At 63.7% G+C, this 107,969-nt stretch carries 94 protein-coding genes and 1 tRNA gene (1 of these 95 only partly in view); 55 read left to right on the forward strand and 40 right to left on the reverse strand.

The window, feature by feature from the left end:
* The 4 genes from GGD63_RS25720 to GGD63_RS25735 all read left to right on the forward strand — a co-directional run.
* Positions 1–164 carry the 3' portion of a hypothetical protein gene (locus GGD63_RS25720; RefSeq protein ID WP_183245949.1) on the forward strand. Its footprint begins 37 nt before the window's first position, so only the last 164 of its 201 coding nucleotides appear in the window; the start codon falls outside the window, past its left edge; it ends in the stop codon at positions 162–164.
* A gap of 156 nt (positions 165–320) precedes the next feature.
* Entirely contained in the window at positions 321–680 is a 360-nt protein-coding gene (locus tag GGD63_RS25725) for a hypothetical protein (protein ID WP_183245950.1), read from the forward strand.
* Between the two features lie 63 nt (positions 681–743).
* On the forward strand, positions 744–1,118 hold the full coding sequence (locus GGD63_RS25730) for a hypothetical protein (RefSeq protein ID WP_183245951.1): 375 nt from the start codon (positions 744–746) through the stop codon (positions 1,116–1,118).
* Between the two features lie 89 nt (positions 1,119–1,207).
* The gene (locus GGD63_RS25735) at positions 1,208–1,558 is read left to right on the forward strand and encodes a hypothetical protein (RefSeq protein WP_183245952.1); all 351 of its coding nucleotides are present in this window, start codon (positions 1,208–1,210) and stop codon (positions 1,556–1,558) included.
* A 220-nt stretch (positions 1,559–1,778) separates the two neighbouring features.
* On the opposite strand, the gene GGD63_RS25740 is transcribed toward GGD63_RS25735, so the two are convergent.
* On the reverse strand, positions 1,779–2,000 hold the full coding sequence (locus tag GGD63_RS25740; protein WP_183245953.1) for a hypothetical protein: 222 nt from the start codon (positions 1,998–2,000) through the stop codon (positions 1,779–1,781).
* Positions 2,001–2,183: 183 nt separating this feature from the next.
* Between GGD63_RS25740 and GGD63_RS25745 the strand changes: the two genes are divergently transcribed.
* Positions 2,184–3,302: a hypothetical protein gene (locus tag GGD63_RS25745; protein WP_183246043.1), complete on the forward strand. Its 1,119-nt coding sequence runs from the start codon at positions 2,184–2,186 to the stop codon at positions 3,300–3,302.
* A gap of 283 nt (positions 3,303–3,585) precedes the next feature.
* Here the strand turns inward: GGD63_RS25745 and GGD63_RS25750 are convergent, their stop codons facing one another.
* From GGD63_RS25750 to GGD63_RS25765, 4 genes are all read right to left on the reverse strand, one after another.
* Entirely contained in the window at positions 3,586–7,047 is a 3,462-nt protein-coding gene (locus GGD63_RS25750; protein WP_183245954.1) for a DUF4132 domain-containing protein, read from the reverse strand.
* A 3-nt stretch (positions 7,048–7,050) separates the two neighbouring features.
* The gene (locus tag GGD63_RS25755) at positions 7,051–7,464 is read right to left on the reverse strand and encodes a hypothetical protein (protein ID WP_183245955.1); all 414 of its coding nucleotides are present in this window, start codon (positions 7,462–7,464) and stop codon (positions 7,051–7,053) included.
* A 386-nt stretch (positions 7,465–7,850) separates the two neighbouring features.
* Positions 7,851–7,926 (reverse strand) — tRNA-Ile (locus GGD63_RS25760).
* A 449-nt stretch (positions 7,927–8,375) separates the two neighbouring features.
* Positions 8,376–9,350, reverse strand: a complete 975-nt coding sequence (locus GGD63_RS25765) for a tripartite tricarboxylate transporter substrate binding protein (RefSeq protein ID WP_183245956.1) — start codon at positions 9,348–9,350, stop codon at positions 8,376–8,378.
* Positions 9,351–9,457: 107 nt separating this feature from the next.
* Here GGD63_RS25765 and GGD63_RS25770 point away from each other — a divergent pair, with 107 nt between their 5' ends.
* A complete protein-coding gene (locus GGD63_RS25770; RefSeq protein WP_183245957.1) occupies positions 9,458–10,423 on the forward strand; it encodes a TAXI family TRAP transporter solute-binding subunit in 966 nt (321 codons plus the stop codon).
* A 19-nt stretch (positions 10,424–10,442) separates the two neighbouring features.
* Here GGD63_RS25770 and GGD63_RS25775 read toward each other — a convergent pair whose 3' ends face one another.
* Both GGD63_RS25775 and GGD63_RS25780 read right to left on the reverse strand, forming a co-directional pair.
* Positions 10,443–11,672, reverse strand: a complete 1,230-nt coding sequence (locus GGD63_RS25775; RefSeq protein WP_183245958.1) for an ABC transporter substrate-binding protein — start codon at positions 11,670–11,672, stop codon at positions 10,443–10,445.
* 104 nt (positions 11,673–11,776) lie between these two features.
* Complete coding sequence (locus GGD63_RS25780; RefSeq protein WP_183245959.1) at positions 11,777–12,670, reverse strand: helix-turn-helix transcriptional regulator; 894 nt, start codon at positions 12,668–12,670, stop codon at positions 11,777–11,779.
* Positions 12,671–12,996: 326 nt separating this feature from the next.
* Here GGD63_RS25780 and GGD63_RS25785 point away from each other — a divergent pair, with 326 nt between their 5' ends.
* Genes GGD63_RS25785 through GGD63_RS25800 form a run of 4 tightly spaced genes read left to right on the forward strand, consistent with a single transcriptional unit; the run spans position 12,997 to position 18,126 of the window.
* Positions 12,997–13,830, forward strand: coding sequence for a substrate-binding domain-containing protein (locus GGD63_RS25785; protein ID WP_183245960.1), 834 nt, complete (start codon positions 12,997–12,999; stop codon positions 13,828–13,830).
* Between the two features lie 54 nt (positions 13,831–13,884).
* Entirely contained in the window at positions 13,885–14,991 is a 1,107-nt protein-coding gene (locus tag GGD63_RS25790; RefSeq protein WP_183245961.1) for a molybdopterin-binding protein, read from the forward strand.
* Between the two features lies 1 nt (position 14,992).
* Positions 14,993–16,954, forward strand: a complete 1,962-nt coding sequence (locus tag GGD63_RS25795) for a molybdopterin biosynthesis protein (protein WP_183245962.1) — start codon at positions 14,993–14,995, stop codon at positions 16,952–16,954.
* Positions 16,955–16,995: 41 nt separating this feature from the next.
* A complete protein-coding gene (locus tag GGD63_RS25800; RefSeq protein WP_183245963.1) occupies positions 16,996–18,126 on the forward strand; it encodes an FAD-dependent monooxygenase in 1,131 nt (376 codons plus the stop codon).
* Here the strand turns inward: GGD63_RS25800 and GGD63_RS25805 are convergent.
* Complete coding sequence (locus GGD63_RS25805; protein ID WP_183245964.1) at positions 18,093–18,314, reverse strand: hypothetical protein; 222 nt, start codon at positions 18,312–18,314, stop codon at positions 18,093–18,095. The genes GGD63_RS25800 and GGD63_RS25805 overlap by 34 nt on opposite strands.
* A 111-nt stretch (positions 18,315–18,425) precedes the next feature.
* Between GGD63_RS25805 and GGD63_RS25810 the strand changes: the two genes are divergently transcribed.
* A complete protein-coding gene (locus tag GGD63_RS25810) occupies positions 18,426–18,725 on the forward strand; it encodes a hypothetical protein (protein ID WP_246785635.1) in 300 nt (99 codons plus the stop codon).
* Between the two features lie 5 nt (positions 18,726–18,730).
* Here the strand turns inward: GGD63_RS25810 and mobA are convergent, their stop codons facing one another.
* Both mobA and fdhD read right to left on the reverse strand, forming a co-directional pair.
* Positions 18,731–19,408, reverse strand: a complete 678-nt coding sequence (gene mobA, locus GGD63_RS25815) for a molybdenum cofactor guanylyltransferase MobA (protein WP_183245965.1) — start codon at positions 19,406–19,408, stop codon at positions 18,731–18,733.
* Complete coding sequence (gene fdhD / locus GGD63_RS25820; protein ID WP_183245966.1) at positions 19,353–20,243, reverse strand: formate dehydrogenase accessory sulfurtransferase FdhD; 891 nt, start codon at positions 20,241–20,243, stop codon at positions 19,353–19,355. The genes mobA and fdhD overlap by 56 nt, the downstream gene beginning before the upstream one ends.
* Positions 20,244–20,350: 107 nt before the next feature.
* Between fdhD and mobB the strand changes: the two genes are divergently transcribed.
* The 9 genes from mobB to ybaK all read left to right on the forward strand — a co-directional run bounded on the left by mobB (position 20,351) and on the right by ybaK (position 33,462).
* Positions 20,351–20,878 carry a molybdopterin-guanine dinucleotide biosynthesis protein B gene (mobB, locus tag GGD63_RS25825; protein WP_183245967.1) on the forward strand — a complete coding sequence of 176 codons (528 nt, stop codon included), beginning with the start codon at positions 20,351–20,353 and terminating at the stop codon, positions 20,876–20,878.
* 9 nt (positions 20,879–20,887) lie between these two features.
* Positions 20,888–22,144: a gephyrin-like molybdotransferase Glp gene (gene glp, locus GGD63_RS25830; protein ID WP_183245968.1), complete on the forward strand. Its 1,257-nt coding sequence runs from the start codon at positions 20,888–20,890 to the stop codon at positions 22,142–22,144.
* A gap of 47 nt (positions 22,145–22,191) precedes the next feature.
* The gene (locus tag GGD63_RS25835) at positions 22,192–22,425 is read left to right on the forward strand and encodes a sulfurtransferase TusA family protein (protein ID WP_018643991.1); all 234 of its coding nucleotides are present in this window, start codon (positions 22,192–22,194) and stop codon (positions 22,423–22,425) included.
* A 129-nt stretch (positions 22,426–22,554) separates the two neighbouring features.
* A complete protein-coding gene (locus GGD63_RS25840) occupies positions 22,555–23,988 on the forward strand; it encodes a sigma-54 dependent transcriptional regulator (RefSeq protein WP_183245969.1) in 1,434 nt (477 codons plus the stop codon).
* Positions 23,981–26,005: a cache domain-containing protein gene (locus tag GGD63_RS25845; protein WP_183245970.1), complete on the forward strand. Its 2,025-nt coding sequence runs from the start codon at positions 23,981–23,983 to the stop codon at positions 26,003–26,005. The genes GGD63_RS25840 and GGD63_RS25845 overlap by 8 nt, the downstream gene beginning before the upstream one ends.
* 344 nt (positions 26,006–26,349) lie before the next feature.
* On the forward strand, positions 26,350–28,002 hold the full coding sequence (locus tag GGD63_RS25850) for an OFA family MFS transporter (RefSeq protein WP_183245971.1): 1,653 nt from the start codon (positions 26,350–26,352) through the stop codon (positions 28,000–28,002).
* Positions 28,003–28,303: 301 nt separating this feature from the next.
* Positions 28,304–30,007 (forward strand): NADH-ubiquinone oxidoreductase-F iron-sulfur binding region domain-containing protein, encoded by a 1,704-nt coding sequence (locus tag GGD63_RS25855; RefSeq protein ID WP_183245972.1) that lies wholly within the window; start codon positions 28,304–28,306, stop codon positions 30,005–30,007.
* The gene (gene fdhF / locus GGD63_RS25860; protein WP_183245973.1) at positions 30,004–32,772 is read left to right on the forward strand and encodes a formate dehydrogenase subunit alpha; all 2,769 of its coding nucleotides are present in this window, start codon (positions 30,004–30,006) and stop codon (positions 32,770–32,772) included. The genes GGD63_RS25855 and fdhF overlap by 4 nt, the downstream gene beginning before the upstream one ends.
* Before the next feature lie 216 nt (positions 32,773–32,988).
* Complete coding sequence (gene ybaK, locus GGD63_RS25865) at positions 32,989–33,462, forward strand: Cys-tRNA(Pro) deacylase (protein ID WP_183245974.1); 474 nt, start codon at positions 32,989–32,991, stop codon at positions 33,460–33,462.
* Between the two features lie 12 nt (positions 33,463–33,474).
* Here the strand turns inward: ybaK and GGD63_RS25870 are convergent, their stop codons facing one another.
* Positions 33,475–34,155, reverse strand: a complete 681-nt coding sequence (locus GGD63_RS25870) for a GntR family transcriptional regulator (protein WP_183245975.1) — start codon at positions 34,153–34,155, stop codon at positions 33,475–33,477.
* Positions 34,156–34,314: 159 nt separating this feature from the next.
* On the opposite strand from GGD63_RS25870, the gene tcuA reads away from it, so the two are divergent.
* From tcuA to tcuB, 3 genes are read left to right on the forward strand one after another with little or no spacing between them, the layout of a single operon-like run.
* Positions 34,315–35,706, forward strand: coding sequence for an FAD-dependent tricarballylate dehydrogenase TcuA (gene tcuA, locus GGD63_RS25875; RefSeq protein WP_183245976.1), 1,392 nt, complete (start codon positions 34,315–34,317; stop codon positions 35,704–35,706).
* A gap of 31 nt (positions 35,707–35,737) precedes the next feature.
* Positions 35,738–36,766, forward strand: coding sequence for an esterase (locus GGD63_RS25880; RefSeq protein ID WP_183245977.1), 1,029 nt, complete (start codon positions 35,738–35,740; stop codon positions 36,764–36,766).
* A 4-nt stretch (positions 36,767–36,770) separates the two neighbouring features.
* Positions 36,771–37,877 (forward strand): tricarballylate utilization 4Fe-4S protein TcuB, encoded by a 1,107-nt coding sequence (gene tcuB / locus GGD63_RS25885; protein ID WP_183245978.1) that lies wholly within the window; start codon positions 36,771–36,773, stop codon positions 37,875–37,877.
* A 67-nt stretch (positions 37,878–37,944) separates the two neighbouring features.
* Here the strand turns inward: tcuB and GGD63_RS25890 are convergent, their stop codons facing one another.
* Complete coding sequence (locus GGD63_RS25890) at positions 37,945–41,349, reverse strand: acyl-[ACP]--phospholipid O-acyltransferase (RefSeq protein ID WP_183245979.1); 3,405 nt, start codon at positions 41,347–41,349, stop codon at positions 37,945–37,947.
* A gap of 673 nt (positions 41,350–42,022) precedes the next feature.
* Here GGD63_RS25890 and GGD63_RS25895 point away from each other — a divergent pair.
* Positions 42,023–42,643: a TetR/AcrR family transcriptional regulator gene (locus tag GGD63_RS25895; protein ID WP_183246045.1), complete on the forward strand. Its 621-nt coding sequence runs from the start codon at positions 42,023–42,025 to the stop codon at positions 42,641–42,643.
* Positions 42,644–42,656: 13 nt separating this feature from the next.
* Here GGD63_RS25895 and GGD63_RS25900 read toward each other — a convergent pair whose 3' ends face one another.
* The 3 genes from GGD63_RS25900 to GGD63_RS25910 form a co-directional block, all read right to left on the reverse strand.
* Positions 42,657–43,964 (reverse strand): GGDEF domain-containing protein, encoded by a 1,308-nt coding sequence (locus GGD63_RS25900; protein ID WP_183245980.1) that lies wholly within the window; start codon positions 43,962–43,964, stop codon positions 42,657–42,659.
* A gap of 224 nt (positions 43,965–44,188) precedes the next feature.
* The gene (gene pncB / locus GGD63_RS25905) at positions 44,189–45,493 is read right to left on the reverse strand and encodes a nicotinate phosphoribosyltransferase (RefSeq protein WP_183245981.1); all 1,305 of its coding nucleotides are present in this window, start codon (positions 45,491–45,493) and stop codon (positions 44,189–44,191) included.
* Between the two features lie 80 nt (positions 45,494–45,573).
* Positions 45,574–46,503 carry a LysR family transcriptional regulator gene (locus GGD63_RS25910; protein WP_183245982.1) on the reverse strand — a complete coding sequence of 310 codons (930 nt, stop codon included), beginning with the start codon at positions 46,501–46,503 and terminating at the stop codon, positions 45,574–45,576.
* A 95-nt stretch (positions 46,504–46,598) separates the two neighbouring features.
* Between GGD63_RS25910 and pcaH the strand changes: the two genes are divergently transcribed.
* On the forward strand, positions 46,599–47,387 hold the full coding sequence (gene pcaH, locus GGD63_RS25915; RefSeq protein ID WP_183245983.1) for a protocatechuate 3,4-dioxygenase subunit beta: 789 nt from the start codon (positions 46,599–46,601) through the stop codon (positions 47,385–47,387).
* Positions 47,388–47,392: 5 nt separating this feature from the next.
* The gene (gene pcaG, locus GGD63_RS25920; protein WP_183245984.1) at positions 47,393–48,019 is read left to right on the forward strand and encodes a protocatechuate 3,4-dioxygenase subunit alpha; all 627 of its coding nucleotides are present in this window, start codon (positions 47,393–47,395) and stop codon (positions 48,017–48,019) included.
* 24 nt (positions 48,020–48,043) lie between these two features.
* On the opposite strand, the gene GGD63_RS25925 is transcribed toward pcaG, so the two are convergent.
* Both GGD63_RS25925 and GGD63_RS25930 read right to left on the reverse strand, forming a co-directional pair.
* The gene (locus GGD63_RS25925; protein WP_183245985.1) at positions 48,044–48,655 is read right to left on the reverse strand and encodes an NYN domain-containing protein; all 612 of its coding nucleotides are present in this window, start codon (positions 48,653–48,655) and stop codon (positions 48,044–48,046) included.
* 350 nt (positions 48,656–49,005) lie between these two features.
* A complete protein-coding gene (locus tag GGD63_RS25930; protein WP_183245986.1) occupies positions 49,006–49,911 on the reverse strand; it encodes a helix-turn-helix domain-containing protein in 906 nt (301 codons plus the stop codon).
* Between the two features lie 50 nt (positions 49,912–49,961).
* On the opposite strand from GGD63_RS25930, the gene pobA reads away from it, so the two are divergent.
* Positions 49,962–51,134 carry a 4-hydroxybenzoate 3-monooxygenase gene (pobA, locus tag GGD63_RS25935; RefSeq protein WP_183245987.1) on the forward strand — a complete coding sequence of 391 codons (1,173 nt, stop codon included), beginning with the start codon at positions 49,962–49,964 and terminating at the stop codon, positions 51,132–51,134.
* 45 nt (positions 51,135–51,179) lie between these two features.
* Here the strand turns inward: pobA and GGD63_RS25940 are convergent, their stop codons facing one another.
* The 3 genes from GGD63_RS25940 to GGD63_RS25950 all read right to left on the reverse strand — a co-directional run bounded on the left by GGD63_RS25940 (position 51,180) and on the right by GGD63_RS25950 (position 55,340).
* On the reverse strand, positions 51,180–53,330 hold the full coding sequence (locus GGD63_RS25940; protein ID WP_183245988.1) for an adenylate/guanylate cyclase domain-containing protein: 2,151 nt from the start codon (positions 53,328–53,330) through the stop codon (positions 51,180–51,182).
* 19 nt (positions 53,331–53,349) lie between these two features.
* Positions 53,350–54,018 carry a hypothetical protein gene (locus tag GGD63_RS25945; RefSeq protein ID WP_183245989.1) on the reverse strand — a complete coding sequence of 223 codons (669 nt, stop codon included), beginning with the start codon at positions 54,016–54,018 and terminating at the stop codon, positions 53,350–53,352.
* 182 nt (positions 54,019–54,200) lie between these two features.
* The gene (locus GGD63_RS25950) at positions 54,201–55,340 is read right to left on the reverse strand and encodes an HD domain-containing phosphohydrolase (RefSeq protein WP_183245990.1); all 1,140 of its coding nucleotides are present in this window, start codon (positions 55,338–55,340) and stop codon (positions 54,201–54,203) included.
* A gap of 262 nt (positions 55,341–55,602) precedes the next feature.
* On the opposite strand from GGD63_RS25950, the gene GGD63_RS25955 reads away from it, so the two are divergent.
* From GGD63_RS25955 to GGD63_RS26010, 12 genes are all read left to right on the forward strand, one after another.
* Entirely contained in the window at positions 55,603–55,926 is a 324-nt protein-coding gene (locus GGD63_RS25955; protein WP_157330153.1) for a lipid asymmetry maintenance protein MlaB, read from the forward strand.
* The gene (locus GGD63_RS25960; RefSeq protein WP_183245991.1) at positions 55,926–56,291 is read left to right on the forward strand and encodes a response regulator; all 366 of its coding nucleotides are present in this window, start codon (positions 55,926–55,928) and stop codon (positions 56,289–56,291) included. Before GGD63_RS25955 ends, GGD63_RS25960 begins: the two co-directional genes overlap by 1 nt.
* Positions 56,288–58,354 (forward strand): chemotaxis protein CheA, encoded by a 2,067-nt coding sequence (locus GGD63_RS25965; RefSeq protein ID WP_183245992.1) that lies wholly within the window; start codon positions 56,288–56,290, stop codon positions 58,352–58,354. The genes GGD63_RS25960 and GGD63_RS25965 overlap by 4 nt, the downstream gene beginning before the upstream one ends.
* Entirely contained in the window at positions 58,354–58,815 is a 462-nt protein-coding gene (locus GGD63_RS25970; protein WP_183245993.1) for a chemotaxis protein CheW, read from the forward strand. Before GGD63_RS25965 ends, GGD63_RS25970 begins: the two co-directional genes overlap by 1 nt.
* 37 nt (positions 58,816–58,852) lie before the next feature.
* Complete coding sequence (locus tag GGD63_RS25975) at positions 58,853–60,550, forward strand: methyl-accepting chemotaxis protein (protein WP_183245994.1); 1,698 nt, start codon at positions 58,853–58,855, stop codon at positions 60,548–60,550.
* A gap of 65 nt (positions 60,551–60,615) precedes the next feature.
* The gene (locus GGD63_RS25980; RefSeq protein ID WP_183245995.1) at positions 60,616–61,104 is read left to right on the forward strand and encodes a chemotaxis protein CheW; all 489 of its coding nucleotides are present in this window, start codon (positions 60,616–60,618) and stop codon (positions 61,102–61,104) included.
* A gap of 61 nt (positions 61,105–61,165) precedes the next feature.
* The gene (locus GGD63_RS25985; RefSeq protein WP_183245996.1) at positions 61,166–62,965 is read left to right on the forward strand and encodes a methyl-accepting chemotaxis protein; all 1,800 of its coding nucleotides are present in this window, start codon (positions 61,166–61,168) and stop codon (positions 62,963–62,965) included.
* Between the two features lie 134 nt (positions 62,966–63,099).
* Complete coding sequence (locus GGD63_RS25990; RefSeq protein ID WP_183245997.1) at positions 63,100–63,954, forward strand: protein-glutamate O-methyltransferase CheR; 855 nt, start codon at positions 63,100–63,102, stop codon at positions 63,952–63,954.
* Positions 63,955–63,970: 16 nt separating this feature from the next.
* Positions 63,971–65,062, forward strand: a complete 1,092-nt coding sequence (locus tag GGD63_RS25995; RefSeq protein ID WP_183245998.1) for a chemotaxis response regulator protein-glutamate methylesterase — start codon at positions 63,971–63,973, stop codon at positions 65,060–65,062.
* Between the two features lie 5 nt (positions 65,063–65,067).
* Positions 65,068–66,795 carry a chemotaxis protein gene (locus GGD63_RS26000; protein ID WP_183245999.1) on the forward strand — a complete coding sequence of 576 codons (1,728 nt, stop codon included), beginning with the start codon at positions 65,068–65,070 and terminating at the stop codon, positions 66,793–66,795.
* Between the two features lie 153 nt (positions 66,796–66,948).
* Positions 66,949–67,395 carry a hypothetical protein gene (locus GGD63_RS26005; RefSeq protein ID WP_183246000.1) on the forward strand — a complete coding sequence of 149 codons (447 nt, stop codon included), beginning with the start codon at positions 66,949–66,951 and terminating at the stop codon, positions 67,393–67,395.
* A 125-nt stretch (positions 67,396–67,520) separates the two neighbouring features.
* Positions 67,521–67,802 carry a hypothetical protein gene (locus GGD63_RS26010; RefSeq protein ID WP_183246001.1) on the forward strand — a complete coding sequence of 94 codons (282 nt, stop codon included), beginning with the start codon at positions 67,521–67,523 and terminating at the stop codon, positions 67,800–67,802.
* Between the two features lie 19 nt (positions 67,803–67,821).
* On the opposite strand, the gene GGD63_RS26015 is transcribed toward GGD63_RS26010, so the two are convergent.
* From GGD63_RS26015 to GGD63_RS26025, 3 genes are all read right to left on the reverse strand, one after another.
* Positions 67,822–68,187, reverse strand: coding sequence for a VanZ family protein (locus GGD63_RS26015; protein WP_183246002.1), 366 nt, complete (start codon positions 68,185–68,187; stop codon positions 67,822–67,824).
* Between the two features lie 195 nt (positions 68,188–68,382).
* Positions 68,383–68,634, reverse strand: a complete 252-nt coding sequence (locus tag GGD63_RS26020; RefSeq protein ID WP_183246003.1) for a hypothetical protein — start codon at positions 68,632–68,634, stop codon at positions 68,383–68,385.
* Between the two features lie 236 nt (positions 68,635–68,870).
* Positions 68,871–69,044 (reverse strand): hypothetical protein, encoded by a 174-nt coding sequence (locus GGD63_RS26025; RefSeq protein WP_183246004.1) that lies wholly within the window; start codon positions 69,042–69,044, stop codon positions 68,871–68,873.
* A 557-nt stretch (positions 69,045–69,601) separates the two neighbouring features.
* Here GGD63_RS26025 and GGD63_RS26030 point away from each other — a divergent pair.
* The 3 genes from GGD63_RS26030 (at position 69,602) to GGD63_RS26040 (ending at position 70,736) form a co-directional block, all read left to right on the forward strand.
* Positions 69,602–69,757 carry a hypothetical protein gene (locus GGD63_RS26030; protein WP_183246005.1) on the forward strand — a complete coding sequence of 52 codons (156 nt, stop codon included), beginning with the start codon at positions 69,602–69,604 and terminating at the stop codon, positions 69,755–69,757.
* A 199-nt stretch (positions 69,758–69,956) separates the two neighbouring features.
* Complete coding sequence (locus GGD63_RS26035) at positions 69,957–70,262, forward strand: hypothetical protein (RefSeq protein WP_183246006.1); 306 nt, start codon at positions 69,957–69,959, stop codon at positions 70,260–70,262.
* 51 nt (positions 70,263–70,313) lie between these two features.
* On the forward strand, positions 70,314–70,736 hold the full coding sequence (locus GGD63_RS26040) for a hypothetical protein (RefSeq protein ID WP_183246007.1): 423 nt from the start codon (positions 70,314–70,316) through the stop codon (positions 70,734–70,736).
* Positions 70,737–70,754: 18 nt separating this feature from the next.
* Here GGD63_RS26040 and GGD63_RS26045 read toward each other — a convergent pair whose 3' ends face one another.
* Complete coding sequence (locus GGD63_RS26045; protein ID WP_183246008.1) at positions 70,755–71,489, reverse strand: metallophosphoesterase family protein; 735 nt, start codon at positions 71,487–71,489, stop codon at positions 70,755–70,757.
* A 178-nt stretch (positions 71,490–71,667) separates the two neighbouring features.
* The gene (locus GGD63_RS26050; RefSeq protein ID WP_312013382.1) at positions 71,668–71,946 is read right to left on the reverse strand and encodes a hypothetical protein; all 279 of its coding nucleotides are present in this window, start codon (positions 71,944–71,946) and stop codon (positions 71,668–71,670) included.
* A gap of 342 nt (positions 71,947–72,288) precedes the next feature.
* Here GGD63_RS26050 and GGD63_RS26055 point away from each other — a divergent pair, with 342 nt between their 5' ends.
* The 3 genes from GGD63_RS26055 (at position 72,289) to GGD63_RS26065 (ending at position 76,144) form a co-directional block, all read left to right on the forward strand.
* Positions 72,289–73,713, forward strand: coding sequence for an undecaprenyl-phosphate glucose phosphotransferase (locus GGD63_RS26055; RefSeq protein WP_246785637.1), 1,425 nt, complete (start codon positions 72,289–72,291; stop codon positions 73,711–73,713).
* Between the two features lie 142 nt (positions 73,714–73,855).
* Entirely contained in the window at positions 73,856–74,950 is a 1,095-nt protein-coding gene (locus GGD63_RS26060) for a hypothetical protein (protein ID WP_183246010.1), read from the forward strand.
* A gap of 33 nt (positions 74,951–74,983) precedes the next feature.
* Entirely contained in the window at positions 74,984–76,144 is a 1,161-nt protein-coding gene (locus GGD63_RS26065) for an acyltransferase (protein WP_183246011.1), read from the forward strand.
* Here GGD63_RS26065 and GGD63_RS26070 read toward each other — a convergent pair whose 3' ends face one another.
* From GGD63_RS26070 to GGD63_RS26095, 6 genes are all read right to left on the reverse strand, one after another.
* Entirely contained in the window at positions 76,145–76,945 is an 801-nt protein-coding gene (locus GGD63_RS26070; RefSeq protein WP_183246012.1) for a hypothetical protein, read from the reverse strand.
* Complete coding sequence (locus GGD63_RS26075) at positions 76,929–79,139, reverse strand: GNVR domain-containing protein (RefSeq protein ID WP_183246013.1); 2,211 nt, start codon at positions 79,137–79,139, stop codon at positions 76,929–76,931. The genes GGD63_RS26070 and GGD63_RS26075 overlap by 17 nt, the downstream gene beginning before the upstream one ends.
* 20 nt (positions 79,140–79,159) lie before the next feature.
* A complete protein-coding gene (locus GGD63_RS26080; RefSeq protein ID WP_246785639.1) occupies positions 79,160–79,696 on the reverse strand; it encodes a hypothetical protein in 537 nt (178 codons plus the stop codon).
* A gap of 385 nt (positions 79,697–80,081) precedes the next feature.
* On the reverse strand, positions 80,082–80,723 hold the full coding sequence (locus tag GGD63_RS26085; RefSeq protein WP_183246015.1) for a transglutaminase-like cysteine peptidase: 642 nt from the start codon (positions 80,721–80,723) through the stop codon (positions 80,082–80,084).
* Between the two features lie 159 nt (positions 80,724–80,882).
* The gene (locus GGD63_RS26090; RefSeq protein ID WP_246785640.1) at positions 80,883–81,626 is read right to left on the reverse strand and encodes a hypothetical protein; all 744 of its coding nucleotides are present in this window, start codon (positions 81,624–81,626) and stop codon (positions 80,883–80,885) included.
* Entirely contained in the window at positions 81,551–82,930 is a 1,380-nt protein-coding gene (locus tag GGD63_RS26095) for an O-antigen ligase (protein ID WP_183246017.1), read from the reverse strand. The genes GGD63_RS26090 and GGD63_RS26095 overlap by 76 nt, the downstream gene beginning before the upstream one ends.
* 366 nt (positions 82,931–83,296) lie before the next feature.
* Here GGD63_RS26095 and GGD63_RS26100 point away from each other — a divergent pair, with 366 nt between their 5' ends.
* From GGD63_RS26100 to GGD63_RS26125, 6 genes are all read left to right on the forward strand, one after another.
* Positions 83,297–84,487: an acyltransferase gene (locus GGD63_RS26100; RefSeq protein WP_183246018.1), complete on the forward strand. Its 1,191-nt coding sequence runs from the start codon at positions 83,297–83,299 to the stop codon at positions 84,485–84,487.
* 6 nt (positions 84,488–84,493) lie between these two features.
* A complete protein-coding gene (locus GGD63_RS26105) occupies positions 84,494–85,846 on the forward strand; it encodes a hypothetical protein (RefSeq protein WP_183246019.1) in 1,353 nt (450 codons plus the stop codon).
* An 82-nt stretch (positions 85,847–85,928) separates the two neighbouring features.
* Positions 85,929–86,981, forward strand: a complete 1,053-nt coding sequence (locus GGD63_RS26110) for an acyltransferase (RefSeq protein WP_183246020.1) — start codon at positions 85,929–85,931, stop codon at positions 86,979–86,981.
* Positions 86,982–87,029: 48 nt separating this feature from the next.
* Positions 87,030–88,484 carry a lipopolysaccharide biosynthesis protein gene (locus GGD63_RS26115; protein ID WP_183246021.1) on the forward strand — a complete coding sequence of 485 codons (1,455 nt, stop codon included), beginning with the start codon at positions 87,030–87,032 and terminating at the stop codon, positions 88,482–88,484.
* A gap of 31 nt (positions 88,485–88,515) precedes the next feature.
* Positions 88,516–89,067, forward strand: a complete 552-nt coding sequence (locus GGD63_RS26120; protein ID WP_183246022.1) for a serine O-acetyltransferase — start codon at positions 88,516–88,518, stop codon at positions 89,065–89,067.
* Between the two features lie 341 nt (positions 89,068–89,408).
* Entirely contained in the window at positions 89,409–90,140 is a 732-nt protein-coding gene (locus GGD63_RS26125; protein WP_183246023.1) for a bifunctional 2-polyprenyl-6-hydroxyphenol methylase/3-demethylubiquinol 3-O-methyltransferase UbiG, read from the forward strand.
* A 61-nt stretch (positions 90,141–90,201) separates the two neighbouring features.
* Here GGD63_RS26125 and GGD63_RS26130 read toward each other — a convergent pair whose 3' ends face one another.
* Positions 90,202–94,563, reverse strand: a complete 4,362-nt coding sequence (locus GGD63_RS26130; RefSeq protein ID WP_183246024.1) for an RHS repeat protein — start codon at positions 94,561–94,563, stop codon at positions 90,202–90,204.
* Positions 94,564–95,020: 457 nt separating this feature from the next.
* Positions 95,021–95,233: a hypothetical protein gene (locus tag GGD63_RS26135; RefSeq protein ID WP_183246025.1), complete on the reverse strand. Its 213-nt coding sequence runs from the start codon at positions 95,231–95,233 to the stop codon at positions 95,021–95,023.
* A 245-nt stretch (positions 95,234–95,478) separates the two neighbouring features.
* On the opposite strand from GGD63_RS26135, the gene GGD63_RS26140 reads away from it, so the two are divergent.
* Complete coding sequence (locus GGD63_RS26140; RefSeq protein ID WP_246785642.1) at positions 95,479–96,699, forward strand: glycosyltransferase family 4 protein; 1,221 nt, start codon at positions 95,479–95,481, stop codon at positions 96,697–96,699.
* Between the two features lies 1 nt (position 96,700).
* On the opposite strand, the gene GGD63_RS26145 is transcribed toward GGD63_RS26140, so the two are convergent.
* The 5 genes from GGD63_RS26145 to GGD63_RS26165 form a co-directional block, all read right to left on the reverse strand.
* Positions 96,701–98,092, reverse strand: coding sequence for a hypothetical protein (locus GGD63_RS26145; protein WP_183246027.1), 1,392 nt, complete (start codon positions 98,090–98,092; stop codon positions 96,701–96,703).
* 71 nt (positions 98,093–98,163) lie between these two features.
* Positions 98,164–99,375 carry a glycosyltransferase family 4 protein gene (locus GGD63_RS26150; RefSeq protein WP_183246028.1) on the reverse strand — a complete coding sequence of 404 codons (1,212 nt, stop codon included), beginning with the start codon at positions 99,373–99,375 and terminating at the stop codon, positions 98,164–98,166.
* Between the two features lie 56 nt (positions 99,376–99,431).
* Positions 99,432–100,628, reverse strand: a complete 1,197-nt coding sequence (locus tag GGD63_RS26155) for a glycosyltransferase family 4 protein (protein WP_183246029.1) — start codon at positions 100,626–100,628, stop codon at positions 99,432–99,434.
* A 33-nt stretch (positions 100,629–100,661) separates the two neighbouring features.
* Positions 100,662–102,002: a hypothetical protein gene (locus GGD63_RS26160; RefSeq protein ID WP_183246030.1), complete on the reverse strand. Its 1,341-nt coding sequence runs from the start codon at positions 102,000–102,002 to the stop codon at positions 100,662–100,664.
* A 112-nt stretch (positions 102,003–102,114) separates the two neighbouring features.
* On the reverse strand, positions 102,115–103,218 hold the full coding sequence (locus GGD63_RS26165) for a polysaccharide biosynthesis/export family protein (protein WP_312013383.1): 1,104 nt from the start codon (positions 103,216–103,218) through the stop codon (positions 102,115–102,117).
* Positions 103,219–103,774: 556 nt separating this feature from the next.
* Between GGD63_RS26165 and GGD63_RS26170 the strand changes: the two genes are divergently transcribed.
* Complete coding sequence (locus GGD63_RS26170; RefSeq protein ID WP_183246032.1) at positions 103,775–103,918, forward strand: hypothetical protein; 144 nt, start codon at positions 103,775–103,777, stop codon at positions 103,916–103,918.
* Positions 103,919–104,030: 112 nt separating this feature from the next.
* Here the strand turns inward: GGD63_RS26170 and GGD63_RS26175 are convergent, their stop codons facing one another.
* Both GGD63_RS26175 and GGD63_RS26180 read right to left on the reverse strand, forming a co-directional pair.
* On the reverse strand, positions 104,031–105,191 hold the full coding sequence (locus GGD63_RS26175) for a glycosyltransferase (RefSeq protein ID WP_183246033.1): 1,161 nt from the start codon (positions 105,189–105,191) through the stop codon (positions 104,031–104,033).
* 96 nt (positions 105,192–105,287) lie between these two features.
* Complete coding sequence (locus GGD63_RS26180) at positions 105,288–106,403, reverse strand: glycosyltransferase family 1 protein (protein ID WP_210315967.1); 1,116 nt, start codon at positions 106,401–106,403, stop codon at positions 105,288–105,290.
* Between the two features lie 276 nt (positions 106,404–106,679).
* On the opposite strand from GGD63_RS26180, the gene GGD63_RS26185 reads away from it, so the two are divergent.
* Together GGD63_RS26185 and GGD63_RS26190 are read left to right on the forward strand one after the other, a co-directional pair.
* Positions 106,680–107,708: an NAD-dependent epimerase gene (locus tag GGD63_RS26185; protein WP_183246034.1), complete on the forward strand. Its 1,029-nt coding sequence runs from the start codon at positions 106,680–106,682 to the stop codon at positions 107,706–107,708.
* A 166-nt stretch (positions 107,709–107,874) separates the two neighbouring features.
* The coding region (locus GGD63_RS26190) for a GDP-mannose 4,6-dehydratase (RefSeq protein ID WP_183240708.1) at positions 107,875–107,969 on the forward strand (95 nt) is incomplete at its 3' end.

Raw genomic sequence — 107,969 nt, forward strand, 5'->3', positions numbered from 1 at the left:
TACGCATTGAGGGCCGCGATGACGTTAGCGAAGCACAGTCGACTTTCGACCGCCTGTTGAGGGCCTATTTCGCAAGGCTTCTGGTCAGAGAAGTCGCGGCGAACGGGATCAATCACTCGTTCGAGCTTCCTTTTTCGCAAGGCGGCCATTCGCGCTCGACGTAGCACCACCCGGCGCGACGGTCTGGCATACCTTGGCACCGTCGCGATGCGAGATGCACGCGATGGAGGAACGCCGGGGCCAGCTTGATCTGGATCAAGGCCGATCCCGCAACACCATGTCTCGTTAGACCTGACGTTCACCGAGTGCCGGAGATTTGCATGTCTCTCGCTGCATCACGCGTCTTCATCCTCACCTCTGCCGCCGCGGCCATTGCGGACACGGCATTTGCCCGGGACAGCACGTCCTCCAGGCTGCGTCTGCCGAAGGCACACCGTCCCATGAGGATGATGTGCCCGCTTGCGGTCCTTTTCGCCCTGGAAGCGGTGTTGACGACGGCCGCGTTTGCCAAGACGCCGCGCGCAAAAGTCGTGACGGTCGTCGATGTTCGCCAGGCTCCGCCTCGAGCGACGAGCTGCGGCAGCAGCTTTGTGTGCAGACAAGACTTATTTGATCGCAGCAACAGGAACAATTTGAGATTCGATTGGCCTGCTCCTCCGGCTCAGCCTGGCCAATTCTGAGGCAATCTCTGTAATGGCATTGCAAGGTTATTGGTTTGATAGAGCGTTATTAAGGAGGTCAAGATGACGATCGCAGCATTATCTGCAGCGCTCCTCGGAACGCAATTGTTCGTGATGCCCGTCTCCGATCGCGTCCCCGAATTGAAGGTAGAGGCGACGTGCAAGGCGACCACAGCTGATGACAAGGCAATGGGGCTTGCGCTTCCTCAGAGCTTTGCGGACTGCATGCGCGACGAGTCGGACGCGCAGCAACAGCTCTCCACGATTTGGGGCGACACTCCCGGTCCTGTCCGCAACAGCTGCGAAGGGGAAGCCATAGCCGGAGGAAGCCAGAGTTATGTCGACCTTCTCACCTGCATCCAGATGGCAGGGTGGGCGAAGTCACCCTCGACCGCGACGCGGCTGAGGGGAGCAAGCAGGACTCGAAATTCACAGTGATCCGCCTCTCGCGTCGAAAGCGTGGCTCGCTCTGCTTGGCAGCCTGTCGATTGTGGCACACCTGATCATTTGAAAGAAGGAGCGATTGTATGAGACGCATTCCGCTTGGCATCGCCGCAATGGCTTTGGCGTTTGCGCCGACCGTTCTGTCGGCTCAATCGATCAATCTCACCGGCATCTACAAATGCGTTCAGATGTGCCGGGGAAATCTCCCGGCTCACATTACCCAGAACGGAACTGAAATTAATCTCGTGACGGAAGCAGGGCAGCCATCCCGCGCCTGGCCGGACTGGTACTGGCCCGCAAACCGGATCTGGATCGACGCATTCAATCAGAGTGCGGTCTATTCGCCGGATGGCATGCTCATTCAGTTCGATAGTGGCACGATCTGGCAGCGCGATTTGGCGCCGCTCCCGCCCCCACCGCCCCGGCGCCGGTAAGCGCCGCAGCTTCTGCAAGAGACAGGTCGATTTCCTGCTCAACGGGATCGAGAGCAGAAATTGCGCCGCTGACGATGAACTCGATCTCGCCTTCCGGACATCTGAGTTTGAGATAATGCGCGGCCTTGTCCCAATCGTTGCAGTTCCACACGCCCCGTGGTCTCTGGCGACAACAAGGCGAGATATTGCGGATCGTTGATCAGCGCGTCGACCAAGGAATCTACGCCAGCCGCTCAAGCGCGCGCTCCAATGCAGGGTTGGTTTCGCCAGTGGCCGAGAGCAGCGCCGCGGCCTTAGGCGGCAGCCTGACGGCGTGATCCTCGCCGGACTTGCGGCGGACTAGCACCTCAACCCGATCGCCCTTGCCGAGCTTGTCGAAGGCCTTGGCCGCCTTGCGGTCCTGGTCCGAGAGTTCGACAAATTGCATTATGTGGGTGGTCATTGGGCCGTCCTTACCAAGCCCTAATATAAGTCTCGTTGCCGTTAACTGAAATATCTGAAAGAAGATCATCCAACGGCGGATTTTCCAGACGATTTTAGCCGTCGCGTGCAGGTGTATGACTGCCGCGGGCGGTCGAACGGCATGCTTTCTGTCTACCGTGTTCCCGAAGAATGGGCCTCGCGCATGAGCGAATATCAGTACTACGAATTTCAAGCGATCGATCGACCTCTCGACCAGGCTGCGCAGGAGGCCCTGCGATCGATTTCTTCGCGGGCGCGGATCACAGCTACAAGCTTCATCAATCATTACGAATGGGGTGATCTCAAAGGTGACCCACGCAAGTTCATGGAACGCTGGTTCGACCTTCATCTCTATCTCGCGAATTGGGGCACGCGGCGTCTCATGATCAAGGTGCCCAAGCGCTTTGTGAACCAGGCGGAGCTGAAACCCTTTCTCCGCGAGATCGATTGGGCCGAGGTATGGATCTCCGACGATAACCTGATCGTCGATATTCAGCGTCACGAGGAGGGAGGCTACGATGAATGGGATGAGGACGGCTCCGGTCGGCTCGCTGCGCTCGCGCCGTTGCGAACCGATATACTCTCAGGAGACTTTCGCCTGTTTTATTTGCTTTGGCTGACAGCGGTGCAGGACGAATTGATTTCGGATGATGACGTCGAGCCGCTGCCCGGCATAGCTCCGTTGACCGGCCCGCTCGACGGCTTTGCGGAATTTTTCTGCATCGATTCCGACCTTGTGCAGGCGGCCGCGGAATCGGGTGCAGATGATCCGGGAATATCCGAGGGCAATCTGCGAAAAGCGTTGGCGGCCATTCCCGAGCGCGAGAAGATCGAGCTCCTTCTGCGCATTGTTGACGGCGACTCCTATGTGGGTGCGGAGCTCAGGAGCAGACTTCGCAAGAAAAGCCCGGTACCGAGAGGACACCGCACGGCCGGCACATTGCGAATGCGAGCACAGGAGATCAGAAACGCACGCGAGCGTGCCGACGCCGAGCGGCGTGAGAAGGAAGCACGCCATCGGGCTGCGGAAGCCGAAAAGGCACGTCGTGAGCGGTTGAAAGCCCTCAAGCAGCGCGGTGACGGCGTCTGGCGCGAGATCGAGCAAGGGATCGAACGCCGCAACCCAGCGGGGTATGACCTTGCGATAGGCCTTCTTTCCGATCTTCGCGCGCTCGCCGTAGAGGAGGGAAGCCAGGGTGATTTCAATGGTCGCGTCGGCGCGATCCGGGCGCGTCACGAGAAGAAGGGCAGGTTCATTGAGCGGTTGGACAAGCTTGAATGACGGTGACGTGGTGTCACCGCAACGAGGCCCAGACAGCGGAATAGACCTGTCGGTAGCCTGGATGCAGGACTCGAACCTGCAACCAGACCGTTATGAGCTGCAGGATAACGATCAGCCTTATTGATTTTTCTGCGGTTTCGGTTGCGTTCGATGGTCTTGGTCGGGCTCTGATCAAGTTGTTTCTGGTGCGAAACTGGTGCGCTGAGTGGCTGGTCGAAAGTGTTCGTGCGCAAGTCAGGGCCGAACAAGCTTCGACCATCAAATAAGCAAGTGTGACTGCTGCCTATAGCTGGCGCAGGATCACGGGATCGGTGATCTTATCGTCGGCGGCGAGCAGCAGCGCCTTGGAGATGATGATTGACAACGTGCGGTCGCCCTCGAATGGCAACCAGATCCTGTCGCCTTCCGCAGAGCTCTTGGGAACGATGCAGATGTGCCTGCCGCCGCGCGAGCAGGCGCCCGAACCGAGATGAATTTCGTATTCGTGCCAGGTGCCCCGCACGACCAGATAGCGATCCTCGAGTTTCAGTAGCGGCGCGATCTTGAGGCGCGGCACGATCCGCTCAAGCATGGCGCGACGTCTCTTGCCGGACTCGACCAGCGTTGCCGTGTTGGTCTGGAGCCAGTAGTCCTGGGCATGGCGGGCCCACTGGTTGGGATGATCGGCATCGCGGCCGCGGTCGAGCCAATCGGGATCCGCCGCAATTGATGCCACCGCCGTGAAGAGATCGGCGTGGCGCATGATTTCCGAAAAGACGACCGGCGGTATCTCGGTCAGAGCCACCGGATCTCCCCGGCGCGGGCCATTCGCACTGTCGCCGGCGCCTTCGTGCACGCGGTGGAATTGGACGCGGTCCGTCGAAACATAGGCGTATGCGGCGCTACCCGACACTTGGGGATCATCGCCGCCCGCACCTTTCACCCAGTAGTCGGCCACGAGATTGTAGGCCGGAATGACCAGATGCCATGGTTCGTCATTCGCGGCATCGACCCACATACGATGCGTCACGCGCCATCCATTGAGCCGCGCGAGCGTCATGGCCTGGTGCTGCTTGAGAATATGCGCTGCCCAGCGATTGCTATAGGTTCCGGTAGCGCGTTCGGCATCGGTCAGCGCGTAGACCTCGCGCCAGACCTGCGCGAAGGACTGGGTTACCTGCAACGCCTCCAGCCGGTCGCGCCAGGCCTCGACCGCAGCGACCTCGGCATCCATCGGGTGCCACAGTCGCACCGTCGCGCCGTCCAGCGAGACCCGGTTGCCGGCGACGTCGAGCAACGACTCTCCCGCATCGTCGGGTAGCGCTGCCGCGCTTTGGCCATCCGGCCCGTCGATCCACCAGACAAGCTTGCGCGCAAAGCCGCGCATCAAGGGATGATCGAGGTAGCGCGACCGCCAGATGTCGGCCGGCCAGGCGCGAGGCTGCAGATAGAAATGCTGGAGCCGCTGCGGCTGTATCGCCAAGTCCGCATTGAGTTCCTTGAGGTCGGCCTGAACCTCCTTGAACAGGCCCTTCTCGTCCTTCATGGCCTTCGAAGGTGATTTCAACTGCTTGCCCGCGTCATCGAACCATTCGAGCTTTGCGGAATTGCGTGCCACGCGAAACACCGCTTTCCCTTGCTCGAATGCAACGTGGCGCGTGCCGTCGCGACCGAGCCCATGGGTCGGCACCGAGATTTCGTCGAGTTCGGCGCGGCCGATGCCCGCCTTGTGCGCGGCTTCGTTGAGCTTGGTGTCGATCTTCGACTTGACCTTCGGATATTTCACCCGCGCGAGGATGCGGGCGAGATAGGGCACCCCGGCGCCATCAGGCAATTCGGCCAGCACCCAGAGGCAGGCGTTTCCGAGCTTCTCCGAGCGCATTCCAATTCCCTCGCGCGTCACATAGCATTGCTTCAGCGCAAAGTCGGTGAGCATCGGGCCAACGTCGGCGGCGGGCAGCGAGGCCGAGGCGTAGATCATGGTGCGCAGATAGGCCTCGCCTGTCACACCAAAATGCCCGATAAAGGGGCTCGCAACCTCAACAATGCGCCGCAGATGGTCGAGCCGTGTCTCCTGGGGCAGCGTCTCCCAGATCACGCGGACATCCTGCTGCCATTTCGCTGATGGCGCTGAGCGCTTCTCGATCTGGTGCGTAAGACTCGCCAGCTTCTGGGTTGCATCGGGCTGGCTTTCGACCAATGGCCGGAACGCGCCGCGCAGCTCGTGCAACATACGCCCTCGCTCGATGAATAATGTGACCATCGGGACATAGGTCGATGTCCGGTCCCGCAAAAAGGAGGCATTGAAGTGCAGCCCGGCGGCGCCGATCAGGCGGCCGACTTCCCCGACGCGTCCATCGCCTTCGGGTACGGCCTCGATCGCGTAGCTGAGCCTTGCCAGGCCTTCGAGATAGTCGCTGTGTACCCGGTCATAGAGGCGCGGCTCGAGCAGGCTGCCGAAATGCTCCTCCAGCTTCCGCAATTCCGTGTAGTCGCCGGAACGGAAATCAGGCAGTTCGATCGGGGGAAGGTTGGCAGCCTTTTCGGGATCGCTCCCGGCATGGTGCGCACCGTCGCGGAGAACTTCCCGCACATCGGCAGCCCAGACCACATAAGCGCTGTGCCCGATTAGCTGTTTCAGCGCCTGCGCGGTTTGCCCGCCGGGATGGGCCTGCGCGGTCTTGAGCAGCTGTTTGAGGATGAGCCGGCTAGTCTCGGTGCGATAATGCTCCTTGCACGTGAGCAGGAATATCAACCGTGCGTGATCCCGATCGGGATCGGCCAACTCCATTTTGCTCTTGGACATCTCGATCGCCAGCGTATCGAGCCACGGTATCGTGCGTGCCGGCGGCTCGAGTTCATGGGAGAAGAATCCATTGTGCCGCGCGAGAGCCTGCAGGTTGTTGTAGCCGCTGGACGTGACGATGATATCCAGCAGATGTGAAAATGCCTTGCCCCTGGCTCGCGCATCCGCGCCGAACAAGTTCTGCAGGGCTTGGGACTGATGGGAACGGCTGTGATAGAGGTCTTTTCCGCCATCCAACACGTGCTCGAGCACCGGGCCGAGCAGTGGACCAGCGTCAGCAACCAACAGATCTCGCCGGAGCTGGACCTCACGGCTTTTCACTGCCCACAGGGCGAGGGTCGGGATTTCCTCCCTCGCAACGCCGAGCGCGGGCAGATTTTCCTCAACCAACTTGCGAAACTGTGATGCGCCGAGTTTCTGGCCTTGCAAAGTGGCATCGAGGAAGGCGATCAGCGCGGCGCGCAGCACCGGGCCGCCGCTCGCCGCGCGTCTCATGATCCCTGCGAGGAAAGAAGTTCTCGCCAAACCCTGGTGTGGATCGGCCAGTATGACCTGCTGGTAGGAAGTGAGCGCCGCCGATATCTGCTGGTCCGAGAGGCGCCAGTCCTGAACGGGCATTGTCTCAAGTTGGTCCATGCTATGGCACATGGTCCACTGATAGCCGTTCCAGAGCTGATAGCTGCGCGTGCCGTCGGCACGCGCTGCGGTGGCGTGCGCCACCGGAAGCGAAATGACCAGGCTCGCGACCAGATCGACCGGATCAGTATTCCGGAGCAGTTCTTCCGTGAACGATCGCGTCGCTGCGTGGAAATGTATCGGGTCCAGCACCGTGTGCTTGTAGTGATCGAGGACCCGTTCGGCCAGGGGCGTGAGCTCCGGTCCCGTAACCGCTGACATGATGCGGCGCCCGAATTCGACCGGCTTGTCACCAACCAGTCCACGTAGCAGGCGATCGAGCATGGCTCAGCCCCCCTGAAGTGGAGTGAGCTGGAGAAACGTGACCTTTCCGGTCTTGTCGAGCTCGAGTTCGTCGTCCAGATGCTCGGCCTGACGGTCGTCCAGCAGGATGAAGAAGCGGTTGCGGAGGAAACCTTGCTCGGCGGCTTCGATCAGCCGGTCGCGGGCAACAGCCTCTCCAACGCGGCACGCATGGAAAATGCTCGGGCGCAATGCCTTGTCCGCGCCGTTTAGCTCCAGTTCGCGGCTCGATACGTCCGGCATTGCCCGGCTGCGAACATCGGCCTCGCGGTCACGATGGGCTTCGAGTTCGAGGTCCACCCGCGCGGCGATCAGTTCGCGCACACTGATGACCGGCTTGTGCGAGCGCATCTCGCCGACCGAATAGATTTTTCCGCCGATTTCATCTGTCAGGAGCATTGCTTTGCCTGTCATGCTGCGGGACGCAAGAGGGATCATCTCACCAGAAAACCCTTATGATCTGTTCAATTTAAACGCGTTAAATTGCAGCTTTCAACGGGGAATATCAGCGACCTGCCGCGTCACATGCAGTGGCCATACGCGCGTGAGGGGTTAACGATATCTTTGTTGCACCGTCGGATCGTGACACCGCTCAGGACGATCCGCAGTCTGATCGCCGCACCGTCAGCTCCAGGGCGGTAGCCTTCGTGTGGCGTTGGCCTGCTTCGCCGAGCTCGCTGCAGTAGTCCGTCTTCGCTTCCGCTGCGCTCCAGCTACGCCGGACACCACGCTTCGCCCCAGGTTCTCCGCGTGGCTGCGCCACGCGTAGCCCGCAGGGCGAAGCGTGGTGGGCCCGGCAGGACTCGAACCTGCAACCAGACCGTTATGAGCGGCCGGCTCTAACCATTGAGCTACAGGCCCCGCCGCGGGACGGCCGCGGGAAATGCGCGGCCGGCAACGGTGCGCGGTTCGTTTACAGGGATGGAGGCGGGGGTGCAATGCTGGCACCGGCGGATGGAGACGCCAGCGCGGCATCCGCCGACCATTTTTGAATACCCGAAATTGGCGATGATGCCCTTATAGACCAGTTTTGCCCGACGGGTCAAACCGCCCGAGTGGCGGCTTGCCGGCTCGTTTCCGTAACCCACTGTAATTGCTGGGCTCTTCTACTGTGCATGGGGTTGTTTTCGCTACTCTTGGTTTGAGAGGACCTGTCGGCCCTCTCAAACGTCCTGCCGGCGCGCGCCAAGCCCCGCCGCCGAGCCGCCACTAAAGCATGATCCGGAAAAGTGCGAAGCGGTTTTCCGGAAAGATCATGCGTAAACAACAACCTAAAGCGCGATGACGATTCATCCAAATCTCATCGCGCTTTAGTCCACCGACACCCCCGCGAACTCCACCACCTTGCGCCATTTCTCGGTCTCGTCGGTGACCAGCTTGCCGAAGTCGGCGGGCGTCATTGGCCTCGGGATGCCGCCGGTCTCGGCGAGGCGGGCGATCACCTTCGGGTCCTTCAGCGCATCGCCGACGGCCTTGTTGAGGATCTCGATCACCTCGCTCGGGGTGCCCTTCGGCACGGAGATGCCGTAGAAGCCGACCGATTCGAAGCCCGGCACGGTCTCGGCGATCGCGGGCACGTCGGGCACGCTCGGCCAGCGCTGCGGCGAGGTCACCCCTAAGGCGCGGACATTGCCGCCCTTCACCTGCTCCAGCGCGGACGGCAGATTGTCGAAGATCAGCTGCACCTTGTTGGAGATGATGTCGGGGAATGCGATCGCCGAGCCACGATAGGGCACGTGCACCATGTCGCACTTGGTCATCACCTTGAACAGCTCCGCCGACATGTGCACCGAGGTGCCGTTGCCGGACGAGGCGAAGGAGATCTTTCCGGGATTGGCCTTGCAGTAGTCGATGAACTCCTGAACGGTCTTCGTCGGCATTCCGTTGGAGACCACCAGCATGTTGGTGAGCTGCATGATGCTCGCGACCGGCACGGTGTCGCGCAGGAAGTCGAACGGCAGCTTCTTGTAGAGCGAGGTCGAGATCGCGTTGTTGGGCGCGACGAACAGCAGCGTGTAGCCGTCGGCCGGCGAATTGATCGCAGCCGCAGCCGCGATGTTGCCGCCCGAGCCGGTGCGGTTCTCGACGATGAACTGCTGTCCGAGGCGATCCGAGAGCGCCTGCGCCATGATCCGCGCCACGATGTCGACCGGGCCGCCGGCGGAGAAGCCGATCAGCCAGTGCACGGGGCGGTCGGGGTAGCCGGCGGCGGCGGGAGGAGTGGTGCTGAAAAGACCTAAGAGAACTGCGAGCCCAAACAAACCGTTACGCAAAATTCGCAACATGACGCCTCCCATTGTTCTATTGTCGTTGGGCTGCATGCTTTCACAAAAATGCGCGGCTGCCTACATCGCCGCAAGTCGGTGTTGACGCAGGCCCGCCGGGAATGACCATGAGATTCGCTTTCCCCATCCTTCTTGCGGCGGCGCTGTTCGCCAGCCCCGCCGCCGCCCAAACCGGAGGCAACGCCATTCCCACCACGACACTCAGCTTGGGCACCGCGACACCCGGCGGCGGATTCCCGCTCTATGGCAACGCCTTCGCGGAGGTGATGAACGCGGCCGATCCGGTCATCACCATCGCCCCGCGCAACACCAAGGGCAGCAACGAGAACATTCCGCTGCTGGAGAAGGGCGAACTCGATCTCGCGCTGGTCGCGGGCGAGCCGGCCTATGAGGCCTTCGCCGGCATCGGCCGCGCGCCCGTACGCTTGAAGATTCTCACGGCGATCTATTCCAATCCCGGCATGTTCGTGGTGCGCGCCGACAGTCCCTACAGGACGATTGCCGATCTCGTCGGCCGGCCCGTCGCGTTCGGCGCCAAAGGCTCGGGCCTGCCGATCCTGGCGCGCTACGTGCTCGATGGTCTCGGCCTCAAGCAGGACGAGGACTTCAAGGCCGTCTATCTCGACCGCGCCGGCGACGGCCCCGCGATGGTCCAGGACAGCCGCGTCGCCGCGCTGTGGGGCGCCGGCATCGGCTGGCCCGGCTTTGCCGCAGTAGCCTCCAGCGCATCGGGTGCGCGCTTCATCGCACCCAGTGCGGAAGAGATCGCGCGCATCCGCGCCAAGCATGCGTTCCTGAAGCCGCTCACCGTGCCGGCCGGCAGCTACCCGAAGCAGCCCGAGCCGATCGCCTCGCTCGGCTCGTGGAGCTTTGTGCTGACGCGCGAGGATCTGCCTGACGATATGGCCTATCGCCTTGCCAGGACGCTGCACGGCAATGAGGCGACGTTCTGCAAGAAGCTCGCGCAGGCCTGCGAGACCACGGCCGCGAACACCGTCGCAGCCGCGCCGAAGCCGGAGCTGATCCATCCGGGTGTGATGAAGTATTTCCGCGAGATCGGGGTGGTGAAGTGACGATCGCTTTAAGCGATCGTCACTTCTTCACCATCGCACACGCCGGGTCCGGCGGGCCGAACGCCTTGTCGCCGGAGATGGTCGTGAGGATCTTGTAATAGTCCCACGGATATTTGCTCTCCTCCGGCGTCTTCACCTGCACCAGCCAGAGGTCGTGCACCATCAGATTGTCCTCACGCAGTTTGCCGTTGCGGGCGAAGAAATCCTCGATCGGCTTCTCGCGCATCTTTGCCGCCACCTTGAGCGGGTCGTCGGTGCCGGTCTCCTTGATGGCGTTGAGATAGTGCATCACGCTGGAATAGACGCCGGCCTGCCACATCGACGGCATCTTGTTCATCTTGGCGAAATAGCGCTTCGACCATTCGCGGGTCTTGTCGTCCATGTCCCAGTAGAACGAGGTGGTCAACAGCAGGCCTTGCGCGGCCTGCAGGCCGAGGCCGTGGATGTCGGTGATCAGCGCCAGCAGCGCCGCCATCTGCTGGCCGCCCTTGAACACGCCGAACTCCGAGCCGGTCTTGATCTCGTTCATGTTGTTGGGGGGACCTGCGGCAATGCCGATGATCTTGGCCTTGGAGGCCTGCGCCTGCAGCACGAAGGAGGAGAGATCAGGCGTTGCCAGCGGCGGCCGCACCGAACCCAGCACCTTGCCGCCATTGGCGGTGACGACGCTGGACGCGTCGCGTTCGAGGGAGTGGCCGAAGGCGTAGTCGTCGGTGATGAAGAACCAGCTGTTGCCGCCGCGCTTGACCACGGCATCGGCGGTGCCGACCGCGAGCGCGCGGGTGTCGAACACCCACTGGATCGCGTAGGGCGAGCAGAATTTGCCGTGGAAATCGGCGGTGCCGGTCGAGTGGGTGATGAACAGCCGCTTCTTCTCGTTGGCGACGTTCTGCACCGCGAGCCCGACCGCCGAGACCGGCACGTCGACGATCAGATCGACCTGGTCGACGTCATACCAGCGCCGCGCGATCGTGCCGCCGATGTCGGCCTTGAGCTGATGGTCGCCGATCACGATGCTGATCGGCTTGCCGAGCACGGTGCCGCCGAAATCGTCGATCGCCATCTGCGCCGCCGTCACCGAGCCCTGGCCAGTCGGCGCGGAGGCCGGGCCGTTCATGTCGGTGAGCACGCCGATCTTGACGACGTTGTCGGACACCTGCGCGATGGCGGCGCCCGGCAGCAGGGCCGCCGTCAAGAACGTCGCTGCAAAGCCGGCCGCGACCGGCAGTCCAAATCTCGCTGGATTCACGCTTGTCCTCCCCTGACCCGGCGCGTTGGCCGGTGTTGCTTTTTACCGGGTGCGGCCCGGCTGAATTGGTTTCTTTTGCAACTATTAGGGGGCCGGCGTCAATGTCAGGCCGCGAAGCGGATCTGTCCCGCCGGGGAGGGATCGTAGCCGGTCAGCTCCTCGGCGCGCTGGCGCAGCCGTCGTTCGTTGAGGAATCGGATCAGCGCCTGCATGGCGGGGCGGAAATAGCTGCGCTGCCGCATCGCGAGATCAAAGTTCTCCCAGACCAGCGGCACGAAATCGAGGCCGGCCGAGCGCGCCGCCGCGCGCGTCGCGATCCCGCAATCGGCTTGTCCGGCGCGGACCATTTCGGCGAGATCCGGCCCGGTGTGGGCCGGCGTCTCCACCCGGCGCAAATCGCGCGTCGTGGCGTCCGCGCGCTTCAGCAGCGCCTCGAGCAGCATCTGCGCGCCCGTGCCCTGTTGTCGCATCGCCATCCTGGCGCCGACCGCGAGCACGTCGGCGAGGCCGCGCAGCCGTTTCGGATTGCCCGGCGGCAGCACGAGACCCTGCTCGCGGCGCACGAACGCGACCAGCAGCGCGTCATGCAGGTCCGGAGCGTTTTGCAGCGCGGTCACACTGGCGTCGGCGGCAAGATTGCCGGCGGCGTCCAGGCTGTGGAAGTGCACGGCCACGGCCATTACCTCGTCGCGCTGCAGGCGCTCGAGTCCGCGCGCGCTGCCCTCGCTCATCGAGCCGAGGCCAGAGCCGGATTCGCGCAGGCTCCAGTCCAGCAGCTCGTCCTGGCTGCCGCCCATGACGGGCGGCGGCTCGGTGGTCAGCATGCCTGCCGGACGCGCGAGGCCCGACAGGACCCAGAGGTCGAGTTCGTGCCGGGGGAAGAGCCACTTACCGGTCACCTTGCTGCAGGGGATCGCACCGGTGGTGACCAGTTCGTAGAGCTTGCGTTCGCCAAGTCGGAGATAGTCAGCGGCTTCACTGGTCGTCAGGAATTCCATCCTGCATTCCTATGCAAATTCTTGCTTCTTTTTGGACGTTCGTCGCAGGTGGAATTCTGCAGTTCATTTTGTGTCCGCGGGAACCATGCCCGATGATCTCGTTGCTTTGCAACACATCCGCGCGCGCGATTTCTGCTTTGGTGAACGATCCTCAAGCGCTCGAATGGTGCGGGCCTTGCGGCTGTCGCGAACGTGCATGCGATCGGCGGTTTGCGATCGCCGTGCCGCTTCGTGCGTTGCCGAAATATCCCGAACGGCAGCGCGATGACGTCACGAGTGCGGCGCAATCCGTCATCATGATCGCGTCATACGAAGGGAACCAGCTCATGGCCGCTCGCCGCCTGTCCGTTGCATTCGCGCTTCTCTGCGGCCTTGCTGTGGGTGTTACGGGCTCCTTCGCGGAGGATCGTGCGATCGTGCTGGCCACGACGACATCGACGCAGGAATCCGGCCTGCTCGATCATCTGCTGCCGATCTTCCGTGACAAGACCGGCATCGACGTGAGGGTGATCGCGCGGCGTGCCGACGAGGTGCTCGACGGCGCGCGAAAGGGCGAGGCGGACGTCGTGCTGATGCATGCGCGGCCGCAGGAGGAAAAATTCGTCGCCGACGGTTTTGCCGTGAAGCGCTTCGACGTGATGTACAACGACTATGTGCTGGTTGGCCCGAAGAGCGATCCCGCCGGCGTCAAGGGCAAGGACATCGCGACCGCGCTCAAGACGATCGAGGCCAAGGGCGCGCCGTTCGTCACGCGCGGCGATCGCTCGGGCACCCACGCTGCGGAGCTCGCACTCTGGATCGTCGCCGGCATCGACACCGCCGCCGCCAAGGGTGCCTGGTATCGCGAGGCCAAGCAGGGCATGGTCGCGGCACTCGAGGCCGCGCGCGCCGCGAACGGCTATGTGCTGTCGGACCGCGGCAGCTGGATCGGCTTCAGCGATCGCGGTGATCTCGATGTCGTCGTCGAAGGCGACAAGCGGCTGCTCAACCAATACGGCGTGATGCTGATGAGCCCCGAGAAGTTCCCGAACGTGAAGAAGGAGCTGGGGCAAACGTTCGTCGACTGGCTGGTCTCGCCGGAGGGACAGGCTGCGATCGCTGCCTACAAGGTCGACGGCCAGCAGCTGTTCTTTCCAAATGCGGACAAGACGGGCGGCTGAGATCCTCATCTCCTGCAGTTGCCAAACCGGACGATGCATGGTCCATCATGGCGCATGACCCAGCGCCTGCCGCCATCGTTGACGCCGCTCGACACCGCACTCGCCGCATTGCTGCGGGACGTTGATCCGGTCGCGCCGGTCGCATTGCCGCTGTCCGAAGCCATTGGCTGCGTCGCGACGGGCGCGCCGCAGGTTGCGGTCTATCCGCCTCATGATATCGCTGCCGCGGACGGCTGGGCGCTGCGCGCCAACGATCTCGTCGGCGCGTCCGCCTATGCGCCGCTGCCTTTGGCGACGGCCCCCGTCTGGGTCGATGCCGGCGATGCCTTGCCGGAGGGATGTGACTGTGTGCTCGACGCCGACGCCGTGGAGGTATCGGGGCCGCTTGCGCAAGTGCTCGCGGAGGGCGTGCCGGGGCAGGGTATCCGGCGCGCCGGAGCCGACATTGCCGCTGGCACGACGGCCGGCGTGGAGGGATACCCGGTCGGTCCGGCCGACCTGTTGCTCGCGGGCGTCGCGGCGGTGGACAGGCTGAGCGTGCGGCGACCGCGGCTGCGCATCGTCAACGTGCCGGGCGCGACGACGACGGCGCATATGATCGCCGGCTTCGCCCGTGCAGCAGGACTGGATGTGAAGGCGCTCGAGGCCGCCGCACGCGATGAAGCGTCGATCGCCGATGTGCTCGATGCGTCCGCTTGCGACCTGCTGCTGACGATGGGTGGCAGCGGCCTCGGTCGCCGGGATGCCGCGGTGACTGCATTGGCCCGGCGCGGCGAGCTGCTCGCCCATGGCATTGCGCTTCAGCCCGGCCGCACCGCTGCGCTCGGACGGCTTGGCAAGGTTCCCGTGGTTGCCTTGCCGGGCTCGCCGGATCATGCGCTTGCGGCCTGGCTAGCGCTGGTGCTTCCGCTCGTCGATCGTCTGTCGGTACGGCAGCCGCGCCGGCAAATGACGCTGCCGCTCGCGCGAAAAATCGCATCCTCAGTCGGCATCGCCGAAGTCGCGCTGCTGGCCGAGGAACATCGTGCCTGGATGCCGCTTGCCGTCGGCGAATGGCCGCTCCAGGCCATCGCCCGTGCGGATGCATGGCTGATCATTCCCGCCCGCCACGAGGGATTTGCGGCGGCTACGCCGGTCGATGCCTATCTGATGCAGGAGTGATATGGGTTCCGGCATGTCGATGATCCCGCAATCGCAAGGCCGCAGCGCGCTCGAACAGGAGCAGTTCCTCAAGATCCTTTCGCGCGAGGAAGCCCTGGCGCGCTTCGAGGCGGCCCTGTTCCCGCGGGCGCTTCCGAGCGAGGTGCGCAAGCTCGCTGCTGCGCTCGGTGCGGCACTCGCCGGGGACATCACTGCGTCGATCGACGTGCCGCCTTTCGACCGTTCCAACGTCGACGGTTTTGCCGTCCGCTCGGCCGATCTCGCGACGGCCGGCGAAGGTGCACCCAGGAGCCTTGCGTTGAACGCCGAGACCATCCACTGCGGCACCGCGCCGAAGATGCAGGTCGCCGCGGGCACCGCCACGCCGATCGCCACCGGTGGCCCGCTGCCGCGCGGCGCCGACGCCGTCGTGATGGTCGAGCATACCCAGCCGGCCGGCCCTGGTGCGATCGACGTCCGCCGTGCCGTCTCGCCCGGGCAGTTCGTGTCCTACGCCGGCTCCGACATCGCGCGCGGCGAGGCGCTGCTGCGCGCCGGCACCATCATCGGCTCGCGCGAGATCGGCATGCTGGCGGCTTGCGGCATTGCCGAGGTGATCGTTGCGCGCAAGCCGCGTGTCGCGGTGATCTCCACCGGCGACGAGCTGGTCCAGCCGGGCGAGGCGCTCGCGCCCGCGGAGATCTACGATACCAACGGTGCGATCGTCGCTGCCGCGATCGACGAGAACGGCGGCGAGGCGATCTTCCTCGGCGCCGTTCCCGACGATGAAGCCAAGCTCGAAGCCGCGATGCAGCGCGCGCTTGAAGACGCCGACATGCTGGTGCTGTCGGGCGGCACTTCGAAAGGCGCGGGCGACCTGTCCCATCGCATCATCGGCCGGCTCGGCGCGCCCGGCATCATCGCGCATGGCGTCGCGCTCAAGCCCGGCAAGCCGCTGTGTCTCGCCGTGTGCGACGGCAAGCCGGTGGTGATCCTGCCGGGCTTTCCGACCTCGGCGATGTTCACCTTTCACGACATGATCGTGCCGGTGCTGCGCAGGATGGCCGGCCTGCCGCCGCGCTCCGATGCCAAAGTCAGCGCGACCGTGCCGGTCCGGATCGCCTCCGAGCTTGGCCGTACCGAGTTCGTCATGGTCTCGCTGGTCGACGGCAAGCATGGCCTGATCGCCTATCCCTCCGGCAAGGGCTCCGGTGCGATCACGTCCTTCGCGCAGGCGGATGGATTCCTGCGCATCGACGCGCTCGCCGACCAGATGCCGGCCGGGACCGAAACCGAGGTGACGCTGTTCACGCCGCATGTGCGGGTGCCCGACCTCGTCGTCGTCGGCAGCCATTGCACCGGCCTCGATCTCGTCACCGCACAGCTCGCGCATGCCGGCCTGACTGTGCGCTCGATCGCGGTCGGCAGCCTCGGCGGCCTTGCGGCGGCCAGACGCGGCGAATGCGATCTCGCCCCGATCCATCTGTTCGACGACAAGAGCGAGACCTACAACACGCCCTATCTCGTCGAGGGGCTCGAGCTCGTGCCGGGCTGGCGGCGGATGCAGGGCATCGTCTTCCGCAAGGGCGACAAGCGTTTCGAGGGCCTGAGCGCAAAGGATGCTGTTGCCGCCGCGCTCGCCGATCCCGCCTGCATCATGGTCAACCGCAACCAGGGCGCGGGCACGCGCATCCTGATCGACCGGCTGCTCGGCGGCGCACGCCCCGAGGGTTACTGGAACCAGCCGCGTTCGCACAACGCCGTCGCCGCGGCTGTTGCGCAGCACCGCGCCGACTGGGGCATGACCATTGCGCCGGTCGCCCATGCGGCCGGCCTCGGTTTCATTCCGCTCGCGGAAGAGCATTATGACTTCGCGCTGGTTACGGCGCGCAAAGACCGTCCGGCGGTGCAGGCGTTTCTCGACGCGCTCGGCTCGGACGAGGCGCGTGCGGCGCTGGTGCGAGCAGGCTTCCGGCCCGCGTAGACGACGCGGCGCTCAAGCCGTGCGACAGGGTGGGGGACGCGATGGCAAGGCCGCTTTCGGTTGCGATCGTTGGTGCCGGCATGGGCGGGCTTGCGACCGCCGCGGCGCTGAGACGCGTCGGCGTCGACGTTACGATCTACGAGCAGGCCTCCCAATTCGCCCGCATCGGCGCCGGCATCCAGATCGGCTGCAACGCCATGAAGGTGTTGCGCGCGCTTGGCTTGGAACAGCGAATGCGCAGCCAGTCCTTCTATCCGCGGTCCTGGAACAATCGCGATTGGAAGAGCGGCGACGTCAAGTTCGACATGATCTTCGGCGAGAGCGCGGAGGCGAAGTTCGGCGCGCCCTATCTGCTCGCCCACCGCGGCGATCTCCACGCGGCACTGGCGAGCGTAGTGCCGAATGAACCGGTAAAGCTCAGCCACAAGCTGGTCGGCCTGGATGACACCGGCGATGGCGTCCGGCTGACCTTTGCCGATGGCACCAGCGCCGTTGCCGACGCCGTCGTCGGCGCGGATGGCGTGCATTCGACGGTGCGCGACATCCTGTTCGATACCGCGCCGGCCAGGTTCACCGGCCGCATCGCCTACCGCACCACATATCCGGCCGCTCTGCTCGGCGGGGAGAAGATCGACGACTGCACGAAGTGGTGGGGTGAGGACCGCCACATCGTGATCTATTACGTCAAGCCTGACCGTAGCGAGGTCTATCTCGTCACCAGCCAGCCCGAGCCGGATTTCCGTATCGAGTCATGGTCGGCGAAAGGCGATGTGCGCGATCTGCGTGCATCCTTCGAAGGCTTTCATCCGCAGGTCGGTCAGGTGCTCGCCGCGTGCCCCGATGTGCACAAATGGGCGATCATGGACCGCGAGGCGCTCGATCGCTGGGCCGACGGCAGGGTGACGCTGCTCGGCGATGCCTGCCATCCCATGACGCCCTACATGGCGCAGGGCGCGGCCATGGCGATCGAGGACGCGGCCGTACTCTCACGCTGCCTCGACGGTGTCGATCGCGACGGCGTTGCCGACGCATTCCGCTGCTTCGAGGCGACGCGGAAAGGGCGGACGACGCGGGTGCAGGAGACCTCGCGCGCCAACATCTGGCTGAAGGAGCGGACCGATACGAGCTGGGTCTACGGCTACGATGCCTGGTCGGTGCCGCTGGCGGCCTGATCGCGTTTGCGCTCACGTTCCTCGGCTTCGGCAAGTGCGCGCTGCGCGGCGGGTGGCAGCGGCTTCGGGTCTGGCGGGACCTCGACGATGTCAGGCTTGCTCAGCCGCTTCGTGTTGTCGATCGTGGCCGAGAGATCGAACACGAAGTCGACGACTGCGAATATGGCATTGAGGAGCGAGTCGGCCATGGTTGATCAGGGGGTATGTCCCTAGCAGTGGTCGCGGCCGACCTCGGTCCGGTTCGATCCCTCCATGAACTCCGGAGGCTGCCGCCGCGACCAAGAAATATGAGCCAGGCCATGACCGCATCGCCCCCTCTGAATTTCCGCAAGATCGCCGCGTTCGTCGCGGCTGCCGGGACGCTGTTCTGGCTCTATACCTTCTATTTCATCGCTCATGTCCCGCCGGGCGACGGCACCGGCTTTCAATGGCTCGCGGTGTTCCCGCTCGGCATGGTCTTCGGATTGTTCTTCCTGCCGGCCTGGCTGCTGGTCGCGATCGGGCGCCTCCCGCGATTCACCACAGCCGTCGGCCTCTGCGGCCTGATCGCCTTCACGATCATCTGGGTGCAGCTCCTCAACGAGTTTCCCAAATCGTAAGGCTGCTACGACGCGTCATCCAGCACGGCCAGCCGCTCGGCCTCGGCGATGTCCTCGACCGTGTTGGCGTTGAAGAACGGATCGAGCGGCTCAGCCGGCCAGGTCACCGTCGCGAGCGGATAGCGCGCGGTCCAGCGGTCGATCTTGCGGAGGTCCTCGACGACCAGTGCGTGACGAAGCTCGTCGCGCAGGGCAACACGCCACAAGCCGATCACCGGATGCGACTGGTCGCCGGAAGCTGCGACCGCGAGCTGCGCGTTCTCCCGCTTCCGCGCTTCGTGCAGGCGTGCGACCAGATCGCGCGGCAGGAACGGGCAGTCGCCGGCGGCGCTGAGCACCCATGCGACGTCAGGCCGGTTCGCCGCGGTCCAGTCCAGCGCGGCGAGGATGCCGGCGAGCGGTCCGGGAAAGCCGGGCACGTCGTCGGCGACGACCTGCAGGCCAAAGGCTGCGAAACGGGCGGGATCGCCGTTGGCGTTGAGGATCAGCCCGCTGCACTGGGGCGACAGGCGAGCGATCACGCGCTCCAGAATGGTGCGGCCGCCGATCGTGCGCATCGGCTTGTCGCCGCCGCCCATGCGTCGCGCGAGGCCGCCGGCGAGCAGCACGCCTTGCGTCGGCGGAATTTCAGTCGTCACCACCTTCACCCTTGCGCTTGTGCTTGGCCGACTCTTCCTCGACATAAGCGAGGTTCTGGTCGTAGACGATGCGCTCCTCGCCCGCGAGTACGATGAAGCGCTTTCCGCGCGTGCGTCCGACCAGCGTCAGCCCGACCTGCCTCGCGAGATCGACGCCCCAGGCCGTGAAGCCGGAGCGCGACACCAGGATCGGAATTCCCATGCGCACGGTCTTGATCACCATCTCCGAGGTGAGGCGTCCCGTGGTGTAGAGGATCTTGTCGGAGGCATCGACGCCGTGGCGGTACATCCAGCCGGCGATCTTGTCGACGGCGTTGTGCCGGCCGACGTCCTCGGTGTAGCAGAGCGGCGTACCCTCCTTGCACAGCACGCAGCCATGGATCGCGCCGGCCTCGAGGTACAGCGAGGGCATGGTGTTGATGGTCTGCGTCATCTGGTAGAGCCAGGAGGTGCGCAGTTCCGCCTTCGGCAGCGCGACGCTTTCGACGGCTTCGAGCAGGTCGCCGAAGGCGGTACCCTGCGCGCAGCCCGAGGTTTGGGTACGCTTCTTCAGCTTGGCCTCGAAATTGGTGTGGTGCTCGGTGCGCACCACGACGACCTGGAGGTCGTCGTCGTATTCGACCTCGGTGACCGCGTCATTATATTTCAGCATATTCTGGTTCAGCAGGTAGCCGAGCGCCAGATATTCCGGATAGTCGCCGATCGTCATCATGGTGACGATCTCCTGGGCGTTCAGGTAGAGCGTCAGCGGCCGCTCCATCGGCACCTTGATCTCGACCCTGGCGCCGGTCTGGTCGGTGCCGGCCACGCTCTGGGTCAGGCGCGGGTCGTCCGGGTTGGGGACGATCAGGGGCACCGGGGCTTTGTCGATCTTCATCATGGCCGCGAGGTTAGCATGACATTCGGGTCAAGCCGATATAAGCATGCTCAAGACGATGGAGAAGGCGGTTCCGGCTGCATCGTGCGGCTGGCGGAGATCGAGTTACGATGAAAGTCATCGGCCTTGCGGGCTGGAGCGGTGCGGGAAAGACCACGCTGTTGACGCGGCTGATCCCGCATTTCAACGCGCAAGGCCTGCGCGTCTCCGTCATCAAGCATGCGCATCACCAGTTCGACGTCGACGTGCCCGGCAAGGATTCGTGGCGCCATCGTGAGGCCGGGGCGGCCGAGGTGCTGGTGGCCTCCTCGAATCGCTGGGCCTTGATGCATGAATTGCGCGGCGCGGCGGAGCCGCGCCTGCCGGAACTGTTGAGCAAACTCTCCGCGGTCGATCTCGTCGTGGTCGAGGGATTCAAGCGAGAGCCGCATCGCAAGATCGAGGTGTATCGGGCCGCCAACGGCAAGCCGCTGCTGTTTCCCGACGACCCCGGAATTGCCGGGATCGCGACCGACGCGGCGGTTGAAACCCGGCTGCCGACCGTCCATCTCGATGATATCCCCGCCGTGGCCGCGCTGCTGCTGCGTGCGGCGATGCCAGTCGAGGAAGCGGTGGCAAGAAGCGCCGCGACACGCTGACGAGGCACCATGGCGCAACTGTCAGACGATTGCTTTGCCTTTGGCGGACCGATGATGTCGGTCGACGAGGCCGTTGGCCTGATCACGACGCGCGTCAACGCGATTGTCGATCTGGAAACCGTGGCACTCGTCGATGCCGACGGGCGCGTGCTGGCGCGCGATATTGCCGCGCCCCTGCCGCTGCCGCCGTTCACCAACTCTGCGGTCGACGGTTACGCCGTGCGCAACGCAGACCTTCCGCAAGCTGCGGAGCAGGCATTCCCGCTCGACGGCCGCATCCAGGCCGGCGGTCTTGCGCAAACGCCGATCAAGCCCGGCCACACCGCGCGAATCTTCACGGGCGCGCCGATGCCGCCGGAGGCCGAAACCGTCTTCATGCAGGAGGATGTCCGCATCGATGCTTCAGGCCGGATCGTGCTGCCGCCGGGGCTGAAGCCGGGCGCGAATGTCCGCCCTGCCGGCGAGGACATTCCGCAGGGACAGGTAGCGCTGCGCGGCGGCCAACGCTTGCGGCCGCAGCATGTCGCACTTGCCGCGGCGTTCGGCCTGACCGGGCTCGACGTCGTCAGGCGCATCCGCGTTGCGGTGTTTTCCACGGGTGACGAGCTGGCCTCGCCCGGCGAACCGCGCGCCGCCTCGCAGCTGTTCGATTCCAACCGTTTCATGCTGATGGCGATGCTGCGCCGGCTCGGCTGCGAGATCAGCGATCTCGGCATCCTGCGCGACGAGCGCGCCTCGCTCGCCGACGGCTTGAAGCAGGTTGCAGGTACGCACGATTTGATTCTCACCACCGGCGGCGTCTCGACCGGCGAAGAGGACCACGTCAAGGCGGCGGTCGAGAGCGTCGGCTCGCTGGTGCTGTGGCGGATGGCGATCAAGCCGGGCCGTCCCGTGGCGATGGGCATCATCGGCGGCACGCCGCTGATCGGACTGCCCGGCAATCCCGTCGCGAGCTTCGTCACCTTCGTCCATGTGGTGCGGCCGACTGTGCTGGCGCTCGCCGGGGCCCTCCCGGAGCCGATCGTTCCGATCCCCGTCCGTGCCGCCTTCACCTACAGGAAGAAGGAAGGTCGGCGCGAATATGTCCGCGTCTTCCTGCGCAAGGGGCAGGACGGTGCGCTCGAGGTAACCAAGTTTCCGCGCGAGGGTGCGGGGATCTTGTCGTCGCTGGTCGAGACCGACGGCCTGGTCGAGCTCGGTGAAGCCGTCACAGGCGTCGAGCCTGGGCAGAGCGTCGGCTTCCTGCCCTACGCCGGCCTGACCTGATGCCCCCACGCGTTGACGGCGCCGGCCCGCCCCGCCATGTTGCCGCGATGACCAGGACGACACTCGATCTCACCGGGCTGAAATGTCCGCTACCGGCCCTCAAGACCCGCAAGGCGCTCAAGCCGCTCAAGGCAGGGGACCAGCTCGAGGTCCACTGCACCGATCCCCTCTCGGTGATCGACATCCCCAACCTGATCCGCGAGACCGGCGACAAGGTCGAGATCACCGAGCGCAACGAGGCGCGCATCGTGTTCCTGGTCGAAAAGAGCGACGGCCCGTAGAAAGGCGAATGTTCACCGCCGCAACGCTTGACTATGCTGCGCCCCACGGGGGAAACGGCCGGAGCTTCGCTGCAGTGCGAAAAGGCACGGGTTGTTGCGGTGGATGATCTCAAACCTAAGACGTCGGGCATGACTTTCTCAACATCGAAGGCAAGCGCAGCCGCAGGTTCCGCGGCGGCCCGTGAGCCGGCCGTCAAGCTGGGGAAGACGGCCACAGGTCCCGAGTTCAGCGCACTGGCGCAGGCCTCCATCCTGATCGTCGACGACGAGCCGGGCATGCGGAATTTCCTGGTGCGCACCCTTGCGCCGCGCTGCAAGCTGGTGGACGAGGCGGCCGACACGGATCAGGCCTCGCGCAAGCTCGATTCCAACCGCTACGACGTCGTCATTCTCGACAACATCATGCCGGGCAAGAATGGCGTCGACTGGCTCGCAGAGCAGCGCGCTGTCGGCTTTTTCGCCGACGCGATCCTGATCACCGCTTATGCCGATCTCGACACCGCGATCCAGGCCCTGCGCGCCGGCGCGGCCGATTTCGTGCTCAAGCCGTTCCGCTCCAACCAGATCCTCAACGCGGTGGCGCGATGCCTCGACCGTGTCCGCCTCCAGCGCGAGAACTATGTCCTGCGCTACGCCTTGCGCGCCTCGTCCGACCGCACCTTCCTGCGCGACAATCTGATCGGACAGTCGGCGCCGACGCTGCGCGTGCGCGAGACCATCGCACGCGTCGCGCGCCTGCCGACCTCGGTTCTCCTGACCGGCGAATCCGGCACCGGCAAGGAAGTGGCAGCGCGCTCGATCCACTCGCTGTCCGACCGCGCCGACAAGCCCTTCGTGCCTGTGAATTGCGCGGCGATCCCGCCCGAGATGATCGAGGCCGAGCTGTTCGGACACATCAAGGGCGCCTTTACCGGCGCCGATTCCGGGCGCGAAGGCCTGTTCCTGTATGCGCATGGCGGCACGCTGTTCCTCGACGAGATTGGCGAGCTGCCGCTGCCGATGCAGAGCAAGCTGCTCCGCGTGCTCGAGGACCGCCGGGTCCGTCCCGTCGGCTCCGAGCGCGAGGTCCCGGTCGACCTGCGTTTCATCTTCGCAACCAATGCCGAGCTTCAGAAAGAGGTCGAGAAGGGCCGTTTCCGAGCCGATCTGTTCTACCGGCTCAACGTGATGCAGATCCGCCTGCCGCTCCTGAAGGATCGCGGCGACGACGTGCAGGAGCTCGCCGCCATCTTCATGAGCAAGCTGTCGACTCAGCTCGGCATGCCGCAGGTCCCGATCGACGCTTCGGTGCGCGCGGCGCTCGCAAGCTATGACTGGCCGGGCAATGTGCGCGAGCTGCGCAATTTGATCGAGCGCACGCTGATTCTCGGCGCTTTCCCCGACGACTTCGCCGGTCCCCGCGACGACGGCCAGTCCGCGCCCGCCGACAGTCTCGCCGAGCTCGAGCGCCGTCACATTCTCGGCGTACTGAAAGAGGTCAATGGCAATCGCGAGGAGGCGGCGCGGCGGCTCGGTATCTCGCGCAAGACCATCGACCGCAAATGCGCGTTGTGGGATGTCTGATGCGGCCGGCCGCAGCGATGAACCCGTGCGGGGACGCTCCGTGCGCTTCCGGCTGCTCGCGATCGCGCTCTTGCCGATGCTGGTCATCCTGCCGCTCCTGCTCGGCGTTGCGATCTATCGCTGGAACGCAAAATTCGACGCGACCTTGATCTCCAAGGTGAACGGCGATCTCACCATCGCCCACCAATATCTCGCCCGCATCCTCGAAAAGACCGGCGTCCAGCTCCGGGCGCTTAGCCTGTCGGCCCGCTTCCACGAGGTGCTGGCGCCGGATGCGCGCGGCTCCCTGCGCGATCTGCTCGACGAGACCCGCAAGGAAATCGGTCTCGACTTCCTGTATCTGACCAACGGCCGCGGCGACATCCTGGCCTCATCGCCGCCGTTGCAGCATCAACCGAGGAATGACTGGCCGATCATCAGGTCGGCGCTGTCGGGTCAGGTTCCGGCGACGGGCATCGACATTTTCGGCAATGACGAGCTCGCCGCGATCTCGCCGGCCCTGGCTGAGCGCGCGCGCCTCGACCTCGTGCCGACGCCGAACGCGGTGCCGACCGATCGCAGCACGGAGACGCGCGGCATGGTCGTGCATGCGGCGAGCCGCGCGATGCTGCCTGACGGCGGCGCCGCGGCGCTGGTCGGCGGCACGCTGCTCAACCAGAATCTCGAATTCATCGACACGATCAACGACCTCGTCTATCGCGCGGCGAGCCTGCCGGAGGGCAGCCAGGGCACCGCGACGCTGTTCCTGGAGGACGTGCGGATCTCGACCAACGTCCGTCTGTTCGAGGGACGGCGCGCGCTCGGCACGCGGGTCTCGGCGGCGGTGCGCTCGGCCGTGCTGGGCGAGGGACGCACCTGGCTCGACAGCGCCTTTGTGGTCAATGACTGGTACATCTCCGCCTACGAGCCGCTGGTTGACAGCTATGGCAAGCGCGTCGGCATGCTCTATGTCGGCTTTCTGGAAAAGCCTTTCAGCGAAGCCAAATACCAGACGCTGGTGATCGTCATCGCGGCATTCATCGCGATCACGGCCGCAACCGTACCGATCTTTCTGCGCTGGGCGAGCTCCATCTTCATGCCGCTGGAGCGCGTCACCGCGACGATTGGCGAGGTGGAGCGGGGAAACCTCTCCGCCCGCACCAAGATGCCTGTCTCGGGTGACGAGATCGGCCGCGTCGCGGTTCATCTCGACAGCCTGCTCGACCAGATCCAGGAACGCGACCGGCAGCTCCGCGAGTGGAACGAGGAGCTGAACGTCCGCGTGCGGGAGCGGACCCGGGACCTCGAGCACGCCAATCTCAAGCTCGAGACAACCACCAAGCAGCTCATCATGTCGGAGAAGCTGGCTGCGATCGGCGAGATCACCGCCGGCGTCGCACACGAGATCAACAATCCGATCGCGGTGATGCAGGGCAATCTCGACGTCATCCGCAGCGTGTTCGGGGCCGATGCCGACAAGGCGAAGGTCGAGTTCCGCCTGCTCGACGAGCAGATTCACCGCATCAGCCAGATCGTGACCAAGCTGTTGCAGTTTGCAAGGCCTGAGGAATATGCCGGCTATGTCGAGCGCCATGCGCCGGCAAGCATCATTTCGGACTGTCTGCCACTGGTGCAGCATCTCCTGAACAAGACCGAGATCGCCGTCATCAGGGACGACCGCGCCAGCCGGCTGGTGCTGATGAATCGCAACGAGCTGCAGCAGGTGCTGGTCAATCTGATCGTCAACGCGATCCACGCCATGCCGGATGGCGGAACCCTGACGCTCCGCGCCTTCGATGCCGAGCGTGACGGCCATCAAGGCGTCGCCATCGAGGTCACTGATACCGGCATCGGCATGAGCACCGAGGTGATCGAAAAGATATTCGATCCCTTCTACACGACGAAACGGCGGCAAGGCACCGGGCTCGGCCTCTCCATCAGCCAGACGCTGATCAAGCGCCAGGGCGGACAGATCACGTCGGAGAGCCGCGTCGGTTCCGGGAGCACGTTCACAGTGTGGCTGCCCGAGGCGGCTTGATTGGACATTTTGTCCGCGGATTTCCGGACATTTTGTCCCGCGCGGCGCATTGCACTGCGGGAAGTCATTGATTCATCACGACGCGACATCTGGCACGCGCGTTGCTCACTCCAAGACAGGGTGTTGAGGGGGGATGAGGGCGCGATAGCCGTCACTGCAACGCTGCTTGCGAGGCGAGGGGACATCACCCGCGATCAGCTGCTTGTTCGGCGCACATGACGAGATGCGCGCCAGACGATTCCACTTCGACATGAAGTTCGACCGGTCATGCGCGGCTGCCAAGCACGCGTGCGAGCGGTCTCAAACCGATGCGCCGATAAGGCCACGCTTTGGAGGTAATGTTTATGACAACTGCCGATACCGTTCTTGCACCTGTTGGTGCTTCCGGCTTTCTCGATCGCGAACGCACGATCGCGACAGCCGGCTTCAATCGCTGGCTGGTGCCGCCTGCGGCGCTGTGCATCCATCTCTGCATCGGCATGGCCTATGGCTTCTCTGTGTTCTGGCTGCCGCTGTCGCGCGCGATCGGCATCACGCAGAGCAAGGCGTGCGCGGACATCTCGCTGTGGCAGGAGCTGTTCACCACCACCTGCGATTGGAAGGTCGCGAGCCTCGGGTGGATGTACACGCTGTTCTTCGTGCTGCTGGGCGTCTCCGCCGCGATCTGGGGCGGCTGGCTCGAGCGCGCCGGTCCGCGCAAGGCGGGCGTCGTCGCCGCCTGCTGCTGGGGCGGTGGGCTTTTGATCGGTGCCTTTGGCGTCTATGTCCACCAGCTCTGGATCATGTGGCTGGGCTGCGGCGTCATCGGTGGCGTGGGACTTGGGCTCGGCTACATTTCCCCGGTGTCGACCCTGATCAAATGGTTTCCGGACCGCCGCGGCATGGCGACCGGCATGGCCATCATGGGATTTGGCGGCGGCGCCATGATCGGAGCGCCCTTGGCCAATCTCTTGATCAACTACTTCAAGACGCCCGCCTCCGTCGGTGTCTGGGAAACCTTCGTCACGATGGGGGTGGTCTATTTCGTCTTCATGATGATTGGCGCCTTCGCCTATCGCGTGACGCCGGCCGGCTGGCAGCCCGAGGGCTGGACGCCGCCGGTCAAGGCCAACGCGATGATCTCGAAGAACAACGTCCATCTCAACGACGCGCACAAGACCCCGCAGTTCTGGCTGATCTGGTGGGTGCTCTGCCTCAACGTGTCGGCGGGTATCGGCGTGATCGGCATGGCCTCGCCGATGCTTCAGGAGATCTTCGCCGGCAAACTGATCGGTCTGCCGGACGTCGGCTTCAACGCGCTCGATGCCGGGCAGAAGGCGCAGATCGCCGCGATCGCCGCCGGCTTCGCCGGATTGCTGTCGCTGTTCAACATCGGCGGCCGCTTCTTTTGGGCGTCGCTGTCGGACAAGATCGGGCGGAAGAACACGTACTACACGTTCTTCATCCTCGGCATCGTGCTCTACGCGCTGGCGCCGACCTTTGCGGCGATGGGCTCGAAGCTCCTGTTCGTGGCCGGCTTCGGCATCATCCTGTCGATGTATGGCGGCGGGTTTGCCACCGTGCCGGCCTATCTTGCCGACATGTTCGGAACGCAGTTCGTCGGCGCCATCCACGGCCGTTTGCTGACGGCGTGGTCGACGGCCGGCATCATCGGCCCGGTCGTGGTGAACTACATCCGCGAGTTCCAACTCGCGGCCGGCGTGCCTCGCGACCAGCTCTATAACACCACCATGTACATCCTCTGTGCGATGCTGATCGCAGGCCTGATCTGCAACTACCTGATCAAGCCGGTCGATTCGAAGTGGCACATGAAGGAGGCCGACGTCGCCAAATTGCAGGCGGCGAGCGCCAGCGCCGCCGCTGCGGGGCCGCACGGCTCCTACGGCATCGGATTTGGCGGGCTTGACATCAAGGCGGCGTTCTTCTGGGCGATCGTCGGCGGTCCTCTGCTCTGGGGTGTCTGGAAGACGCTGGAGAGCGCAGTCAAGATCTTCTGATCGTACAGTCATCGCGAGCGGGAGCGCACCATGCGCGCGCTCCCGCTCCAGCCTCGGAGCCGGAGCTCGATACGATTTCGCTATCGCAGCATGGGAAGCCTTTATTGATCTCCAGACCAATTTCAGGCTTCGTTCTATCAGTTGGCGCGTTGGACGAACGCAAGGTCGTGTCCGGGCAGCGATCCAGGGTTGCCCTTGGGCTGCGCTTAACTGCTTCCGCGAGCATGATAATTTGCTTGGCATCTGGCATGCCAGAAGCTAAAACTGGAGCCGTTCTAAAAGACGAGATCGAGACGAATCGATGAGCCACGACGTGCACGAGGTCCGCTCGTTCGAACATCCGGGCGAGGGACGGAAGCGAGCCAAGGCCACGCCCAAGGGGCGGCAGGTCGATCCGACCGCCGCGCACGAGATCGAGCAGCTGCTCGGCGACAGGCCGCGGCGGCGCGACCTCCTGATCGAATATCTGCACCTGATCCAGGATAAATATCACCAGATCTCGGCCGCGCACCTTGCCGCGCTCGCCGACGAGATGAAGCTCGCCTTCGCCGAAGTGTTCGAGACCGCGACCTTCTACGCGCATTTCGACGTGGTGAAGGAGGGCGAGCCTGATGTCGCGCCGCTGACGATCCGCGTCTGCGATTCGCTGACCTGCGCCATGCTCGGCGGCGAGAAGCTGCTCGAGGATCTGCAGAGTGCATCCGGTCCCGGCATCCGCGTCGTGCGTGCGCCCTGCGTCGGTCGCTGCGATACCGCGCCTGCCGCCGAAGTGGGCCACAACTTCGTCGACCATGCCACCGTCGCCAATGTGATGGCGGCCGCGAAGGCCGGCGACACTCACGCGCATCTGCCTGATTATATCGACTACGACGCCTATGTTGCCGGCGGCGGCTACAAGCTGCTGGGCCGCCTGCGCTCGGGCGAGCTGTCGAAGGACGATCTTTTGAAGTCGCTCGACGATGCTTCGCTGCGCGGCCTCGGCGGTGCCGGCTTCCCGACGGGACGCAAATGGCGGGCGGTGCTGGGCGAGCCCGGTCCGCGGCTGATGGCGATCAACGGCGATGAGGGCGAGCCCGGCACGTTCAAGGACCGCGTCTATCTCGAGAGCGATCCGCACCGTTTCATCGAGGGCATGCTGATCGGCGCGCATGTGGTGCAGGCCTCCGACGTCTACATCTATCTGCGCGACGAATATCCGGCCTCGCGCGAGATCCTGGAGCGCGAGATCGCAAGGCTGCCCGCCGGCGGCCCGACGCTGCACATGCGGCGCGGCGCCGGCGCTTATATCTGCGGCGAGGAATCCTCGCTGCTCGAAAGCATCGAGGGCAAGCGCGGCCTGCCCCGGCACAAGCCGCCTTATCCGTTCCAGGTCGGCCTGTTCGGGCTGCCGACACTGATCAACAACGTCGAAACGTTGTGGTGGGTGCGCGACATCGTCGAGAAGGGCGCCGATTGGTGGAAGGGGCATGGCCGCCATGAGCGTCACGGCCTGCGCAGCTTCTCGGTCTCGGGCCGCGTCAAGAATCCCGGTATGAAGCTGGCACCCGCCGGCATCACCGTGCGCGAGCTGATCGACGAATATTGCGGCGGCATGGCCGACGGCCATCAGTTCTACGCCTACCTGCCTGGCGGCGCCTCGGGCGGCATTCTGCCGGCCTCGATGGACGACATCCCGCTCGATTTTGGCACGCTGGAGAAATACGGCTGCTTCATCGGCTCGGCCGCGATCGTCATCCTGTCGCAGAAGGACAGCGTGCGCGCAGCGGCGTTGAACCTGATGAAGTTCTTCGAGGACGAGAGCTGCGGCCAGTGCACGCCGTGCCGCGTCGGAACCCAGAAAGCGGCGTTGCTGATGCAGAAGCCGGTCTGGGACCGTGCCTTGCTGGAAGAATTGAGCCAGGCGATGCGCGATGCCTCGATCTGCGGGCTCGGACAGGCGGCATCGAATCCGCTGTCCTCCGTGATCAAATATTTCCCTGACGAGTTCAAGGAAGCGGCCGAATGACGAAGATTACGTTCGAGCTCGACGGCAAGCAGGTCGAGGCCAAACCTGGCGAGACGATCTGGCAGGTCGCCAAACGCCAGGGACGCGATATCCCGCATCTCTGCTACTCGCCGGCGCCCGACTATCGCCCCGACGGCAATTGCCGCGCCTGCATGGTCGAGATTGAGGGCGAGCGCGTGCTGGCGGCGTCGTGCAAGCGCACGCCCTCGGTCGGCATGAAGGTGAAGACGGAATCCGCGCGTGCGGTGTCGGCGCAGAAAATGGTGATGGAGCTGCTTGTCGCCGACCAGCCGGCGCGCGAGACCTCGCACGATCCGGATTCGAAGTTCTGGCACTGGGCCGAGGCCACGGGCGTCACCGAAAGCCGCTTCCCCGCCGCCGAACGCTGGGCGACCGACGCCAGCCATCCGGCGATGCGCGTCAATCTCGATGCCTGCATCCAGTGCGGCCTCTGCGTGCGCGCCTGCCGCGAGGTCCAGGTCAACGACGTCATCGGCATGGCCTACCGCAACCATGGCGCCAAGATCGTGTTCGACTTCGACGATCCCATGGGCGAGTCCACCTGCGTTGCCTGCGGCGAATGCGTTCAGGCCTGCCCGACCGGCGCTTTGATGCCGGCCGTGATGCTGGACGACAAGCAGACGCGCGTCACCTATGCCGACAGGAAGGTCGATTCGCTCTGCCCGTTCTGCGGCGTCGGCTGCCAGGTCACCTATGAAGTCAAGGACGAGAAGGTGATTTATGCGGAGGGCCGGGACGGTCCCGCCAATCATAATCGTCTTTGTGTGAAGGGCCGCTTCGGCTTCGACTACATCCACCATCCGCATCGCCTGACAAAACCGCTGGTGCGGCTGCCGAATGCGAAGAAGGACGCCAACGACCAGGTCGATCCGGCCAATCCGTTCACGCATTTCCGTGAAGCGAGCTGGGACGAGGCGCTCGACATCGCCGCCAAGGGCCTCGTGAAGATCCGCGACGAGAAGGGCGTGAAGGCGCTGGCCGGCTTCGGCTCGGCCAAGGGCTCGAACGAAGAGGCCTATCTGTTCCAGAAGCTGGTGCGCACCGGTTTCGGCTCGAACAATGTTGATCACTGCACCCGTCTTTGCCATGCCTCGTCGGTCGCGGCGCTGTTCGAAGGCCTGAGCTCCGGCGCGGTGTCGGCGCCATTCTCCGCCGCGATGGATGCCGAAGTCATCGTCGTGATCGGCGCCAACCCGACTGTGAACCACCCGGTCGCCGCGACCTTCATCAAGAACGCGGTCAAGCAGAACGGCGCAAAACTGTTCGTGATGGATCCGCGCCGGCAGGCGCTGTCGCGCCATGCGACCAGGCATCTGCAGTTCAAGCCCGGCTCCGACGTCGCGATGCTGAACGCGATGATCAACACGATCATCACCGAGGGCCTGACCGACGACCAGTACATCGCTGGCTACACCGAGGGCTTTGAGGACCTCAAGGAGAAGATCAAGGAGTTCACACCGGAGAAGATGGAGCCGATCTGCGGCATCCCGGCGCAGACACTGCGCGAGGTTGCGCGCACATATGCGCGCGCAAAATCCTCGATCATCTTCTGGGGCATGGGCATCAGCCAGCACGTCCACGGCACCGACAATGCGCGCTGCCTGATTGCGCTGGCGCTGATCACCGGCCAGGTCGGCCGTCCCGGCACCGGCCTGCATCCGCTGCGCGGTCAGAACAACGTGCAAGGAGCATCCGACGCCGGCCTAATCCCGATGTTCCTGCCGGACTATCAGCCGGTCGGCCGCGACGACCTGCGCGGTGCTTTCGAGAAGCTGTGGGGTCAGGATCTCGACCCCGTCCGCGGATTGACCGTGGTCGAGATCATGAACGCGATCCACGCCGGCGAGATCAAGGGCATGTATATCGAGGGTGAGAACCCCGCGATGTCCGATCCCGACCTCCAGCATGCACGCCACGCACTGGCCATGCTCGATCATCTCGTGGTGCAGGATCTCTTCGTCACCGAGACCGCCTTCCATGCCGACGTTATCCTGCCGGCCTCCGCGTTTGCGGAGAAGGAGGGCTCGTTCACCAACACCGACCGCCGCGTGCAGCTCGCGCGCCAGGTGATCAAGCCGCCGGGCGATGCGCGGCAGGATCTCTGGATCATCCAGGAGATCGGCAAGCGCATGGGCCTGCCCTGGAATTATTCGGGCCCCGGCGACGTCTATACGGAGATGGCGGAGCTGATGCCCTCGCTGAAGAACATCAGCTGGGAGCGGCTGATGCGCGAAGGCGCCGTCACCTATCCAGCCGACGATCCGAACAAGCCCGGCAACGAGATCATCTTCACCACGGGCTTTCCGACCGCGAGCGGCCGCGGCAAGATCGTGCCGGCGAAGGTCATTCCGCCGGACGAACTGCCCGACGCCGAATATCCGATGGTGCTCTCGACCGGCCGCGTGCTGGAGCACTGGCACACCGGCTCGATGACGCGCCGCGCCCAGGTGCTCGACCAGATCGAGCCGGAGGCGGTCGCCTTCATGAGCCCGAAGGACATGCGCAGGAAGAAGCTCGCGCCGGGCGATTTCATTCGCCTGGAAACCCGCCGCGGCGCCGTCGAGGTCAAGGTCCGTTCCGACCGCGACGTGCCGGAGAACATGGTGTTCATGCCATTCTGCTACGCGGAGGCAGCCGCGAACCTGCTCACCAACCCGGCGCTCGATCCGTTCGGCAAGATCCCGGAATTCAAGTTCTGCGCCGCACGGGCCGAGCGCGCGGAGATGAGGGACGCGGCGGAGTAGGGGCCGAGCGTCATCATCGAGCACGACGCTTGCCATACAAGCTCCTGTCATGCCCCGCGAAGGCGGGGCATCCAGTACGCCGCGGCCCATCGATTCAATCACCACCGTCTCGGCGTACTGGATCGCCCGGACAAGCCCGGCGATGACAGTGAATGTGTGGTGCCAGCCTGCCCCACACCGCTTCGCGCCCCGCAACGACAGTGGTAAGTGTGGCCCATGTCCAAAGTCACCCCCGCCACCCGCGCGCTTGACGCCGCCGGTGTTGCCTTCACCGTTCACACCTACGACTATGATCCCGATGCCGAGAGCATCGGGCTCCAGGCGGCCGCCGCGCTTGGCGAGAACCCGGCGTGTGTCCTGAAGACGCTGATGGCGCTGGTGGACGGCAAGCCGGTCTGCGTGGTCGTTCCGTCCGACCAGGAAGTCTCGATGAAGAAGCTCGCTGCAGCCGCCAGCGGCAAGTCGGCGCAGATGATGAAGCCGCTGGAAGCCGAACGCGTCACCGGCTTCAAGGTCGGCGGCATCAGCCCGTTCGGGCAGCGCAAGCCCGTGCGCACCGTGATCGAGCAGAGCGCGCTCGTTCATGACCTCGTCTACCTCAACGGCGGCCAGCGCGGCTTGCAGGTGCGGCTGAAGCCCGGTGACGTCAGGGATGTCTTGAAGGCGGTCGTCGCGGACGTGCTGGCGTGAGCGTTTCGCCTACTACTTCTGCAACAGCTTCAGCCGGCAGCGCAGCGCTTCGCGGATATGCGCGCGAGCAAGCTGTTCGGCCTTGTCGCCGTCACGTGCGGTGATCGCGTCGATGATCGCCTGATGCTCGCCGTGGCTGGTCGAGGGGCGGCCTGTCACCGTGAAGGTGGTCGGGCCGAGCAGGGCGATCCAGTCCTGCAATTCGCGGGAAGCGTTGTCGAGATAGCGGTTGCGCGCGGCGCGGCAGATGGCCTCGTGGAAGGCGCGGTTGAGCTTCGCCATCTCGGCCGCGTCGGTCTCCGACGCCTCGACAAAAGCCTGCTCGATATCCTTGAGCGCATCGATCTCCGTCGTTGAGGCGTGCTCGGCGGCGAGGCGCGCGGCGGCGCCCTCCATGATCTCGCGCATGGCGTAGAGCTCGAGCACCTCCGAAATGTCGAGGTTGCGGACGATCAGGCCGCGGCCGCCGGCGGGCTCGACGAAGCCGCGTGCCGCGAGACGGCCCAGCGCTTCCCGCACCGGCGTGCGGCTGACCTTGAGCCGCTGGGCGACCTCCTCCTCGCGCAGGCGGTCGCCGGCGCGGTAGCTGCCGGCCTGCAGCGCCTCGCAGAGCGAGCGGAACACGGCTTCACCGAGCGCCACGCCGCCGCCGCGCCCGATTGATCCGCCTGTCTTTGCCGGGCGTCTGGCCATGCATCCTCATCGGCCGCCAAGCGCATCCTGCCCATGCAGAGATATCGCTTGCGCCGCTTCTGTATATCTTTGTATACAAAAGTACGCAATGGCAGATCGGTTGGTCCGCGTCGGCTGGCGAGCGGAATGTCTCTAACTTCGTCGCATCGGACAGACGGCATGAGCAGCAAATACGACGTGCTGGTGATCGGCGGCGGCAATGCGGCGCTGTGCGCGGCGATCGCCGCCCGGCGCGGCGGCGCCTCGGTGCTCGTGCTGGAAGGCGCGCCAAAATTCTACCGCGGCGGCAACACGCGCCACACCCGCAACATGCGCTGCGCCCATGACGCCGCGACCGAAATCCTGACCGGCCCCTACACCGAGGAGGAGTTCTGGGAAGATCTGCTGCGCGTCACCGGCGGGAAGACCGACGAGGAGCTGGCCCGTCACATGATCCGGGAGTCCAAGGACATCCTGAACTGGATCGTGGAGCAGGGTGTGCGCTGGCAGCCCTCGCTCGGCGGCACGCTGAGCCTCGGCCGCACCAACTCCTTCTTCCTCGGCGGCGGCCGGGCAATGCTGAATGCGTTGTATCTCACCGCCGAACGGCTCGGCGTCGATGTCGAATACGATGCCGAGGTCACCGACCTCGTGATCGAGGACGGCATGTTCCTGGCTGCGCGCCTCAAGCGGCCGATCAAGGGTGAGACCGAGATCCGCGCCACGTCACTGGTTGCTGCCGCCGGCGGCTTCGAGGCCAACATCGAATGGCTGAAGCAATATTGGGGCGAAGCCGCCGACAATTTCCTGATCCGCGGCACGCCCTATAATCGCGGCTCGATCCTGAAGATGCTGCTCGACAAGGGTGTGCAGGAGGTCGGCGATCCCACCCAGTGCCATGCAGTCGCGATCGACGCTCGCGCGCCGAAATTCGACGGCGGCATCATCACGCGTCATGACTCCGTCGTGTTCGGCATCGTCGTCAACAAGCACGCCCAGCGCTTCTACGACGAGGGCGAGGACATCTGGCCGAAGCGCTACGCGATCTGGGGCCGGCTGGTCGCGGCGCAACCCGACCAGATCGCCTACATCATCTTCGATTCCACCGTCGTGACGAGCTTCATGCCGACGCTGTTTCCGCCGATCGCCGGGCAGAGCGTCGCCGAGCTCGCCGGCAAGCTGGAGCTCGATCCGGCTGCGCTGGAGAAGACGATCACCGAGTTCAATGCCGCGGTGCGGCCTGGGACTTTCGATCACACCATTCTGGATGACTGCGTGACCGAGGGCATCACGCCGCCGAAGACGCACTGGGCGCGCAAAATCGAGACGCCGCCTTATCTTGCCTATCCCGTCCGGCCCGGCATCACCTTCACCTATCTCGGCACGCGCGTGACCAAGGAGGCGCGGATGCTGATGGCTGACGGCAAGCCGTCCGCCAACATGTTCGCGGCTGGCGAGATCATGGCGGGCAACGTGCTCGGCAAGGGCTATGCCGCCGGCATGGGCATGACCATCGGCAGTGTGTTCGGACGCATCGCAGGTCGGGAAGCGGCGCGCCACGCCAAGAACTAGGGATCAAGAAGAACGACAAATGGGAGAAACCATGTCACGCATTGCGATAGCTTCGATCACCGCGTTGTTGATCGCCGGCCACGCCCGCGCCGCCGAGCCCATCGCCCTGCGCGACATGGGTTCGTTCCATGTCGGTGGACGTCTGGTCGAAATCTCCGGCAAGCCGGTGAAGGAGGTCATGTTCACGCCGGGCGGCGTGCCTGCCAAGGTCGATCCCAACGGCACCTATCAAGTCGAGCAGATGTATGTGCAATATTTCCTGCCGGCCAACGAGAAGGGGGCCTATCCGCTGCTGATGTGGCACGGCGGCGGACTGACCGGCGTCACCTACGAGACCACCCCGGACGGTCGCGAAGGCTGGCTGAACTATTTCTTGCGCAGGGGGTGGGCAGTCTACAATTCCGACGCGGTGGAGCGCGGACGCGCAGGCTGGGCGCAATACCCTGATATCTTCAAGAGCGAGCCGCTCTTCCTCACCATAGCCAATCCGTTTGAGCGTTTCCGCATTGGCGATGGGCCGAACTCCTACGATCCCGATCCCGCCAAGCGGAAGGTGCTGCCGGGCAATCAGTTTCCGGTCGAGGGCTACGAGAACTTCGTCAAGCAGAACGTCCCGCGCTGGACCACGACGGATGATGCGACCGTCGCCGCCTATATCGCCGAGATCGATCGCGTCGGTCCGTCGGTGATCCTGTTCCACAGCCAGGCCGGCAGCTTCGGCTTCAAGGTGGCGCAAGCCCGGCCCGACAAGGTCAAGGCTCTGATTGCGATCGAGCCGGCCGGCATCGGGGATCCCGCCAAGGCGGATGTGCTGAAGAACATCCCGACCCTCATCATCTATGGCGACTATATCGAGCGCGATTCGCGCTGGCCCAAGATCCGCGCCAACGGCGTCGCCTTCGCGGACGCCATCAAGGCGGCCGGCGGCAGCGTCGATATCGTCGACCTCCCGCAGGCCGGCATCAAGGGCAATTCGCATATGGTGATGATGGACAAGAACAATCTCGAGGTCGCGGGCCTGATCCAGAAATGGCTCGAGGCAAAGGGCCTGACGAAGTAAAGCCATGCACGGAACCCGAATCCTCGACGAGGCCGACCGTCTGATGACGGTCTGCAATTCCTGCCGCTACTGCGAGGGTCTTTGCGCGGTATTTCCCGCCATGGAGATGCGGCGAGCCTTCTCCGACGGCGACCTCAACTATCTCGCCAATCTCTGCCATTCGTGTGGCGCCTGCTACGTCGATTGCCAATTCTCGCCGCCGCACGAGTTCAACGTCAACGTCCCGCAGACGCTGGCGGTCGCGCGCGCCGAGTCCTATGCGGCCTATGCCTGGCCGCAGGCGCTGTCCGGCGCCTTCGCGCGCAACGGCCTCGTCATCAGCATCGCCGCCGCACTCAGCATGGCGGCGTTCATCTTCGGCTTTGCAGTGCTCAACGACCGCAGCGTGCTGTTCGGCGTCCATACCGGGCCCGGCGCGTTCTACAAGTTGATGCCGCACAATGCGATGGCCGCGCTGTTCAGCGCTGCCTTCCTCTACGCCATCCTGGCCCTTATCATGAGCGTGCGAGCCTTCTGGCGCGACATCGGCGTACCCATTGGCGGCCGCGCCGACGGCGGCTCGATGTTCCAGGCGATCCGCGATGCCGGCGAGCTGCGCTATCTCCATGGCGGCGGCGTCGGCTGCTACAACGAGGACGACCGGCCGACCGACCGGCGCAAGCTGTATCACCACCTGACTTTCTACGGCTTCCTGCTGTGCTTTGCCGCGACCTCGGTCGCGACGCTCTATCACTATCTGCTGGCGCGCGAGGCGCCGTATCCGGTGTGGGATCTGCCCGTCGTGCTGGGCACGCTGGGCGGCATCGGCCTCATCGCTGGAACGGTCGGGCTGTTTGTCGCGAAGCTGCGCAGGGCGCCGGAACTGCTTGACGAGAACCGCTACGGCATGGACGTCGGCTTCATCGCCATGCTGTTCCTGACCGGGCTCACCGGCATGCTGCTGCTGGTGCTGCGCGAGACTGCCGCGATGGGACCGCTGCTCGCATTGCATCTCGGCGCCGTGTTTGCGCTGTTCATCACCATGCCCTACGGCAAGTTCGTGCACGGCCTTTATCGTTTCGCCGCGCTGGTGCGTTACGCGCAGGAGCGACGCAGCGAAGCTGGGACTTGAGAGGGCACGAGCCGACCTATGTCTTGGCGGCTCGCGCCCCGCGTCGCGTCGATCTCGCACATCTCGTTTACGCCACCTCGCGCTCCGGCGAGGATGCCTGCTCGCGGGCCATCGTCGTTGCCGTGACATAGTCGGTCTTGCCGGTGCCGAGCAGCGGCACCTTGTCGACCACCATGATCGTTGCGGGCACGGTCAGCTCGGATGCGCCGATCGTCTTGGCCTGGCTCTGCATCGCACTGCGCTCGGCATTTTTCTCCGTCGTCAGCAGCACGATGCGCTCGCCCTTGCGCTGGTCAGGGATCGACACCGCGACCGAAGCGGCCTGCGGCCACAGCGCCGTCGCGATGGCTTCGACCGCCGACAGCGAGACCATTTCGCCCGCGATCTTGGCAAAGCGCTTGGCGCGGCCCTTGATGGTGATGAAGCCCGCGGAGTCGATCGCCACGATGTCGCCAGTGTCGTGCCAGCCTTCGGGAAGCTTTTCCAGCACGCCGGGATTTTCGGCCCGCAAGTAGCCGAGCATCACGTTCGGCCCGCGCACCGAGAGGCGCCCGCCTTCTTCGATGCCAGGGACCGGATCGAGGCGGCTTTCCATCAGCGGCGACAGGCGGCCCACGGTGCCGGGACGGTTGGCCATCGGCGTGTTCATCGCCAGCACCGGCGCGGTCTCGGTGACGCCGTAGCCTTCGAGAATGCGGATGCCATAGCGCTCCATGAACACCTGCCTCGTGCGGTCCTTGACCGCCTCGGCGCCGGCGATCACGAGGCGCAGAGTGCGGAAGTCGTAGGCGTGCGCCGAGCGGGCGTAGCCGGTGAGGAACGTGTCGGTGCCGAACAGGATGGTGGCGCCGGTCTGGTAGATCAGCTCCGGCACGATCCGGTAGTGCAGCGGGGAGGGGTACATGTAGATCGGAATGCCCGCGAGCATCGGCATCATCATTCCGCCGGTCAGCCCGAAGGAGTGGAACACCGGCAGCACATTGAACACCTTGTCATTGGCGTTGGCATCGACCCGCGCCAGCGCCTGCGCCGCGTTGGCGAGGATGTTGCGGTGGGACAGCACCACGCCCTTCGGCGTGCCTTCCGAGCCCGAGGTGAACAGCACGACGGCCGGATCGCTGGCCTGGCGCGATACGCGCGGCGTGGTGCCCGCGAGCAAGCCCTTGATCTTGTCGGCCAGAGCGATCGAGGCGCGGACGTCCTCGAGATAGACGACGCGCGCCTCTGCGGAGATCGCGGCCATCAGCTTGTCGAGCTTGCCCTTCTCGATGAAGGCCTTCGAGGTCAGCACGGTCTTGACCTGCGCGGCCTTCATGGCGGCGAGGACATTGACCGGGCCGGCCGAGAAGTTGAGCATCGCCGGCACGCGGCCGATGTTCTGCAGGGCCATGAAGACGACGGCGACGCCCGCAGAGTTCGGCAGCAGCACGCCGACATTCTCGCCGGCGGAGGTGCCGTCTTCCAGCTTCCGGCTCAGGACCTGCGCGCCGAGGATCAGCTTGCGATAGGTCAGCTTGGTGCCGAGCGCGTCCTCGATGATGACCTTGCCGGTGTCGCGGTCGCGATAGGCGTGCCCAAGCGCCTCGAACAGCGAGTGATCGAGCATGGCGTTCTTCACCAGGGCGTCGATCATCACGTCCTGGAGCGCGGCGCCGGCGGCATTGCGGCGCGCCTTGCCCTTGAGCGATTCATCGACCCGAAGCTTGATGGGCGGCAGGATCGTGACCGTCACGCGCGGAAACCAGGAACGCTTGATCTGACTGGAGTTGAGATAGCTGAGATGCGAGCGCTGCGCGCCTTCGATGCGAACCGGCACGACCACGGCGTCGGCCTTGTCCGCGATCATCGCGGTGCCGTCATAGACCTTCATCAGCGAGCCGGAGACCGTGATGCGTCCTTCCGGAAAGATCACCACAGGCTCGCCGGCGGCGACGAGCTTGATCAGATCGCGTGCGGCCAGCGGCTTGGTCGGGTCCATGGTGTAATGCTTGACCACGCGCAGGAACGGCTTGGCCCACCAGGCCTTGGCAATGCCGGTATCGACCGCGAAGCTCGCGTCGATCGGCAGCACCGCGTGCAGCAGCGGGCCGTCGATCAGGCTGACATGGTTGGGCGCGATCAGCATGCGCGTGCCCGGAGGCGGAAGGTTCTCGAGCCCGCGGATCTCGGTGCGGAACAGGGCGCGGAACAGCAGTCCGCCGAAATCGCGCACACCTTCCTTGCCCCATTTCGTCAGCACGAACCACACCGCGCCGAAGCTCGCGACGCCGAGGCCGAAGAAGATCCAGCCGACGTGCAGCCCGCCCGCCTGCAGCAGCGCGACGAACAGCGACCCAACCACCATGAAGGCAGCCTGCAGCACGTTGCCGGCAGCGATGATGCGGGCGCGCTCGGAGGGGACCGACCAGGCCTGGACCGCGGCGAAGGACGGGACGACGAACAAGCCGCCGCCGAATGCGAAGGCGACGAAGTCGATCAGCATGCGCAGGCCTGCGAACGAGGTGGCGAAGTCGCCTGCGGTGATCTGGTGACCTTTGGCGGTGACGGCGATGGCGACGGCGAGATCGAGGCCGGCAAGCCCCATGATAATGGCGCCGATCGGCACCAGCGCGAGGTTGGGGCGAACGTGGCTCAGGCTTGCGGCAAACAGCGAGCCGATGGCGATGCCGATCGCGAAGATCGCAAGGCACAGCGTCACCACGCCCTCGGTGCCGCCGACCACCTCCTTGACCAGCGCCGGCAGCAGCGACAGCACGATGGCGCCGACCAGCCAGAACCAGGAGACGATCACGGTGCCGTCCCACAGCCGGTGGTCGGCGTAGAGCGTCTTCAACAGGCTGAGCGTCGAGGTCCAGGGATTGGCATCGACGGGCAGATCGGGTGCCGAGGGCGTTGTCTGCGGAATGCGGGAAGCGAAAGCCCAGGACAGCAGGGCCAGCACGACGACGGCCGAGGCGACCCCACCCATATGCGCGGAGCCGGCGACGAACTGGCCGCCCGCGACGGTGCCGAGCAGAATGGCCATGAAGGTCGCGCCTTCGACCAGCGCGTTGCCGGTCGCGAGCTCGCCGAGCTCGAGCTGGTCCGGCAGCATAGCGTATTTCACGGGGCCGAACAGGGCGGCGATGGTGCCGAACAGCGCGAGCGCTGCGAACAGCAGCGGCACCGAATGCAGGAAGAAGCCGGCGGCGGCAAAGGCAGCGGCAAAAATCTCGGCGAATTTGAGCCGCCGCGCGACGACGGACTTGACGTATTTGTCGGCGAGCTGGCCGCCGAGCCCGGACAGGATGAAATAGGGGAAGATGAAGACGGCGCCTGCCACCGTCACCAGCGCATCGCCATGGCCGGTTGCGGCACTGTAAAGCAGGATGATGACGAGTGCGTTCTTGAGCACGTTGTCATTGAGCGCCGAAAAGAATTGCGCCCAGAACAGCGGCGCGAAGCGGCGTGACGACATCAATTCCCTGATCATGACTAGTCCTGTTTTGGCAAGGCAGCCTGAGGTTGTTGCTTTGGCGGTGAAAGTGTCACGACCGGAAGGGCATGGGACGAACGATTGCAGAGTGACTGTTGTCGCCGGTCTGCTCTGTCCCCTTGGTCCCTCTGATCCTGTTGGTCTCCAAATGGTCTCGTTAGGTTCGCAAATTTCCTGACGCGGCCACGTCGGCTTTGGGCGGAAGGACCGCACTGACCCGGATAAGCGACGGGCCATGAGCAAGAACTGAACCGCATCGGTAAGGCCCGCGACATCGGCTGCGAATGTCGGCGAATGGTAAGTCCTTCATTGCGGCTTTTCCCTGTATTCGAACCGTTTCGCGGCTCGCGTCTCAGGTGAGATGGGCGAGGTGGCGAAACGGCGAGAAGCGACCAAGCAGGCTGAATCTGCGGCCTTCGCGACGGACGCGGCCACGGTTGGCCCGCCACATCCGGAAGGTCGCGCGCCGCTCGGCGAGCACACCGGCAATGTCGCAGGCATTGGCGATGCGATCGATCGGCGCCATCGCGAGCTTGAGGGCAGCCCGGCCGAGGCCGGTCACGAGGGCTGCGGCGTCATCGACGAAGGTGGCAGCGATATCAACAGCGAGGGTTTGCATTTTGCTGGTCTCCAGGTTAAATTGAACAATGTTCACATTGGTAGCCTGAAAATGAACAATGTTCAAGAAGAATCGCTGCGGGACCAGAAAAAAAATCGGCGCCGGCTCCAGATCCTGGAGATCGCCCGCAGCATTATTGCAGCTAAGGGATTGAGATCACTCAAGGTTCGGGACGTCGCGGAGGCTGCCGGCTGCTCGGTCGGCAGCGTCTATAACGAGTTCGGCGATTTCGACGGCGTGATCCTGACCGTCAACCGGGAGACCGTTCAGGCGCTCACGGCGCGGCTGCGCGGGGTTCCGGACAAGGATCCCGTTCGCCAACTCTACGGGCTTGCCGAGACCTATCTCGAATTCTTTGCCGAGCACGCCAATCTGCTGCGGTCACTGTTCGAGCACCGGATGGAGGACGATCGACCCTATCCGGACGACATCCTTCAGATGGTGATGGACGCCTTCGCGCTGATGCATCCGCCCCTGGTGCGGGTGCTACCGGATGCGGACGACGTGAAGATCGCGCTGCTGTCGCGCACCCTGTTCTCCGCGGTGCACGGCATCATCTCGCTCGGCCTCGAGGAGCGCATGGTGGCCGTGCCGCCCCAGATGCTGCGCCAGCAGGTCGAGCAGTTTCTCGACGCCCATCTTGCCGGTCTCGGAATTCTGCCCCGGAGGTGAGGGGCCTGCAGCGTCACGCGCGCGCGACTTCGCGCGGCCGTGTCGCAACGAGAACGACATCGGGCCGCACGTTGTCGACCTGAACCCGGTTGCGCCCCTTCTCCTTCGCGCGATAGCAGGCGGCATCCGCGCGCCGCATCGCCTCCTCGAGCGTGGTGTCGCGCTCGGCGATGCAGGTGACGCCGACGCTGGCAGTGATCGCGAAGCAGCGGTCGCCCCAGGCGAAGTTGAACAGCTCGAGCGACCGCCGCAGCCGTTCGGCGATATCGACGGTGTTCGACGGCGAGCACTGCGGCAGGATCAGGCCGAACTCGTCGCCGCCGAGCCGGGCCACCAGATCATGCGGCCGCCGGTCCTGTTGCAGGAGGCTGGAGACCTGGCAGAGCAGGCGGTCGCCCGCAAGATGGCCGCAGCTGTCGTTGACGTTCTTGAACTGGTCGAGGTCGAGCAGGATCAGTCCCAGCGGACCCGCCGCGACATTGTCCAGCTCGCCTTGCAGGCGCGCCTCGAAGGCGCGGCGGTTGGAAAGGCCCGTCAGCCAGTCGTGCGATGCCTGCCACGCGAGGCGCTCCTTTTCGGAATGCAGGGCGTCTTCGAAGGCCTGTCGTTGCAGCACCAGTCGTCGCGTGTGCCAGATCAGGAGCAGGATCAGAGTCGCGGCGGTCGCGATGTTGATGCAGGTGAGCGTCAGCTTGATGGCGCGGGAGCCTTCGCCGAGCACAGTGGAGAAGCGCTTGGCATGCACCGTGAATTGGGTGTTGAGCTCCGAGAGCCGTGCCGACAGGAATTGCAGGCGGCCGCTATCCTGAATAGGGCCCTTCGCCAGCTCGGACCGGATGACCTCGCCGAAGACGCTCAGCTCCAGCAGCATGGGATCGGTGGCGGCCCACTCGCGGATCGCTTCCTGGAGGAAGCTGACGCCGCTGAAGTAGCGAAACAGCCAGATCAACCCCGGAACGTCGTCAGGATGGTTGCCGCCTTGCAGGAAGCCGATGCGGGCGGCCTCGATGTCGACCGGATCGCGCTCGAGCGCCCAGCGTGCGAACTCGTCGCCGATGGGAACGGCGAGCGAGGCCTGATATTGCGCGAACTGGCTCTTCTCGCCCGAATGCAGATAGAGATTGAGGAAATAGACCGCGTTCTTCTGCGAGCGCGACCAGACCGCTTCGCCTGCGACATAGGCGCGGACCGATGACATCACCTCGAGGCTGAATCCCGCAATCGTCGCCTGGAGCGCGACGACCATCACGAAAGGCGAGACGAGCTTGATGACGTGAAGGAAGCTGCGTCCCTTCGTCGACGACGCTGTTCTGCGAAACACCCTGCGTTCCCCAAATCGATCAACGACCCCGGCGGAGCGTTGCCTGCAACGCCAAGTAGAGGAGATGGTTGCTTAACTCGACCTGAAAAGTGCGGGGGACTACATGCCAGGGTGAAGGCGTCGTGAAGCGGATGCTTCAAATACGGACGAAGCGGAACTGGCGCGGTATCGGCGAACCAATGCCGCGCATTTGTCGTCTGCGATTTACCCGATCGAGAGAATTGCTAGACCAGCACCGGCTTGCGTACGCGGCCCGCGTCGCCGAACACGCGCAGGTAACGCTCGATCTCCGATGGCAGGCCGGTCGCCTTTTCCGGATTGTCGGAAAGCTTGACGGCGGGACGGCCGTCCACCGACGACACCTTGCAGACCAGCGAGATCGGGTCGAGATTGAACGAGCCGTCCGGCGTGCAGCCGACGAAGTCGTTGGTGAGGTTGGTGCCCCAGCCGAACGACAGCCGCACCCGGCCGGTGAAATGGTGATAGGTGTCCTCGATCGAGCCGACGTCCATCGCGTCGGAGAAGACGAGCAGCTTGTCCCTGGGGTTGCGGCCCTTCTTCTCCCACCAGGCGATGATCTCCTCGCCGGCCTGGATCGGCGGCGCGCTGTCGGGGCGGAAGCCGGTCCAGTCGGCGACCCATTCCGGCGCATCGCGCAGGAAAGCCTTGGTGCCGAACGCATCGGGCAGTGCGATCAGGAGGTTGCCGCCATAGGTCTGGCGCCACTGGTCGAGGATGCGATAGGGCGCCCAGCGCAACTCCTCGTCGTCCTTGGCAAGCGCGGCCGCGACCATCGGCAGCTCATGGGCGTTGGTGCCGATCGCTTCGAGATCGTTGTCCATCGCGAGTAGCACATTGGACGTGCCGATGAAGGAGGGGCCCAGGCCTTCCTTCACCGCCTCAACGCACCAGCGCTGCCAGAGGAAGCCGTGGCGGCGGCGGGTGCCGAAGTCGGAGAGCCGCAGGTTCTCCAGCTTGCGCAGCCGTTCGACCTTGGTCCACAGCTTGGCCTTGGCGCGGGCGTAGAGAACGTCGAGCTCGAAGCGGCCGCGGCCCTTGATCGCCGCGCGCGAGCGCAGCTCGTTCAGGATCGCGAGCGCCGGAATCTCCCACATCGAGGTGTGGGTCCACGGCCCGTGGAAGTGCAATTCGTACTGGCCGTCGACCTTGCGCAACTCGTACTCGGGAAGGCGGAATTCGGCGAGCCAGCGGATGAAATCCGCCGAGAACATGTGGGTCTTGCCGTAGAAGGTGTTACCGGCCAGCCAGATCAGCTCTTTCTTGGTGAAGCGGATGGTGCGGGCGTGGTCGAGCTGGGCGCGCAGCTCGCCCTCGTCGATGATCTCGGCGAGCCGCACATGGCGCGAGCGGTTGATGACCGAGAAGGTCACCCGTTGATCCGGGTAATCTTCCCGAATCATCTGCAACATCAATAGCTTGTAGAAGTCGGTATCAAGCAGGCTGCGGATGATGGGATCCAGCCGCCAGCTGTGATTGTAGGTCCGGCTCGCAATGTCGGTCACTGTCATAGGGCAATTCTAGCGTGGCGGCCCCCGCGCAACCAGTGGGTTTGGCGAGGGGCTGGCCACCGCGAATTTGGAGCCGGAGCTCAGTCTCCGGCTGCCGTCGTCGCGACGGTCTCGAGCTGGCTTCGAATCCAGCGATGGGCCGGGTCCTTCTGGTAGCGCTGGTGCCAGACCATGAACATCGGCAGTTCGGCCAGCGTCCGTGTGCGCGACGCCAATGGAATCCGCGTTTGCGCGAAGCCGCCCATCACACCGGACGCGAGCAGGCTCGGCATGCTTGCGAGCATCTGCGAGCCGCGCAGGAACGAGGGCACGCCCGAGAAGCTCGGCACGGAGATGGCGATGTCGCGGTGGAAGCCGTTGGCGGCGAGGCGACGGTCGAAGTCGAGCCGCTCATTGTCGGTATAGACGACGGTGATATGGCGCGCCGCGAGATAGGCGCTGCGGCCGCTGGGCGCCGCGCGTGCCTTGGGATCGTAGTAGCAGACGTAGTGATCGCTGAGCAGCCGCTTCTGCACGATGTCGACGCCGGACGGCGGCAGCGGCGTGATCATGAGATCGCAGCGGTTCTCGCGCAGCATGGCGGGCGAGGGGGATTGCGAGGGGATGACGCGCAGGTTCAGGCTCTTCACCTGGCCAGCGACATGATCGAAGAAGCGCGGCAGCAACAAGTCTCGCTGGAAGTCGTTGGCGGCGATCGTCAGCGAGAGTTGGGCTTGCGCCGGCACGAAGCTGATACCGCCGGCAAAGCTGCGCATCTCGTCGATCAGCGCGCGCGCTTTCGTGGCCAGCGCCTGCGCGTGCGCGGTGGCGACGATGCCGCGGCCGGATTTGGCGAACAGCGGGTCACCGGCGATCCGCCGCAGCTTGTTCAGTCCGTGGCTGACCGCGGATTGCGTCAGGCCGAGGCGGGTTGCCGCCGCCGTCACCGAACCTTCCTCCAGCACCGCGAGGAACAGCTCGAGGGCGTGGCCGTCGAGGGCCAAATGATCGATTTCTTTCATGGAATTCATTATAATCGATCCATTTATCTTGAGAATAGATCGTCCCATGATCTCCCGATAAAGCCGCGCGCCCGGACCGGGCGCCCCAGGGAGAGACAACGCCGATGAATGCCCAGGCGCCAGCCTTGCGCGATCCCCGCCTCAACCGCCCCGAGCCGTTCACGCCGCCGCTCGGCGATGGCGGCTTCTTCCAGCGCGACCGCTCCATCCATCCGCCGGCGCATGCGCCCGGCTACAAATCCTCGGTGCTGCGCTCGCCGCGCCAGTCACTGCTGTCGCTGGAGAATTCGGTCTCGGAGATCACCGGGCCGGTGTTCGGCCACAACGATCTCGGTCCGCTCGACAATGACCTGATCCGCAACTACGCCAAGGACGGCGATCCCGTCGGCGAACGCATCATCGTCCACGGCCGCGTGCTGGACGAGACCGGCCGGGGCGTGCCGAACACGCTGGTCGAGTTCTGGCAGGCCAATGCCGGCGGTCGCTACCGGCACAAGAAGGATACGTATCTGGCGCCGATCGACCCGAACTTCGGCGGCTGCGGCCGCGCGCTGACCGACGACACCGGCTACTACTATTTCCGCACCGTGAAGCCGGGGCCCTATCCCTGGCGCAACTACGTCAACAGCTGGCGCCCCGCCCACATCCACTTCTCGGTGTTCGGCTCGGGCTTTGCGCAGCGCCTGATCACGCAGATGTATTTCGAGGGCGATCCCCTGATCCCGGTCTGCCCGATCCTGACCACGATTCCGGACAAGGATGCGCTCGACCGCCTGGTCGCGCCGCTCGACCTCAACGCCTCGACGCCGTTCGACTCGCTCGCCTATCGCTTCGACATCGTCCTGCGCGGCCAGCGCTCCACCTATTTCGAAAATCGTACCGCGGGGAACTGAACTCCATGCCGCAGCCGCTCAACTATCTCAAGGAAACCGCTTCGCAGACCGCCGGACCCTACGTCCATATCGGCCTGATCCCGGCCATGGCCGGCTTCGACATCTTCGAGAAGAACTTCTCCAACGTGCTGGTGACGCCGAACACCAAAGGCGAACGCATCACGCTGGAGGGCAGGGTGCTCGACGGCACCGGCACGCCGCTGCGCGACGTGCTGCTCGAGATCTGGCAGGCCAATGCGGCCGGCCGCTACAACCATCCGGCGGATCGCTCGGCCGGTGCGCTGGAGGAAGAGTTTCGCGGCTGGGGCCGCGCCGGCTCCGACTTCGACAGCGGCCTCGTCACCTTCGAGACCATCAAGCCCGGCGCGATCACCGACAAGACGGGGCGCAAATGCGCGCCGCACGTCAATGTCTGGATCGTCGCACGCGGCATCAATATCGGTCTCAACACGCGGCTCTATTTCTCGAACGAAGAGGCCGCCAATGCCTCCGATCCCGTGCTCAACCTGATCGAGCAGCCGGTGCGCCGCAAGACGTTGATCGCAACGCGCGGCGAGCGCGCCGGCAAGGTGGTGTATTCCTTCACGATCAATTTGCAGGGGCCGGAGGAGACGGTATTCTTCGACGTCTGAGTGTCCGGCGTTCGTCGCGCGCGGTCACTCGACCCGGTCGTCGCGTTTGAGCGTTCCGCGCGCGAGGAATTGCGGCGGCTGCCGCACCTCGCGCGATCCCGCGCGCTCGATCGGATCGCGCCCCACCTTTTGTTTCAGTTCCGCCAAATCGATGAATACGTCCGCCTGCCGGCGCAGGTCGTCGGCGATCATGGGTGGCTGAGTGGAAAGTGTGGAGACGACCGTGACGCGGACACCGCGGCGTTGCAGGGATTCCACCAGCGAACGAAAATCCCCATCGCCCGAGAACAACACGATCTGATCGACATGATCGGCGAGCTCCATCGCATTCACGGCGAGCTCGACATCCATGCTGCCCTTCACCTTGCGGCGGCCGGTGGTAGCGTCGACGAACTCCTTGGTGAGCTTGGTGACGACGGTGTACCCGTTATAGTCGAGCCAATCGATCAACGGACGAATTGACGAGAACTCCTGATCCTCGATGACGGTCGTGTAGTAGAAGGCGCGCAACAGCGTGCCTCGGCTTTGAAATTCGCTGAGCAGGCGCCTGTAATCGATGTCGAAGCCGAGCGCCTTGGAGGTGGCATAGAGATTGGAGCCATCGATAAAGAGTGCGATCTTCCCAATTGAAGACATTTTGCACAAATCTCCAGTTCCGCACGAAGCCAGCCTGTTCGGCCGTAGGGCACCGTGTGTCGGCGAGAAACACTGAAAGGCGCCGATGGCTCACTGAAAAAGCGGCGCAGACGACCGGACAGGGAGGCCGTCTTGCGCCCAGGTCAGGGAGGGTTCCATGCCACCAGCGCCAGGGCGCCGAATGCAGCCACGCTAGTGCGAGCGCATTCCCTGCTCAATTGTACTGAGGTAAGGGGCCTCTATCCAAAGGATAGCGCGCCATATACGAAGGTAAGTGGATCGTGTCGGCAACCAACGCGAATGCCGCGTGGCCTTCGACAATCAGCGCGCGTGGTCTTTCGTCCGATGGGTCAGCCTTCGCCGTCATGAAGCTGCGCGCGAAAGGCGCGCGGCGACAGTCCTGTGGCGGCCGCATAGACCCGGCTGAAATAGGCGGGGTCCTCGAAGCCGAGCGCGTAGGCGATCGTCGAGACCGGCAGGTTGGTGTAGACGAGGTTGCGCCGCGCTTCGCGGATCAGCCGGTTGAGGATCAGGTGCGAGGCGGTGTCGCCGGTCGCCGCCCGTGTCACGCGGTTGAGATGGGTCGGCGTGATCGACAGCGCGCCTGCGTAATCCGCAACGCTCCAGCGCTCCAGATGGTGCTGTTCGAGCAGCGCCTCAAAGCGGCGGAACAGGCCGCTTTCCGCCGTGCCGTTGCCGCCGCTCCCGCTGGTGAGCGCACGGGCGACGAGGCCGATCATGGCCGACGACAACGCGCGCAGCACATGGGCGCGGCCGTAGTCCCGCCCAGCGTGCTCGGCGAAGATCTGCTTCATGGTGGTCCGGATCTGCGGCGTGCCGCGCACCACGCCCGATTGCGACAAGACTCCGCGCAGGCCTTCGGCGGCGAGCAGCGCCTCGTCCAGGATCTCGGCGGCGATGGTCAATACCCAGCCCTGGGTCTCCGGCTCGAAGCGGAAGCCGTGGACGTGTCCGACCGGCACGTTGACGATCTGCATCGGTTTTAACGGCACCACGCGCCCGTCGAGCGTCGCCTCGCCGCCGCCGCGCTCGATCAGCAGCACCTGGTGCAGCCGGGCATGGCGGTGCACGGCCAGCGTCCAGTCATGCAGCACCGAGCGGGACGCAATGGTCTCGCAATGCACGACGTCGGGCAGATCGCCTGACTCGCCGAACAGATTGTAGACCCGGATCGCCGGGGCAGGGGCGGTGCTTCTCATGTTCGAATAGTACAAGACAATGGCGAAACCCTCCATCGGTTTGCGGCGCCAAATCTGCAAAAAAGTGCCGACGGGAGGACGCAAAAATGAAAGTTCAGGTCTGTATCATCGGCGGTGGGCCGTCCGGGCTGCTGCTGTCTCAGCTTCTGCACCTGAAGGGTATCGACACGATCGTGCTGGAGAAATACAGCCGCGACCACGTGCTGGCCCGGATCCGCGCCGGCGTGCTCGAGCACGGTTTTGCGAAACTGATGCGCGAGGCGCAATGCGGCGAGCGGATGGACCGCGAGGGCGAGATCCATAACGGGTTCGAGATTGCCCATGACGGCATGCTGTCCCATATCGACCTGCACAAGCATTCCGGCGGCAATTCTGTGCTGGTCTACGGCCAGACCGAACTTACGCGCGATCTCTACGAGGCGCGGGACCGCTTTGGCGGCAAGGTCGTGCACAATGCCGAGGATGTGACGCCGCACCAGCTGACCTCGGACCGGCCCTACGTGACGTACCGTTCGAACGGCGAGACCGTCCGCGTCGATTGCGACTACGTCGTCGGCGCCGACGGCTTCCACGGCGTCAGCCGCAAGTCGATCCCGAAGGATGTCCTGCGCGAATACGAGAAGGTCTATCCGTTCGGATGGTTAGGCGTGCTGTCGCGCACGAAGCCGGTGTCGCCCGAACTGATCTATGTGAAGCACGAGCGCGGCTTTGCGCTCTGCTCCCTGCGCTCGCAGGTATTGAGCCGTTACTACATCCAGGTGCCGCTGACCGACAAGGTGGAGGACTGGAGCGACGATGCGTTCTGGGCCGAGCTGAAGCGCCGCCTGCCGGAGGAGGTCGCCGGCCGCCTGATCACGGGGCCGTCGATCGAGAAGAGCATCGCACCACTGCGCAGCTTCGTCGCCGAACCGATGAGCTATGGCCGCCTGTTCCTCGCCGGAGATGCTGCCCACATCGTGCCGCCGACCGGGGCGCGCGGACTGAACAGCGCAGCCTCCGACATCTACTACCTCTACCACGCCATGCTCGCGCACTATCAGCGCGGTGACGATTCCGGCCTCAAAGGCTACTCCGCCAAGGCACTGGCGCGGATCTGGAAGGCGCAGCGTTTCTCCTGGTGGATGACGATGATGCTGCATCGTTTCCCCGACCGGATCGACTATGAGGATCGGCTGCAACAAACGGAGCTGGACTATCTGCTCTCGTCGGAAACGGCGCAGCGCCTGCTTGCGGAGAATTATGTGGGCCTGCCGTTTTAGCGCGGCCTCTCTTACCCTCCCCCTCCAGGGGAGGGTAAGAGGCCACTACTTCCCCTCCAACGTATTGACCGGCGTCCAATCCGGCAGCGGCGGATTTGCGGTGAGTGCTTTTGCGCGCTTCGCGAACAAAGCCGACGCCGGATCGCTCTTGGCCACCTGCCCGAACGCATCGGCCGCTTTCGCAAACTCCCTTACCCGCCAGCAGGCCAAGCCCTCTGCATACGCGGCCGCCACCTTCGCCTGCTCCGCGCTCTCCGCGCCTCTCTCCGCCAGCGGCTCGAACACTTTGATCGCCTCGCCGCGGCCCATCACCCTGATTGCGTCCAGCTCGCGCCAGGCGAAAGTGTCGCCGGTCTGCGCGACAGTCGCTTCCGACGCCATGATGGCGGTGCCGTAATATTTGTTGGCGCCTTCGAGCCGCGAGGCGACGTTCACGGTGTCGCTCATCACGGTGTAGTTGAAACGGCGGCGGGAGCCGATATTGCCGACCACGGCTTCGCCGCTGTTGAGCCCGATGCGGTGCGACAGGCCGTGGCCGGCGAAGGCGGGATTGCCGGCATTGAGCTCCGCCAACCTCTGGTGACATTTCAGCGCTGCGCGGACGGCGTTGCGCGCGTGGGCAGGATCGTCGGCGGGTGCGCCGAACATGGCGACGATGGAATCGCCGATATATTTGTCGACATAGCCGCCATGGCCCTCGATGATGTCGGTCATGGCGGAGAGATATTCGTTCATCAGCGTGACCAGCTCGCCCGGCGTCATCGTCTCTGCGATTGAGGAAAAGCCGCTGAGGTCGGAGAAGAACATGGTGACGTTGCGCATCTCGCCGCCGAGCGCCGGCATCTTGCCGGAGGTGACCATGGTCTCGATCACCTCGGGCGCGAGATAGAGGGCAAAGCTCTTGCGCAGGAAACGCTCGTCGCGATCGGCCAGCACGAAGCGATAGCCGATCATCATTGCGAGGGCTGCCAGACCGGCAAGCACGGGTTCGGTCAGGGGAAGCGCGATGGCATGCGCGAATGCGCTGACGGCGACAATGGCGTAGGCGATGGTGAGCGAAAGCCAGGTGATCGCTGCACCGGTCGGAGCAAGCAGACAGGCGGCACCAGCAACGATAGCGGCGAACAGAATTGTGAGGGTCGGTCGCCACGGAGAGCCGAGCTCGGTGACGGCATCATGCTCGAGCAGATTCCGCACGACTGTGGCGTGGACGAAGACGCCGGCGACCGCGCTACGGGCTTGTTGCGCGGTGCTCGCAGGCGCGGGCAGGGCGCATCGTGGCCCGGGTGTTCCATCATATCCGGCAGCCAGGCGCATTGAGGTGAGCTTGCGATCGTCGAAGGTGAGGATGCTGCCGAGCAGCACGATCTTGCCGTCGAAGGCGCGGCGGAAGAAGTCGGTATCTCCCTTCTCGACACAGGCACGCAAGTCCGCGAAGGAATAGGTAGGGACGTCGCGGCCCATGCCGCGGAAATTGAGCGTGAGCGTGTTGGGGACCGCGCTCGGGATCGCATAGCCGAATAAGTTCGTCACGCCGGCCGGCCCGGTCTCAGGCTTCGCACCGAGCGCGCGCGCGGCGAGTTCGACGGCCATTGCAGGCACCGGCTGACCCGCGATGGAAAAGCTCAGTGGCATCCGCCGGATCACGTCGTCACGGTCGGTATGGACGTTGAGCGCGCGGATGTTGTTCTTAACTGCCAGTTGCTGCGCGCGATCCGGCCTGTCCGGATGGTCGTTGCTGAGAATCTCGCCGAGCACGAGTTTGCCGCTGTCGGAGAGTCGCCTGAGCGCAATCAGATAGTCCCGGTCGAAGCCCCTCACGCGGCTGCCGAACGACGCGTCGCCAAAGGGAATCTCGGACTGCTCGATCGAGCTCGGAAAGATGACGTCGAAGCCGATCACCTTGGCGCCCCCCTCGGTGATGCTGCCGAGCACGCGGCCGATCTCGCGCGTCCAGGTCTGCGTCGGCGATCCCTTGAAGGGCGGGGTTTGATAGGTCTCTCCGTCGATCGCCACCACGACGATCGGCGACGTCGCGGGATCGCGGCGGTCGCCAAGGATCTTGGCGCGCAGCGCCGTGAGGATGTCGAGCGAGAGACCTTGCAGCGTCTGAAGCGGCGGTGACGTGAAGACCGCGCCCGCGAGGAGCGCGATCAGGATCGCCGCAACGATGTCCCGCCTGCCGATCCGCCGCATCGCGCCTTCGCGGAGCCGCCTATTCGAGCCGAAGCAGGCGGCCGACGATCGGCGTCGGCGATGACGTGGCGCTGGCATCGACCTGGAAGGCGAAGCGCTTGGCGCCGAGGATGGCGAGATAGCTGCCGCCCGGCGTCAGCGACTTCCCGGCCTTGGCGAAGTCATAGAACTTGCCGCCGATCATGACCTCGTTCTTCAGCAGCACGGTGATGGTGGGCTCCTTGCCGTCGGTGCGCTCGATCACCAGCGTGCTGCCGCTCTTGGCCTGCACCAGCGGGGCTATGCCGTAGAGCGTCGGCAGCTTGGCCGGGGCGCCCTTGGCATCCGAGCGCATCGTGCGGAAGGTGGTCGCGGCGCTCTGGTTGGCCTCGCGCTCGGACAGTTTTGCCGCATTGGTGTCGCAGGGCACCTTTTCCCGCTTGACCTCGCCGAGCTGCACCGTGCTCTGCTCGGTGCCGACCAGCACGACGCCTTCGCTGATGGTCTCGCGCTGGCACGACTTCAGATAGCTGAGCGTGATGCTTGCCTTCGGGCCGAGTTTGATGATCTTGCCCGGCGCCACGTAGTCCATGAACGCGATGCCGTCGACCTTGCCCTGGACGTCCTCGACGATTGCGGCCGGGGTCTCCGCCAAGGCGGGAGTCGCAACACAGAACGCGCCGACAACGGCGCCGATCAGGCTTTTCATGGGAATTCTCATCCAATTCGACCGATATATTGCCGGTCCCCGTCCGATGCTTAGCAGCGGCGCGCCCAGGCAAGTGTGACCAGAATCACTCTTTATTCTTGGTGCCACTTTAGCAGGAACAGGTTCAACCCGGCGACCGGAGAAAACAGAGCTGCGGCAAGCTGTTGCCCGAATGGATAATGTCACGCGGCCGGCGCTGCCTCGGGTGAACGGTCCTCGGCCGGACGGCTTTCCACCGCACTCTCTATATAAGGAGCGAGCGTCGCCTCGGCCTTGTGAAACGGCGTCGCCTGCTGTCCGGCGGCGATCGCCACGACCTCCTCCCAGCGTGACAGAAAGGCTTCGACGCAGGCCGGGTCGAACTGCCGTCCCTGGTTTTCGATGAGGTAATCGCGCGCCATCTCGAGCGGCATCGGCTCCTTATACGGCCGCCGCGTCGTCAGGGCGTCGAACACGTCGGCGATCGCGACCACGCGCGCGGCAACGGGGATCTCGTCCGTCTTGAGGCCGTTCGGATAGCCCATGCCGTCCCAGCGCTCGTGATGACCTGCGGCAATTTGTGCGCCGAGCTGGATCAGCTCGCAGCTGGAGTCCGCCAGGATCCGTTCGCCGATCCTGGCATGGGTGCGGATCACCGCCATCTCCTCGTCAGTCAGCTTGCCGGGCTTGAGCAGAATGTTGTCGGGAATGGCGACCTTGCCGACGTCGTGCAGGGGTGCGGCGAGATAGATGTCGCGGCAGAGCCGGGCCGGCAGGCCGAGCTGCTCGGCGATGATGCGGCTGTAGCGGGCGACCCGCAGCGTGTGCTCGCCGGTGTCGTTGTCGCGGTATTCGACCGCGAGCGCGAGCCGCAGGATGATCTCCTCCTCGCGCTCGCCGAGCTTTCGTGTCGCCGCCGCGACTTCGCTGGCCAGATGTGCGGCGCGGTCGTTGAGCTTGCGCACGGCTGCACCAAGCTGAATCAAATTCCGCAGGCGCACCGTCATCTCGACGCTCTGCGGCGCCTTGGGCAGGAAATCGGTTGCACCAGCCTGCAGCGCTTCCATCTTCACGTCGTCGGTCTGCCGCGACGTGATCATCGCGATCGGGATGTCGGTGCAGCCGGGAAGGGTGCGGAGCGTGCGGATGAAGCTGATGCCGTCCATGTGCGGCATCTCGTAATCGACCAGCACGAGGTCGAACGTGCGCTCCCGCGCGCACATCAACGCGTCCACGGGATCGAGGAAAGTGGTGGCCTCGACCAGACCTTCGGCCTCGATGTGCCGTTTCAGGAAGTTGAGGACGGAGCGGCTGTCATCAACCAGAAGCGCTTGGGTCAGCATCGGCGGCCGGGGCTGTTCGGATGGCGAGGCATGACCTCAACAACTAGCCTTTGCGATTTAACGCGAAGCAAACGATTCACCGGCGGCAAGCTGCCTCATGACTGCGCGCGGCGCATGCGATTTGAGCGGGCCATGCACGTCTGCATGCGTACGCGAAGTTTTTCGAATTGTGACCCGTAGTTGTACGGAGTCCTCCGTTAGGGGTTTGCTCATTCGATTCGCGTCAAACGTGTATCGGAATTTTGCAAAGGCGGGGACAGCGATGGCGCTCAATCCGACGGAGCCGAAGTGGTCGTTGCGGTTGCCCGCCGATTGCAGCATTGCGGCCATTCGTAGCGTCTACGACCTCATTCGCGAGGCCTTCGGCCGCCAGGAGCGGCTCGAGATCGATTGCTCCAGCGTCGACAAGGCTGACGTGACCTCGATCCAGCTTCTGCTGTCGACCGCCAGGACGGGCGAGGCCCAGGGCCGCCCGGTGGTGCTCACCTCATTCTCCCAGTCTCTGCGCAACACCCTTCGCCGCGCCGGCTTCGCCAGCGAGGCGATGATCGATCAGCATTTCCCGCAAAAGAAAGATGGCACCTAATGGCCACGATTCTCACGGTCGACGATTCCCCCAGCATTCGCCAAATGATCAAGGTCGTGCTCGAGCCGGCCGGTCACAGCGTGATCGAGGCCGGTGACGGCGCGCAAGGACTCGCCAAGGCCCAGGCCGGCAAGCTCGACCTCGTCATCACCGATCTCAACATGCCCGTCATGAACGGGCTGGACCTGATCCGGGCGCTGCGCAAGCTGCCGAGCGCGGTCGGCATGCCCATCGTGTTCCTGACCACCGAATCCAACGATGCGGTGAAGCAGGAAGCCAAGAGCGCCGGCGCCACCGGCTGGATCACCAAGCCGTTCAAGCCCGAGCAGTTGCTCGCCGTCGTCGGCAAGCTGGTGCGCGCATGAGCGCGATGGACCCGACCGAGGTCTTTCGTCAGGAAGCCAGCGAGCTGTTCGAGGTCCTGGAAGGGGCCCTGCTCGATCTCGGCCAGCGTCCCGACGACCGCGAACTGGTCGATTCCGCCTTCCGCGCCCTGCATACGATCAAGGGTTCGGGCGCCATGTTCGGCTTCGACAAGGTCGCCTCCTTCACCCACGAATTCGAGACCGCGTTCGATCGCGTCCGCAAGGGCGAGATCAAGCCGACGCAAGAGCTGATCTCCGTCGCGCTCGCCGCCAAGGACTACATCCGCGCGCTGATCGAGGATCCCCAGTCGACCGACGATATCATCGGCGAAGCCATCCTCGACGACCTCAGGCGCTTCGTGTCGGCGGATCAGCCCGCAGCTCCGGTCGTCGCAATCGCGCAAGCGCCGCCGCTGTCGCCAGCTGAGAGCAGACAGGCCGGCTGGCACCTTTATCTGGAATTCGAATCGCACATCCTGCGCAACGGCTCGAACCCGCTCGACCTGCTGGAAGATCTCTGCAAGCTCGGCCCCTGCTTCGTCGTACCGGTCACTGACGGCATCCCGTTCCTCGACGAGATGGAGCCGGAAGACTGCTATCTGAAGTGGGACGTCAAGCTGCACGCGGCCTGCGACAAGGATGCGATCGATGACGTCTTCATGTTCGTCCAGGACGAGATGAAGCTGACGCTGTTGCCGCTCGCGCATGTCGAAGCGCCTGCGCCGATGCCGCTGTTCCAACTCCTCGACGAGGAGCCGGCGCCGGTGGCCGAGATGGCAGCGCCGGTGGTCGAGGTTGCTGCCGCCGCGCAGCCTGTCGCGAAGGCAGAGCCGAAATCCGACTCCAAGCCGGAGCCGAAGCCCGAGGCCAAGCGCGAAGAGCGCGGCATCGCCACCGTCCGCGTCCAGGCCGAGCGTCTCGACGAGCTGATGGACCGGGTCGGCGAGCTCGTCATTGCCCAGGCACGGCTCAGCCAGCTCGCCGCCTCCGGCTCCGATCTCTCGATCAAGATGATCGCCGAGGAGATCGAGCGCCTCGCGTCCTCCTTGCGCGACACCACGATGGGCGCCCGCATGGTGCCGATCGGCTCGCTGTTCGGCCGCTTCCGCCGCCTGGTGCATGATTTGTCGCGCGATCTGTCGAAGCCGGTCGAATTCGTCACCTCGGGCGAAGACACCGAGCTCGACAAGACCATGATCGAGTGCTTGGCCGATCCGCTGGTGCATCTGATCCGCAACGCCATCGACCACGGCATCGAGGACACTGCAACGCGCGCCGCCAACGGCAAGACCGAGCAGGGCCGGATCGAGCTCGCCGCCGTTCATTCCGGCGCGCAGGTGCTCGTCACCGTGAAGGATAATGGCGGTGGCCTCAACACTGCGCGCATTCGTGCCAAGGCGGAAGAGCAGGGGCTGATCGCCGCCGGCGCCGTGCTCACCGACCACGAAATCCACCAGTTCCTGTTCCACCCGGGCTTCTCGACCGCGCAGACCATCTCGGCGCTGTCGGGCCGGGGCGTCGGCATGGACGTCGTCAAGCGTACCATCGAGAACATGCGCGGCACGATCGACCTGTCGACGCGGCCGGGCCAGGGCACCACCGTGACGCTGCGCCTGCCGCTGACGCTCGCGATCATCGAGGGCCTCCTGATCCGCGTCGGCGAGGGCCGCTACATCATTCCGCTGTCGGCGGTGGAGGAATGCGTCGAGCTGACGGCCGAGGATGAGCGCTCGCGCGCTCGCAACTTCCTCAACGTGCGCGGCAACCTCGTGCCGTTCCTGCGCCTGCGCGAGCTTCTGACGGCCTCCGGTTCGCCCGACAAGCACCAGAAGACGATCATCATCTCGACCGGCGAGACCCGCGTCGGCCTCGTCGCCGATCAGATCATCGGTAACCACCAGACCGTGATCAAGTCGCTCTCCAAGCTGCATTCCGACGTCACGATCTTCTCCGGCGCGACGATCCTCGGTGACGGCACGGCGGCGCTGATCCTCGACGTCGCCCAGCTCGTCACGCTGGCGCAGTCGAAGGTCGAGAAGCAGCACATCAGCGAGGCGGCGTGATGAACGAGGGTTTGGCCGGAGAGCATCAGACGGGCGCGATGCAGGTCGTGATGATCGGGCTCGGCGAGGAGAAGTTCGCACTCGATGCCGGCCTCGTGCGCGAGATCATCGATCCCGTCCCCGTGACCAGGGTCGCCGGCGCCCGCGCCTTCGTTCCCAGCGTGATCAACGTGCGCGGCAACGTCATCCCGCTCGCAGATCTGCGCATTCGCTTCGGCATGCCGCAGCTCGACAATTCGGCCGACACGCGCATCGTCGTCATTGAACTCGATCTCGAGGGCGAGCCGGTGCTGGTCGGGGTCACCGCGGACAAGGTCTATGAGGTCACGGAGATATCGCAGACCGACGTGCAGCAGACGCCGCGCGTCGGCATGCACTGGAAGCCGGAATTCATCCGCTTCATCGCGAAGTGGCGTGAAGAGTTCGTCATCGTTCCCAATATGGAACGCATCCTGAATTGAAATGAGGTCTCGCGCGAGACTGGGGTAGGGGCTGCAGATGAGATTTACGGTCAAGGCGAAACTTGCCAGCGCGTTCGGCGTGGTCCTGCTGCTCTCGATGGCGGCGGGCGGCCTCGCTTATGTGAAGCTGAGCGAGATGATCGACACCGCCGACAGCCTGGTGTCGCGTGCCGGCCGGATGGAACGTGCGGCGGAAATCGAGAGGGGCATCCTGCTCCAGGTTCGCGCGGAGAAAAACCTGCTTCTCGCGCCCGAGAGTGAATCGGAACGCTTCCTCGCCGAGATCGCCAAGCAGCGCGAGACGCTTCTGAAGCTGAAGGAAGAGATCCACGCTGCGGCCTCGGTCGAAGGCAAGAAGCTGCTCGACAATTTCGGCGCCGCCTACGCGCAGATGAACGCAGTTCAGGACGACGCCCTCAAGACCGCCCGGACCGACAAGACGAAGGCGGCCGAGCGTTCCATGACCGAGGTCCGCAAGGCGGTCGGCGACGCCATGGAGGCGGCCAACGCCTACGTCATGAACGCCAAGAAGAATATGGCCAATCAGGTGGCCCAGGCTCACGAGGACGGCAACCGGGCTCACGTGATGCTCGTTTCGTTCGTGCTGGCATCGCTCGCGATCGGTCTCGTCGCTGCGATCTGGATTTCGCTCAGCATCGCGCGTGGCCTCGGCCGTGCGGTCGGGCTCGCCGGCGCGGTGGCGAACGGCGATCTCAGTCAGACCATCAACGTTTCCAGCAATGACGAGATCGGTGACCTCGTCAAGTCGCTGAACCTGATGGTCGAAAAGCTTCGGCAGGTCGTCGAGGAAGCGCTCACCGCGGCCAGCAACGTCTCCGCCGGCAGCCAGGAATTGTCCGCCAGCGCCGAGCAGCTCTCGCAAGGCGCGACCGAGCAGGCTTCGTCCGCGGAAGAGGCCTCGTCCTCGATGGAGGAGATGGCCTCGAACGTGAAGCAGAACGCAGACAACGCCAACCAGACCGAGAAGATCGCGGCTCAGTCGGCCAAGGATGCCGAGGCCAGCGGCGTGGCCGTCGGCCGCGCCGTCGAGGCGATGCAGACCATCGCCGAGAAGATCACCATCGTGCAGGAAATCGCCCGCCAGACCGACCTGCTCGCGCTCAACGCGGCGGTCGAGGCCGCGCGCGCCGGCGAGCACGGCAAGGGCTTTGCGGTGGTCGCGTCCGAAGTGCGCAAGCTCGCCGAGCGCAGCCAGGCGGCGGCGGCTGACATCGGCACGCTGTCGACGGAGAGCGTGAAGGTCGCGCAGGAAGCCGGTCACATGTTGTCCAAGCTCGTGCCCGACATCAAGAAGACCGCCGCGCTGGTCCAGGAGATCACCGCGGCCTGCCGCGAGCAGGACGTCGGCTCGGCACAGATCAATCAGGCCATCCAGCAGCTCGACAAGGTCGGCCAGCAGAACGCCAGCGCCTCCGAGCAGGTGTCCTCGACCTCGGAGGAGCTCGCCTCGCAGGCCGAGCAGCTCCAGTCGACCATCTCGTTCTTCCGCATCGAGCGTGCCGGACGCAGCGAGAGCGCCGCTCCCGCACCGATCGATCGTGCCGTCACCCAGCTGCGCGCCAAGGCGGCGCACATGGCGGCAGTGGATCGCAATCCGAAAAAGCCGGCGCCTGTCCGCAAACCGGCACGTGCGATGAAGGTCGCGGGCGGCGGCGGTTTCGCCTTCGACATGAATGACGGCGAAGACGATCGCGACGCCGAGTTCCAACGCTGATCAACCGGTCCGGCTTCGCGCCGGACCGTGCTCGTTTCCAAACCCTGGGATTCCTGGACTGCATCATGGCCGCAACCTCGCAATATCTGACGCTCGGGCTCGCCGGCGAGACGTTCGGCATCAGCATCCGCAATGTCCGTGAGATCCTCGACATGCGGCCGATCTCACGGCTGCCGCATGCACCGAACTTCCTGCTCGGCATGATCGACGTGCGCGGCAGCGGCTATCCGATCGTCGACCTCCGGACCAAGCTCGGCCTGCCCAGCATCGCTGTGACCGAGGCCACCCGCATCATCATCCTCGACGTGCCGATGAAGGACCGGCTTGTCGGCGTCGGTTTCGTTGCCGACTGCGTGTTCGAGGTCACCGACATCGACGAGCAGGCGATCGAGCCGATCCCCGAGGTCGGCGGGACGTGGCAGTCCGACTACGCCGTCGGCATTGGCCGCAAGGGTGAAAAGTTTGTCGTCATTTTCGATCTCGCCAAGCTGATGGCGAATGACAGGATTCCGGATAGGCGCGATGCCGGCGCCGATGCGCCTCGCGCCGCCTGAGTTTGCAAGGGTGAAGCGTGGTCAAGCGTAAGCACCTCAATTCGAACCAACGAGCCTAACAATGAGATTCACCGTCAAAGCCAAGCTTGCCAGCGCCTTCGGCGTCGTCATCCTGCTCTCCATGATCGCCGGCGCGGTCGGATACATGAAGCTGGCCGACATGGTCGGCACCACCGAGGTTCTCGTCGCCCGTGCGGGCCGCATGGAGAAGGCCGCCGAACTCAAGGAAGGCGTCCTGTTCCTGGTGCGCGCCGAGAAGAACTCGATCCTGGCGGCGTCCGACGCTGAGTATGACCAGTTCGTCGCCGATCTCGCCAAGAACCGCGAAGCGATCGCCAAGTCCAAGGACGAGATCTACGCAGCGGCAAGCGAAGGCGGCAAGAAGCTGATGGAAGGCTTCAATGCGGCGCTCGCCAAGCTGAACACCTATCAGGACGAGACGGTCAGGCTCGCGAAGACGGACAAGCCGAAGGCGCTGGACCGGTCCATGCGCGACGGCCGCAAGGTTGTCGCTGACGTGCTGGATGCGGCCGACGCCTACATCAAGAACGTCAAGAAGAACATGGCCGAGCAGGCCGAACAGGCCAAGCAGGACGGCTCACGTGCAGAGCTGCTGCTCATGAGCCTGGTGATCGCCTCGCTGCTGATCGCTGCCGTCGCCGCGACCTGGATTGCGATGAACATCAGCCGGGCGCTGGCCCAGGCCGTCGGCCTCGCCGACGCGGTCGCGATCGGCGATCTCAGCCGCAAGATCGAATCCTCGAGCAATGACGAGATCGGCGACCTCATCAAGTCGCTGAATGCGATGACGGTGAACCTGAATGCCACCGCGGCCCTCGCCAACGAGATCGCGCAGGGCAATCTCATGGTCGAAGCCAAGCCGCTGTCGGACAAGGACACGCTCGGCCTCGCGCTCGAGCGCATGGTGGAGAAGCTTCGTCAGATCGTGTCGGAAGCCCTGACCGCGGCGCAGAACGTCTCCGCCGGCAGCCAGGAGCTCTCGGCCAGCGCCGAGCAGCTCTCGCAGGGCGCGACCGAGCAGGCCTCGTCCGCCGAGGAAGCCTCGTCCTCGATGGAGGAGATGGCCTCGAACGTGAAGCAGAACGCCGACAACGCCAACCAGACCGAGAAGATCGCCGCACAGTCCGCCAAGGACGCCGAGGCCAGCGGCGCAGCCGTCGGTCGCGCGGTCAACGCGATGCAGACCATCGCCGAGAAGATCACGATCGTGCAGGAAATCGCGCGCCAGACCGATCTGCTCGCGCTCAACGCGGCGGTCGAGGCCGCGCGCGCCGGCGAGCACGGCAAGGGCTTTGCGGTCGTCGCTTCCGAAGTGCGCAAGCTTGCCGAGCGCAGCCAGGCGGCCGCGGCCGAGATCGGCACGCTCTCGGCCGACACCGTCAAGGTGGCGCAGGAGGCCGGCGCCATGCTTGCCAAGCTCGTTCCTGATATCAAGAAGACCGCGGAACTGGTCGAGGAAATCACGGCGGCCTGCCGCGAGCAGGACGTCGGCTCGGCGCAGATCAACCAGGCGATCCAGCAGCTCGACAAGGTCGGCCAGCAGAACGCCAGCGCCTCCGAGCAGGTCTCCTCGACTTCGGAGGAGCTTGCCTCCCAGGCCGAGCAGCTCCAGTCGACCATTGCCTATTTCCGCATCGAGCAGGGTGGAAAGGGCCAGGCGGCGCCGATCGACCGCGCGGTGAGCCAGTTGCGTGCCAAGGCGGCGACCATGGCGGCCGCCGAGCGTCCGGCCAAGAAGCCGATGGCCAGGCCCGCGCGCGCCGTGAAGGCTGCCGGCGGCGGCTTTGCATTCGACATGAATGACGGCGAGGACGACCGCGATGCCGAGTTCCAGCGCTGAGTTTCTCTGAGGGATCGGCCCTCCATTGGGGGGCCGATCTGTCTTCAGTGATTGCCTAAACGTGTAGGATTCAAGATGGCCCGTTCGGCCCGACATTCAGTGCAGGCGGCCATCCTGGACCGGGGCATGCGGCCATGATGCCCGCCGTGCAGGATACGGCCGTGCATCTGTCGGACCGGCACTTCCGGACCATCGCCGAATTGATCGAGGGCCAGGTCGGCATCAAGCTGCCGAAGGGCAAGCGGCTGATGCTGGAAGGGCGGCTGCACAAGCGCGTGCGCGCGCTGAACTTCTCCGACCTCAACGAATATGTCGACAACCTGTTCGAGGCCGACCATTTCGACACCGAGCTCACCCATCTGATCGATGTGGTGACGACCAACAAGACCGACTTCTTCCGCGAGCCCCAGCACTTCACCTTCATGCGGGACGTCGCCGTTCCCGCTTTGCTCAAATCGCACGGCCGCAGGAACGCGAACCTGAAGATCTGGAGCTCGGCGAGCTCCACCGGCATGGAAGCCTACACGACCGCGATGGTGCTGGACGACATGACACGGAACGGCTCGCGCTTCCAGTATCGCATCCTCGGGACCGATATTTCGACGGCCGTGCTGCGCCTCGCCAAGACCGCGATCTACACCCGCGACGTGCTTGCGCCGGTGCCTGAGAACTTCGTGAAGCGGTATTTCCTGTCATCGCGGGACAAGTTGCGCGGCGAGGTGCGGGTGGTGCCGGAGCTGCGGCGTATGACGCATTTCATGCGGATGAACCTCATGGATGCGTCGTATCCCGTCGATCGCGACGTCGATATCATCTTCTGCCGCAACGTCCTGATCTATTTCGAGCGCGAGACGCAGCGCAAGGTGATCGAGCAATTGTGCAACCATTTGCGGCCCGGCGGCTATCTGCTGGTCGGACATTCGGAATCGATGATTCACAGTGCAGTGCCGGGCTTGAAGCAAGTTCAGCCAACCATTTTCCAGGTCTAGCCGGAGCGCAACCAGAATGCCGAGGGAGAAAGTTCGCGTGCTGATCGTGGACGATTCGGCGTCGGTGCGCCAAATCCTTCAGACGATCCTTGGTGAGGACCCTGATATCGAGGTGATGGCGACCGCCTCCGATCCCTTCGTCGCGGCCCGCCGCCTCGAGAAGGAGCTGCCCAACGTCATCATCCTCGATCTCGAAATGCCGCGCATGGACGGCATGACGTTCCTGCGCAAGATCATGGCGCAACGTCCGATTCCGGTGATCATCTGCTCCTCGCTCACCGAAGAGGGCTCCAACGTGATGTTCGAGGCGTTCGAGGCGGGCGCGGTCGACATCGTGCCGAAGCCGAAGATCGACACGCGGCAGGCGCTGCTCGAATGCTCCACCCGGCTGCGCGAGGCCGTGAAGTCGGCGGCGCGTGCGCGGGTCCGTCCGCGCTCGCAGCGCCGGGTGATCGAGAAGAAGCTGACGGCCGACGCCATCATCCCGCCGCCAGTGCAGGGCAAGGCCCGGCCGACGACGGAACGCATCGTGTGCATCGGCGCCTCGACGGGCGGCACCGAAGCGCTCAACGACGTCCTCGAGATGCTGCCGCCGCATTGCCCGCCCATCGTCATCGTCCAGCATATGCCGGCGGGCTTTACCGCGGCGTTTGCCAGACGCCTCGACAGCGTCTGCCAGATCCGGGTCAAGGAAGCCGAGGACGGCGAGCCGGTGCTGCCGGGCTGTGCCTATATCGCGCCCGGCGCCCGTCACATGCTGCTCCAGCGCATCGGCCTGCGCTACCAGATCGCGATCAAGGACGGCCCGCCGGTGTCGCGGCATCGTCCCTCCGTCGACGTGCTGTTCCGCTCGGCGGCCCAGCATGCCGGCGCCAATGCGCTCGGCGTCATCATGACCGGCATGGGCGATGACGGCGCGCGCGGCATGCTGGAGATGCGCAAGCTCGGTGCCTCGACACGGGCACAGGACGAAGAGAGCTGCGTGGTGTTCGGCATGCCCAAGGAAGCCATCGCGCATGGCGGCGTCGAGAAGGTCGTGTCGCTGCACAATATCCCGCGCGAGATCATGCTCTGGTACCAGGCCGGGCATGCCGCGATGGCAGGTTGACCGCAATGTCCGCCATTCCACCCAGCACGCTCACGGAGGCGATCGCCGCGATCGAGGACGTCTCGTCGGGCATCGAGGACGTCTTCGCGCGGGTCGGCCGCGAGCTCGGCCGCGGCCACATCATCTTCAAGGAGCTGAATCAGGGCCTCGCGACGCTCTCCGGGGAACTCTCGGGCGCCGAGATCGAGGGCGCCGCGACCGCGTTGCAGGAGATCTCCGCCCGGCTCAGCGAGCTGGCGCAGGCGCTGCCGGCCGAGAGCGCCCTGCTTGCGACGATCGGCGCAAGCACGGCGGAGGCGTCCTCGCTGCTCAAGCTGTTGTTCAAGCACATCCAGATGATCACCATCATCGCGCGCAGCGCGCGGATCGAGGCGGCCTCGCTCGAGGGCGACCGCGAGGGCTTTCTCGCCTTCACGCAGGAAGCCTACGATCTCGGCAAGGCCGTACAGCGCTCGCTCGAGGAGTGCGGGCGAGACCAGCAACGCCTGTCGGAAGCCGTCGCCACCGCCTCCGCCCGGCAGAAGGAGTTCGAGAGCCGCTACCGCAATCAGCTGGTATCGGAGAGCGCCGAGCTCGGCGCGGCGTATAGCGGGTTACGCGACCAGCGTAGCAAGAGCGGCCATCTGGCCGGCCTCGCTGGCACCAGCACCAGGAAGATCGCCGAGGCGGTCGGCAGCGCGATCATCTCGCTGCAGGCCGGCGACAGCACGCGCCAGCGCCTCGAGCACGTCTGTCACGGCCTCGGCCTGGCGTCCGGGTCCTCTCCCAGCCTCGTTCCCGAACCGGTTGCGAGCGACGACGGCGCGCGCGCCATCTGCCAGTTGCAGGCGGCCCTGCTCAGGGACGCCCAGCGCGAGTTCGGCGGCGATATCGGACAGATCGTCCGTGCGCTGACGGCCATCCTGCACGATGCGGGCAGCGTCGTCGGCCATGGCCGCACGCTGTTCGGCGGTGGGGACGGCGGCTCGTCGTCGTTCCTGGCACGCATCAAGCAGACGCTGGCGCATGCCTCGACGTTGATTTCCACTTGCGAGGGCGCCGGCCGTTCGGTCGATGACGCGCTTGCGATCGTCGAGGACACGCTGGCGAAGTTTCGCCAGGCGATATCGGGCCTTGCCGAGGCCACCGTCGACATCACTTTGATCGGGATGAATGCGGGGCTCAAGGCCGGCCATCTCGGCAGCCGCGGCAGCGCCTTCGTCGTGATCGCCAACGAGCTCAAGGCGACCGCGGACCAGGTGTCGGCGGGGGCGGGGCGGTTGAGACCCGTGCTCGACGGTATCGAGCGTTCGGCCAGGGAGCTGAAGGAGCTGCGCGTGCAGGGCAATCCCACGCAGCTTGCCAAGCTCGAGCCGCAGATCCTCCAGGCGCTGCGCGAGGTCGAGGCGGGCAATGAACGGCTCGACAAGCTGATGAGCCGGCTCGTCGACGAAGGCGCCGAATTCGAAGGCCTGATGAATTCGGCGCAAGGCCTGATGACCACGCTTGGCGGAGGCTCCGCAGCCTTGCCTGCTGTCGCGGCGCGCCTCGAGACCGCGAGCGCGGGCGCGCAGCGGCCGCAGCCGCAAGCGTCGGAAGAGGCTCTGCTCGACGAGCTCTTCGCGCGCTACACCATGGAGCGCGAGCGGGATGTCCACCGCGAATTCTTGCAGACGCTCGGGCTTGCATCGAGCGCCGCCACGCGGCGCGTCGAGGCGGTCGAGGCCGCCGATGACGGCATAGAGTTGTTTTGACGTCGGCGCCCGCGTCGCCTCGCGCTTCGGCCGCAATTCGATGGATCGGGTTTTCGGGGCGTTAACCCTGCCGACAGCGCCGGCAGGTTGGCCATTGTCGCGCCCCAGAGTTGGTCGCAAATAGCGCATCAACTTCGCGTCGAGAAATTTCGTATGTTGAGAGACGGCAAATACGCCGCCTGGTTCAGGACCGCGCGTGGCCAGGGCACTGGCGTGGTGGATCTCGCCGAGGGCCGGATTTCGGGCAGCGACAGCTTCTTCACCTATGGCGGCTCGTATCGTGTCGATGAGAAGCGCTTCTCGGCGGTCTTGACCGTGAACCGCCACTCCGATGGTCCGCCGAATGTATTCGGGCCGGACCAGGTCGAGGTCGATCTCTCGGGTGTGTGCAACGGCCTCGTGGCGACCTGCACGGGAAGGGCCAGGGAAGCACCCGAGGTGAAGTTCGAGGCGACGCTGATCTACAGCCAGGAGGATGCGCCGGCCTCCGAAGCCCGTTGCGCGGTGGTGAAGCTCAATGCCGACAAGCTGCCGAAGGGCCTCGACAACCGTACCCGGCCGCGCCCCGTGTTCACGCCGACCAAGACTCCCCTGTCCTGAGGTGCCGGCGTCTTAGCTTTGCATTGACGCTGTTGCCGCGAAAACATCGCGAGACCGTACTGCAGCAACTCTGCTTTTAGAGGTGACGTCTAGGTTGAGGCCCATAACAAAAGGCGGACAGGGACATGCCTCAGATTTGGATGACATATGACGAACTCGCGACACTCACCGGCTGCAGCGCTGCCGAGGCACGGCTGCAGGCGCTGCATCTGTCGCTCGACCGCCGCAAGAGCCGCGACGGAAACACCCGCGTCAAGCTGAACGCCGCATTGATGGGCAGGTTCTTCGAGACCATTCGAGAGGCCGACTTTGCGCTCGACGATGCGATCGCGGCGCTGCGCGAGACCCATCGGCAGATGTCCGGCGTTATCGCGACCGAGCTGGAGAGCAGGCGCGGAGTGGCGTAACTCCGCCGCGCCACCCGCACTAGGACGGCGGCCGCGGCAGGAAAGCCAGGATGGTTTGGGCCAGAAGGACGCCGACTGTGCCGCCGGCGGCCTTCTGCAGCACATCGATGAGCCGTGGATCGCGATCCGGCGTTACCGCTTGCAGAACCTCGAGGCCGATCGCGACGGCCACCACGAACATGCAAGCCAGCTTGAGCCGCCCGGGTAACAGGAAGGACAGAAGGAAGCCCAGCAGGCCATAGGCGCTGAAGCGCTCAATGACGACGACCCAATAGGCCTCCGCGTGGCCCATGAGCACCGGCCTGCCCGCGAGCTTGGCGAGCGTGGCGTAGATGATGAGCGCGAGGCAAATTCCCGCGGCTGCGATGAGATGGTTGCGGCGCATGGCGCCAGCATAACGGCTCCGCCGGTCGGCTGCTTTCGAAAGCCAAGAACATCGTTAAAGTTCATGAACCTTCGGGAGATGAACCGGGGTTCACGGGCGAAAGATCGTCCCCACCTTGACGCAGGTCATCGATGAGCCGGCCAGGCGCGAAGCCACGCGCCTGGTCGTGACAAAGTCGTCCGCGGGACGTGACGTTCAGCGCCGATTGTAGGACCAGCCCTTGTCGACATCGGTCGGGTAGTGGGCCGCGAAGTACGGATTCTTGAGGCAGTTCCGCGCAGGATCATAGATCCAGTCGGCGCATTCCCGGTAGTTGAGGAATCTGCAATCGAAGCCAAAGGCGCACCATGGCGCACCGTTCGGAAATCCGAACCGTACGGGGACTTGCGCCGACGCAATTGAAGGCAGAGCCAGGAGCAGGGCTACGGCGAGTGCGCGGGACAGCATGGTACATTCCTCCAACAAACGATCGGGCGGATATCGCAGCCGGTCACGCGATCATTCTCCGCCAAAAAAGGGACGGCGCTCAATCTTCGTCGCTGGGCAGCTTAACATCCCGCCGCGGAGAGATCGAGTGTGCTGAAGGTATTCGGGCTTGGGTCGTTTGGCGGCCTTCCGTCGTCGCTTGATGCGGGGAGGCACGCACGTCCGTGAGCTGTCGCGCGCGACCGGCGCGGCGGGCGTTAGTTCTTCTTGGTGCTCTTGGATTTCAGCGACAGGCCGAGACGCAAGGCCATGCGCTTGATCGCGTCGGGCGAGCGACCGAGCAGTTTCGCCGCCTCTTCCAGCGATGTCGAAGACTTGGCCAATTCCATCAGCCGGCGGTCTTCCTTGAACGACCAGGGCCTGCGCGCCATAACCGAAATCATCCTCTCGTCGACACAACGACAAAGCCGCCAAGCGGACCCACGTTCGCTCGACGGCTTTGCTTGGGTGGGGCCGGGCTTGGGGGAGCCCGGTGCGAAGATGGATATTCGATCCTGCGGCATTCGCAACAAACACCGTGAATTAAGCTAACCGCTCAACCTTACCGGGATGAAATCGGCGCGCAGCGCTCCGTAGTACCACGGAGTTTTCGCCAGCCGAGGTTGACCCGCGCGCTCCGACGGCCGCAACGGAGTTCGAATCCTCGCGAGGATGCGCCTCGCCTCGCCACGATCATTTGGGTGCGACTGCAGAATCGTCGTCGCGACGGCCGCGCGTTGCGGAGCGCGGAGCCGATTTGAATTGAATCGCGCGCGACGCCGATCGCAACCGTGCCGAACCAGAATCGATCCAATCGCGGCGGCGGCGCGTGCCGCACTCGATCTCGACGAGCAGCATTGCGCTTCGCTCAGACGAGACGTCACGAGATCGTCGAATTCGTTCGGCTATGGTCGCGCCGACGAACAATCAAACAAATCAGAAGACCGAGATGCTTCAGAAAGCGCGAGCGGCACTTCCTCTCACAAAGATCAGAGAGTGGGCATTCGAAGGCGCATTTTTCAGCGTTGCGCTGATTGCGATGGCGGGATGGGTGTATTTCATCACGCTGTTGCTGGTGAGGTTGTTCCTCTGGTTCTTCGGCTGAGCGCGCGACGGATCGCTTCGCAAGCACGGTGCTGCCCAAAAAATCTCGGGCGTGGCAAGAAAATCAGCGGCGCTCATCATGATCTCGACACAACTCGAAGACGAGACTGGCGCATCGCGCCGGCGAGGGCGTTGCGTGTATTTCGATGGTTTGCAACCGGCGGCCGGCGTCGGCTTGTATCGCGGCAGGGGAGTGGATCATGACGGGAACGCGGGTAGACGCCTTCACCAGTTCGACGAACACCGCGCCGCGGCGGTATTACGTCGATGCGGGAGGCCGGCGCGTCCTGATTGGCCTGACGCCCGAGGAGACGTTCGAGTTCGAGCGGCTCGACAGCGGACAGGCGCCGGGCCGGGTGCAGCTGGCGTCCGACGGCTGTGATATTATCTGGCCGGATGCCGGTGAGCGGCGCCGGCTTGAGCTCTACGAGAAGCACGAGGGCGCCTGGAAGGCATGGATGGCGCAAAGCCGCACCGAACGACGCGAAGGATTCAACCTTTATTAACCATCCCGGACCCATTTTCTGGTCTGGCGCCTCGAACCGGAAAATGCACGCATGTTTCAGCTCTTCTTGCGGGCCCGCACCCATAACTTCCTGAAAGACCGTTTCGGGGGAGAGCAGACCTTCCGGGCGCGCTCGCCCGAGCGAGACGCCGAAACCGATCGCACGCGCATCGAAGCCATCATGACCGCGATCGAAGATGCACTCCAGGCGGCGGAGCGGGAACAGTCGGGCTTGAACCGCCGGGTGGAGGACGTGCTGGCGCGCGCGGCCGTGACCATCGGCAACGGCGACGACGAATATCTCGAGCGCGAGGCGCTCGACAACCATCACCAGGATCTTTTCGACAAGGAAATCCTGAACGGCCAGCGCCGGCTCAAGGAGCTTGGCGCCTCGATCGCTCATTTCAAGTTCCTGAAGGCGGCGATGCTGAGCCGCTTTCCGGAATACAAGCCTCCCGCAAGCTCCACCAATTAAAATGTCGGACGTAGGCCGCTAGATCGCGAGCATGCTGTTGCCCTGGATCGACAGCAGCGTCAGATTTCCGGTGGCATAAGCGCCGGTATCGATGTTGGCGCGATTCTCCAGCAGCTCGGCCTGCTTCACCGGCGTGTGACCGTGCACGACGTACTTGCCGAACCGCCTCTTGCTCTGGAGGAATTCGTCCCTGATCCACAACAGATCGGACTCGCGCTGTTCGGAGAGCGGAATGCCCGGGCGCACCCCGGCATGGACGAAGAAGAAATCGCCGCACGTGAATGTCGGCCGCAGCTGGCGCAGGAATGCGATATGCTCCGGCGGCATCGCCGATGTGAGCTCTCGCACGAGGTCGGACTGTTCGTCCTTGCTGAGGCCGGGCGCAGCCGACACGCCGTACGACATCATGGTCTGGAGCCCGCCGAACTGAAACCATTCGGTGGTGCGCGAGGGATCCTCCAGCACCGAGGTGAAATAGGCCTCGTGATTGCCCTTGAGAAACACCGTGTTGCGGCGGCGGCTGCGCCTGATCAGGAGGTCGAGGGTGTGGCACGAATCCGGCCCGCGGTCGATGTAGTCGCCCAGGAAGACCTCGATGGCGCGATAGGGCCGGCTGTTCGCCATGTCCGCGTCGATGACGGCAAACATCTGTTCAAGCAGATGCGCGCAGCCGTGGATGTCGCTCATCGCATAGATGCGCACGCCATTGGGTAGCTTCGGCCGGGGCGAATTTTTGGGCGCGGTCGTGGGCATGGGGTGCAACTCTTTCAGAGAGCTTCGCCCGAGATGTCAATATCCTATCGACATCCTATCGACCAAAACGGGTCGCCACGAGCCGCTTTTTCCCTGCCTTGCGCGCATAAAGGTTGATTTTTGCGGCTGACCGATATCCCGCCGCTTGGAGCCGTCGATCCCCAGCGCGTCCAGCCGACTAGCCGAAGCTCCGGCCGTCGAACGAGGGCGCGGCCTTGCGGCGATAGGCGGACGCCCGCACGCGGACCACAGCCGCGCCGCAGAAATAGCCAAGCTGGAGCACCGCCGCAAAAACGAGAATCGTGACAACGATGTGAGACGAATCATGTCCCTGCCAGGTCAAGCCGGCACCGAGGATCGCGGCACCGACAACGATGACGGGCGGCAGGATAAAGATTCGGAATCGGCCTCCCAGCAACGATCCGATCAACAGACTGAAAACGGCAACCGTACTCACGACACAACTCCCTGAATTGGTCACGAGTGTTAATGGCCGCGAGCTAATAACGGATTAAGCGGCATGGTTGAACAGCCGTTCAAATGCGCGCGACATGTTTGTGCTCAAATGATACGATTTGACGGAAATCGTGGCGTGATGCCCGCATAATTGTCACGTGTGTGACAGTAGTTTGAGCATTCTCTTGCGGCGACGCTGCGTTGCAGAAAAATCGGTTTGATTTTTTCGGTGCACTGCCGCAATGTCGCTTTGTTTAGTTAAGATATACTTCGGCGCACGTCGAAAATTTTGGATCGAATGCTCGCATCTCTTGCGAGAGCGTGACGAGGCAGCGAGGTTCGGATGGCTGTAGCAACTTACGGTTCGGAAAACTATTATTCGGGTATATCGAACCGACGCGGTGCCCTCCAGAGACCTCTGCAGGTCGCGTTGATCGCCGGTGACTTCGTCGCGGTTCTGCTCAGCTATTTCGCGGCGAGCGGGTTGTATCGCGTGCTCGTGGTCGAACAGGATTCATCCGTCGGAGCCGGTCTCGTCGTCGCTGCGGTGTTCGTGATGATCGCCTACTTCCAGGGCGCCTACGATCACCATCGCCTGCTGAACACGATGTGGCAGCTGCGCAAGAGCCTGGCGGTCTGGCTGATCTCGCTGACCATTCTCGCCGTCGAGGCGTTCTTGCTCAAATCGTCTGCCGATCTGTCGCGCGGCACCACGCTGCTGTTCGCCGCGACCGGCGGCATTGCCCTGGGCGGGCTGCGCGTGTTGTGGCGCCTGGGTCTCACCTCGAGCTATGCCAAGGGCCGTCTCGTCGACCGGAAGGTCGTGCTGCTCAGCCTCAAGCCGCTCGATTTCACCTCGACCCGCTTCAAGGATCTGCGCAAGCACGGCTTCAACGTCGTGCGGCATTTCGTGCTCGAGCCGTCCGAGGAGGGCGCAGGCTGGGATCACGAGATCCGCGACATCATCCGTCAGGCCCGGACGGCCGACGTGGAAGAATATCTCCTGGTGATCGACTGGGACGAGATGCCGCTTCTCCAGAAGCTGAGCCAGCACCTGCGCGTCGTTCCCCAGCCGATCCGCCTTCTGCCGGATTTTCCGATCGCCGATCTGGTCTCGCGTCCGTTCCAGCCTGTCAGCGGCACGGTCGCGATCGAGATCCAGCGTGCGCCGCTCAGCGTGTTCGAGCAGGCGCAGAAGCGCTGCCTCGACATCGGCATTGCCTCCTTCGCGCTTTTGCTGCTGGCGCCGCTGCTGGTGACGGCCGCGATCATGATCAAGCTCGATTCAAAGGGCACGGTGATCTTCAAGCAGTTCCGGCGCGGCTTCAACGGCAAGCAGTTCGAGATCTGGAAGTTCCGCTCGATGACCGTGGCGGAGAACGGTCATGTCGTCACGCAGGCGACCAAGAGCGACGCGCGGGTCACCCGTGTCGGCCGCGTGCTGCGGCGGACCAGCATCGACGAGCTGCCGCAGCTCTGGAACGTCTTGCGCGGTGAGATGTCGCTGGTCGGGCCGCGCCCGCATGCACTCGCGCACGACAATTACTACGACCAGCTCATCAGCAATTACGTCTACCGGCATCACATGAAGCCGGGCCTGACCGGTTGGGCCCAGGTCAACGGCTTCCGCGGCGAGACGCCGACCATCGATCTGATGGAAAAGCGGGTCGAGTACGACGTCTGGTACGTCAGTAACTGGAGCATCTGGCTCGACATCAGGATCATCCTGAAGACCGCACTGGCGCTGATCCACCAGGAAGCCTACTGAGCCGGACTGCATCTGGCGCGCCTTCGTCGCGCTGGATGTGCGATCGCCCCCGCAGAGAGGGAAACGGCCTGCATCTTGCAGCACGCGAATCGCTGCTGCCCATCCGGTCCATTGGCACCACCGAAACGCGGAGCATTGCAGATTGAGCCATCGCCTCGCCAGGTTCGCCGTCTTGCCGCTGTTGCTCGCCGTGGCGATCGCCGCGTCATGCTCCGATGCCGTCGCATTGGAATGGGGCGTCGGTGGACCGCCGCAGAAGCGCAGGGATCTCGAGCCGATCTTTCAGCTGATGAAGGCGCGAGGCCTGACGCAATACAGGACCGGCCTCAATCTCACGCAGGATGCCGAGCAGGTCGAAGCGCCGATGTTCCGGAAAACCGTCGCGCTGGCCAAGAAATATTCGATCACGCTTCATCCTCTCGTCAACTTTCCCTTCCGCTATGGCGACCGCACGGACAGGGGGCGCTATCCGAAGGGAGACGCGGAGGCCCTTTACAGGCAGGGCTACGATCGCACCTACGCGTTCGTCCGGCAGTTCAAGGACGATGTCTTCGACTGGGAGCTGGAGAACGAGATCAACCTGCTCGCGCTCGATTCCGACGGCAAGAAGCTGTTCGGGCGCGGGATGACCGCGGCAGACTTCGAAATGCCGGTGATGGAGGACTGGGCCCAGGTGCTGCACGGCGCCTCGGACGCCATCGACCAGATCAATCGCGAGACCGGAAGCCGTCTGCGCAAGGTGCTGAACACGACGTCGACGATGCTGGGCTTCCTGGACTTCATGGAGTCCCGGGGCGTGAAATACGACGTGATCTCCTACCACTATTACGAGGTGGCGGGGCAGAATCCGCATCGGCACTGGAATGGGCGAAATTTCCCTTTCGACCTGTTCAAGAAGCTTGCCTCCTATCGCCGCCCGGTGACGTTCAACGAGGTCAATTGCGGCGAGATCTACAAGCCGGCCTATGGAAATCAGCCCGGCGATGCCCTGACGGAGCAATGCCTGCGGTCGCTGCGGGATACTTTCCAATATCTGAAGAACCAGAGAGACGTCGAGATCGAGAGCGTCATGGTCTACGAGCTGTTCGACGAGCCGCAGAAGAAGCCGCCGGAGAACAGGTTCGGGCTGATGTACGAGATCGACAGGCCCAAGGTCGCGCTCTTTCTGCTGACGGAATTTGCCGGCGGCCGTCTGTCAGCTGAGGAATTGTCAGAGTTGAGAACCAGGGGACTGTAGCTTTCGGTCTCCGTGCAAAAAGAAGAACCAGCAATGTCTCTACTTGGATCTGACCGCCCCAACGCCGAGAAGTCGGCCAGCATTCTCGGCTTCAACGGGCTGCGCGGTCTTTCGGTCATTCTGGTTTATCTCAATCACAAATGCGGTCTGCAGTTCTATTCGGGCAGCGTCGGCGTCTGGATATTCTTCATCCTCAGCGGCTTCCTGATCATTGGCGAGCTCAACAGGCAGCGAGGCAAGGCCGAGACGGCCGTGTCCCGGCCCGCGGCGGAAATCGTCACCTTCTGGGTCAAGCGGGCGACGCGCATCTTTCCCGCATATTATGCGCTTCTGGTCATCCTGTTCCTGACCCGGTCGTATTTCCAGCACGCAGGACCCGATCTCGGGTTCCGCTATCACTTCGTGTACCTCTCCAACTACTGGATCGGCAGCGTCATCGGCGGCGCCGCGGGTCCGTTCGGCGTGCTCTGGACGCTCTCGGTCGAGCAGCAGTTTTACGTGGTCGCGCCCTTCCTGTTCATCCTGCTTCCGCTGGAGCGCCATTTCGTCACCTGCATGTGCGTCGTCGCCCTCGGGTTGATCGGCCATTTCCTGATGTATTCATCGGGCTTCAACCACACCGCCATCCACACCCTGTCGCCCTGGAATTTCAGCCTGATCGCATTCGGCGGCGCGATCACGATCCTGCATCTTCACAGGCAGGGATGGGCTCCGAACGGCCACGGCACCTTCGCCTGCCTGCTCCTCGTCGCCTTCGCGTTGTGCTCGAACGGCGTGATCTACGACGCCCCTTCGTATCTTTCCCCCGCGATCGACATTGCGATCGGGCTTTGCCTGGTCGCCCTGGTCTGGTGGGTTCGCGCCAACCAGGAGAGCGTCTTCGTTCAGGCGCTGGAGTGGAAGCCGCTCGAGCATCTCGGGAAGATCAGCTACGGCTTCTATCTGGTTCATAACTTCATCCCGAACCCGCTTGGCAAGGCGCTCACGCTTTACGGAGGGATGTCGGTGCCCAACGGCGTGAAGATCACCGCGGGCGCAGCCATCGGTTTCGTGATCTCCTATGCCGTCGCGCATGTGTCCTGGAAGTACTTCGAATCGCCGATCCTGCGCAGTCGCCGTGGGCTGACCAGGTTCTTCCTGCAATACCTGCCCGAAACCCGCTCGCAGGGCGTGCCGCGAACCGAGCTGAAATAGTTAGCGGCTCACACGAAAGCCGTCGCCGTCGGCTGGATAGCAGCGGTGACGAATCCGCAGACCCTTCGCCGCGACGAAATGCGAGAACAGGTCGCGATCGGCTTCCGGGGCCGTGCAAGTGCGGTCGAGCAGCGCGACGCGCGCCTCCGTTCCCGCTGCCCGATAGAGCGTGGCGGCGCTGGGGAACAGGCGGGCCTGGAAGATGTCGGCGAAGTCCTGGGCGGCGTAATCCCTGAGCGCGGGCGAGGCCGCGTGGAAGACGCGAAGCGCCAGCGGGGCGCGGATGAGCTGGAGCCAGGCCTCGTGCGGCGCGAAGCGATAGGACAGGTCCAGCAGCTCCGCCGTTCGCGGTCCAAATCCGACCTGGCGGATTTCGGCCCAGTAGCTGCCGAACCAGCCAAGCCCTTCGGTTGGCGCGCAAACCAGCAAGGCCCGGCTGGTGGACGCGACCGCGTCGGCGTCAGCGTCGATCTGTTTCAGGTCGCCCGTGCGCGTCGATTCATCGGCTATCGCGAGCTGGAGCAGCAGCAGTTCGCGCAGCGTCTTGGCGCTGCATAACCGGCGGGCGGACGGCAGATTGTCCGCGACGATCCATCTCAGCCGATCGACGTCATAGCGCTCGCCGCGCGCGATGCGGCCGGCGATCTGCGGAACCGCGGGGTTGGTTACGTCGGGGACGACGGCAGCGATCCAGACCAGCGTGACCGCAGCGAGTGCGACGGTCGAGCCGCGCAGAAGCCAGCGAAACGCCCGTTCCCCCGCCTGCGCTGCCGGTTCGGTGGCGCTAGGCTCCCTCGACATAATAGCTGTTGTAGTGCGAGCCCTTGTACGCCTCGATCCGCTTCAGCATCTTCGGGTTGGCGCGGTTGAGCACGGCGCCCAGGAGCTTCTTCTGGATGCCTTCGGAGCTCGCCATCGACTCCTGCAGCGCGTTGCGGCTCGTGCGGCCCCACTCGATGACATAGACCATGGCATCGACCAGATGGCTGACCGCCTTGGCGTCCGCGACCGGCATCACCGGCGCCAGATCGATGACGATGTACTCATACTCCTCGCGCACCACCGCGAGCAGGTCTGCCATCGCCTTGGAGGCAATCACGTCCGCAGAGTTGACCATGCGCGATGCGACGACGGACGGCAGGAAGTCGAGCCCGCTCTCCTTGCTGCGCTGGATATGATAGCCGAACGAGCGAGGATCCCTGAGGGCCTCGACCAGGCCGGACTTGGAATGGGGCGCCAGCGCCCGCGTCAGCGAGCGCGTATGGAGGTCGCCGTCGATCAGCAGCGTGCGGTGGCCGGTCAACGCGGTCAAATGACCGAAATTGGCGGCGACCGTGGTTTTTCCCTCCTTCGGCAGGGACGAGAGGATGCCGATCACCTTGACCTCGCGCGAGAGGCGCGCGACGTCGATCGACACCTTGATGTTCCGCAGCGTCTCGGCAAACCGCGAGAACGGGTGCTCGACGACGTAACTGGATACGTTCGCTTCCGGATGGTCCGCAGAAGTCCTTGCCGGGCGAATGTCGGGAAGGACGCCGAGGCATTTCACCCCGAGTTGATCCTCGACGTCGGTCGGTGACCGCAGCACGTCGCTCATCAGCTCCTTCGTGAAGGCGGCGCCGAAGCCGAAACAGAGACCACCGAGCAGGCCGCCGGCCAGCGCCAGCAGCGTCTTGGGCGAGCTCTTCTTGTCGGGCTTGACCGCCGTGCCGATGATGCGTGCTTCGCTGATCGGGAAGCTCTGGTTCTGCGTCGCGTTCTGGAGCTTCTCGAGGAAGTTGTTGTAGAGGTTGCGGTAGGTGTCCGCCGCGCTCTCGAGATCGCGCAGCTTGACCTGGGCCTGGCTGGTGCTACCGGCCTGGGAGACGAGGTTCTTGAGGTTTTCCTCGAGCGACGTCTCGCGGCTCTTGGCGATCTCGAACTCGCTGCGATAGGCGTCCGCGATGCGGCGGACTTCGTCCGCGATCGCCTTACGCAACTCGTCCATGCGGTTGGACAGGTTGATGGCCGCCTGGTGGGTCTTGCCGTAACGGCTCGACCAATCGGCATACTGGGCCGCAAGGTCGAGATATTGGGCGCGCAGGCGCGTGATGACCGTGTTGTTGAGGGCGTCCGTCACGGTCGGCTGGACGAGATCCTTGTCGAGCAGCGCCTCGATGCGGTCGAGGCGGGCCTTGGCCTCAGCCGTCGCGGCGCGCGCTGCGACGAGCTGCGAGTTGGCGTCGGCGAGCTGTTGCTCACTCATCAGGCCGCGGCTGGTGCCGACGATGTTGTTCTCGGCCTTGAACGTCTGCACGGCGCGATCGCTCGCCGTCGCCTGTTCGCGCAGCTCGGCGCTGCGCTGCTGGAGCCACTCGCCGGCGCGCTTGGTCGACTGATATTTCGCCTCCAGGGCGCCCACGATGTACGCGTCGGCGATCGCGTTGGCGATCTGCGCGGCCTTGTTCGGATCGATCGAGCGGAAGTTCAGCGAGAGGACATAGGTCGTCAGCACACGCTCGACCTTGAGATTCTTCTGCAGCAGCTCGACCGCACCCCGCTCGACCCGTTCCTTGCTGGGAGGGCCGTCCGATCCGAACAGCGCGATGACCTTGCCGATGACCAGCGGAATCAATCCGGGATCGGAGCCGTTGAATTCCGCATCGTCGGTCAGCTTCAGGCGACGGACGATCGACAGGATCAGGTCGTCGGACTGGAGGATCTCGACCTGGCTGTCGACAAAGCCCGGGTCGATCAGCGCATTGGCCGTGCCGCTGTCCTTGTCCAGCACCTGGGTCTGACGCGTGTCCATCAGGATGCGCGCATTGGCGGTGTACATCGGCGTCGCGATGATCAGGTAGACGAGAACGAGCGCGAGCGTGCCGGCCAGGACGGCCGCGATCAGCGGCCATTGGCGGCGCACGATATCCAGAGCGCGCTCGGCGCTAAGCGTCGTGCCGCCGACCTCGATGGCGTATCGCGGGCGGTGTGGAAACTGGTCTCGTGGCTGAAACATCTCTGGGAATCTTGAGGTTGTCACTCGGGAAGGGGAACGGGCTTGAACGGGTCGGCGAGTTCGGTCTTCCATTCACCCGACATCAGGCCGGCGGCCGGACTTGATGCTGCGGGCACGGCATTGGCTGCAGATGGAGCAGGGGGTGCAATTCCGGCATCCTGATCCGCGAAATATCCCTTGAGCACGGAGCCGTCGTGCAGCTTGGTGACGAATTCGCTGATCCTGCGCGCCACGTCGGGCTTGCTCGCGACACAGCGCTCTTCGGCGCGGTGAAGCGCGCTGCCGATCGCGATGCGGTCGGCCTGGCTGGCTTCACGCAACATCTCCCGGACCGGCTCGAGCGCGGCGACGTCAGTCACGACCAATCCGGCAAGCCGGCCCGACAGCTTGTCCCTGTCGTTCTTGGTCTGGCGCAGCAGAGCCGAGGGGTCCGCGACGAAGGCGGTGATGGCCGCCTGCGGGGCGCGTTCGGTGCGATCGACGCATTGCGCCCGCACCGGCGTTGCGAGTGTTGCGGACAGCGCAACGACGAGGGCCGCAGCGATCCGTGAGGCCATAGCATGGCCACGCAACAAGCTATCGAGTTTGAGGAGGATCGCGCTCATATCTCGTTGCGAAGGATTGATGGCGGCGTTGCGATTTAGGCCGTAGGTCCTTGATGGCCCAAAACTATGTCAAATTCTTGTGCGGCGCAAAATATAAACCAGCGCGGACCGAATTGCCATCCTTGCCTGGCTTCACACCGCAATTCAACATGAACGAAGCTCGTGCTGCGATCAGGCGCAGATTCAGCGAACGTTTGCACATGTCCGCATGCGTGAAGCACGATTCTTAGGCAAACACCATAGCAAGACGAAAGGCGCGAGGGACGGTCCATCGACCATCTCCTCGCGCCTGTCGGAACTTGTGACTGAGAGGCGGGTAGACTTGAACTTTGTGCGCTTATTCAGCGGTCCGCAGCATCGCGAGACGGGTGGCGCGAAGGCGCTCGCCATGCTCACCGATCGCGACCCAGAACCGCGGATTGCCGGCGGATTGCATCGAGATCCACTCGTATTCCGCCGCATTCCAGGGGCGCACCGAAGCGGACAGATTGTCCAGGACGACGTCGCCGTCGGCGAGCCGCGCGACCAGCACGAGATGGCCCTGGCCGCCATTAATGAGGACAACTGCAAGTCGCAGCGCCGAGCTCGGCCAGCCCATCTCGATCAGCTGATGACGCTTGGTGACTGCGTAGTCGTTGCAGTCGCCGGCGGACGGCGCAATCGTCCAGCGTGCCACCATCGGATTGGTCGATTTCTGCATCGGCGTGATCGACGCGTTGACCGAGCTGTTCACCTCGCGCAGCATGCTCATGGCCCGCTCGCCCGAGGGCAGGGTCCGCTCCGCGGTGTCGGCGGCGCATTCGCTGCCGTTGTTCATGCAGAACTTGACGAACTGCAGCGGAGCGAGCGCATTGTCGTACTCGCGGATGAACGCACCCTTCGCCCGATTGAGCGAACCGTCGTTCACGATTTCGGCCTTGGCGGCCACGCCGGTCGACGCGATCCCGATCGCGACCAGCGATTTGATGATCCAGCTCATGACATCCCCGTCTCGTCTTTTCTTGTTGACGCTACGGATATCTCACAAACGATTTGAACTTTGGTTCCGCGGAAATTTACAATTCTAACGAAATCGGCCGGTCGAGGGACCGGCCGGGGAGGGGTGGTTAATGCGCTGCCAACGCAGCCATTCCCGTCGTCAGCGCGACGGGCTTACCGAGGTCAGAACCGAAGTCGTCGTCGCCGCAAACAGGGTCTGCGACGCCGCGCTGGGGCCGGCTTGATTCAGGAACGTGGGCGTGGTCGAGGTTGCCGCGCCACCGCGCGCTTCCGCGGCGGTCGAGCCCGGGCCGCCTCCGGCCGTGGTCTCGCCTGTCGGATCGGCGCCGTTCGTTGCTTCGGTCGGGATATCGCCGGTGATGCTGGTGAAAGAGGTGATGAGGTCGGGATTCTCGGTCCTGAGGACCGCTTCCTGGATCAACTGTGCAACTTGAGGCTGCGACAGGACACAGGTTGAAGCGGCAGTGCCGAGGCCCGCGCCGATGGCGCGGCTTTGATCGGTGCTGCTGGCCTTCGCCAGCGAGACAATGCCTTCGACGGTCTCGGGGCGGGCGGTCAGGAGGTCGCGAACAGCAGAGGCGAGACCGCCTTGTCCGTCCTTGAATTGGTCGAGCAGGCCGCCCGGATTTGCGAGAAAGTCGGTCGCACGTTCCGCCGAAACGATCCCGGTGTTGGCAACACAGCCAGCGCTGACACCCGTTGCGCCAAATGCCGCCGGCGTTCCGGCAAACATCGCGAGTGCTCCGGCGACCACGCCGAAGCGCCTACCAAATTTCCAAATCATAACCCTGCCCAATTCCAATATTTTCAGTTTAACTCGATTTGCACCAATTTGCCACGTTCTTTTCGAAACTGTGATGGTAGCGATTGCGCGAGGCCGCATCCGACAATGGCTGTGAAAAACACGCCGTAGCCAGGGATTTGCAGCGAGAAATCGATGCAGCTATGTGCAACCCCCAACACGGCGACGCTTGCGCCGATGACGGGTATGTAGCGGTCGCGCTTCCGGCGCAAGCTGCCGGTGAACAAATGGTAAAAGCACCAGAGGCTGACGAACGCGATCACGGCGAAAGCGGGAATGCCCAATTCGACGGCAATTTCTAGTGGTGTGCTGTGAGCGCGATCCCAGATGCCGAGACTGCCAAGTGTTGCGGGCCGAATGGCGGGAAAAACCGCCTCGAAGTTACCCAGTCCAATGCCAAGCAGCGGGTGATCGACGATGATTCCCGCTGACGCCTGATAGGCGGCAAGCCGCTGAGGGTCGATCAGCCCGTATTCGATGATTCGGCCGGCCACGAGGCCGCCGACGAGTTGCAGCAGCACCAGCACCGCCGCCGCCGAACCGCCAAGAACCAGCCATTTCCTCGATCTGCCGAGCTCGATAGGGATGAGATAAAGCACGATGGCGAGCGCGAACGCGCCGACCGACAGCAGCAGGCCCGCCCGTGATCCCGTCATGGCGAGCGCGATCGTGCAGATCGCGAAGCCTGCGCCGAGCGCGATCGGCGTGGAAAGAGCCTGCTCCAGCCGCGATCGCCAATTTGGTTGCGCTGGCGCGCCGCCTTCCTGACGATGCATGCTGCGCAGGAGCGGCACTAGAAACAGCAGGGCGCAGCTGCCCCAGAATGTCGCCGCTGTATTTCGGTTGACGAACGTTCCCGTGGCAAAGCCCAGATAGGCTTCCTTCTGCCTCAACAGCACCATGTCAGGCGCGATCAGCTCGGCGAGAATTCCATAGAGTGCATACAGGCAGCCCGCCCACGCCAGTATTCGTAGCAGCGCGCGCGCAGCTCCCGCATCGCTTGCAAGAATGACCGCTCGGGTGAAGGCGAGCGACAGCAGCAGGACCGAACCGAACGCCAGCCACGGACCGCGCGCGGTCGCCGAGAGACGGTCCGGCGGTGCGAGGCCGAACAGCCGTCGTGGCAGTTCCCAGATGGCTGCGGATTGTGCAGCAGGGTCGCTCCACATTTGTAACGCGACCATGACGCCTACTGTAGCGACGACGACTGCCACCGGAATCAGCAGCACGGCGTTGCGACGGCTCACGACCGAGAGATCAGCCGTCAACAGGCTGGAAACGAGCAGAAAATTCCAGAAGCAAATCCACACGAGGTCGAGGGATCCGAGCGGAAGTGGCGCCAGCGCAAACACGGTTGTGGCGAAAAATCGCGATATCGCGCCCAAAGGCCCCTCTGTCGTTCAGCTCAGCGGGAACGGAGCTATCAGAACTTCGTGCGAGATCAAGTCGATGCATGCTGGTGTGTTGACCGTCATTCGCATCGTCGCGCGAAGTGCTGCACAAATTCGCGCGCGCAGGTCTGATCTGCTCCAAACGCAAGGCCTGTTGCCTCACGAAAGCTGGAGTTTGTGCGCACGTCGCAGCAGCTGAAGCAAAATTGCCGGCGGGCTTCTTGCTGCCGCATCTGCCGTGCACTGTCCGCTGCGCGGATCGGTGATTAACGGCGCTTTTCGGTTGAATAACTCACCCGGTGGAGGCATTATATTGCACCGCAGCATTTCGTTTTGGTCGAATCGTAGAGCGTCTTTCAAGTGCTAGCTCATCAAACAAAGGCGCACTACGTTCCGCTGGACAGCGTCCGCGGTCTCGCCGCCCTCTGCGTCGTCGTCCATCACTTCGTCGGATCGGATCCGCTTGTCGCGGCGCTGCCTCATCGCGCCTGGATCGATGTCGCGTTCTTTCACAATTCCTGGCTCTTCGTCGACTTGTTCTTCGTGTTGAGCGGAATCGTGATCTCGATGAGCTACGTGCAGTCGGAGTTCAGCGAATTTGACTTCCGGACCTTCACTTTGCGCCGTCTCGCGCGCATCTATCCGCTGCACATCGTCATGCTGTTCGCGTTTCTGGCGTTTCGCCTGATGCGGCTCACGCTCACCGAACTGGACCTGCTGCACTTCTCGACCAACGAATCGGCGGACCTGCAGGTTAACAATGTGTACTCCTTCGTCGCGAATGTGTTCTTGCTCCATGCCATGGGCGTGCTCGACTATCTGAGCTGGAACGGCCCGAGCTGGAGCATCAGCGCCGAGTTCTATACCTACCTCGTATTTGGCGGCGTCGTCGTCTTGGCGCAGCGCCTCGGCTACATCAAGCTCGTCTATGTCCTCAGCGCCGTGCTGGCCGTGCTGGGCGCGGCTCTCATCATTTTTGTGCTCAGGAACGAAACGCTCGATTTCCAGACCAACGCCTTCACCCGGTGCTTTCTCGGCTTCTTCGTCGGCGTGCTCACGCTTCGTTTCATTTCCAGGAGGGGCCGCTCGGTGAGCCCCTTGGTTCAGTCGGCCTGTCAGCTTGGTGCTGCCGCCGTTGCAATCGTGCTGGTTTGTGTCGTCGGTTTCGACGAGCGGCTCAGTTTCGTGGCGCCGATTGTGTTCGGCGCCCTGCTTGGCTCGCTGATGGCGTTCCCCGAGCGGCTTCTGCCGAAGCTGCTGTCCGTTCGTCCGCTGGTCTGGCTGGGCAAACGCTCCTATTCGATCTACATGACGCATGCGCTGATCCTCGTTCTGATCCAGTACTTCGCCCGCGGCGTGGGGACCGGCCGCCTGCAAATGGTCGACAACATTCTTCCTGGCCTCGCGGCCTCGCTGCTGCTCGCCATCTTCGTGGCCGCCGTGCTCGTGCTCTCCAACTTCACCTACCTCTGGGTGGAGATGCCCGGTTCGCGCTTCGTGCTTCGGCTGTTCAGCCGCCGTGCCTTTCCCTCTGTTGCCGCGGCGGAGTGAGGCGCGATGTCCAGCAGCTCTTCGGCCCTCCCGAATTCGGACTGGCGCATCGTCGATCCGGCGCCGATGCCCCTGCATCACCAGCAGGAGGGCAGCGCATTCTTCAATCTCGAGGCGATCGCGCTGTGTCTCTATTTCTACCGTGACGCGCTCGCCGGCGCGCTGCGTTACTATCTGGCGGTCGTCAAGATCGACCCGGTGTGGTTCCTGCCTGACATTTTCGCGCTGGTCTGCATCCTCGCCTTCGTGCAGCGCTATATCCTGATGGGGCGCAGCCTCGTCGCGATTCTCACGCTGTTCTACATCTGCTTTGCGCTTTACCTCGGATACGTGTTCCTGGGTTATTTCAGCGGCATGATGTCGTCGTTCAAGATGATTGCGCCGGTGTTCGTCGGCTTCTGCTTCTGCGGGCGCAATTTCGGTGACTATGACCGGCTGCTGCGCTGGCTTCACCCGATCTTCTACCTGACGATCGTCGGGATCATATTGTCGTCCCGCATCCAGTTGCCCTGGGTGGGCTATGCCTACGAGACTTTCGGCACGACGCGGCAGGCGACGCGGCTGTGGTGGTCGGCTTCCGAGACGCGGCTGGCGGGACTGGCCGCCGACAGCACGATGGCCGCGTTCTTCGTGTTCATTTCCTTCGTGATCGTCTCGGTGCGCCGGAGCCTGTTGTGGTGCCTGTTCTGGACGCCCATCGGCCTCTACGCCATCAAACTGACCACGAACAAGACGTCGCTCGGCGTGATGGTGATCTACGTTCTTTGCCTGATCATCGTTCGTCTCGTTCCCGAGCGCGAGAAGTTTCCCATGCTGCGGCGAATGGCGCTGCTTTCGTTCCTGTCGATCCTGGTGCCGGCGGTGCTGATCGCGCTGTTCTCCGGCAACGGCCTCGTCAGCATGTCGCGCGGCCTGTTCAGCCTGCAGGACCGCGTCAACAACAGCTGGCAGCTGCCGTTCGTCTACATGGCCGATCTCATGCCGGTCGGCTTCTTCGTCGGCTGCGGCCTCGGTTGCTTCAACTATCCGCAGCTGCTGTTCTCGAACAAGCTCAGCTATTACGTCCCGGTGGATAATTTCTACCTCGGCACCTACCTGATGTTCGGGCCGATCTTCGTGGTGTTCATGATCCTGGTCATCATCGCGGTCGCAAGGACCAGGGACATCTACAAGCTGTCTTTCGCGGTCGCGATGAATCTCTTCACCATCACGGTTCTGGCCTATGGTCCCGCGAGCGGCTTGATCATGCTGGGTGTGGCGTTCAGCGAGGTGTTCGCGCGAGACAAGGGTGACGCGATCGTCTCGAGTGCGGCGCCGCTGGCGCCCGACGTCGACGATCTGGTTTCGCGGCCAGCATGATCGCCATGCATGCAATGAGCTGCGGTGCGCAGCGCGGGCTCCGGTCCGGAACCTTCCTTCATCTCGGGATCGGATCGCAGCAGTGACCGGAGACAGCAAGAATTTCGTGGAGGCGATCCAGGGGCTGCGCGGCGTCGCGGCGCTCACCGTGCTGATCGTGCATCTTCAGGACATGCCGCTTCTGGCGGGCTTCCTGCCTCCGATCTGGCCGTGGCTCGAAGCCACGGTCAACATGGGCGGGCACGGGGTCGAGCTGTTCTTCATGATCAGCGGCTTCCTGATCCCGGCGAGCCTCATGCGTCACCGCAGTGTGGGGAAGTTCTTTCTCGATCGCGCCCTGCGAATCCTGCCCGTGTTCGTGATCCTGCATCTGATCCTGTTCACGGCGGGCCCACTGGTCGGCTACAAGTTCTTCAAGGGAATCGACCTGGCGACATATCTCAAGCTGTTCTTCGTCAATCTCGCGTTCCTGCCGGACGCGCTGGGATTGCCGATCGGCCAGCAGAACGCCTGGACGCTGAGCTATGAATGGGCGTTCTACATTCTGTTCGCGCTGGTCTTCGTGATGGTGGTGCAACGGAGGAACTGGCTGCTCGCGACGCCGTTCATCCTGCTCGGTGTTGCCGGCATCGCCTTCCGGCCGATCGCCGCCTTCTTCCTCGTCGGATTGCTGTTCAGCCTGATCGACCTGCGGATCCGGATCGGCGGCTGGCCCGGGTTGCTGGCCGGCATCGTCTGCGGGGCCGCCATGTATGTGTCGATCGAATATGTGCATCCGCTGGTCGGACTGCTGCCGGGGGCGCTGCTGTTTGGAATGGTCCTTGCTCCGGACTCCGGTGTCGCCGTCGCGCTGAGCGGCAGGTTCCTGCAGTTCCTTGGAAAGATCAGTTACAGCCTCTATTTGGTCCATCCTTTTGCGCTATTCCCGCTGCAGGTCATCGGCGTGAAGCTGGCGGCGCATGGCGTCAATCTGTGGCTGCTCTGGGCCGCCTTTGCGGGCCTCGGCCTGATTGCCGCACTGATCGCGGGTGCGGTCAGCTACGAGCTGATCGAGGTGAGGCTCCGCCGCTTGCTCGATCCGGCGCTGCGGGGCCTGTTTTTCGGAGTGCGTCGTGAAGCCCGTTATGTCGCCTGAGCGCGTCCCCATGCCATCGTTTCAGCCGGATCACGTACGGGTAACGCCATGATCATCAAGAATCTGCTCTCGATGTCGAGCGTGAACGTCGTGAAGTCGGCCGTTCAGTTCCTCATCACGCTGCTGATCACCTATTTCGTGACGCCGACCGAATTCGGGCTCGTGGCGTTTTCGCTGCCGTTCATCGCCTTCATCTCCATGCTGACCGATCTCGGGCTATCGAGCGCGATGATCCAGAGGGACTCGCTGACGAAGGAGGAAGCCGGTGCGGCGACGACCCTGATGGTTGCGATCGGGATCGGCTGCGCCCTGGTGCTGGCCGCCGCCTCCAAGCCGCTCGGGGCTGCGGTCAACATGCAGGGCCTGCCGGCCGTACTGGCCGCGCTTTCCGGCTCGGTGGTCCTGTCGATCTCCGCGATGGGACCGCGCGCGGTTCTGGAGCGATCCCTGCGGTATCAAACGATCGCCTTGATCGAGGCTGGAGCGGCGCTCATTGCCGCGATCGTCGGCGTGGTCGGCGCCGTGCTGGGGTGGGGAATCTGGGCGCTGATCGCGTATTACGTCCTGATGCAGGCGGTACGTGCCGTCGCGTTCTATGTGAACACCAGGCGCCACATTCACCTGTGCTTCAAATGGCGCAGCGTCGCCCTGATGCTGTCGTTCGGCGGCTGGGTGCTGGCTTCGAATGTCCTCAACTTCGCTGCGCGAAACGTCGGCAATCTCATGATCGGCGCCAAATTGGGCGCAGCCGCAGTCGGCCTGTTCGGTCTCGCCTTCCAGTTCATGACGCTGCCGCTGATGATCCTGTCGTGGCCGGGCGGCGGAGTTCTGATGGCCACCTTGAGCCGGATGAACGGCGAGCGGGAACAGGAACGGCGCAAGGCGGCGATTTGCGCGGTTCTCGGCATGACGGCGATGATCACGTTCCCGGCGATGATCTATCTGACATTCGGGCTGAAATATCCCGTTGCGACATTCCTGTCGGCTCATTGGCAGGAGGTGTTGCCGCTGATTGCGATTCTCGCGCCGGCGGGCGCCGCGCAGTCGATCGCGGCCTATGCCGGCCCGATTCTGCTGGCTCACGACAAGGCGCGACTTCAGTTCTGGGTGAGCACCGCCAACAGCGCCAGCATGATTCTCGCCTTCCTCATCGCGTTGCCGTTCGGGCTCACGGCCGTGGCCGTCGTGTATCTGGTCGTCTCGATCCTGGTTTGCGCTCTCATGCTGATGATCGGAGCTAGGCACTGCGCGGTCCCTTATGTATCGCTGTTCGGAGCCCTGATGCCGGCATCGGTCGCCACGACGCTCGGCGCTGTGTGCGCGCTCGTCGCGACGAAGGGGGATGTCGCAAGCCTGTCGCATTGGCTGATCGCGACGGCGGTCTATGCGCTGATCGTGCTTGGCAGCTATGTGGTATTCAGGCGCCGGATCTGGAGCAGCGTGCAGTCGCTGCTGGGTGGGTCGGCTCCGCCGATTCAGGCAAATCTTCCCTCGGCAAGTTAGTAGAGATTGGTGGATGTCTTCAGGAGCGGGAATGGGGAGCGAGCCTCCGGCGGGAATTCCGTGGCGCGAGGACCTGATGGCGAATACCGGCAAGTCCGGTGTCGGGGCAGCCTTCATCGCCTTGCTCACGAGCCCGGGCTTTGCCGTGATCACGACCTGGCGAATAGCCAAGATGCTGCGCTTCCAGACACGTTGGGGGCACCAGATCACCTGGCTGCTGGTGCGGGCGCTGATGCGCCGCGGCTGCTACATCTCCGTTCTCGCAGAGATCGGCCCGGGGCTGATCCTGCCGCATCCGACTGGCGTCGTGATCGGCGAGGGCGCGCGGATCGGCCGTTCCGTGATGCTCTATCACAATGTCACGCTCGGACGGCGCGCCTGGGATGAACCGGGTTGCCCGACCATTGGCGACAACGTTGTCATCTATACCGGGGCGGTCATTGTCGGCCCGACGTCGATTGGCGAAGGCGCCAACATCGCGGCCAATGCGGTCGTGACGCGTGATGTTCCGCCGCATTCCGTCGCTGCGGGAGCACCCGCACGGGTCGTGCGCTCGGAAGCACCGGGCCGGATGCGCGCCTAAAGCAGCGAGGGCCGCGCGCAAGCGCAGTGGCGACTATCGGCTCAATGCGGGCCGGAGGCGTGTCTCTGGCCGCATGTCTTTCAGTGCTGCCCGGAACCAGGACCGACTCTCGCATCGTTGGTTTGTTCCCGGATCGGCGGCGGCTGTCGTGCGAACGAACTGAACAGGTTCCATTCATCGCACCGACGTCATGGCCGGCGATGATGCGACGATTGGCAATTGCATAGATTTCAGCCGTCGCCTGAACTCCTTCTTTGGGCGCAGAGCCGGTCACAATTCTGATTGCTGGCCATGTATAGTTGTGTCGGGAAACGTCCAATCATGTCAGCGAGGGCCAGCCGATGTCGTCGATCATTACCGACTTTACGCAAGTCTATCCCTATCTCGACGGCTCGAAGTTCAAGGACACCATCGTCGTACAGTACCGGGGAGACGGCGACGTCAGATACAGATGTGACGTCCTGGTCGATCTCTGTCGGGGCAAGCGGGTCCTGCATGTCGGATGCTGTGACCATCTGCCGCTCATCAAGCGAAAGATCGACAACCGGGATTGGCTGCACGGCCTGATCACGGAGGCTTCCGAATACACGGTCGGCGTCGACATCGATGCGGATGCGGTGCGGGAAGCATCGCGCATTTCCGGGCTCGACAACATGGTCGCAGGCGACGTGACGTCCGCTCAAAAGATCGACGCGATATCCGGCCGGAAGTTCGACATCGCCGTGTTCGGCGAAGTCGTCGAGCACATTCCGAACCCGGTCGCGTTCCTGTCGCGGTTCAGGGAGAACTACGGCGACGTCGTCGACCAGATCGTGATCACCGTTCCGAACGCCTTCAGGGGCGGCAACATCAAGGGCATCCTGAAGAACGTCGAGACGATCAACAGCGATCACCGCTTCTTCTTCACGCCCTATACGATCGCGAAGGTCGCGATCGACGCCGGCTATGCGCCCGTCGAGGTGAAGATGGCGACCTTCATGCGTGCCGGAAGGCTGAAGTCGATGCTGCTGCGGCAGCTTCCGCTGCTCGCCGAGGACATCATCTTCATCGGCGCGGCCATGCGGCCGCACTGACGCCGTTTGTGTCCCGCTGGTCCGGGCCGGCAGGCGCACCTGCCGGCCCGGAGTTTGTTCGTCAGACGAACAGGAAGTTGCCGTGATCGAGCGTCGTCGAGTTCACATTCTTCAACAGGATGGAATCGGCCGAGGTGAGCTGGACCAACGTGTCCGAGCCCGATTGCGAAATCTGCAGGTGGCTGTAGTCCGCCACCAGTGATTTCAGGATCTCGACCGTGTCGTGGTTGGACGCGGTTCCGGCGTGGAAGCTCTTGATCTGGTCGTTGCCGCCGCCGAACATGACGGTGGTCGTGCCAGGTGCCGTGGAGAAGACGTCGTTGCCGCTGCCGCCGGTCAGCGTCAGTCCCGCGGTGACCGCCGTAACCGCGTGGGTGCCGTCGGTGTTGAGCACGTCGATCGTGAGCAGCGAGCCGCTGCTGTTGTAGCTGTCGTGCTCGACGGCGCCCGGCAGGCCGGAAACCGCGAATTTGAAGACATCCGTCGTTCCGTCGACGTTGTTGAGGGTCTCGGTGGTCTTGACCCCGGTGGAGTCGTAGACGTCCGTGACCTTGCTGCCGTCCGACTTGATGACCTGCGTGTAGTCGAGCGTGCCGTCCGCGTGCGAGCGGATGAGGGACGTCATCTTGCCCGACGAGTCGATGTGCTGCTGCTCGGTGACGTAGCTCTTGCCGGTGATGCCGTAGATCGTATTGTCGTGCGAGCCGTCGGCGTTGTTGGCGTAGACCGCAGTCTTGACCCCGGACGAATACACGGTCGTCGAGTTCGATCCGTCCTTGTTCAGCACGTAATCGCTGGTCATGCTGCCGCTGCTGTCGAACAGCTTCGTCTCCTTGGTGCCGTCGGCATTGACGACATAGATCGACGAGTTCAAGCCGTTCACGTAGTTCGTCGTCGTCACGTCGCCGCCGGCCGTCTTGTGGATGTCCTGGACCAGCGCCCCCGACGAATTATACGTGTCCGTCGTGGTCGATCCATCGGTGGCGTTGAGGATCTCGGTCATCTTGTGGCCGGTGCTGTCGTAGAGGTCGGTGACCTTGCTGCCGTCGCTGTTGATCACCTGCTTGTAGGCAAGCGTGTCGTCGGCATGAAGCCGGGTCAGGGTCGTCAACGTGCCGGCCGCGGTGAGGTGCTGGATCTCGGTCGTATAGCTCTGGCCCGTGATGTTGTAGAAGGAGTTGTCGTGGCTGCCGTCGACATTGGTGACGTAGAGCTTCATCTTGACGCCGGCCGAATAGACCGTGTTCGAGGACGAGCCGTCCTTGTTCTGGACCATGTCGCTGGCGATGATGCCGTTGGAGTCGTACAGCTTGGTGTCCTTTGACCCGTCGGCGTTGACCACGTAGACCGACGCCAGCAGCGTGCCGTTGTAGTTCGTCGTGGTGGTGTCGCCGGAGCTCGTCTTGACGATCTCCTGCTTCAGTGCTCCGGACGACGGGTCGTAAGTATCGGTCGTCGTGGCTGACGACGTGACGGTGACGACCGAGACCTTGTGGCCGGTGGAGTCGTATTGGGTCGTGACCTTGCTGCCATCGCTGTTCAGCACCTGGCTGTAGGCCATCGTGCCGTCGGCATGGGTGCGGCTGACCAGAAGCAGCTTCCCGCTGGGATCGATGTGGTCGTGCTCGGTCGTGTAGGACTGGCCGGTGATGTTATAATAGTAGTTGTCGTGACTGCCGTCGGCGTTGGTGACATAGACCTTGGTCTTGACGCCGGCCGTGTACAGCGTGTTCGAGGACGAGCCGTCCTTGTTCTGAACGAGGTCGCTCGCGATGATGCCGTTGGAGTCGTAGAGCTTCGACTCCTTCGAACCGTCGGCGTTGACCACGTAGACCGACACCAGCAGCGAGCCGTTGTAATTGGTCGTCGTCACGTTGCCGGAGGTCGTCTGCACGACCGTCTGCTTGAGTACGCCGGCGGTGGTGTAGTAGTCGGTCGTGGTGGCCGTCGACGTCGTTGTGACGACCGAGGTCTTGTGGCCCGTGGAGTCGTACTGGGTCGTGACCTTGCTGCCGTCGCTGTTGAACACCTGGCTATAGGCCATCGTGCCGTCGGCATGCGTTCGGCTCACCGACAGCAGCTTGCCGCTTGCATCGAGATGGTCGTGCTCGCTGGTGTAGGACTGGCCGGTGATGTTGTAATAGTAGTTGTCGCTGCTGCCGTCGGCATTGGTGACATAGGTCTTGGTCTTGACGCCCGCCGTATAGAGCGTGTTCGACGACGAGCCGTCGGCGTTCTCGATCAGGTCGCTCGCGATGATGCCGTTGGCGTCGTACAGTTTCGAATCCTTGGACCCGTCGGCATTGACCACGTAGACGGACACCAGCAGCGAACCATTGTAATTCGTGGTGGTCACGTTGCCGGAGGTCGTCTGCACGACGGTCTGCTTGAGCGCGCCGGCCGTGGTGTAGAAGTTGGTCGTGGTCTCCGTGGACGTGACGGTGATCATCGTGGTCTTGTGCCCCGTGGAGTCGTACAGGGTCGTGACCTTGCTGCCGTCGCTGTTGAAGACCTGGCTGTAGGCCATGGAGCCATCGGCATGCGTGCGGACGACGGACAGCAGCCTTCCGCCGGCGTCGAGATGGTCGTGCTCGGTCGTGTAGGACTGGCCGGTGATGTTGTAATAGTAATTGTCGTGAGTGCGGTCGGCATTGGTGACGTACATCTTGGTCTTGACGCCGCCCGAGTAGAGCGTGTTCGAGGACGATCCGTCGTTGTTCTGGACGAGGTCCGCGATCAAATTGCCGCTTGCGTCGTAGGTCTTGGTGTCCCTGTCGCCGATCGGCGAGACCGTGACGTCACGCACCATCTTGCCGTCGGTGTAGGCGATGTTCTCCGACGAGCCGTCGGTATTGAGCGTGACCTTGCTGGTGATGACGCCGTTCGTGAAGTTCGACGTGCTGGTCGATACAAGCGTCGCGGAGGAGTCGTAGACCCTGGTCACGCTCCAGGTGTCGGTCGAGTTGGTGATCGAGAACTGGTAGCCGCCCTGGATCGCCGCCAGCGCGTTCGTATAGTGCGAGATCATGTACTCCATGGTCGCGATCGAGGCGACCGGAAGCACGTGCGTGTCGGTGAGCGTAATGGTCTGAAGCGAAGCCGAGGCGTTCAGCTCCCACATCTGCGACACGATGTCCTCAGCGGTTCCGCTGACATCGGTCAGGGCGGGCGGTGTCGTGCCGCCTCCTGTCGGGGCGTCGATCTCGATGATCAGGGGATGATCCGAGATCGGAACCACGATCTGGCTGACGTCCGTGTAGGTGGCGATCGGCGTGCTACCCTTTAGCGGATCGTAGACGCTGATCAGGTGGTGGACGCTACCGAGGTTCAGCGTGACGGAATTGGTCGGGTTTGAGATCTCGGTGTCGGTCGCGTCGTTCCAGATCTTGGGTTCCGCCCAGACCACCAGCTCATAGGCGCCGTTGCTCTTGCCGAGAACCATGCTGTTCCCGCTCGCAGGCAGACCGTCGAGCGTATAGTTCAGCGAAGCAGTCGGCGTATGGCCGCCCGTGCCGTCGTCGGCCAGGATCGTCGTCAGGTTGTGGATCGCGGTCGCTGCGAGCTTCGGAGTTCCGTCGCTGTTGAACAGGCCCCAGTGCGATTCGGAGTTCGTGGGGTCGTTGGTCCCCGAGGCGTCGAGCAGCTGATAGAGATAGGTGGCGCTGACGCCGTCCTTGTAGGCGTCGACCAGCGTGTTCAGGATCGATTTCGCCTGCACGTTCTCGTCGGCGCCGACATAGGGCGTGTCGCTCTTCGTGGTGTAGCCCGTCTCCGTGATCACGACCGGCTTGCCGGCGGTGACCGACGTGGCGTTGCCAAGCAATTGCTCGAGGGCGGCTTCGGGCGTCAGGCTCGTGCTGACATAGGCGTGGGAGTTGGCATAGTCGGTCGATCCCGACATGTCGCCGAGATTGGCGTAGTCGGCCAGATCGTTGTAGCCGATCGACAGATTGTAGACGGGAATGTCCTTGAGCGCGGCATCGGCCTTGATGGCGGCGTAATAGACGGACTGGAACTGGGCTGCGGCCGCAATGCTGGAACTCCCGTTATAGGAGAACTCCTGGATGTTGACCTCGTTCAGGCCTTCCAGTGCGATGACGCTGCCGGGGTGGTCGGCTGCGAACTCTTTTACCGCGGTGAGATAGTCCTGAAGCGCAGCTGTACCGCCGGCCGGAACGCCCGATGGAACCACGAGATCGAACTTGTATCCGTCGTGCGCGAGACCCTCGACGATCGGCGCCGCCTCGGGACTTATTGCGAGCCCGCCGCGCAGTTTCGTCACTCCAAGATATCTGAGATCGTCTTCGACGAGGGCGAGGTTGTCGTAGGACCCCCACGAATACCCCACATGGACATTGACGCCGATGGAACTGATGAAGGTGCTCGCTGACAGGATCGTTTGATCTGGTGATGCGGTGGTCATCGGTTTTTAGGGCCTTTTCTGGAACGCGAGAGTTCGTTGCCGCCTGTGTCTGTCGTAACGGCCAATCTCTGTTTTTCGAGTTGGGGAGATCGGTAAAAATGAAAGCACCCCGGAGATTTTCTCGCCGAGACTTCCTGCGTGACATCCACAGCGCACGAATCTGATTGCACTGAGATTCATCTCTCTGAAGACCACGCCAATGTGCTTGCAGCATGACGTCGGAATGGCGATGCAACGACGATGTTCGATCGATGTTGTGCCGATGCCTATTCGAAACGCATTTGCTTCTCGCGCAGGCAGATTTATTTCCAATGTCTTGCATCGAGCGCCGTTAAGACTCTGGTTAGAGTCCAATCGAATCGGAGAGAAAACAAGAGTCGTAGAAACACGGACTGAACTTCGAATGTGAGATCTGGTCCGGCGCCGAAGTCGGCTGGAGCTCGCGAGACATCGAAAGTCAGCAAGCATGTGCTACGGAACTTTCTGCACGAGAGTTGTTCTTCTCCTCCAGCGCCGTGGTGGTCGCGTCGATGTCGATGAAGTCTCCGTCTGTCTTCGGAACGAGGAAGAGGCGATGCTCACCGCGCTGAGTTTGTGGGTCGGTCGGACGAACGACGCCGGCCAGGCAGGAGCGTCTCGCGGGAATGCGATAGCTGTCGACGATCTGCAACCGGTCGTTGCCTTGGCAATTTGAGTGGCAAGCTTTACGGGACCGCGGCGGCCCGGGCCGGGGAACGCGATCTCCGCAGGGACCGCTGGGGGCGGTCTTCATGTCGCAGATCCGCAACGTCAATATGTTAGGCGCGCAAAGCTATGACGGGCAAACCGCTGGCACGGCACGAAATTTGCCGCTAAGCACTGGTTAAAGTCTCGTCTGATCGAACGGAGTAGAAGGCCATTCCTATGAAGGATCCCATGTCGGGCGCCCCGAATGTCATGTTTCTGGTTGAGGTCGTGAACTGCAATGACGGGATTGCATCCTATTGCGAGACCTTGGCCACGGGGCTGCACGCCCGCGGCGTGCAGATCCACCTGGTCTCCGGCATCGTGCGGTCGGACGAGAAGTCGGAATACAAGCGCCAGAAGCTGGCCGCGGCCGTCAAGCAGTGGCACGTCGTTCCCGGACTTCGCAAGCTGCCATCGCTGTCGATCTTCATGCAGCTCTGGAAGTTGATCCGGGAGAACGACATCTCCGTGATCAACGTCCACGGGCTGGGCATGCTGATGTGGGGGCGGCTGCTGTCGCTGCTGACCGGCGCGCGCTGCGTGGCGACGTATCATCCATCGGTGCTCGGGAACATCGACAAGGTGCAGAATGCGCCGCAATCGACGTTCAGCCTGGTCCAGATCCTGTTCTTCAACCTGTTCTTTCCGCACACCCTCATTCTGATGTCGGAGGAATCGCTCCGGCATCTCAGGCGCTACGTGCTGTTCGGCAAGAACCGGATCGCCAAGGTGTATGGCGGCGTCGATACCGTGCATTTCCGTCCGCCCTCGGATGCCGAGCGCCGCGATGCCCGCGCGAAATTCGGCGTCGCCGAGGGCGAGTTCATGTGCCTGCTGGCGGCGCGTCTCGCCTGGGTGAAGGGCCACGACCTTCTCATCAAGGCGGCGCGCAGGATCCGTGACAGCGCCACGCCTTCGCCCATCGACATCAAGTGCTACTTCGTGGGCAGTGGCGGTGCAGAGCGCGAGAAGGAGATCAAGTCATTTGCCTTTGCCGGCGAGAAGGACAAGGAGACCTTCAAGTTCCTCGGCTTCATGGGCGATGTCCGCGAAATTCTCTGGGCCGCCGACGTGTTCGCGCTGCCGAGCCGGTTCGAGGGATTCCCGCTCGGCGTTGCCGAGGCCATGGCGACGGGATTGGTTCCTGTGCGGACCCCGGCAGGGGGCGCTTCAGACCAGATCATCGAAGGCCAGACCGGCTACATCGTGCCGTTCGAGGACGTCGATGCGCTGGTCGGGGCGCTTGAGAAAGTGGCCGATCCCGCAACGCGCGCCACGCTATCGCGCAATGCCCTTGCGCGCGCCCAGCAATATTTCGGTGTCGGGCCGATGGTCGACGAGACCCTCAGGATCTACGGCGTGACCGGCGACACCAGCGGCAATGCGTTGGCTCACGCGGTGAAGGCTTGATCTAGCTGCGAGCCGAGGCCAGCAGGTCGCCTCGCCATGTCACCAGGACGACGGCGAGGCCGGCAACGGCGATCTTTCCCGCAAGCCAGAGCAGGGAATCCGACGGGGCTGTCGCCAGCATGGCGACCGCGGCGGCCGCGACGGTTGCCTCCACGATCAGCAGCGCGCGCGGCGCCGCCCGGAACCGGATCAGCGGGCCGCTGGCGAAGAGGATGACGAGCGCGGTGGCCAGTGCCGCGCTCGCGATTTGCCCGGCGACCGATATGTGCAGCAACGCGCCGATCGATGCTGCCGCTGACACCAGCACCAGCTGGCACGCCGCGACGACCACCAGCCGCGTTGCCGATTTGGTCAGATGCGGCACGATCGCGAGGGTGGCCTGAAGGTGGGTGTGGAGAAAATAGAAGATCGCCGCGGCCGGCGCGGCGCCGAGAAAATCGACCAGCAGATCGACCGGGACGAACAGGTGTGCCGCGTCCGGCAGGAGGCCGATCAGCCCGCCCAGCATGACGATCGTCGCACACAGGATGAAGTCGAGCATGCGGGCGGTCGTCCTGCGGGCTTCGCCGTCGATGCTGCGCTCGAACTGGACGACGACATTGGGGTAGCAGACGGTGTGAATGGCAGCCACGAGAACGGAGAACGGCCGTTGCAGGAGGTCGATCGCCATCGAGAAGCCGGCGGCTCCCGTCGAGGCCCGGCCAAGCGTGGCGATCACGATCAGGCGCAACGTGACGGGGACGGAGAGATGGATGACGGAGGCGGCCGCGGCCATGATGCCATAGCGGCAGAAATTACCCCAATCCGCCAGCATGGCTTGCCGCGACGGTCGCTGGAGCGAGGTGCGATGCACGATCAGGCTCACGAGAAGCACGGCGCCGTAGCCCGCGGCGATGCCGCACAGCGTTGCCGCCGCGGTGCCGTGGAGGTGCGCGGCTGCGACGGCACCGGCCAGAAGTACGCTGGCGCGCAGGATCAGCAGGGCTGATGCGGTCGCCAGCCGATCGGACACGCGCACGATCATGAAATACAGGTCGGTGCCGCCTTGCAGCACGGCCAGCGCCAGCGCCAGGGCGACGACGCTTGCCTCGAGCGTACCCAGCAGCCCCGCCACGCTGCCGACGAGCAGCAGAACCAGCGCACTCAGCCCTCCCGCGGCGAACAGCGAGAATCGCAGCCGCGCCGCCTCTGCTCCGGAAGCGGCGGCGAGGAAGCGGACGCCGGCCAGTTGCAGCCATTCGAACACGAAGACGCAGAACAGCTGGCTCGTGGCCAGCGCCAGCGAGAACGAGGTGTACTGGGCCGGAGAGAGAATATGGCTGACGGCGAAGATCAGAATGATCGCGGTCGCACTCTGGTAGATGTAGCTGCCGAATGCGAGCAGGCTGGTCATGTCTGACGATACGCGAGAGAGAATATGGGGGAATAGTCGAGGGGCGTCAGCGGCATCTCAGTCCGCCTGTCTCAGGTGTGAGCCATGCCGCGGCTGCGCATGATCTGGTCGAAGGCGGTGCGATAGCCGGTGACCACGTCGTCAAAGGCCCATTTATCGATGCCGGACTTCAATCGACCGCTCATCTCCCGAATCTGTCGGGGAGATTCGACGATCGCCAGAATGCTCTTGGCGATCGAGGCCGGATCCGGTGACGTCAGCCAACCGGTCAGGCCGGGCTTGATCGCTTCCTGGATGCCGCCGAAGGGGGTGCCGAGCAGGGGCTTGCAGGCGGCTTGCGCGTCGGCGACGACGAGCGGGCTTGGATCTTCCCAGACCGAGGGCACGACCACGACGTTCACCTGTTCGTAGAACTGTTTCGGCTGCACGAAGCCGAGAAACTCGATCCGCGCGTTCGGGGCCAGTTCCTTGATCTGCTTGCGCTGGCTTTCGGATGCGTGTCCCGCGATGACGAGCCGGATCCGCTCGGGTGGAATCGTCGCGACGGCGCGAACGAGATTGTAGATGCCCTTTTCCTCGGTCAGCCGGCCGATGAAGCCAAGCGTGACGGTGCCGTCGACCATGGCCGTCTCTTCGCTGCCGACGTCGGCCGTCGAGGCGTTTCGAATGACGATCTTCAGCGGCGTCTGCGTGAAGAGGCCGAGCCGGGTATGGATGTCGAGAATGCGCTGGCTGACGCCGACGACGGCGTCCAGATGTCTCGTCGCGCCGCGGCGGCGAAAGGTCAGCAGCTGGCAGCTCATGCAGCTCGCCTCGCAGGCGTGTCCGTCCGAGAAGCGCGAGCAGCGGGGGCAGGTGAGATAATAATCGTGAAGCGTGTGCAGAACCGGAATGCCGAGCTCCGCCGCGGTCCGCCACACGGCCGTGGTCAGCCCGGAGAGATTGTTGGAGTGCAGGATATCAGGCTTGAAGGCCTTGATCCTGGCAGCGACGATCTCCGACATCTGCTGCCAGTCCTCGATCGCGTGCCAGATGCCGCGCACGGGCGCGCTGTGCTGCTTCGCGAAGGGGAAATAGATGTTGTGCACGGGCGCCGAATACACGTCGATGCCGTTGCAGCTCTCCATCGGCTGGTTCGACACGGACGCGGCACGTATCACTTCCACGCTGTCGTTCTGCCCCACCAGGGTCTCGGCGAGGCGGCGGACGAAAGTTTCCGCGCCACCGACCACCTTCGGAGCCAGCGGCGTCGGATAGAGGGATGACGTGATAAGGATCTTCATCGAAAAGGTCTGTCCAGCTTCCCAGCCAAATGGCTTTCTGAAATCTCCGTTTCGGCCTATTGCCGGTTGGTGCGATTGTTATTCAAATAGACGTCCAAATATTGTCCTGTCACTGAATCTGCCGAGAACCTTTCGGCAAATCCCGGTTGTGGAGGCCGCGCGACCTTCCAGCGCGATCTCTCGTTGAGGGCCTGCAGCATCAATTCTCCCAGTCGCTTGTGGTCGCTGGGCTCGTAGGACCCGACCATGTTGGAGAAACCCGCGATCTCGGGAATCCCTCCCGCGGTCGAACAAATCGTCGCCCGGCCCGCGTTGATGCTTTCGATCAGCGTCCGCGGCAGCGGCTCCGGCCATACCGAGCTCACCAGGCAGACGTCGATGCCGGCATAGAATTCGGCCGCCCTGGCAAAGCCGAGCCATTCGATGTTGCCTCTGCTGCGGCTTTTGAGCGCCCGCACGTAGTCCTCAAGTCCCTTTCCGGCAATTTTCAGCTGCCACCCCTCGTTGGGGAGCTGCTCGGTAGCCTTGAGGACTACTTCGATACCTTTTTCGGCCTCGAGCCGGCCGATGAACCCGAAGATCAGGTCATTCGAGCTCGAGGGAGGTGAGGGCATCACCGAGCTCGGATCGGCGATGTTGAAGATGACGCGGCCGTCGGTTCCGGGGAAATATTTCAGCCTGGTATGCTGGTCGAGCACGAACTGGCTGTTCGAGACCACGGCATCGACCATGCGCGAGGCCAGCAGATAGGGCGAGGTCATGGCCGCGCACAGCGTGCAGCGCTGCGTGCATGTTGCGTCTCCGCGAAACAAGGTCGAGCGCTTGCAGAGCAGGGAATAGTCGCGCAGCGTATGCACGATCCGGATGTTGCGCCGCTTGGCCTCCGACCACAACGAGACCGAAAATCCGGTGAGGTTGTTGGTGTGGACGACGTCCGGCTTCTCGATGTCGAGAATTTCGGCGAAGCGCGCCGCGGACCTGCGGTTCCAGGTGTCCTGAAGATGCCACTTCAGGCGCTGGACCGAGGAGGGCTTCCTGTCGTTGCCGAACGGCCAGTAGTCGTTGTCCAGCGGCACACGATACACCCGTACGCCCTTGAGGTCGTCGATGCTGCGATCCTGCTTGTTTTGAAGGCAGACGACCGACACCTGGTGGCCGCGCTGGACCAGCGCTTCCGCCAGCAGCGACACGGACACTTCGGCACCGCCGATGATTTCTGGCGGATAGAGCGTGTTAACGATCAGTATCTTCAAGGGGAGCCCCGGATTCAGCAGCCAGCCGCAGCGTCAGTTCGATGGCCGAATCTCGAAATCCGGCACGGCCGAGCCCTTGACGCTGACAAGCAGCGGCGTCGTCGACAGCGCCGTCCAGGCGCCAGGCGCAGAACTCGCCGCTTGCTGACATACATAGCCGATCTCGACATTCGCTTCTGCACTTTTTAATCGAACCTCGAAGCGCTTCGACGGATTTTCCGACCAGAGCGCCACTTTCGTTTCCGGTCCGCTCTCGCTGCGGATCTGCACGACACCCGGCACCGGTGCGGTTCGCGTCGCTTTCAGGCTGCTGCGGATGAAGGCCCAGCTTTCGCGAATGGAGCACACCGCGGGCTTCGGCGAATTGTCGAAATGATAGATGCCGAAATTGTGCTCGAGCTCGCCCGGCTTCGTCCCGCTGTCCTTCAGCTCATAGAGCCATATCCCCTTGAGCCAGGGACCTGCGGTCGACGACCAGAGGATCATCTGCGCCATGTTGTCGGCGGAGAGCTGCTCGTTGACGCCGCATTTCGCGTTTGGTGTCGGCCATCCCGTCTCGGTCAGATAGATCGGATAGTTGGGATTGCCGGTCGCCTGTGCGACGCGCTGATGAAAGTTTTCCAGCCGTTCAATCGCTTCGCTCGCGGTGCGTCCGACCGGCGGCAGGCAATGGTTGTAGATGTGGATCGACATTCCGTCGGCGATGCGAGCCACGTCGGACTTCAAAAGAGCGTCGGTCCATTTCCAGCCCGGATCGTCGCCGAGCGCGCCGATCACGAAGGGCGCGGAGGGCGCCGCCTGCTTGACCACTGGCTGCACCAGACGGGCAAGCGTCACGTAATTTTCGACCGTGAATTGCGGCTCTGCGCGCGCTCGCAGATTGTACTCGTTCCACAATTCGAAGATCGGCTGCCGCATTGCGACCGCTTGCGCGGCCGTGGCGGCATAGGTGACGAATCTCTGGCGCGCCTCGTCGGTCGTCGGCGGATCGGAGTTCGGGACGAGATGATGGCCGGCGCCGAGAATGAGCAGCGGGATGCCGCCGCTGGTCCTGATCTGGGTTTCGAGGCGGCCGTTCAGGGCATTGAAGCCGAGCCGCTTGCCGGGCAGCTCGAAATCCGACCAGGGGAAGTCGTCCCGGAACGAGGTGACCCCGAGTTCCTTCATCTGCTTGATGGCGGTCGCGGGCACATAGCCGCGCTCGCTGGTGACGCCGCCGAGGCCCTGGTGCGTGCCGACGCCCAGCAGGAGGCGCTGATCGAGTGGTTCCGCATTCTGCGCGTTCGCAGGATAGACGAGGCCGACCGCGGCGCAGAGCCCACATATCAGCGTCCGGAAACGACGCGTCGCGCGTTTCCTCTTTTGCTCCGTCACGCTCGTATCCACTCCTGCTCGCGTCAACCCGACAAGGCTAGTCCTCTTCTGTGGCCCCAATTAGGTGAGGTGACCTTGTCTGCGCGCGCGTCATTGAGCGCGCCGAGTTGGGCTATTTGGAGTTCACGATCACCGTGCTGATGTTGTCCGCATTGGTGGTTGCCGCGTTCAGCGGATTCATGAGCTTGATGAATTCGATCGACGGCGATTCCGCCACCGAAATCACGTCATGGTCGCGCATCCGGAACGTATCGGCCTGGAACCAGCCGTCCGGCTTGCTCATGTCGAACTTGTAGACGGCGGGAACGGTCTTGGTCGGGAACTGCGAGACGTCGACGCCGATCTGCTGCAGCAGCGGCTTCGGCTCGAAGCGGTAGACGTAGATGGACTTGGAGTCTGCACGTGTCGCGTCGAGACCGCCCGCCTTCGCGACGGCTTCAGCCAGCGACATGTTGTCGTTCTCGAACGAGAAGCGGCGGTTGTTGGTGCCGCCGATCGACCCCGGTGATGGCGTAGCGCCGAACACCATGTAGACGCGCGGGATGCGAGTCAGGAAGACGACGTCGCCCGGCGCCAGCAGGACGTCCTCGCCGGGATGGTGCACCACCGTCGACATCGACTCGTTGTAGGTGCGGCCCTCGCGCTTGATCGTGATCGTGCTCTCATAGGAGGGATATTTGGGGCCGCCGGCGCGCGCGATCGCGCCCATCAGGCGAATTCCGCCCGGGTCGACCGGAAAGCGCAGCGGCGAATTGACTTCGCCCAGCACGCTGATCTGGTTGCCGCGCTGTTCGGCGACGCTGACGACGGCTTGCGGGTCGATGGCGCGGTCCTTGAGGCGCTCGCGGACGATGTTCGAGACAGCGCGCGGCGTCAGTCCGGCGACCTTGATCGATCCGGCGTAGGGAATGTTGATGTTGCCGGACTGGTCGACCTGCTGCCGCGGAATGTCGACGAAATTGCCCGGCCGCACGCCCGCTTCGCGCGGAATGAACAGGCCGCCCGCCTGGGCTTCGTAGACGGTCACGGTGACGATGTCGCCGATGCCGATCGTGACGTCGCGATAATTGCCGCCGGGAAGGCGCGAGAACACCATTCCGGAAGAGTCCGTGAACGCGTTGGTCGCCTGCATGATCGCCGGATTGACCGGCATCAGGGCGTAGGCCAGCGGCGCTGACGGCTCGGTGACGAGCGCGGCATTCGTCTGCGTGGCCACGGCATCCGGAGAGTCCAGGGGAATGAAGCCTGCGCAACCCGCCAAGGATACGCTGATCGCTGCAGCGGCCAGGATTCGGCTAATCCCGAAATCAAAAGAAAAACGTTCGGTCTTAGCCACCGCCATTCCCTCGTACTCATTTAAAATCGGAAACACCGTACAAATCCCGTGCTGTGGAGTCACTGCCGGGTCTTCGACTTTATGGTAAAGCACTTATGGCTGTGACCTTATTGCCACTTGTGAACTGCGATTCACGTAAGGAAGGCTGTTCAAAATCTGTGCGACAGGTTCCCGTTTTATAAGCAGTTTGCAAACCAGACATACACGTGTCTGATCGATGTCACGATTGAGGCCGCTGTCGAACTGGTTGGCCGCACGCGACGGTGGTCCGAGTGCTCTTGTGATCGGCCATGATGTGCGAGCGGAAGTTTTTGCGGCGGCATTCCACCTCCATTAACGCTTAGATTCGGAAGCTGGCGTCACGCTGGTGTCCGTAAGGTCTTCCTAATCCTGATCCGGCTAGTTGCAGGGTCAAACAACAGGGAAGGCGAAGACAATGTTGCAGACCGGATCACTGCTGTTCGCAGCCGGCTTTCTCACCTGCGCGATGATGGTTTTGTCCGCGATTGCGTGGTCGTTCTCCGACAATCGCGTGACCGACGGCGCGTTCGCGCGGGAAGATGCCCGCCGAATGGCCTGATCGGCCAATCGTCAAAGCATGATCCGGAAAAGTGCGAAGCGGTTTTCCGGAAAGATCATGCGTAAACAACAACCTGAAGCACGATGACGGATCATCCAGATCTCATTGCGCTTCAGGGTCGCAGATTGTTCGGAAGGTCGGACTGCAGCTTCGCCTGCTGTCCGGATTCGCTCTGGCGCATGTGCAGGACGTCGGCATAGACCTGACTCAGGGTCCGGTGCGTCTGTTCGATGTCGTAGAGGCGGGCGAAGCGCTCATATCCGGCCCGGCCGACCGCAGGCAGGTCCATTCGGGTTGCGCGCTGAAAACCTTCGGTCAGCTTTTCCGCCGAGACCTCGCCGCAGAGCACGCCGGTTGCGTTGTCTTCGACGATTTCCGGCAGGGCGCCGATGCGGAAGGCGATGATCGGTTTGGCCGCACGCATCGCCTCGATCGCGACCAGGCCAAACGCCTCCCAGCGTGAGGGAATTGCGACCATGTCGGCCTGGTCGAGCTCGGCCTCGATCTGGTTGCGATTCATCCAGCCCAGCAGCGAGACGTTGGCCGGCAGGTCGCTTCGCTGGAATTTACTGACGACCGAAGCGCCGATCAGGCGCACGTCGAGCGTGTCACGAAGCGCACGGGCCGCCTCGATCAGGAGGTCATATCCCTTCTGGCGGTCGAGGCGTCCGATGAAGAGGACCTTGATCTTCTCCGACCGCCACGGCGCTGCGCTCTGGTCGAGTACGGGACGCTGCTTCGAAATCCCGTTGTGCACAAGAACGAGGCGATTCGCTGCGATTCCGACCTGCATGGCGTCGGTCCGCTCGCTCTCCGAGATGCACACGATGCGATGGGTGAATTTCGACAGCACGAGCTCGGTGAACTTGGTGACTTCGCGGCTGAGGCGGCCGGTCTCGCGGCCGAACGCCCATCCGTGCGGGCAATAGACGATGCGCGAGCGCCGATAGGTCAGCCAGAGCACCGGGCGCACCACGAGCCCGGCAAACGAGGAGTGAAGATGGATGATGTCGGGCCGCAGCTGCCGGACCGCGCGCATCGTCGCGGACAGCATGCGAAACAGCCCGAGCGCGTTGCGGCCCTCGCGCGGAAACGTGGTGACGGCATCATCTTCGATGTTCACCAGATCGCTGCGATGGTCGGACGGAACGACATAGTTGACGTTGCCGCGGCCGAAGCTGGCGCACTGATGCGGATGCAGCTCGTTGAGATAGGTCGCGATGCCGCCTCTGACCGTCTCGGCGACATGCAGAACTTTCAGGCCGCTGGACAACGGTCATTCCTTCCTTGACTTGCAGGCGCCGGATCTTGCGGACGCATGTCTAGTGCCGCCAATCTAGTGCCGACAAGCAGCAATATTTGGGCCGCTTCATTGTACGAGGCGCCCCGATGCGGATTGCGGAGCCGGTTTGGCGAGGAATTCGAGCATTGCTGCGGCCGACTTGGCCCAGGAATATGTCGCAAGGCGGTTTCGCTGCCTCTCCTGTTCCACAGGTGAAATCCTGCCGAGTTCAATTCTTTCGTGCATCCGCGCCGACAGCCCCTCCGCATCGAGCGGATCGAAATAGACGGCGGCATCGTCGCAGGTTTCGCGCACGGCCGCGGCGGAACTCGCAATGACCGGGCAGGCGAAGTACATCGCTTCCAGGGGAGGGATGCCGAAGCCCTCGTAGAGGCTCGGAAAAACGAACGCCGCCGCCCGGGCGAAGAGCGCCGCGACTTCCTCGTCTTTCAGGCGGCCGGCGACAACGATGCCGGCGCGCGATTCGGTGGCGCTGCCGCCAAAAACCTTGCTGTTGTCGCCCCCGACCACGACCAGCGGAAAATCGGCGCGGCCGAGCCGCTCGGCGGCGCGAACGGCGGTATCGACATTCTTGTTCTTCGTCATCGAGCCGACGAAGAGGAAGAACTGGTGGGGCGCAAGACGCAGCCGGTCGATGATCGAGAAATCCGGCGTGACGGTCGCGAAGTGCTCCGCGCTGTTCGGAATGACGGGGATCGAGACGGGATCCAGTGACAGCACCTCGGCAAGTTCGTTGCGCGAAAACGCGGAAACTGTTGCGATCGTTGCGGCGCGCGCCAGCAAATAGCCGAGCGTCCGATGCAAGGCGAGGTAGCGCCAGCTGAAGAAGTCCGGCCGTCTGAAAACCTGCGCGTCGTGGATCACGACCAGATGGTCGCGATGGAGCACCGGGCCGGAATTGGCAAGGCTGATGAGGCGCGTGCCGGCGGCTGCGCGCGCCAGGTCGATCTGGTCCCACGCGTGGCCCTGCAACGATCCGACTTGCTTGACGTTGATGCGGCGAAGACCGGGAAGCGTTTGTGCATTTGATGGCGCGAGAATCTGCCACTCTGCGTCCACCAGTTGTTGTGGAGCCTCTCCGCTCGCGAGCAAGCGGTCCATCGCCTTGACGATTTCGGCGGCATAGCGTTGCACGCCCGTAAGCGATTGTGACAGGAACCTGCCGTTGATGGAAAGTTTCAAAGCCGATCTTTTCTTGGTGGGTGTTTTGTTCTTGGTGAGAGTGGCGCGAACGTTGCCTCAAGACTAAGCACTCGCGCCGAAGATACGATCTATGACCTGTAGCACAGTTGGCGCTATCGTCCGAGCATCTTCGCGAGGCCGATAGCATGCGACGATGCATGGCGCCATCATGTTTCCTACACATTTCGATGCGCTTACATGGACGTCTGATTTGATGATTGTCGCAATCGTCCAAACCTTGCCTCTCATGTCCTGGTCTGGCATTGCATTCGCGGAATGAACGAGGTGACAACTTTGCGGCCAGTGATCGTGACCGGTGCTGCCGGCTTTATCGGAATGCACGTTTGTGAACGGCTGTTGGCACGCGGCGAGCAGGTCGTTGGCATCGATTCAGTCACACCGTATTACGATCCGGCGCTGAAGCGCGCGCGTCTTGCAACGCTCGAGCACCGTCCAGGGTTCAAATTCTACGAGATCGACCTTGCTGATTTCGCCGCGGTGACGCGCGTTTTCGACGAGGTCGTGCCCGACCGCGTCGTGCATCTGGCGGCGCAGCCCGGCGTGCGTGCGTCGATCGACGACCCCATCACCAGCATCCGCGCCAATTGCGACGGCTTCGTCACCGTGCTCGAGGCCGGCCGGCGCCATGACCTCAAGCATCTCGTCTACGCCTCGTCGAGCTCCGTCTACGGCGCCAACCGCACCTTGCCATATTCGACCGAGCATTCGGTGAACCATCCGGTCAGCCTTTACGCCGCGAGCAAGAAGGCGAACGAGCTGATGGCGCATACCTTCGCGCATGTTCACAAGCTGCCGGTGACCGGCCTTCGCTTCTTCACCGTCTACGGTCCGTGGGGCCGGCCCGACATGGCCGCCTGGCTGTTCACGCGCGCGATCTTCGCCAATGAGCCGATCAAGATCTTCAATAATGGCGACATGTGGCGCGACTTCACCTATGTCGACGACATCGTCGAAGGCGTGATCCGCACGCTCGATCGGCCCGCGGCGCCGAATTCCGCGTGGAACGCGGAGCGGCCCGAAAATTCATCGAGCTATGCGCCGTACCGCGTCTACAACATCGGCAACAACCGCTCGGTCAATCTGATCGAGTTCGTCGAGACGCTGGAGAAGATCATCGGCAAGCCCGCGATCCGCCAGTTGCTGCCGATGCAGGCCGGCGACGTCCTGGAGACGCGCGCCGACATTTCCGCCCTCCAGCGCGACGTCGGTTTCTCGCCGTCGACGTCGATTGCGGATGGCCTCGGCCGTTTCGTCGAGTGGTATCGTAGCTATCACGGCCTCTGATTCCGCGACCGGCGGCATCTTGCGTGGCGGCCGGCACGCCCGGCCTTGCGGTGGTTCTTGCGCTTTTGGCCGCCGGCGACCTTGTCAGCGGGCGCGAACGGTGGTTATCCGTCCTCCGAACCCCTTTTGACCCGGAACCAGGCGCAGGCCCAAAGCTGAGCGGATCATGGCTGAGCGGATCGCTCTCATCACCGGCGTGACCGGCCAGGACGGCGCCTATCTCGCCGAATATCTGCTGTCGCTCGGCTATGTCGTGCACGG

Source organism: Bradyrhizobium sp. cir1, assembly GCF_014198245.1.
Classification (GTDB): domain Bacteria; phylum Pseudomonadota; class Alphaproteobacteria; order Rhizobiales; family Xanthobacteraceae; genus Bradyrhizobium.

Bases quoted from the DNA above. Each gene is read 5' to 3' on its own strand.
- GGD63_RS25725 (WP_183245950.1), top strand. From the start codon at position 321: ATGTCTCTCGCTGCATCACGCGTCTTCATCCTCACCTCTGCCGCCGCG.
- GGD63_RS25730 (WP_183245951.1), top strand. From the start codon at position 744: ATGACGATCGCAGCATTATCTGCAGCGCTCCTCGGAACGCAATTGTTC.
- GGD63_RS25735 (WP_183245952.1), top strand. From the start codon at position 1,208: ATGAGACGCATTCCGCTTGGCATCGCCGCAATGGCTTTGGCGTTTGCG.
- GGD63_RS25740 (WP_183245953.1), bottom strand. From the start codon at position 2,000: ATGACCACCCACATAATGCAATTTGTCGAACTCTCGGACCAGGACCGC.
- GGD63_RS25745 (WP_183246043.1), top strand. From the start codon at position 2,184: ATGAGCGAATATCAGTACTACGAATTTCAAGCGATCGATCGACCTCTC.
- GGD63_RS25750 (WP_183245954.1), bottom strand. From the start codon at position 7,047: ATGCTCGATCGCCTGCTACGTGGACTGGTTGGTGACAAGCCGGTCGAA.
- GGD63_RS25755 (WP_183245955.1), bottom strand. From the start codon at position 7,464: ATGCTCCTGACAGATGAAATCGGCGGAAAAATCTATTCGGTCGGCGAG.
- GGD63_RS25765 (WP_183245956.1), bottom strand. From the start codon at position 9,350: ATGTTGCGAATTTTGCGTAACGGTTTGTTTGGGCTCGCAGTTCTCTTA.
- GGD63_RS25770 (WP_183245957.1), top strand. From the start codon at position 9,458: ATGAGATTCGCTTTCCCCATCCTTCTTGCGGCGGCGCTGTTCGCCAGC.
- GGD63_RS25780 (WP_183245959.1), bottom strand. From the start codon at position 12,670: ATGGAATTCCTGACGACCAGTGAAGCCGCTGACTATCTCCGACTTGGC.
- GGD63_RS25785 (WP_183245960.1), top strand. From the start codon at position 12,997: ATGGCCGCTCGCCGCCTGTCCGTTGCATTCGCGCTTCTCTGCGGCCTT.
- GGD63_RS25790 (WP_183245961.1), top strand. From the start codon at position 13,885: ATGACCCAGCGCCTGCCGCCATCGTTGACGCCGCTCGACACCGCACTC.
- GGD63_RS25795 (WP_183245962.1), top strand. From the start codon at position 14,993: ATGGGTTCCGGCATGTCGATGATCCCGCAATCGCAAGGCCGCAGCGCG.
- GGD63_RS25800 (WP_183245963.1), top strand. From the start codon at position 16,996: ATGGCAAGGCCGCTTTCGGTTGCGATCGTTGGTGCCGGCATGGGCGGG.
- GGD63_RS25805 (WP_183245964.1), bottom strand. From the start codon at position 18,314: ATGGCCGACTCGCTCCTCAATGCCATATTCGCAGTCGTCGACTTCGTG.
- GGD63_RS25810 (WP_246785635.1), top strand. From the start codon at position 18,426: ATGACCGCATCGCCCCCTCTGAATTTCCGCAAGATCGCCGCGTTCGTC.
- mobA (WP_183245965.1), bottom strand. From the start codon at position 19,408: ATGTCGAGGAAGAGTCGGCCAAGCACAAGCGCAAGGGTGAAGGTGGTG.
- fdhD (WP_183245966.1), bottom strand. From the start codon at position 20,243: ATGATGAAGATCGACAAAGCCCCGGTGCCCCTGATCGTCCCCAACCCG.
- mobB (WP_183245967.1), top strand. From the start codon at position 20,351: ATGAAAGTCATCGGCCTTGCGGGCTGGAGCGGTGCGGGAAAGACCACG.
- glp (WP_183245968.1), top strand. From the start codon at position 20,888: ATGGCGCAACTGTCAGACGATTGCTTTGCCTTTGGCGGACCGATGATG.
- GGD63_RS25835 (WP_018643991.1), top strand. From the start codon at position 22,192: ATGACCAGGACGACACTCGATCTCACCGGGCTGAAATGTCCGCTACCG.
- GGD63_RS25840 (WP_183245969.1), top strand. From the start codon at position 22,555: ATGACTTTCTCAACATCGAAGGCAAGCGCAGCCGCAGGTTCCGCGGCG.
- GGD63_RS25845 (WP_183245970.1), top strand. From the start codon at position 23,981: ATGTCTGATGCGGCCGGCCGCAGCGATGAACCCGTGCGGGGACGCTCC.
- GGD63_RS25850 (WP_183245971.1), top strand. From the start codon at position 26,350: ATGACAACTGCCGATACCGTTCTTGCACCTGTTGGTGCTTCCGGCTTT.
- GGD63_RS25855 (WP_183245972.1), top strand. From the start codon at position 28,304: ATGAGCCACGACGTGCACGAGGTCCGCTCGTTCGAACATCCGGGCGAG.
- fdhF (WP_183245973.1), top strand. From the start codon at position 30,004: ATGACGAAGATTACGTTCGAGCTCGACGGCAAGCAGGTCGAGGCCAAA.
- ybaK (WP_183245974.1), top strand. From the start codon at position 32,989: ATGTCCAAAGTCACCCCCGCCACCCGCGCGCTTGACGCCGCCGGTGTT.
- GGD63_RS25870 (WP_183245975.1), bottom strand. From the start codon at position 34,155: ATGGCCAGACGCCCGGCAAAGACAGGCGGATCAATCGGGCGCGGCGGC.
- tcuA (WP_183245976.1), top strand. From the start codon at position 34,315: ATGAGCAGCAAATACGACGTGCTGGTGATCGGCGGCGGCAATGCGGCG.
- GGD63_RS25880 (WP_183245977.1), top strand. From the start codon at position 35,738: ATGTCACGCATTGCGATAGCTTCGATCACCGCGTTGTTGATCGCCGGC.
- tcuB (WP_183245978.1), top strand. From the start codon at position 36,771: ATGCACGGAACCCGAATCCTCGACGAGGCCGACCGTCTGATGACGGTC.
- GGD63_RS25890 (WP_183245979.1), bottom strand. From the start codon at position 41,349: ATGATCAGGGAATTGATGTCGTCACGCCGCTTCGCGCCGCTGTTCTGG.
- GGD63_RS25895 (WP_183246045.1), top strand. From the start codon at position 42,023: ATGAACAATGTTCAAGAAGAATCGCTGCGGGACCAGAAAAAAAATCGG.
- pncB (WP_183245981.1), bottom strand. From the start codon at position 45,493: ATGACAGTGACCGACATTGCGAGCCGGACCTACAATCACAGCTGGCGG.
- GGD63_RS25910 (WP_183245982.1), bottom strand. From the start codon at position 46,503: ATGAATTCCATGAAAGAAATCGATCATTTGGCCCTCGACGGCCACGCC.
- pcaH (WP_183245983.1), top strand. From the start codon at position 46,599: ATGAATGCCCAGGCGCCAGCCTTGCGCGATCCCCGCCTCAACCGCCCC.
- pcaG (WP_183245984.1), top strand. From the start codon at position 47,393: ATGCCGCAGCCGCTCAACTATCTCAAGGAAACCGCTTCGCAGACCGCC.
- GGD63_RS25925 (WP_183245985.1), bottom strand. From the start codon at position 48,655: ATGTCTTCAATTGGGAAGATCGCACTCTTTATCGATGGCTCCAATCTC.
- GGD63_RS25930 (WP_183245986.1), bottom strand. From the start codon at position 49,911: ATGGAGGGTTTCGCCATTGTCTTGTACTATTCGAACATGAGAAGCACC.
- pobA (WP_183245987.1), top strand. From the start codon at position 49,962: ATGAAAGTTCAGGTCTGTATCATCGGCGGTGGGCCGTCCGGGCTGCTG.
- GGD63_RS25940 (WP_183245988.1), bottom strand. From the start codon at position 53,330: ATGCGGCGGATCGGCAGGCGGGACATCGTTGCGGCGATCCTGATCGCG.
- GGD63_RS25945 (WP_183245989.1), bottom strand. From the start codon at position 54,018: ATGAAAAGCCTGATCGGCGCCGTTGTCGGCGCGTTCTGTGTTGCGACT.
- GGD63_RS25950 (WP_183245990.1), bottom strand. From the start codon at position 55,340: ATGCTGACCCAAGCGCTTCTGGTTGATGACAGCCGCTCCGTCCTCAAC.
- GGD63_RS25955 (WP_157330153.1), top strand. From the start codon at position 55,603: ATGGCGCTCAATCCGACGGAGCCGAAGTGGTCGTTGCGGTTGCCCGCC.
- GGD63_RS25960 (WP_183245991.1), top strand. From the start codon at position 55,926: ATGGCCACGATTCTCACGGTCGACGATTCCCCCAGCATTCGCCAAATG.
- GGD63_RS25965 (WP_183245992.1), top strand. From the start codon at position 56,288: ATGAGCGCGATGGACCCGACCGAGGTCTTTCGTCAGGAAGCCAGCGAG.
- GGD63_RS25970 (WP_183245993.1), top strand. From the start codon at position 58,354: ATGAACGAGGGTTTGGCCGGAGAGCATCAGACGGGCGCGATGCAGGTC.
- GGD63_RS25975 (WP_183245994.1), top strand. From the start codon at position 58,853: ATGAGATTTACGGTCAAGGCGAAACTTGCCAGCGCGTTCGGCGTGGTC.
- GGD63_RS25980 (WP_183245995.1), top strand. From the start codon at position 60,616: ATGGCCGCAACCTCGCAATATCTGACGCTCGGGCTCGCCGGCGAGACG.
- GGD63_RS25985 (WP_183245996.1), top strand. From the start codon at position 61,166: ATGAGATTCACCGTCAAAGCCAAGCTTGCCAGCGCCTTCGGCGTCGTC.
- GGD63_RS25990 (WP_183245997.1), top strand. From the start codon at position 63,100: ATGATGCCCGCCGTGCAGGATACGGCCGTGCATCTGTCGGACCGGCAC.
- GGD63_RS25995 (WP_183245998.1), top strand. From the start codon at position 63,971: ATGCCGAGGGAGAAAGTTCGCGTGCTGATCGTGGACGATTCGGCGTCG.
- GGD63_RS26000 (WP_183245999.1), top strand. From the start codon at position 65,068: ATGTCCGCCATTCCACCCAGCACGCTCACGGAGGCGATCGCCGCGATC.
- GGD63_RS26005 (WP_183246000.1), top strand. From the start codon at position 66,949: ATGTTGAGAGACGGCAAATACGCCGCCTGGTTCAGGACCGCGCGTGGC.
- GGD63_RS26010 (WP_183246001.1), top strand. From the start codon at position 67,521: ATGCCTCAGATTTGGATGACATATGACGAACTCGCGACACTCACCGGC.
- GGD63_RS26015 (WP_183246002.1), bottom strand. From the start codon at position 68,187: ATGCGCCGCAACCATCTCATCGCAGCCGCGGGAATTTGCCTCGCGCTC.
- GGD63_RS26020 (WP_183246003.1), bottom strand. From the start codon at position 68,634: ATGCTGTCCCGCGCACTCGCCGTAGCCCTGCTCCTGGCTCTGCCTTCA.
- GGD63_RS26025 (WP_183246004.1), bottom strand. From the start codon at position 69,044: ATGGCGCGCAGGCCCTGGTCGTTCAAGGAAGACCGCCGGCTGATGGAA.
- GGD63_RS26030 (WP_183246005.1), top strand. From the start codon at position 69,602: ATGCTTCAGAAAGCGCGAGCGGCACTTCCTCTCACAAAGATCAGAGAG.
- GGD63_RS26035 (WP_183246006.1), top strand. From the start codon at position 69,957: ATGACGGGAACGCGGGTAGACGCCTTCACCAGTTCGACGAACACCGCG.
- GGD63_RS26040 (WP_183246007.1), top strand. From the start codon at position 70,314: ATGTTTCAGCTCTTCTTGCGGGCCCGCACCCATAACTTCCTGAAAGAC.
- GGD63_RS26045 (WP_183246008.1), bottom strand. From the start codon at position 71,489: ATGCCCACGACCGCGCCCAAAAATTCGCCCCGGCCGAAGCTACCCAAT.
- GGD63_RS26055 (WP_246785637.1), top strand. From the start codon at position 72,289: ATGGCTGTAGCAACTTACGGTTCGGAAAACTATTATTCGGGTATATCG.
- GGD63_RS26065 (WP_183246011.1), top strand. From the start codon at position 74,984: ATGTCTCTACTTGGATCTGACCGCCCCAACGCCGAGAAGTCGGCCAGC.
- GGD63_RS26070 (WP_183246012.1), bottom strand. From the start codon at position 76,945: ATGTCGAGGGAGCCTAGCGCCACCGAACCGGCAGCGCAGGCGGGGGAA.
- GGD63_RS26075 (WP_183246013.1), bottom strand. From the start codon at position 79,139: ATGTTTCAGCCACGAGACCAGTTTCCACACCGCCCGCGATACGCCATC.
- GGD63_RS26080 (WP_246785639.1), bottom strand. From the start codon at position 79,696: ATGGCCTCACGGATCGCTGCGGCCCTCGTCGTTGCGCTGTCCGCAACA.
- GGD63_RS26085 (WP_183246015.1), bottom strand. From the start codon at position 80,723: ATGAGCTGGATCATCAAATCGCTGGTCGCGATCGGGATCGCGTCGACC.
- GGD63_RS26090 (WP_246785640.1), bottom strand. From the start codon at position 81,626: ATGCGGCCTCGCGCAATCGCTACCATCACAGTTTCGAAAAGAACGTGG.
- GGD63_RS26105 (WP_183246019.1), top strand. From the start codon at position 84,494: ATGTCCAGCAGCTCTTCGGCCCTCCCGAATTCGGACTGGCGCATCGTC.
- GGD63_RS26115 (WP_183246021.1), top strand. From the start codon at position 87,030: ATGATCATCAAGAATCTGCTCTCGATGTCGAGCGTGAACGTCGTGAAG.
- GGD63_RS26120 (WP_183246022.1), top strand. From the start codon at position 88,516: ATGGGGAGCGAGCCTCCGGCGGGAATTCCGTGGCGCGAGGACCTGATG.
- GGD63_RS26125 (WP_183246023.1), top strand. From the start codon at position 89,409: ATGTCGTCGATCATTACCGACTTTACGCAAGTCTATCCCTATCTCGAC.
- GGD63_RS26130 (WP_183246024.1), bottom strand. From the start codon at position 94,563: ATGACCACCGCATCACCAGATCAAACGATCCTGTCAGCGAGCACCTTC.
- GGD63_RS26140 (WP_246785642.1), top strand. From the start codon at position 95,479: ATGTCGGGCGCCCCGAATGTCATGTTTCTGGTTGAGGTCGTGAACTGC.
- GGD63_RS26145 (WP_183246027.1), bottom strand. From the start codon at position 98,092: ATGACCAGCCTGCTCGCATTCGGCAGCTACATCTACCAGAGTGCGACC.
- GGD63_RS26150 (WP_183246028.1), bottom strand. From the start codon at position 99,375: ATGAAGATCCTTATCACGTCATCCCTCTATCCGACGCCGCTGGCTCCG.
- GGD63_RS26170 (WP_183246032.1), top strand. From the start codon at position 103,775: ATGTTGCAGACCGGATCACTGCTGTTCGCAGCCGGCTTTCTCACCTGC.
- GGD63_RS26185 (WP_183246034.1), top strand. From the start codon at position 106,680: ATGAACGAGGTGACAACTTTGCGGCCAGTGATCGTGACCGGTGCTGCC.